Annotated in this window: 84 protein-coding genes and 1 pseudogene (1 of these 85 running past the window's edge); 57 read left to right on the top strand and 28 right to left on the bottom strand. The window is 43.3% G+C overall.

Features of this window, described 5'->3' with window-relative positions:
• On the top strand, positions 1 to 3,179 hold the 3' portion of the coding sequence (locus tag LZG71_RS13585; RefSeq protein WP_233821170.1) for a M1 family aminopeptidase. Its footprint begins 418 nt before the window's first position; only the last 3,179 of its 3,597 coding nucleotides appear in the window; its start codon lies off the left edge, out of view; it ends in the stop codon at positions 3,177 to 3,179.
• 113 nt (positions 3,180 to 3,292) lie between these two features.
• Positions 3,293 to 3,844: a CPBP family intramembrane glutamic endopeptidase gene (locus LZG71_RS13580; protein ID WP_233821169.1), complete on the top strand. Its 552-nt coding sequence runs from the start codon at positions 3,293 to 3,295 to the stop codon at positions 3,842 to 3,844.
• A gap of 29 nt (positions 3,845 to 3,873) precedes the next feature.
• On the opposite strand, the gene LZG71_RS13575 is transcribed toward LZG71_RS13580, so the two are convergent.
• The 3 genes from LZG71_RS13575 to LZG71_RS13565 form a co-directional block, all read right to left on the bottom strand.
• Positions 3,874 to 5,226 carry a HAMP domain-containing sensor histidine kinase gene (locus tag LZG71_RS13575; protein ID WP_233821168.1) on the bottom strand — a complete coding sequence of 451 codons (1,353 nt, stop codon included), beginning with the start codon at positions 5,224 to 5,226 and terminating at the stop codon, positions 3,874 to 3,876.
• On the bottom strand, positions 5,223 to 5,903 hold the full coding sequence (locus LZG71_RS13570) for a response regulator transcription factor (RefSeq protein ID WP_233821167.1): 681 nt from the start codon (positions 5,901 to 5,903) through the stop codon (positions 5,223 to 5,225). Before LZG71_RS13570 ends, LZG71_RS13575 begins: the two co-directional genes overlap by 4 nt.
• A gap of 78 nt (positions 5,904 to 5,981) precedes the next feature.
• Complete coding sequence (locus tag LZG71_RS13565) at positions 5,982 to 7,172, bottom strand: acetylxylan esterase (protein WP_233821166.1); 1,191 nt, start codon at positions 7,170 to 7,172, stop codon at positions 5,982 to 5,984.
• A 256-nt stretch (positions 7,173 to 7,428) separates the two neighbouring features.
• Here LZG71_RS13565 and LZG71_RS13560 point away from each other — a divergent pair, with 256 nt between their 5' ends.
• Complete coding sequence (locus LZG71_RS13560; protein WP_233821165.1) at positions 7,429 to 9,030, top strand: Na+/H+ antiporter; 1,602 nt, start codon at positions 7,429 to 7,431, stop codon at positions 9,028 to 9,030.
• Between the two features lie 39 nt (positions 9,031 to 9,069).
• Here LZG71_RS13560 and LZG71_RS13555 read toward each other — a convergent pair whose 3' ends face one another.
• On the bottom strand, positions 9,070 to 10,839 hold the full coding sequence (locus LZG71_RS13555; RefSeq protein ID WP_233821164.1) for an ABC transporter ATP-binding protein: 1,770 nt from the start codon (positions 10,837 to 10,839) through the stop codon (positions 9,070 to 9,072).
• A 179-nt stretch (positions 10,840 to 11,018) separates the two neighbouring features.
• Between LZG71_RS13555 and LZG71_RS13550 the strand changes: the two genes are divergently transcribed.
• Positions 11,019 to 11,660 carry a DUF1080 domain-containing protein gene (locus LZG71_RS13550; protein ID WP_233821163.1) on the top strand — a complete coding sequence of 214 codons (642 nt, stop codon included), beginning with the start codon at positions 11,019 to 11,021 and terminating at the stop codon, positions 11,658 to 11,660.
• Positions 11,661 to 11,783: 123 nt separating this feature from the next.
• Positions 11,784 to 12,257, top strand: a complete 474-nt coding sequence (locus tag LZG71_RS13545; RefSeq protein WP_233821162.1) for a YdeI/OmpD-associated family protein — start codon at positions 11,784 to 11,786, stop codon at positions 12,255 to 12,257.
• Here LZG71_RS13545 and LZG71_RS13540 read toward each other — a convergent pair.
• On the bottom strand, positions 12,254 to 13,183 hold the full coding sequence (locus LZG71_RS13540) for an AraC family transcriptional regulator (RefSeq protein WP_233821160.1): 930 nt from the start codon (positions 13,181 to 13,183) through the stop codon (positions 12,254 to 12,256). The two genes, LZG71_RS13545 and LZG71_RS13540, sit on opposite strands and share 4 nt — an antisense overlap.
• A 233-nt stretch (positions 13,184 to 13,416) precedes the next feature.
• Here LZG71_RS13540 and LZG71_RS13535 point away from each other — a divergent pair, with 233 nt between their 5' ends.
• The 6 genes from LZG71_RS13535 to LZG71_RS13510 all read left to right on the top strand — a co-directional run bounded on the left by LZG71_RS13535 (position 13,417) and on the right by LZG71_RS13510 (position 19,493).
• Positions 13,417 to 14,964, top strand: coding sequence for an aldehyde dehydrogenase family protein (locus tag LZG71_RS13535; protein ID WP_233821158.1), 1,548 nt, complete (start codon positions 13,417 to 13,419; stop codon positions 14,962 to 14,964).
• 183 nt (positions 14,965 to 15,147) lie between these two features.
• Positions 15,148 to 15,510 (top strand): DUF779 domain-containing protein, encoded by a 363-nt coding sequence (locus LZG71_RS13530; RefSeq protein ID WP_233821157.1) that lies wholly within the window; start codon positions 15,148 to 15,150, stop codon positions 15,508 to 15,510.
• A 233-nt stretch (positions 15,511 to 15,743) separates the two neighbouring features.
• A complete protein-coding gene (locus tag LZG71_RS13525; protein WP_233821156.1) occupies positions 15,744 to 17,030 on the top strand; it encodes a DEAD/DEAH box helicase in 1,287 nt (428 codons plus the stop codon).
• Positions 17,031 to 17,192: 162 nt separating this feature from the next.
• On the top strand, positions 17,193 to 17,918 hold the full coding sequence (locus tag LZG71_RS13520; protein ID WP_233821155.1) for a DUF1361 domain-containing protein: 726 nt from the start codon (positions 17,193 to 17,195) through the stop codon (positions 17,916 to 17,918).
• 61 nt (positions 17,919 to 17,979) lie between these two features.
• Positions 17,980 to 18,711: a class I SAM-dependent methyltransferase gene (locus LZG71_RS13515; RefSeq protein ID WP_233821154.1), complete on the top strand. Its 732-nt coding sequence runs from the start codon at positions 17,980 to 17,982 to the stop codon at positions 18,709 to 18,711.
• A gap of 29 nt (positions 18,712 to 18,740) precedes the next feature.
• The gene (locus LZG71_RS13510) at positions 18,741 to 19,493 is read left to right on the top strand and encodes a pseudouridine synthase (protein ID WP_233821153.1); all 753 of its coding nucleotides are present in this window, start codon (positions 18,741 to 18,743) and stop codon (positions 19,491 to 19,493) included.
• A gap of 2 nt (positions 19,494 to 19,495) precedes the next feature.
• Here LZG71_RS13510 and LZG71_RS13505 read toward each other — a convergent pair whose 3' ends face one another.
• From LZG71_RS13505 to LZG71_RS13475, 7 genes are all read right to left on the bottom strand, one after another.
• On the bottom strand, positions 19,496 to 20,473 hold the full coding sequence (locus tag LZG71_RS13505) for a c-type cytochrome (RefSeq protein ID WP_233821152.1): 978 nt from the start codon (positions 20,471 to 20,473) through the stop codon (positions 19,496 to 19,498).
• 242 nt (positions 20,474 to 20,715) lie between these two features.
• Positions 20,716 to 21,282 (bottom strand): peptide-methionine (R)-S-oxide reductase MsrB, encoded by a 567-nt coding sequence (gene msrB, locus LZG71_RS13500; protein WP_233821151.1) that lies wholly within the window; start codon positions 21,280 to 21,282, stop codon positions 20,716 to 20,718.
• Between the two features lie 95 nt (positions 21,283 to 21,377).
• Positions 21,378 to 22,109, bottom strand: coding sequence for a bacillithiol biosynthesis deacetylase BshB1 (gene bshB1, locus LZG71_RS13495; protein ID WP_233821150.1), 732 nt, complete (start codon positions 22,107 to 22,109; stop codon positions 21,378 to 21,380).
• 12 nt (positions 22,110 to 22,121) lie between these two features.
• Complete coding sequence (locus LZG71_RS13490; RefSeq protein WP_233821149.1) at positions 22,122 to 23,198, bottom strand: M23 family metallopeptidase; 1,077 nt, start codon at positions 23,196 to 23,198, stop codon at positions 22,122 to 22,124.
• A gap of 95 nt (positions 23,199 to 23,293) precedes the next feature.
• A complete protein-coding gene (gene trxB / locus LZG71_RS13485) occupies positions 23,294 to 24,256 on the bottom strand; it encodes a thioredoxin-disulfide reductase (protein WP_233821148.1) in 963 nt (320 codons plus the stop codon).
• A 183-nt stretch (positions 24,257 to 24,439) separates the two neighbouring features.
• A complete protein-coding gene (locus LZG71_RS13480; protein WP_233821147.1) occupies positions 24,440 to 26,386 on the bottom strand; it encodes an OmpA family protein in 1,947 nt (648 codons plus the stop codon).
• Positions 26,341 to 26,922: a 7-carboxy-7-deazaguanine synthase QueE gene (locus tag LZG71_RS13475; protein ID WP_233821146.1), complete on the bottom strand. Its 582-nt coding sequence runs from the start codon at positions 26,920 to 26,922 to the stop codon at positions 26,341 to 26,343. The genes LZG71_RS13480 and LZG71_RS13475 overlap by 46 nt, the downstream gene beginning before the upstream one ends.
• 159 nt (positions 26,923 to 27,081) lie before the next feature.
• On the opposite strand from LZG71_RS13475, the gene mnmE reads away from it, so the two are divergent.
• The 4 genes from mnmE to LZG71_RS13455 all read left to right on the top strand — a co-directional run bounded on the left by mnmE (position 27,082) and on the right by LZG71_RS13455 (position 32,463).
• Positions 27,082 to 28,449 (top strand): tRNA uridine-5-carboxymethylaminomethyl(34) synthesis GTPase MnmE, encoded by a 1,368-nt coding sequence (gene mnmE, locus LZG71_RS13470; protein WP_233821145.1) that lies wholly within the window; start codon positions 27,082 to 27,084, stop codon positions 28,447 to 28,449.
• Between the two features lie 227 nt (positions 28,450 to 28,676).
• Positions 28,677 to 29,285 carry a helix-turn-helix domain-containing protein gene (locus LZG71_RS13465; RefSeq protein ID WP_233821144.1) on the top strand — a complete coding sequence of 203 codons (609 nt, stop codon included), beginning with the start codon at positions 28,677 to 28,679 and terminating at the stop codon, positions 29,283 to 29,285.
• Positions 29,282 to 30,409: a site-specific integrase gene (locus tag LZG71_RS13460; protein WP_233821143.1), complete on the top strand. Its 1,128-nt coding sequence runs from the start codon at positions 29,282 to 29,284 to the stop codon at positions 30,407 to 30,409. The genes LZG71_RS13465 and LZG71_RS13460 overlap by 4 nt, the downstream gene beginning before the upstream one ends.
• A gap of 563 nt (positions 30,410 to 30,972) precedes the next feature.
• The gene (locus LZG71_RS13455) at positions 30,973 to 32,463 is read left to right on the top strand and encodes a Fic family protein (protein ID WP_233821142.1); all 1,491 of its coding nucleotides are present in this window, start codon (positions 30,973 to 30,975) and stop codon (positions 32,461 to 32,463) included.
• A 201-nt stretch (positions 32,464 to 32,664) separates the two neighbouring features.
• Here the strand turns inward: LZG71_RS13455 and LZG71_RS13450 are convergent, their stop codons facing one another.
• Positions 32,665 to 33,372 carry a hypothetical protein gene (locus LZG71_RS13450; protein WP_233821141.1) on the bottom strand — a complete coding sequence of 236 codons (708 nt, stop codon included), beginning with the start codon at positions 33,370 to 33,372 and terminating at the stop codon, positions 32,665 to 32,667.
• 251 nt (positions 33,373 to 33,623) lie between these two features.
• Here LZG71_RS13450 and LZG71_RS13445 point away from each other — a divergent pair, with 251 nt between their 5' ends.
• Positions 33,624 to 33,968 (top strand): helix-turn-helix domain-containing protein, encoded by a 345-nt coding sequence (locus LZG71_RS13445; protein ID WP_233821140.1) that lies wholly within the window; start codon positions 33,624 to 33,626, stop codon positions 33,966 to 33,968.
• Between the two features lie 243 nt (positions 33,969 to 34,211).
• Positions 34,212 to 34,904, top strand: coding sequence for a TlpA disulfide reductase family protein (locus LZG71_RS13440; protein WP_233821139.1), 693 nt, complete (start codon positions 34,212 to 34,214; stop codon positions 34,902 to 34,904).
• A 33-nt stretch (positions 34,905 to 34,937) separates the two neighbouring features.
• On the opposite strand, the gene LZG71_RS13435 is transcribed toward LZG71_RS13440, so the two are convergent.
• Positions 34,938 to 35,915, bottom strand: a complete 978-nt coding sequence (locus LZG71_RS13435; protein WP_233821138.1) for a hypothetical protein — start codon at positions 35,913 to 35,915, stop codon at positions 34,938 to 34,940.
• 493 nt (positions 35,916 to 36,408) lie between these two features.
• Here LZG71_RS13435 and LZG71_RS13430 point away from each other — a divergent pair, with 493 nt between their 5' ends.
• The 4 genes from LZG71_RS13430 (at position 36,409) to pafA (ending at position 42,903) form a co-directional block, all read left to right on the top strand.
• On the top strand, positions 36,409 to 36,993 hold the full coding sequence (locus tag LZG71_RS13430; RefSeq protein WP_233821137.1) for an RNA polymerase sigma factor: 585 nt from the start codon (positions 36,409 to 36,411) through the stop codon (positions 36,991 to 36,993).
• Positions 36,994 to 37,074: 81 nt separating this feature from the next.
• On the top strand, positions 37,075 to 38,151 hold the full coding sequence (locus tag LZG71_RS13425) for a FecR family protein (protein WP_233821136.1): 1,077 nt from the start codon (positions 37,075 to 37,077) through the stop codon (positions 38,149 to 38,151).
• Between the two features lie 179 nt (positions 38,152 to 38,330).
• The gene (locus tag LZG71_RS13420; RefSeq protein ID WP_233821135.1) at positions 38,331 to 41,177 is read left to right on the top strand and encodes a TonB-dependent receptor; all 2,847 of its coding nucleotides are present in this window, start codon (positions 38,331 to 38,333) and stop codon (positions 41,175 to 41,177) included.
• Positions 41,178 to 41,256: 79 nt separating this feature from the next.
• Complete coding sequence (gene pafA / locus LZG71_RS13415; RefSeq protein WP_233821134.1) at positions 41,257 to 42,903, top strand: alkaline phosphatase PafA; 1,647 nt, start codon at positions 41,257 to 41,259, stop codon at positions 42,901 to 42,903.
• Positions 42,904 to 43,321: 418 nt separating this feature from the next.
• Here pafA and LZG71_RS13410 read toward each other — a convergent pair whose 3' ends face one another.
• Positions 43,322 to 43,864: a cation transporting ATPase C-terminal domain-containing protein gene (locus tag LZG71_RS13410; RefSeq protein WP_233821593.1), complete on the bottom strand. Its 543-nt coding sequence runs from the start codon at positions 43,862 to 43,864 to the stop codon at positions 43,322 to 43,324.
• On the bottom strand, positions 43,815 to 44,813 hold the full coding sequence (locus LZG71_RS13405) for an HAD-IC family P-type ATPase (protein WP_233821133.1): 999 nt from the start codon (positions 44,811 to 44,813) through the stop codon (positions 43,815 to 43,817). Before LZG71_RS13405 ends, LZG71_RS13410 begins: the two co-directional genes overlap by 50 nt.
• 171 nt (positions 44,814 to 44,984) lie before the next feature.
• Between LZG71_RS13405 and LZG71_RS13400 the strand changes: the two are divergent.
• A pseudogene (locus LZG71_RS13400) lies at positions 44,985 to 45,798 on the top strand (IS982 family transposase).
• Positions 45,799 to 46,337: 539 nt separating this feature from the next.
• Here the strand turns inward: LZG71_RS13400 and LZG71_RS13395 are convergent.
• Positions 46,338 to 48,290, bottom strand: coding sequence for a pyrroloquinoline quinone-dependent dehydrogenase (locus LZG71_RS13395; RefSeq protein WP_233821132.1), 1,953 nt, complete (start codon positions 48,288 to 48,290; stop codon positions 46,338 to 46,340).
• 206 nt (positions 48,291 to 48,496) lie between these two features.
• Between LZG71_RS13395 and LZG71_RS13390 the strand changes: the two genes are divergently transcribed.
• Both LZG71_RS13390 and LZG71_RS13385 read left to right on the top strand, forming a co-directional pair.
• On the top strand, positions 48,497 to 49,393 hold the full coding sequence (locus tag LZG71_RS13390; RefSeq protein WP_233821131.1) for an AraC family transcriptional regulator: 897 nt from the start codon (positions 48,497 to 48,499) through the stop codon (positions 49,391 to 49,393).
• 326 nt (positions 49,394 to 49,719) lie between these two features.
• Positions 49,720 to 50,055 carry a GNAT family N-acetyltransferase gene (locus tag LZG71_RS13385; protein ID WP_233821130.1) on the top strand — a complete coding sequence of 112 codons (336 nt, stop codon included), beginning with the start codon at positions 49,720 to 49,722 and terminating at the stop codon, positions 50,053 to 50,055.
• A gap of 185 nt (positions 50,056 to 50,240) precedes the next feature.
• On the opposite strand, the gene LZG71_RS13380 is transcribed toward LZG71_RS13385, so the two are convergent.
• From LZG71_RS13380 to LZG71_RS13370, 3 genes are all read right to left on the bottom strand, one after another.
• Positions 50,241 to 50,879 (bottom strand): hypothetical protein, encoded by a 639-nt coding sequence (locus tag LZG71_RS13380; RefSeq protein WP_233821129.1) that lies wholly within the window; start codon positions 50,877 to 50,879, stop codon positions 50,241 to 50,243.
• Positions 50,880 to 50,960: 81 nt separating this feature from the next.
• Positions 50,961 to 51,626, bottom strand: coding sequence for a Crp/Fnr family transcriptional regulator (locus LZG71_RS13375; RefSeq protein ID WP_233821128.1), 666 nt, complete (start codon positions 51,624 to 51,626; stop codon positions 50,961 to 50,963).
• Positions 51,577 to 51,945 (bottom strand): glyoxalase, encoded by a 369-nt coding sequence (locus LZG71_RS13370; protein ID WP_233821127.1) that lies wholly within the window; start codon positions 51,943 to 51,945, stop codon positions 51,577 to 51,579. Before LZG71_RS13370 ends, LZG71_RS13375 begins: the two co-directional genes overlap by 50 nt.
• Positions 51,946 to 52,575: 630 nt before the next feature.
• On the opposite strand from LZG71_RS13370, the gene LZG71_RS30455 reads away from it, so the two are divergent.
• The gene (locus tag LZG71_RS30455) at positions 52,576 to 52,704 is read left to right on the top strand and encodes a hypothetical protein (protein WP_255713013.1); all 129 of its coding nucleotides are present in this window, start codon (positions 52,576 to 52,578) and stop codon (positions 52,702 to 52,704) included.
• Between the two features lie 52 nt (positions 52,705 to 52,756).
• On the opposite strand, the gene LZG71_RS13365 is transcribed toward LZG71_RS30455, so the two are convergent.
• Entirely contained in the window at positions 52,757 to 53,185 is a 429-nt protein-coding gene (locus LZG71_RS13365; protein ID WP_233821126.1) for a hypothetical protein, read from the bottom strand.
• Between the two features lie 524 nt (positions 53,186 to 53,709).
• Between LZG71_RS13365 and LZG71_RS13360 the strand changes: the two genes are divergently transcribed.
• The 12 genes from LZG71_RS13360 (at position 53,710) to LZG71_RS13305 (ending at position 75,960) form a co-directional block, all read left to right on the top strand.
• On the top strand, positions 53,710 to 56,838 hold the full coding sequence (locus tag LZG71_RS13360; protein WP_233821125.1) for a SusC/RagA family TonB-linked outer membrane protein: 3,129 nt from the start codon (positions 53,710 to 53,712) through the stop codon (positions 56,836 to 56,838).
• Positions 56,839 to 56,849: 11 nt separating this feature from the next.
• Positions 56,850 to 58,604, top strand: a complete 1,755-nt coding sequence (locus tag LZG71_RS13355; RefSeq protein ID WP_233821124.1) for a RagB/SusD family nutrient uptake outer membrane protein — start codon at positions 56,850 to 56,852, stop codon at positions 58,602 to 58,604.
• Positions 58,605 to 58,629: 25 nt separating this feature from the next.
• A complete protein-coding gene (locus LZG71_RS13350; protein WP_233821123.1) occupies positions 58,630 to 60,324 on the top strand; it encodes a polysaccharide lyase family 1 protein in 1,695 nt (564 codons plus the stop codon).
• A 143-nt stretch (positions 60,325 to 60,467) separates the two neighbouring features.
• Positions 60,468 to 63,560: a DUF6298 domain-containing protein gene (locus LZG71_RS13345; protein WP_233821122.1), complete on the top strand. Its 3,093-nt coding sequence runs from the start codon at positions 60,468 to 60,470 to the stop codon at positions 63,558 to 63,560.
• A complete protein-coding gene (locus LZG71_RS13340; RefSeq protein WP_233821121.1) occupies positions 63,557 to 65,119 on the top strand; it encodes an MGH1-like glycoside hydrolase domain-containing protein in 1,563 nt (520 codons plus the stop codon). Before LZG71_RS13345 ends, LZG71_RS13340 begins: the two co-directional genes overlap by 4 nt.
• Positions 65,120 to 65,162: 43 nt before the next feature.
• A complete protein-coding gene (locus tag LZG71_RS13335) occupies positions 65,163 to 66,248 on the top strand; it encodes an exo-alpha-sialidase (protein ID WP_233821120.1) in 1,086 nt (361 codons plus the stop codon).
• 261 nt (positions 66,249 to 66,509) lie between these two features.
• Positions 66,510 to 67,406 carry a sugar phosphate isomerase/epimerase gene (locus LZG71_RS13330; protein ID WP_233821119.1) on the top strand — a complete coding sequence of 299 codons (897 nt, stop codon included), beginning with the start codon at positions 66,510 to 66,512 and terminating at the stop codon, positions 67,404 to 67,406.
• A gap of 13 nt (positions 67,407 to 67,419) precedes the next feature.
• Positions 67,420 to 68,013 (top strand): DUF3826 domain-containing protein, encoded by a 594-nt coding sequence (locus tag LZG71_RS13325; protein ID WP_233821118.1) that lies wholly within the window; start codon positions 67,420 to 67,422, stop codon positions 68,011 to 68,013.
• 70 nt (positions 68,014 to 68,083) lie between these two features.
• Complete coding sequence (locus LZG71_RS13320) at positions 68,084 to 70,420, top strand: DUF5703 domain-containing protein (RefSeq protein ID WP_233821117.1); 2,337 nt, start codon at positions 68,084 to 68,086, stop codon at positions 70,418 to 70,420.
• 10 nt (positions 70,421 to 70,430) lie between these two features.
• Positions 70,431 to 72,746, top strand: coding sequence for a glycosyl hydrolase family 95 catalytic domain-containing protein (locus tag LZG71_RS13315; protein ID WP_233821116.1), 2,316 nt, complete (start codon positions 70,431 to 70,433; stop codon positions 72,744 to 72,746).
• Between the two features lie 126 nt (positions 72,747 to 72,872).
• Positions 72,873 to 74,369, top strand: a complete 1,497-nt coding sequence (locus LZG71_RS13310; RefSeq protein ID WP_310587757.1) for a glycerol kinase GlpK — start codon at positions 72,873 to 72,875, stop codon at positions 74,367 to 74,369.
• Positions 74,370 to 74,373: 4 nt separating this feature from the next.
• Complete coding sequence (locus LZG71_RS13305) at positions 74,374 to 75,960, top strand: DUF5060 domain-containing protein (RefSeq protein WP_233821115.1); 1,587 nt, start codon at positions 74,374 to 74,376, stop codon at positions 75,958 to 75,960.
• 242 nt (positions 75,961 to 76,202) lie between these two features.
• Here the strand turns inward: LZG71_RS13305 and LZG71_RS13300 are convergent, their stop codons facing one another.
• A complete protein-coding gene (locus tag LZG71_RS13300) occupies positions 76,203 to 76,397 on the bottom strand; it encodes a hypothetical protein (RefSeq protein WP_233821114.1) in 195 nt (64 codons plus the stop codon).
• Between the two features lie 296 nt (positions 76,398 to 76,693).
• Between LZG71_RS13300 and LZG71_RS13295 the strand changes: the two genes are divergently transcribed.
• The 10 genes from LZG71_RS13295 to LZG71_RS13250 all read left to right on the top strand — a co-directional run bounded on the left by LZG71_RS13295 (position 76,694) and on the right by LZG71_RS13250 (position 96,098).
• A complete protein-coding gene (locus LZG71_RS13295) occupies positions 76,694 to 79,849 on the top strand; it encodes a TonB-dependent receptor (RefSeq protein ID WP_233821113.1) in 3,156 nt (1,051 codons plus the stop codon).
• Between the two features lie 54 nt (positions 79,850 to 79,903).
• Positions 79,904 to 81,319 (top strand): RagB/SusD family nutrient uptake outer membrane protein, encoded by a 1,416-nt coding sequence (locus LZG71_RS13290; RefSeq protein WP_233821112.1) that lies wholly within the window; start codon positions 79,904 to 79,906, stop codon positions 81,317 to 81,319.
• Between the two features lie 94 nt (positions 81,320 to 81,413).
• Complete coding sequence (locus LZG71_RS13285; RefSeq protein WP_233821111.1) at positions 81,414 to 82,832, top strand: glycoside hydrolase family 140 protein; 1,419 nt, start codon at positions 81,414 to 81,416, stop codon at positions 82,830 to 82,832.
• Positions 82,833 to 82,892: 60 nt separating this feature from the next.
• A complete protein-coding gene (locus LZG71_RS13280) occupies positions 82,893 to 84,701 on the top strand; it encodes an exo-alpha-sialidase (RefSeq protein WP_233821110.1) in 1,809 nt (602 codons plus the stop codon).
• Between the two features lie 36 nt (positions 84,702 to 84,737).
• Complete coding sequence (locus tag LZG71_RS13275; RefSeq protein WP_233821109.1) at positions 84,738 to 86,915, top strand: alpha-rhamnosidase; 2,178 nt, start codon at positions 84,738 to 84,740, stop codon at positions 86,913 to 86,915.
• Between the two features lie 30 nt (positions 86,916 to 86,945).
• Positions 86,946 to 88,985 carry a glycoside hydrolase family 127 protein gene (locus LZG71_RS13270; protein ID WP_233821108.1) on the top strand — a complete coding sequence of 680 codons (2,040 nt, stop codon included), beginning with the start codon at positions 86,946 to 86,948 and terminating at the stop codon, positions 88,983 to 88,985.
• A gap of 57 nt (positions 88,986 to 89,042) precedes the next feature.
• Positions 89,043 to 90,473: an alpha-L-fucosidase gene (locus tag LZG71_RS13265; RefSeq protein ID WP_233821107.1), complete on the top strand. Its 1,431-nt coding sequence runs from the start codon at positions 89,043 to 89,045 to the stop codon at positions 90,471 to 90,473.
• Positions 90,460 to 92,097, top strand: a complete 1,638-nt coding sequence (locus tag LZG71_RS13260) for a hypothetical protein (protein WP_233821106.1) — start codon at positions 90,460 to 90,462, stop codon at positions 92,095 to 92,097. Before LZG71_RS13265 ends, LZG71_RS13260 begins: the two co-directional genes overlap by 14 nt.
• Positions 92,098 to 92,126: 29 nt before the next feature.
• The gene (locus tag LZG71_RS13255) at positions 92,127 to 94,862 is read left to right on the top strand and encodes an alpha-glucuronidase family glycosyl hydrolase (RefSeq protein ID WP_233821105.1); all 2,736 of its coding nucleotides are present in this window, start codon (positions 92,127 to 92,129) and stop codon (positions 94,860 to 94,862) included.
• Between the two features lie 138 nt (positions 94,863 to 95,000).
• Positions 95,001 to 96,098 (top strand): hypothetical protein, encoded by a 1,098-nt coding sequence (locus tag LZG71_RS13250; RefSeq protein WP_233821104.1) that lies wholly within the window; start codon positions 95,001 to 95,003, stop codon positions 96,096 to 96,098.
• A 7-nt stretch (positions 96,099 to 96,105) separates the two neighbouring features.
• Here the strand turns inward: LZG71_RS13250 and LZG71_RS13245 are convergent, their stop codons facing one another.
• From LZG71_RS13245 to LZG71_RS13235, 3 genes are all read right to left on the bottom strand, one after another.
• Complete coding sequence (locus tag LZG71_RS13245; protein ID WP_233821103.1) at positions 96,106 to 96,870, bottom strand: DUF1080 domain-containing protein; 765 nt, start codon at positions 96,868 to 96,870, stop codon at positions 96,106 to 96,108.
• Between the two features lie 64 nt (positions 96,871 to 96,934).
• Complete coding sequence (locus tag LZG71_RS13240; protein WP_233821102.1) at positions 96,935 to 98,920, bottom strand: plastocyanin/azurin family copper-binding protein; 1,986 nt, start codon at positions 98,918 to 98,920, stop codon at positions 96,935 to 96,937.
• A gap of 20 nt (positions 98,921 to 98,940) precedes the next feature.
• Positions 98,941 to 100,725, bottom strand: a complete 1,785-nt coding sequence (locus tag LZG71_RS13235; RefSeq protein ID WP_233821101.1) for a PA14 domain-containing protein — start codon at positions 100,723 to 100,725, stop codon at positions 98,941 to 98,943.
• A 216-nt stretch (positions 100,726 to 100,941) separates the two neighbouring features.
• Between LZG71_RS13235 and LZG71_RS13230 the strand changes: the two genes are divergently transcribed.
• The 10 genes from LZG71_RS13230 to rhuM all read left to right on the top strand — a co-directional run bounded on the left by LZG71_RS13230 (position 100,942) and on the right by rhuM (position 113,167).
• Positions 100,942 to 101,709, top strand: a complete 768-nt coding sequence (locus LZG71_RS13230) for a DeoR/GlpR family DNA-binding transcription regulator (RefSeq protein ID WP_233821100.1) — start codon at positions 100,942 to 100,944, stop codon at positions 101,707 to 101,709.
• A 47-nt stretch (positions 101,710 to 101,756) separates the two neighbouring features.
• Entirely contained in the window at positions 101,757 to 103,226 is a 1,470-nt protein-coding gene (locus LZG71_RS13225; RefSeq protein ID WP_233821099.1) for an L-fucose/L-arabinose isomerase family protein, read from the top strand.
• Positions 103,227 to 103,288: 62 nt separating this feature from the next.
• Positions 103,289 to 104,113 (top strand): transketolase, encoded by an 825-nt coding sequence (locus LZG71_RS13220; RefSeq protein ID WP_233821098.1) that lies wholly within the window; start codon positions 103,289 to 103,291, stop codon positions 104,111 to 104,113.
• 47 nt (positions 104,114 to 104,160) lie between these two features.
• The gene (locus LZG71_RS13215) at positions 104,161 to 105,126 is read left to right on the top strand and encodes a transketolase family protein (RefSeq protein WP_233821097.1); all 966 of its coding nucleotides are present in this window, start codon (positions 104,161 to 104,163) and stop codon (positions 105,124 to 105,126) included.
• Positions 105,127 to 105,179: 53 nt separating this feature from the next.
• Complete coding sequence (locus tag LZG71_RS13210; protein WP_233821096.1) at positions 105,180 to 106,589, top strand: DUF1593 domain-containing protein; 1,410 nt, start codon at positions 105,180 to 105,182, stop codon at positions 106,587 to 106,589.
• Positions 106,590 to 106,660: 71 nt separating this feature from the next.
• Positions 106,661 to 107,614 (top strand): D-ribose ABC transporter substrate-binding protein, encoded by a 954-nt coding sequence (locus LZG71_RS13205; protein ID WP_233821095.1) that lies wholly within the window; start codon positions 106,661 to 106,663, stop codon positions 107,612 to 107,614.
• An 11-nt stretch (positions 107,615 to 107,625) separates the two neighbouring features.
• The gene (locus LZG71_RS13200; RefSeq protein WP_233821094.1) at positions 107,626 to 108,243 is read left to right on the top strand and encodes a DUF2291 domain-containing protein; all 618 of its coding nucleotides are present in this window, start codon (positions 107,626 to 107,628) and stop codon (positions 108,241 to 108,243) included.
• Positions 108,244 to 108,285: 42 nt separating this feature from the next.
• Entirely contained in the window at positions 108,286 to 109,806 is a 1,521-nt protein-coding gene (locus LZG71_RS13195; protein WP_233821093.1) for a sugar ABC transporter ATP-binding protein, read from the top strand.
• Positions 109,803 to 110,777, top strand: a complete 975-nt coding sequence (locus tag LZG71_RS13190) for an ABC transporter permease (RefSeq protein ID WP_233821092.1) — start codon at positions 109,803 to 109,805, stop codon at positions 110,775 to 110,777. Before LZG71_RS13195 ends, LZG71_RS13190 begins: the two co-directional genes overlap by 4 nt.
• 1,436 nt (positions 110,778 to 112,213) lie before the next feature.
• The gene (rhuM, locus tag LZG71_RS13185; RefSeq protein ID WP_233821091.1) at positions 112,214 to 113,167 is read left to right on the top strand and encodes a virulence protein RhuM/Fic/DOC family protein; all 954 of its coding nucleotides are present in this window, start codon (positions 112,214 to 112,216) and stop codon (positions 113,165 to 113,167) included.
• An 800-nt stretch (positions 113,168 to 113,967) separates the two neighbouring features.
• Here rhuM and LZG71_RS13180 read toward each other — a convergent pair.
• The 3 genes from LZG71_RS13180 to LZG71_RS13170 form a co-directional block, all read right to left on the bottom strand.
• Entirely contained in the window at positions 113,968 to 114,618 is a 651-nt protein-coding gene (locus tag LZG71_RS13180) for a TonB-dependent receptor domain-containing protein (protein ID WP_233821090.1), read from the bottom strand.
• Positions 114,533 to 115,018 carry a TonB-dependent receptor domain-containing protein gene (locus tag LZG71_RS13175; RefSeq protein WP_409013629.1) on the bottom strand — a complete coding sequence of 162 codons (486 nt, stop codon included), beginning with the start codon at positions 115,016 to 115,018 and terminating at the stop codon, positions 114,533 to 114,535. The genes LZG71_RS13180 and LZG71_RS13175 overlap by 86 nt, the downstream gene beginning before the upstream one ends.
• Positions 114,999 to 115,343 (bottom strand): relaxase/mobilization nuclease domain-containing protein (locus tag LZG71_RS13170; protein ID WP_233821088.1); only part of this gene is annotated, 345 nt, incomplete at its 5' end. The genes LZG71_RS13170 and LZG71_RS13175, both read right to left, overlap by 20 nt.

Below are 115,343 nucleotides of genomic sequence, written 5' to 3'. Positions count from 1 at the left end.
TTCGGGCTATGTCCTACTGGAATCCTTTTGTTCTTATCGTGATATCCAATGCATTCATTATGGGAAGCATATTTTTCATGGTAGGGGCATTGAGCAGGAGAATGATTGTGGTGTTTACGCAAGGCATGATGGTATTGCTGCTTTATCTTCTTTCCATGAGTTTGGTTGGAAAGCTGGATAACAAAGAGTTTGCAGCTATTTTGGATCCAATGGGAATGGCGGCCAGAAGTTACACAACCCAATACTGGTCTATTGCAGAGAAAAACGCATCTCTGATTCCATTCAGCGGAATTTTTCTGCAAAACCGGTTGGTATGGTTAGGCTTGGGTTTGCTCGCTCTGGTTGCAACCCATTTGTTTTTCACTTTTGATCAGGTTAAAGATGGTTTTATTAAAAAGAAAGCAGCTCTGGATAGGGAAGAAAAACCCTTTAAGTCATCTTTACTGAAACCAAACCTTGTTTTTGGAGGTATGCAGGAAGTTAGAAATGTGTTTTCGATGGCCATTTTCTACTTTCGTAACACAGTTCTGGATATTCCCTTTATCTCTTTGGTATTATGTGGTTTAGCTTTTTCAGTGTTTTCTGTATTTCAATCCGGAGATTTTTATGGAGCCAAGTCATTACCTACCACATATTTCATGCTGGATAAGCTTGGCATGTTGACAGGCGTATTCGGGTTCATTATCATGGTACTCTATGTTGGCAATCTTGTTTGGATGGAGCGGGACAAAAATTTTGATCTCATACATGACGCGATTCCGAGAAGCCAGGGAAGTGTGTTGTTAGGAAAATATTTTGGCCTTGCGTTGACATTCATTCTCATGTTCGCGGGTGCTATTCTTATAATGGTGGCATTACAGGTAATACTTGGGGGAGCAGATCTGGTACGATGGGATGTGTATATTAAAACACTATATGGAGAGAGTCTGATAAGCATGCTGATATGGATGATGCTAGGTTTTTTTATTCAAGTGATTGTCAACAATAAGTTTGCCGGTTATGCCCTACTAATCATTGTGTTTATGTCCAACGATATGCTTTCGTATCTGGATGTGGAGCATATCATGGTGAGATTTGACTCCGGAAGCCTGGCTACGATTTCTGACATGAACGGTTTCGGAGATTCTGCGGTAAAATATGGTTGGTTAAAAAGTTATTGGGGCGCATTGTCCATTATACTCTTTGTTGCTGCCATAGTATTGTCTGTGAGGGGTTCGGAGGAAAAACTCACGCTGCGCTGGAAAACCGGAAAATACAGGATAACCAGATCCCTGACTTTGTTGGGCATCACAATGTTGGCAATTTTTGCGAGTACAGGTGCATATGTTTATTATAATACAAATGTTCTGAATAAATTCTCCATTTCGAAAGAGGAAGAGAAAGATCACGCGAATCATGAAATTGCCTTAAAGAAATATGAAAATATGGCGCAGCCTAAAATTACAGAAATTAGTCTGGCTGTGGATCTTCGGCCAGAAACCAGAGATTTCTCTGCAAAAGGTTACTATATCCTTAAAAATAAAACTTCTGAAAGTATTAAGGATATTCACATTCACATTTATCCCGATGAGGATGTTGAGTTGAAAGGATTGAGTTTTAGTGTAGTTGCAAAGGAGGACAAGCAGTATGCCGACAAATTTAATTATCATATTTATCGCCTGGACAAGCCAATGCAGCCGGGAGATAGTTTGAGAATGGATTTTGATCTGGATTATGAGACCACAGGTTTTAAAAATGGCGCATCGAATCCTTCGGTGGTTTTTAACGGTACATTTATAGATAATAATTTCTTCCCTCACATTGGCTATTCAAGTAGTATGGAGCTTTCGGAAGATGATAAACGCAAGGAACAAGGATTAAAACCAAAAGAAAGGTTACGCCCTCAGACGGATCCAATTGCGGTAAAGCAGAGCGTCATTTCCGGGGATGCGGATGAAATTAAATTCGAAATTACAGTCAGTACTGTTCCTGATCAGATTGCTCTTGCTCCTGGATATCTGACCAAAAGCTGGAAACAAAAGGATTCAAACGGTAGTGAACGGCAATATTTTAAGTACCAAATGGATGCGCCAATGGCTAACTTCTATACAATAGTATCAGCAAGATATTTGGTGAAAAAAGAAGTTTATAAGGGTATCAATCTTGAAATCTATTATCATCCGGGGCACGAGTACAATTTAAACAGAATGATGCAGGGGATGAAGGCAAGCCTGGATTATTATCAGGATAACTACGGCCCTTATCAGTCCAAACAGATGCGGATTATGGAATATCCCCGTTATAGGGACTATGCGCAGTCATTTGCAAATACCGTACCTTTTTCTGAAAGTATGGGTTTCATGCTGGATATTAATGACAAGAACGATATCGATGTGCCATTTTATGTTACTGCTCACGAAATGGCTCACCAGTGGTGGGCACATCAGGTTACCGAAGCGTCAGTGCAGGGAGGAGCTATGTTATCAGAATCCCTGGCAGAATATAGTGCTTTAATGGTTATGGGAAAGGTTTATTCTAAGGAAAAGATGCAAAAATTCCTTGAACATGAATTAAATAGCTATTTGAGAGGTCGTTCCGGGGAGCGGAAAAAGGAGCAGCCATTAAACAAAGTTGAAGGACAGGCCTATATTCATTACTACAAAGGAGCGCATGTGCTGTATGCCTTACAAGATCAGATTGGAGAATCAACTTTGAACAGTGCATTTAAATCCTACCTCCAAAAATGGAACGTTGGTAATCTGGAAAAAAACGGTCGTTATCCTGTAACCTCAGATCTAATCACAGAAATCCGAAAAGTAACTCCTGATTCGTTGCAATACCTGGTGACAGATCTTCTTGAAACCATTACGCTTTTTGATAACAAGGCTGATAAGGTTACGGTAAAACAGCAGGGCAAACAATATGCAGTTACTCTGGATTATTCGGCGCAGAAACTACGGGCGGATAGCCTTGGTAATGAGACTCCGGTGAAACTGAATGACTGGGTTTGGATTGGGGTGTTTGGTAAAGATGGAGAGAAGAAAGACGACAAGCTTCTGTATTATCAGCGGTACAAAATCAACAAGGAAAAGGGTAGTGTAACGGTGATGGTGAAAGAAAAACCAACCAAAGCAGGCATTGATCCCCTGAATTTATTGATCGACAGACACGTGAAGGATAATGTAAAAGTGGTTGAGTAAAAAAAAGATTTGCCACGGAAAGCGATTTTCGTGGCAAATCGTTACCCAAAAATTGATGTTTGTCGCGATTTGCTACCAAACTATTTATCACAAACAATTTATACACTGAAGTAATGTTTGTTCATTTCAAACAACTATCTATCAGCTTCCTACGATTTATTCTAGATCCCCAAAGCCCTGAGTACCCTCAAATTTCCAGAAAACAAAAGCTTGTTGATGTCGGGTTTTACTACGGGATTTTAGCTGTATTAGGTGGTAATATTTTATGGCAAGTAGTTGAAATCTTAAAGGAGCAAAACCTATTTAATTCTCTGGTTGAAATTGACTTGGGTGATAAAGTTTGGTTTCATGTCCTTTCTGCGATCATTGCCGCACCAATCTTTGAAGAAGCAATTTCTCGTTTATTTTTAGGTTATGTAAGGTACAAGCCCTATTTCAGGTGGATGTATTATTTATCAAGCTTGCTTTTCGGTTGGGTTCATATGTTCAATTATGATTACGATCAGAGTCATTATCTGTATATACCAGTCATCACTGCCGTTCAGACTTTTATAGGTTTTTTGTTGGGTTATGTGCGAATAATTTATGGATTTTGGTACGGAGTAATACTTCATGCGATATACAATTCGGTCATGATCCTTCAATTATACTGGCTCGGTTTCTGACAGTAACTGAACATCGAAAAGTCATCTGTTTAGAATACCAACAAAATCTCTGTCCCTTCTCCTTTTTTTGAATTAATTAAAACAGAAATCCCGTGATTGCTCAAAATTTTGTGCCCAATGGCCATTCCTAGTCCGTTGCCTTTGATTCCGGCTACGTTGTTGCCTCTGTAAAATGGTTCGAAAATATGGTTGAGATCGCTGTCCGAAATACCTATTCCCTGGTCGCGGATGGTGAGTGAAAGTCTGTTGTCATCGCTTCTCAGGATCAGATCCACAGGTTTTGAATCAGAGAATTTCGCAGCGTTTTCGGTCAGATTGTACAGTGCCATATATATCTGCGTTTTTACACAATTGAATTCCAGTAACTGCGAGTCTTCCTCTTTCAACTGCCAATTGAGGTTAATCCTTGTCGAGGAATAATCCGAAGCCAGCTGATCAAGCACTTCCCACAGTATCTCATCGATACGTTCCGGCTGCATTGGTTCTTTTTTATCCTGTTCCAGTCCGGAAAGCACCAGCAGATTTTGCAGGATATTTTCCAGTCGTCCGGCATCATTCAAAACACTGGCACTTACATTTTTGTATTCGAGAATTTGTCTGTCTTTCTGTAACAAAACTTCCAGATTCCCTACAATAGAAGCCAGCGGGCTTTTCAATTCATGGGAAGCGTGGCTGATAAAATTCTTCTGTATTTGAATGTTCTGGTAAACTTTTTCCAGAATAGTGTTGAACTCCTTAAACAGGTCTTCCAGTTCGTCGTGTGTTTCAGGGTAGGAGAGCTTATGTTTTTGACCAGTCATATCAATCGTTTTCACCTGATCTATAATATTCCGGATCGGTGAATAGGCTATTCTGGACAAGGTGTAACTTAGAGTGATGATCACAATCATGCCGAGCAGCAATGCGATGAGCAGGATTTTCACTAATTCTTTTTCCTGAATTTCCAGTGTAGGATTATTGGCTTTAATAATCACACTGAACGAGCCCTGATTATCCCTGTAATAGATCGCGTAGTAAAATGAGTTTCCTATTTTGAAACTATAATGGCTTTTTGCCCGAATGGTTTTCAGGATTTTAAGCGTAATGTTACTGTCGGGATCGGCTTCGCCGTAGTGGATTTTTCCTGTTTTATCATAAAGCCGTATCTCCTGATTAGCGGTTGCTGTGAGGAATTTCTTTTCGATACCACGGTATTCACTGGAACTCAGTTCATCTTCTTCCAGGTAGAACATTGCAGTTAGCGACGCCGTGCGGGCGAGTTCGTCAAAGAAAATACGCTCCGCTGATCCGATAAAGTTGAGGTAGATCAGGACAGAGGAAATAGTAAAAACCAGACCAAAAACCAGTGAGGAATTCAGTGTCAGTTTGTGCTGTATCTTCATTGGGTATCGGTAATCATATAACCGCGGCCTTTCACAGTTTTGATCAGTTTATCAGCAAAATCGCTGTCAATTTTCGTTCTCAGGTAGGAAATGTAAACGTCCACTACGTTGGTGTAAGTGTCAATATTTGTATTCCATACGTTGCTAAGGATTTGCGTCCGTGTCACAATTCTATTCTTATTTTCCAGCAGGTATATGAGCAGTTTGAATTCCTTGGCCGATAACTGAACGACCTTTCCTGCACGCTCAACCAGGTTTGATCCCATATTTACAATCAGATCCCCGCATTCAAGCAGCTGGTCTTTGGAGTAGTGAAGCTCGTATCTCCGGCGCAGCGCGTTTATTCTGGACAATAATTCGGAAAAATGGAAGGGCTTTACAAGGTAATCATCCGCGCCAAGATCCAGTGCCTTAATTTTGTCTTCTGCCTCTCCCAATGCACTCAGCATCAATACAGGTGTGGTAATTTTCTTATACCTGATAAGCTGTGCCAGTTGAAGGCCATCAATATCAGGTAACATTACATCCAGAATAAACAAATCCCAGGGTTCGGCCTGAATAAGATCCCGGGCCTGATAGCCATCGTTAGCCAGCTCCACCTGATAGCCTGCCTCGGTTAATCCTTTCAGCAAAAAGCTGCTGATACGTACGTCATCTTCAACAATAAGTATTTTCATAGTTTTTAAATCCGGCACAAGTTAGCAAAGGATGCCGGAAAATGTACCAAAATGGCATTGTGGAAGGAGACGGTGACGCTATTTTTTTGTCGGATTTTGATAATAGTAATTTGCAAACGAAACGAATTGTTTCCAGTCGTAGGGTGTGAGGTCGTGTTTGCCAGTACGGTTGTGATAGCCAAGCGGAGGTTTCAAAAACGGGGTGTCCAAGGGTGGCGGATTGTCGGGCAGGCGACTTTTTAATTGGTATAAAGCATAAACAGGTTCTGCTTCTTTCATTGCCAGAAAGGTACCAGTCGGGTCTGCCCAAAGGTCTTCGGAGGCGTTGGTGGCATACACGGGACGTGGCGCTATACTTGCAATAAGCATGTGTTGATCAACGGGGAGCTCCTTTTCATTGTCGTTGAATTTCTTATAATTGTTGTTAAACCAGTGCGGAAAGGATTTGTTAATGATAGCAACAGTTTCGCCAAACCACCGCTTTGAGAGCGCCGCCCCGGTGCTGCCCGAATTATTGGTAAAACACATAGCAAAACGTTGATCCTGAGCCGCGGCCCACAATGAAGCCTTACCACCTCTGGAATGTCCCACAATGCCAACTTTCTTTGCATCAATGTCCTTATCTGTTTCAAAATAATCCATCACCCGACTTGCTGCCCACGCCCATGCTCCAATAGCTTTCATGCCGTTATCTGCCTTTAATTGCTCAGGATACAGCCGTAGTACGCCGTTTTGATACGTATTTTTATCATCTGGCGCAGCGTCACTCACATGAAACGCCGCAATGGCGTAACCCGCTGCAATCACATCTTCGGCAGGCCAGAATCCGCTGACAGTTTCTCTTGTCGGCGAAGTGTTGCTATGAGGCCGGTTGTTGATGAGCACAAATGCAGGAGCTGGCTTTTTCAGGTTCAGGGGTATAAACAGAAGCAGATTGATCAATACTGATTCACCGTTGTTTGTCACCTTTATTTCTATTTCCTTCAAATGTGCTTTGCCGCCCATAGCACGTTTGTTTTCGTTTTTGAGCTTAAAATCTATCTGTTCAAATTTCTTTGGCATTTGTCCATACACGTGCTCTTCAAATAAAGAAATGATCTCGCCTCTGCGCTCACTTTCCCAATCTTTTACAGTGTTAATCTTTGATCCGTTGTTAGATTCAAGGATTTTAGGAAGTGTGTAAGAACCCACTTTGCTCTCATCGTAATTCTGAGCGCTTGCCAGACATGAGAAAAGCATAACACCTATAAAAAGACTTAATTGTTTCATATGATGGTGTGTTGACTGGTAAAATATGAAATGATGGATAACCTGAAACTGGATATTAATCGGGTGGTAACCAACAAGCACTAACGCAAACATTGAGCTGATAACCAATGGCTAATTACTTTTAGCTATGTTAAGAAAAAACGGTTGCCTGAAATTTTACTTATCTGAAAGCCAAATCTGTGCATATTTCTGCCAAAATCCGATCACATCGAAACAGGATAATTTGCTATTTTTATAGCTTGCTACAATTTTATATATGATTCATCAAAATTTACTATTAATTCTTGCGCTGTTCTTTGCCATGGCGCTTTTGTATTTGTTAAGTCAGAGGCTTAAAATTTCCTATCCGATTCTATTGGTTATAGGCGGGTTGATCATTTCGCTTTTTCCGGCAGTTCCCAACATCAGCATTGATCCCGATATTGTATTTCTGATTTTCCTTCCGCCACTTTTGTTTGAGGCAGCATGGTACACTTCCTGGAATAGTTTCTGGAAATGGAAACGGTCTATTTTGTCCTTAGGTTTTGGGCTGACTTTTGTGACTTCACTCGCGATTGCCTACTTCTCAGTCAGTATCATACCAGGTTTTACATTGGCTTTGGGATTTCTGCTGGGTGGTATTATTTCCCCACCCGATGCCGTTGCTGCGGCTTCCGTTTTAAAGGGTATGAAAATGCCAAAACGTGGTTTAACTATTTTGGAAGGTGAAAGTCTGGTGAATGATGCGGCTTCTCTTACTGTATTCCGATTTGCACTGGCTGCGATTCTGACTGGACAGTTTGTGTTTCAAAAAGCAGCTTCCGACTTTGTTGTGTTGTCTCTGATGGGCGTTGTAGTCGGAATCGCCATTGGTCATGTCCTCTATTTTGTACTACGCTATCTCGCCAAATCATCGAGCATTACCACGCCCATTACCCTCATCGCTCCATATTTGATGTATCTCGTAGCGGAAGAATTTCACTGGTCGGGTGTATTGGCTGTGGTGAGCGGCGGGCTGTTTCTTTCATTCCGTTCCGCCGACTACCTCAATTACCATACCCGGATTCAGACCAAAGAAGTATGGGAAACGGTTGGGTTTTTGCTGAATGGTTTTGTTTTTATTCTCATCGGTTTGGAGCTGCCTGTCATTGTTGAAAGTCTTGGTGGGTATTCCAAATGGGAGGCCATAGAATACGCTCTAATCATTTGTGTGATCGTTATTGTGCTTCGCGTGGTGATGGTGTATTTATCAACTTTTGTTCCGCGCTTGTTTTCGCCGGGTATTCGTGCAAGAGAGAAAAATCCGGGTTGGAAATTGCCGTTCATTGTTGGTTGGGCCGGAATGAGGGGCGTCGTGTCGCTGGCTTCTGCGCTGGCCATTCCGCTCACTCTCGAAAACGGGCAGGAATTCCCGCACAGGAACCTCATTTTATTCATAACGTTTGTTGTCATTCTGGTGACGCTGGTGTTTCAGGGACTTACTTTACCTATATTTCTCCGAATACTCAAAGTAGAAGAAGTTGATGATTTTCAGCCGGTTGAGGAGCAGGTGGAAGCAATCAGGTTGCAGCTTGCGAAGGAGTCTGTGAGGTACATGGACAAACATTATGCAAAAGAAATGGCCGAATACGAAACCATCGCCAGGGTAAAAGAGCAGTTGCTCAGGAGTATAAAAGCTACTGAAAAGGCTGCTGCCGAAGACAGTAAACTTGCATTAGGTTCTGTTCGGCAGTTGTATCGCGATATCATGCTTGAACTGGTGGAACAACGGCGGAATGGTCTTGCTAAAATTGTACTGGAAAAGAAGTACGACGATGGCATCATCCGAGATATGGAACACAACCTGGATCTTGAAGAAGCGAGGTTGAGAAAGCAGTAAAACGGATTATTTTCTGTAACTGAACAGTGTGTTGGAAATTCAACTTTTTAGATTCTCCTGATGTTTCCATAATTCCTGGAAGACATCACTATTTTGTTTCAGCGATATAAATGTTCCTTCGTCCATCACATGGCCGTTTTGCAAAACGTAGACGTAATCGAATTTGGACAAAAGATGTAGTCGGTGTAATGTGGAGACTACCGCTTTACCCTGAAACTGGGCGAACATTTTATCGTAAATCAGTGATTCTGTTTTGGGGTCAACACTGCTGGTGGGTTCATCAAGCAGAACAATGTCGCTCGACCTTGCCGCCAGTACACCTCTGGCGAGTGCCAGTCTCTGTTTTTGTCCGCCCGATAAATTCACTCCCTTTTCCTGAATATTGGATTCCAGGTGGTTTGGCAGTTTGGTAAGCACATCAGAAAAATGAGCGGTTTCACAGACGTCCATAATTTCTTCCTGGCTGAAAGGAAGACCAAGTGTAATGTTATACAAAATGGTATTTTCAAAAATCTCCGGATCCTGAGGGAATAGGGTAACGGTGTCTGCCAGCATTCCCATGTGCGCTTCTGTGCTACCGTCCACCGTCACTTTAACCTCTTTTTCAGGCTGATACAAACCCCGGATAATGGCCAAAAGTGTACTTTTCCCGCTACCACTTTCTCCGATCAGTGCGATGCGCTCTCCCCGTTTAATCCTGATATGCAGTCCGTGCAGACTATGCGAGGCCGATTGTTTGCTATAAGTTTGCCCGTGAGAGAAGTTAAGATTCGAAATCTGTATTTCTTTCCAGTTTTCAGGAAGGGGCACTGTGGCCTCGGGAATGTGCTGATGATGATAAGCTTCACTTATACTTCTTGCAGTTTGCACTTCGGTATTGTATCGGATGATTTCCGTGTACTGCCATGCAACATCCTGAAAAACGCTGGTGAACTGATTGACGTAACCAAGCAGGGTAACCAATCCGCCGACGAGAAAAACCTCACCCGGAATTCGGTTTTGATAGATATAACCTACCGTGACCACTACATAAATGATGGATATGCAGATGCTGGCAACAAACCATTTCCATTCATTGATGATCACTGTTTTGCGAAATGGCGGGAAGACTTCCGCGATCTTTTGCATGAGACCAGCTTTCATGCGTTTTTCCAGTCGAAGCGTAATCACAGTGATGATGTTAGACAGACTGTCAAACAAGGTCGATGAGACAACATGTTCCCTTTCATTGGTTTCGTCCAGGGCTTTGATGAAAGGTTTGTCGAACAGAAATATAATTCTCATCGTAATGATGCCTATCACAATACCAATACTTCCGTAAACTGGGGAAAACCAGACAATAGCCAGGAAAGAAAAAACGAATTTGGCAAAAGCATGAAGGAACATAAAACCATTCTGGAAGAAGTCACGCAGTGCTTCGTAGGCTTTCCTGATGCGGTTGATCGTCGAACCGCTGTGGTGATCCTGATGCCATTTGGTCGGCAAATGTAAAGCCTGATGATACATTTCATCCAGGAAATTCCTGCTTAGATCAAAAGCCAGCTTACGTTCCATTACCCTCGCCGGGCCATGAAATGCCCATTCTCCCAAAGTCAGGGAGAAATATCCTGCTGCATAAAGCCAAACGTTATCAAGGATAGCCTCTGGATCACTCTGAATCGATTGAATGAGCCAGCCGAGTAGGAGTGGATGTAAAGCAAGAACAATATTGGCAAAAATAAACAGACCGTAAACGAGGAGATACTGCTTGCGCTGGCTTCTGGCGTAACGCCAGGCGGTTGACAATAAAGAGATATATGGATTACGCATGAAATCGGTTTCAGGCTGCAAAGATAAATAAACGGTGAATGGATTGATGTTGGTAGTCGGGTCTTAATGATTTGATATTAAAATATTCAACAGTAGTTTTTTGGGTAAAGCTTTCTTTAATTGTGCAGACAATAGGACGCTTATCAGGATTTAACCAAAATATTAATCTGAGATTTTTTATGAAACAAATAATGCGTTTTTCCGGAGTTTTGAGTTTAGTGTTGCTCGGTATTTTGAGTAAATCATTCGCACAGGACGGTTGGGTTTCGATCTTTAACGGGGAGAATCTGGATGGCTGGAAGGTGGGCAACAATGCAAGTTCGTTTTCGATAGTTGACGGAGCCATTCAGGTTGCCGGACCAAGAGCGCATTTGTTTTATGATGGTCCTGTAAAGAATCATATGTTCAAAAATTTTGAGTTCAAAGCACAGGTGATGACCAAACCTGGCGCAAATTCCGGAATATATATTCATACAATATATCAGGAGGATGGCTGGCCTTCACAAGGTTATGAAGTGCAGGTTAACAACTCTCATACAGACTGGAAACGTACAGGAAGTCTTTATGACATTGTTGATGTGAAAGAGACCTACGCAAAAGACAACGAATGGTATACCGAATACATCAAGGTTGAAGGAAAACACATCACCATCATGATTAATAACAAAGTTGTTGTGGATTATGAGGAGTCTGACGCAGACAAACGGTCGGTTGATGGAAAAGGAAGAATATTGAAAAGTGGTACTTTTGCTTTGCAGGCGCACGACCCGAAGAGTGTGGTTTTATACAAAGACATTAAAGTGCGTCCGTTGACGGAGTAAAAAATATTAAAGGGTTTTAGATATGTCCTCAGAAGAAATAGAAACCAGATTCAAGGAATTGCAGAGAGGTCACAACTGATCAGAGAGGAAGCGGCTGACCATTTCCGCAATAATGAAACGACTTTGGAACAAATCATTCATTTCGAATCACGTATAGAGCGCTTTGACCGGAAGGGCGGAGAATATTTTATGGTCGTCCCCGATGAGTTGGCGGCCATTTTTGTTACCGGACGAAAACCAGAGAGGATTCGTTGCAGGATCAACGACCAGGTTGATTTTCAGTGCGCAATCCGTCCCAGGGCAGGAGCGGGTTTTTACATCAATGTCGCAACCGCCATCAGGCAGGCAGGTCGGCTGGTTTTGGGGCAGACCGTAAAAGTCGCTGTTCAAAAAGACGACAGTGTTTATGGAAGAGATATGCCGGAGGAACTTACGGAACTATTAAGTCAGGACGATGAGGGAAACCGACTTTTCCATGAAATTTTACCAAGCAAACAGCGCGGGATTATTCATTATATCGCTTCGGCAAAGTCGGTACAGGTTCGGGTAGACAGAGCGGTGATGATGGTAAACCGGTTAAAAAACGGTCAGATCTAATGCGCATCGTTTGATCCCGAAACCAATCGGTACTGGGTGGGAGAGATACCTTCCGCTTTTTTAAACTGCCGGCCGAAGTAATTGAGATCAGAAAAACCAAGCTGGTAACAAACTTCTGATATACTTGCCTTTGATTCGGAAAGCAGGTGTTTTGCTTTTTTAATTTTTTCCTTCAAAATAAAATCCAGCGGGCTCAGGTTAAATTCTCTTTTGAATGCCCTGTAAAATGACGTCCGGCTCATACACGCCTTCTCACTTAGCTCTTCCACCTGAATTTTCTCACTAATGTTTGCGCGTATGTAGCTGATAACGTATGCTAACGGGTTATTCGGGTCGATCTGCTCATCGGAAACTGCGTGCAAATTTTGTGTCTGAATAATGTGAACGATCAATTCCTGCAAGGTAAGATCAGCCAGAATATCTTTGCCAATGGCGCTTCCCGAACAAATTCTGATGAGTTTGTTCATGCTTTGAGCTAAATCCAGATTATTCATAAAGTGATACTGATTCCTGCTCAGCGACCAGTATTGATCCTGGCCTTCCCTTGGATATTGCTCATTGAGCCGGTCCACGATCTGCTGGATTTTGGTTTGATCCAAAGCAAGCGCAATACACTGAGTCGGATTGTTTTCAGATGCTTCCGGAAAATCAATCTTCATGGTAACATTTGCAGGAACCAGCACCGTTTCACCAGGGACATAGTCAAAGCCAGGTTTGTCGAAAAGGTGCATCACCTTTTTTCCTCTTAGCATACTCGTCACCACAAAATCGGAAAAGGTGAGTGGTACAAGAGCGGAAACCTGCAATGTTTCGAAAACGTTAAGCTCACAATTCTCAAGTGTGAAGGCACGACGGTTTTCGACAAGTGTTTTCATTGATCTTTCTTCCGAAACAGCGATCTGACTTAGCTTGTATCCTGAGTTCATTGTGAGTTTTTAAAACTTTATAAAGCATGAATCACACTTGACAGTGAGGTAATTGAAAAGATCAATATGGCGTATGGGCATTCAAAGATGTTAATTTATATATATTTTGAAATATAAATATATTTTTAATTAATGAGATAATTATGCTACAATATGGAACGATCGTACCAATGTTTAACGCCGCTTACTGGTAGGTTTGTATCAGTAATTCATTAAAAAATCTTTTTTAAATTATGGATACGATCACCGGAAACCCAAAAACAGAATCGCACGTAAATGAAAATCTGGCAAGAAGGCCTGAGTTTAAAGAGCGTTATGGAAATTTCATAGGAGGGAAGTTTGTAGAACCTGTGAAGGGTGAATATTTTGACAACATATCACCGATAGATGGCCAGGTGTTCACCAAAGCCGCAAGATCTACAAAAGAAGATATAGAAAAAGCACTGGACGCAGCTCATGAGGCTTTCCCAACCTGGAGTAAAACTTCTGCCGCTTCCCGCAGTAATTTGTTGTTGAAGATTGCGCAGGTTATCGAAGACAATCTGGATTATCTGGCGATTGTTGAAACGATTGATAATGGTAAAGCAATCAGAGAAACCCGCGCTGCTGATCTTCCACTTTGTGTGGATCATTTCCGATATTTTGCTGGTGTGATCAGGGCTGAGGAAGGTAGTGTGTCCGAACATGATGAAAATACCGTTTGTATCAATATTCATGAACCACTCGGCGTAGTGGGGCAGATAATCCCTTGGAATTTCCCGTTGCTAATGGCTACGTGGAAAATAGCGCCAGCGTTGGCCGCCGGTTGCTGCGTGGTGGTCAAGCCCGCAGAGCAAACGCCGACTTCCATTATGGTGCTTATGGAATTGATCGGACATATATTGCCTGCCGGAGTATTGAACATTGTGAGCGGTTTTGGGGTAGAAGCTGGAAAACCACTTGCTTCATCGCCAAGAGTTGCGAAGGTTGCATTCACCGGCGAAACCACAACCGGTCGGCTCATTATGCAGTATGCTTCCGACAACCTAATTCCGGTTACGATGGAGTTGGGTGGTAAATCCCCCAATATTTTCTTCCCATCCGTTGCTGACGAAGATGACGCTTATTTTGATAAGGCGATTGAAGGTGCAGTGTTGTTTGCTTTGAACCAGGGAGAGGTTTGTACCTGTCCGTCACGGATTCTCGTGCACGAAAGTATTTATGACAAATTCATGAGTCGTGTAATTGAGCGCACCAAAGCGATTAAGATGGGGCATCCGCTGGACAGCACAACAATGATGGGCGCTCAGGCTTCCAATGACCAATACGAAAAAATTCTTTCTTACCTGAAAATTGGAAAGGAAGAAGGGGCAGAGGTGCTTGCTGGTGGTGATGCGCAGAAATTTGAAAATGGGATATCAGGAGGTTACTACATACAACCGACCATATTTAAAGGACACAATAAGATGCGGATTTTCCAGGAAGAGATATTTGGTCCGGTTGTATGTGTCACTACTTTCAAAACAACAGAGGAAGCAATCAGTATTGCCAATGACACACTTTATGGCCTGGGAGCCGGTGTGTGGACACGTGACGCGCATGAGATTTATCAGGTGCCGCGGGCGATTCAGGCGGGTAGGGTTTGGGTCAACAATTACCATGCATATCCTGCTCACGCGCCCTTCGGCGGCTACAAAAAATCGGGCTTTGGCAGAGAAAATCACAAGATGATGCTCGGCTATTACCGCCAGACTAAAAACATGTTAATTTCATACGACAAGAATAAACTCGGATTCTTTTAATAACTTAGCTGAACGATTTGCGGCCAATTGCTAATCCCTTACCTCTGAATAAAGGCACACGCTCCAAGCGGCAGTCCTGACGCAGACATTCAAATATCTGCATGAGAGGTAAGGGTATTGGCCGCTCCCAAATCCTCTGCGCTACTCTTCTAAGTGCTGTATTGCTACTAAACATTTCTGATCATGACACCAAGAGTAATCATCACCTCTGAGGCGGAAGCTGTTGTAAATCAGCTCAGAGAGAAGTTTGGAGAACTGATGTTTCACCAAAGTGGCGGCTGCTGCGATGGCTCTCAACCCATGTGTTTTGAGAAAGGTGAGTTCCGGACGGGCGGTAGCGACGTGCTGCTTGGAGAAATTGCAGGTTGTGAATTTTTTATGAGCCGTGATCAGTTTGAATATTGGAAACATACACAGCTAACCATAGATGTAACCACGGGACGTGGTTCAAGTTTCTCACTGGAAATTCCCCTTGGAATTCGTTTCATGACAAAATCCAGACTTTATACACCCAAGGAGGCAGCTGAACTCGAACCGGTGGATTGATAAATGACTTGGTCAGGATATAACATGTGGTTTGATCGCTCTTCTATGCCTGCATACTCACCTCTGAGGGAGGAGAAGTTTGAATGGCGGCTGTTCCCGTTTTAAAGAAAAATGATTACATTTGATGAGAATCAAGCGGTTTGCTGACTGGGAAATTTGAAAGTCAGCTCTTTTTTTATTATCAACTACCTAAGGCGGAACGGTTTCTGCTACGGGTTTTAAAAAGCTGAATTTTGAATTTTAACGATTTTGATCTCCACGAAGACGTTCTCAACGCCGTGGATTCTATGAATTACCAGGCAGCCACACCCATTCAGGAGCAGGCAATTCCCCATATTCTTCGTGGCAGCGATCTTCTGGCCTGTGCACAAACAGGTACCGGAAAAACGGCTGCCTATCTGATTCCGATTCTGGATAAAGTTGCGCATGAAGATAATAAGAATACCGCAGCCCTGATATTGGTACCCACCCGCGAACTCGCCGTTCAGATTGATCAGCAGATACAGGGGCTCGGGTACTTTGTAGGTGCTACAAGCATCGCGGTTTATGGCGGCAACAAAGGTCCGGAATGGGACCAGCAGAAAAAAGCACTTACGCAGGGTGCCGATATTATTATCGCAACTCCAGGCAGGCTTATTGCACATTTACAGCTCGGTTACGTGAATTTCACCGGCATCAAACATCTGGTTCTGGATGAAGCGGATCGTATGCTCGACATGGGTTTTCTGAGTGACATTCTCAAGATCATGAGTTTCCTTCCTGCAAAGAGACAGACGCTGATGTTTTCTGCAACCATGCCAGCCAAAATCGGTGAGCTGGCAAAGCGTATTCTTCACAATCCCGAAGAAGTGCGTCTGGCCGTTTCCCGCCCTGCTGAACGTATTGATCAGCAGTTTTACCTCGCAAAAGATGAACAAAAGCTGCCGTTGCTGACCAATCTTCTGAAAGATGTACAAAATATTAGCATGGTTCTCTTTACGTCCCGCAAATCTACCGTGGAGCCGATTGTTCGTGCACTGAGAAAACTCGGGCTGGGAGCGAATGGAATCTCCTCAGATTCGGAACAGGCAGAGCGTGAGATTGTCCTCAGGGATTTTAAGAACCGTAAATTTCCTATTCTGGTCGCAACAGACGTATTGTCCAGAGGAATTGATATTGACAACCTCAGTCATGTGGTTAACTACGACGTACCGCGTGACCCGGAAGATTATGTGCATAGAATCGGACGTACAGCCCGCGCCGAATCCAAAGGTATAGCCATCACGTTCATCAATGAGCAGGATCAGAAATACGTTTTGAAAATTGAGAAGTTGTTCGAGAAAGAACTGGAAAAGCGTTCGGTAACCGCAGAGCTTGGACTTGGCGATGCGCCGTTGTTCGAACCGCGGAAATTCAGGCCTTCCAATGGACCAAGACGTAATGGCGGATCCAAACCTGATTCCAAGCCGGGTGAACCTTCATCTGCAAACAAACGACGCAAACCTAAAAATAAAGGTCCTAAGAAGCCAATTCAGGCATAAAAATTGCATAGAACGTTTATTGGTTATCATCAACACGGAAAAGCGGATAAAGTATAACGATTATCATGTTTATTGGCATGATAAGCAGGTTTTGCGTGTTATATGGCCTTTTTGCTTTTCATTTGTTGGAAGAGTCGTATTATGTGATGAAATTTTAACTGAATGGCAATAGATCGTCTCATTGAATGGATTAAAAATTACAGATTTACCGTTTCAAACCCGCCCATCGTATCGTTGGAGGGATTGTTTTCGCTTCTACTACTTGTTCTACTTAGCCTTGTAGCAGTATTTTTTCATCTAGTTCGTATTTATTTCGACGCTCCGGTCGATTTTTCGATGGACTGGAACTTGTTCCTGAGCTGGATTCCCCTAATTGCGGCATTTGTCGCCAATAATCTTACCAAAAGGCTTGGTCACATTCCAATCCTCTTAATTCTGATAAGTTTATTTTGGCTGGCATTTTTTCCAAATGCGCCTTACATGGTCACCGATCTGGCTCACCTGACGGTGGACTACCAGCGCGATCTTACCTGGCATGATACCATCATGCTTTTCTTTTATGCCGAGGTTAGCCTGTTTAATGGTCTGGTTTCACTCTACTGGATTCACCATGCCTGGCGTCAGGTATTTTCCAGAAAAACGAGCACGATAATGTTTTTTTCCTGCTTGCCGCTGGCTGGCTTTGGCGTTTATCTTGGAAGAGTAAGACGGATGAATAGTTGGGATATTATTCATGAACCCAAGCTCATTTTAAACCATGTATTAGAAAGCCTTACTGATCGCACTGCATGGGTTTTTGCTTTGGAAATAGGGCTTTTACTGGGTATTCTTTATCTTGTTCTGTGGGTCATTATCCGTTTCAGGATTCGTTATACCAAAAGAATATAGGCGAAGATTTAGGAATTATATTTTATTTTGCGCTATGCATCACTATTTCGGGTGAATACCTATGCAACTGTCAGAGAATATCAAGGAAACTTATTCGTCTCAATACGACACCGAGTCGGTGGAATGGCGTAATATCGGTGCCAAGCACAAGGCAGAGAACATTGTTTCGCTGGCCAAACATATTGATTTTAAAAATGTGCTTGAAGTAGGTGCAGGTGAGGGGAGTATTCTTAACTGGTTGTCTAAGTGGAATTTTTGTTCCAATCTTAATTGCGTAGAAATTTCGGAGAGTGGTATTGAAATGATTAAGTCTAAGAATATCGCTAATCTGAAAGACATAATTCTCTTCGACGGCTACAAAATTCCCTATCCCGATAATCATTTTGACCTGGTGATTTGTTCTCATGTGATGGAACACGTAGAGCATGAGCGCATACTGTTGCGGGAAATTAAACGTGTGTCGAAGTACCAGATTTTTGAGGTGCCCATTGATTTTTCGTTTTACGTTGATAAAAAACTGAAACACTTTCTGGCTTACGGTCACATCAACATCTATACACCAGCGCTTTTTCGGTTTTTATTAAAGTCGGAGAATTTTAAAGTTTTGAATGATATCTGTTACCTATACCCTGATGATGTAGTAAGGGCAACATATAAGAATAACAAAAAGGTGTACTATCTCACCAAAATAAAACATTCAGTATTACGCCTGTTTCCATATTTGTTGGGAATCAAACCCAGTTCCTACGCTGTTCTGACATCGAAAGAGGACAAGAGTCTTTCGATATTTTAATAAACGGGAAAAGAGAATCATTTACGAATATGGTTAATGGCTTTCAGCTAACTGCCAACAGCAACCTTAATAAATTGCCAGATAACGCTCCACTCGATGTCGTTTTCCAGGACGAATTTCTGATCGCCATTAATAAACCCCATGGCTTGCTGGTCCATAAAAGTAGTATTGCCAACGATACCGATCAGTTTGCCGTACAAATTTTGCGCGACCAGATCGGACAGCGGGTTTATCCCTTGCACCGGCTCGACAGGAAGACAGGCGGTATTCTTCTATTTGCATTACTTGAAGAATTAAACGGAATAATGCAAAAACAATTTTCTGAAAATCGTATCAAGAAACAGTATCAGGCTATTGTGCGGGGTTACACGCCAGATGAAATGGAAATTGATTATCCTTTAAAGCGAGACGATGGAGTTGTACAAGAAGCCTTTACTAGATTTAGTACTTTGGATAGGGTTGAGACTTCGTTTTCTGTTGGTAAACATCCGACTTCCAGATATTCACATATCTTGCTGCAACCAGAAACCGGAAGAATGCACCAGCTCCGAAAACACATGGCGCATGTATTTCATCCCATTATAGGAGACCGGCCACATGGATGTAACAAGCAGAATAAGTTTTTTCTGGATCATTTTCAAATGAATACCATGCTCTTGCATGCTTCCAGGCTGGATTTTGTTCATCCCGTTACCCAAACTCCGGTTACCATTGAGGCGGAGTTTCAGCCGGAATTCAGAAGGATGTATCAAACACTTGGTTTTTCTGAATCCCGGCCTTAAAGTTATTGGGTAACAGTGAATTTCTCTACCTGGTGTTCGATTGGACTCAGGCTCTGGAGGTATGCAAATATCGCTTTCAAATCATCTTCCTTCATTCCTGCATACATCATCCAGGGCATTGGTGTGTTCATATCCTTTGGGCCAACACGGTGCGGAATATATCCTGAATCTGCATAAGCTTTGAATCGCCTCACAAAAGTCTCTTCTGTCCATTGTCCAATTCCGGTTTTTTTGTCGGAAGTAATGTTTGGTGACCGTACTATTCCCGCAGGGGAACCAAATTCCATCCCGCCTCCATATTCACTGCCGGGAACCTTCGCGCCTTTGTCCATTTTGCTGTGGCATTCTACACAGACTGCGGCGGTTGCCAGGTATTTTCCTTTCGCAACAAGGTCTGAATCAGCTGGTCTTTTGCCCGGTGAAGCAGCAGAAGGCATCGTATTGATAATAAAACTTACAGGAAAATCGGCCTCTGATGCAGGCGGGTCATTCTTTACAGGTTCAAGCGTACGCAGATAGGCGATGATGCTGTATACATCTTCGGTGTCGATCTGCCCATAAGCGTGGTATGGCATCACGGGGAAAAGTGCTTTTCCCTCTTTGTTCACACCCGTGGTAACAGCCCGGAATATCTCACCGTCAGTCCAGCTGCCAAGACCATAAGGCGTAATGTTTCTCGAATAGAAGTTGCCCGGAAAACCCATGCTTTTGTCGAATTTCTCTCCGCCTCCTCCAAAGTTACCTGGTAAAAGTGGGCCGGAAAAAAGATCTGTGGCCCGGGTACTGTGACAATCCATACAAACTGTCACATGGTTGGCCAGGTACTTGCCCCTTTCAATTCGCTCGGGAGTTCGATCAATGGTGAGTTGGGGTGCGGGACCTGTATCGGGTAATACTGTTTTAACATAAATGCCGGAAGCGGCAACAACAACGAGTAGAATCAGGAATATAATTCCTGAAATTTTAAGGATCTTTTTCATAAGTGGTTGAGGTTGTTTACGTAACAGTTGTAAATATAGCAATTGCAACACGTAGTTGTAAAACACTTATGCAAATTAGAATTGATATAAATTACACTGCTTCGAATGCACATGTCACCGATGTGTCAAAGATTCCCTTCAATATGATGGTATGTTAGGAGTATCATTTTAGTGCAAGAATGGAGTATAGCAGATGCCTGGTCCACAAAAAAATCCCGAAGCGTTTACCCCGGGATTAACTATCAGCCTTCTGTGTTTGCCTTTTTCCTGGTATTGAATTTCTTCTCGGCAGTCTTGGCTTTTTCAAAATCGAGTACCACTCCGTTTATACAATACCGTAGTCCTGTTGGAGGTGGTCCATCGTCGAACACATGACCTAAATGCGACTTGCACCGTCCACACATCACTTCAATTCTCCGCATTCCCAAAGTATTGTCCTGTGCTTCCACAATGGATTTTTTACTAATCGGCTCGAAGAAACTGGGCCAGCCACAACCACTCTCGTATTTGGCATTGCTGCGAAAAAGCGGATTACCACAAACTGCACAATAGAATGTGCCAATTTCTTTTGAGTGCTCGTATTCGCTGGTAAAAGGTCTCTCTGTACCTTTCAGCCTCGCTACGTCGTAAACTTCGGGAGAAAGCAGCTTTTTCCAGTCTTTGTCAGAAACATTGACCTTGGAAGTGTCTGTCCGGGAGTAAACCTCACTTTTCTGAACAGGTTCTTTTTTTGATGATGATTGCCCGTAACAATTCATCAGCATAAAGGCCGACAAACTGCACAACAAAAGCGTTATTTTCTGTTTCATATTGTTATTCGTTTTAATCTGCTTTATATACGATAAGACAGGCCTGAAAGTTGAATCACCCAACTTTTTCTTTAACAATAGGAATGAGAAAATGATTAAGAGAACACAGAAAGATCTTTTACCCCTAGCTTTTTGTATGAAGTAAACCCTTCTCCAAACTGAGCTCCAATGGCATGGCCCATTTCCTGAGCACGTGCAATAATGAAGTTTAAAAACTCAGGAGAAGATATGTAGCTCTGAGGTTCGCCGCTTTTTTCGTCATATTCCGGATTGAAGAACTGGCTCTTAAATGCCCTGATCGCCTGAATTTTCTGATCATGGTGTGCCGAAATATCAACAATGAAATCAGGGTTAACATAGCGATCCTGAATTGCATGGAATACATTCTTTGGGCGCCAGGCCTGCTGCGGATTTCCTTCTGAATCAAAGGTTTCAATCATTCGCAAACCTGAATAGAAACAGCTGTCTGCTACTAGTTGGGCTCCGCGTCCATGGTCAGGATGGCGGTCGGTGATGGCATTGGTTATAACGATATCAGGCTGATATTTACGGATGTAAGGAATGATCAGTTTCTGATGATGTTCGTCATTTCTAAAAAACGCATCGGCAATGCCGACATTCTCTCTTACATCAATATTGAGAATTTTGGCAGAATCCAGCCCCTCCTGAATGCGGCCTTCGGGTGTTCCCCTGGTTCCAAGTTCGCCTCTTGAAAGGTCAACAATTCCTACTTTTTTACCCAATGCCATTTGAGCAAGCAAAGTGCCTGCGCAACACAGTTCAACATCATCGGGATGCGCTGTAATGGCGAGTATATCTAATTTCATGTTTGTTTCTGATTATTTAATTCTAAGCTTCTGACCCAGACGAAGTGTAGACCGGGTAGAAATCCTGTTTTTCTTGGCTATCGAGCTGATCGATACGCCGTATTTTCCTGCAATGGAGGACAATGTGTCGCCCGAGCGTACTTTGTGAAGGATTGAACGGGACTGTGCAACTGGCACGGCATCGCCCGATTCAAACTCACTTTTGGTAGATTTTCCGCGAAGGTGATTCCATACCGAACTGGTGAGCATAAAACGGTCGGAACGAATTTGTTTCGAATCCCAATCGAAAATATTACGCGGATCAAAAGGATTTCCTTCATAGCGGTTTTCAAAGTGAAGATGAGAGCCGGTACTTCTTCCGGTATTTCCACCCAGACCCAGTACTTCGCCTGCTCTTACCAACTGTCCGGATTCAACCAGCTGCTTGGACATGTGTCCGTAAAGCGTCTCAAGACCGTTATAATGCCTTACCAAAACAAACTTTCCATATCCGCTGCCGTCGTATGCAACAATACGCACCATCCCATCAAATGTAGTGCGAACACTATCTCCGGTATCCAGATCCAGGTCAGTACCGTTGTGCCAGCGTCCCCAGCGGTAAGAAAAGTTGGAAGTAGTTTTGATCACATCCAGCGGGTTGCTCCACTTGCGGTTTGCTGCTTCGTCATATAATTTAAGCTCGACCGGTTCATCGAATTCCAAAGGGCTCAAACCGTACGGATTGATACTTCTTGAATCCCAGATCACATAATACTCAGCTGCTTTAACCCAGTCGTCGGCCACCTGTAATGAATCTACAACCTCTACAACGTCAATTTCACCTTCGTCCACTGTGCTGGTATCTTCGCTTACAACCGGATTAAGAGGTTTTACAGGTTCAAACTGGTTTTGGAATTTAAGGCCTGAAGTCTCAACCTGATATTCGTCTTCAACGTGCGGAGTTCCTGCTTTTGTTGGTCCTTCGTTGCTGTTGTTTCCGGACTGATTGATTTTTGGGTTCTTCTTGAATTTTCCTCGCTCTTGTGCTTGCGTGTTCCAGGAGATCAAACACACCATCATTAGCAAACTTACAATAAGCTTTCCTTTCATAGATATAAATACTAGTCAGGCTACATCGTCGTAATCAGATGTAGCCCGATCATAAATTTTAAAATTTACCAGGTTATTTTTTCAGCACTGCCGTGTTATGAAGCGCTTTCTTCCATTATTACCTCTACCTCGTGTTCCATCAGGAAACGTTCCGCATCCAAAGCTGCCATACAACCCGTTCCGGCAGCAGTCACAGCCTGGCGGTAGACGTTGTCCTGTGCGTCACCACAGGCAAATACACCTTTAATGTTGGTGCAGGAACTACCTTTTATGGTCTGTATGTAGCCGGTTTCATCCATGTGTAGATATCCTTTGAAAATATCCGTGTTTGGTTTATGACCAATTGCCACGAAGAATCCGGTAACATCTAATACAGTCTGTTCTCCGGTTTTGTTGTTTTTTACCTCAACGCTTTCAAGTCCATGCTCACCGTTTAATTTAACGGTCTCTGTATTCCAAAGAATTTCAATATTTGGCAACGTTTCAAGGCGTTTCTGCATGATTTTGGAAGCGCGCATTTCATCACGACGAACCAGCAGATACACTTTACGGCAAAGCTTGGCAAGATAACTGGCCTCCTCAGCAGCAGTATCACCAGCGCCTACAACTACAACATCCTGTCCACGGAAAAAGAATCCGTCACAAACTGCGCAGGCAGAAACACCGTGGCCATTGAGTCTTTCTTCTCCCTCAATTCCAAGCCATTTTGCCGAAGCTCCCGTTGATACAATTACAGAATCAGCGATAATTTCCTTTTTACCGTCAATGATCACTTTGTGAGGGTAGCTGGTAAAATCCACCTCTGTTGCCATTCCGTAACGGATATCTGTCCCGAAACGACGAGCCTGGCTTTCAAACTGCATCATCATCTCAGGGCCAGTAACGCCGTCGGGATAACCCGGGAAGTTGTCAACTTCTGTAGTGATGGTCAATTGTCCTCCGGGCTGTGCGCCTTGGTAAAGAACAGGGTTTAATCCAGCTCTTGAAGCATATATTGCGGCTGTATAACCGGCAGGGCCGGAACCTATAATAAGGCAGTTAACTTTTTCAGATGTCATTTTAATGCGAACTAAATGTTATTCACTTATGTAGTAATCAGTTTTTTTTTATATGTCTGATAAACGTAAACAATGCTTGTCAGAATAGTGTGCTTGGTGAGTTGGCCTTTGGCAGATACTCGTAAAATACAACACAGGCCGGAGAACAAAAGTGCGAAAAATCACCGCGGAATGCAAATTTCGTCATTGGATCCTCCATTCTATACGTCTGTTTTTCTGCCGGCCAGATTCCGACTCATTGGGTGCAACCGGTTTGCTTTCACCAAAACCTTTGGATGAAAGCCGCGCTGGCGGAACGCCTGTTTTTTGAAGATATTCCTGCACGGACAGCGCCCTTTTTCTGGACAGTTCCAGGTTTTCCTTATCAGAGCCGACATCGTCGGTATGACCTGAAATTTCAATTTTTATAGATGGATTTTTTGCTAAAAAATCAACAAGTTTATCCAGCTCCACTTTCGACTTTTCGTCCAAATCAAAAGAACCTGTTTGAAAAAAGATATTATTCAAAATTTCGGTTTTATCTTTTTCGATTGCTTCCAGGGGAATATCAAGGTTCACCCATGAAGCGGAGTCGCTTACTGTAAAGGACAAACTTTTAAACAGATAGTTGCTTTTGGAAACATAAAACGCGTATTCGCTTCCGTTGTTGAGCACTGCCAGAAAGCTTCCGGTTTTAGAGTCAGAAGTAAATGAGGCTACTTTTTCCTGCGTTTTCAGATCATACAGGTCAATATCAGATGAAAGCGCCGCTCCGGTTTTTTTATCAAAAACTTTCCCCTTGGCGTATCTTGTGGGCAAGATGGATTTTTTCAGACTCTCCGGTAATTCGAACTGGTACAACAGCGAGCGGCTCTTACCGTTTTCTGCATAGTCGTCCGAATAATAAGCCATTTTACCGTCTGAGGCAATAAAAAGACCAACCTGCTCAGAGACCGTGTTAATGGGAAAACCCAGGTTTTTGGGTTCGGCCCATACTGTATCCATTTTTTGAGTTATGAAGATATCCATTCCGCCCATGCCTGCAAGTCCGTTGGAGGCATAAAAAAGTGTCCGCCCGTTGGCATGGATAAAAGGTGCATTCTCATCATCGGGCGTATTGATAGTAGGTCCCAGGCTTTTTGGTTCGCTCCATTTGCCTTTCTGATCCAAAACAGATACCCATATATCTTTTTTGCCCTGCCCGCCTCTGCGGTCGGAGGCAAAGTATAACGTGTGACCGTCGGCGGAAAGCGATGGCTGCGAATCCCAGTCGCGACTGTTGACAGGTTCTCCCATGTTCATAGGCGTACTCCAGTCGCTGCCTTGTTTTTGGGTAATATAGAGATCGCAGCTCCCGTAACCGTCCTGGCGGTTACATGCAGTAAATACCAGCGTGCGACCATCGGCAGATACACTGCAGGTCCCTTCATTATTAACCGTGTTGATTGACTTTGAAATTTCTTCTGGCACATCCCAACCTTTTTTCTGACGCTGTGTGATGTAGATATTTTCGTCTCTGCTATCTGTCAGACCCGAAAAAATAAGCGTTTCGCCATCGGCAGTCAGTACAGGGAAGTATTGGGAATTGAGAGAATTCACGGTGTCACCCAAAGACTGCTTTTTTATTGGAAGCGGACTTTTAATTGCCTGCTGAGCAAACGCGGCAGAGGCAATTGATTTTTCTGTGAGCCTTGATAAGCTCGATTTTACAGGAAACAAGGGCAAAGCTTTCTGAAAGTAGACCTGAGCAGAATCGTATTGTTCCAACTGGAAAAAATGCTTACCCAGCCAATGGTAAGCGGTAGCCGATTGTGCAGCAGTGGGCTGTAAGGCTACCAGCCTGGCGTAATGTTGTTTGGTTAATGTCGGATTTCTCAACAGCTCGTATATCTGAGCAAGTCTGAGATGGCTTTCAGCGTGGCTTGGTTCAACTTCAAGAACCTTGTTATACAGGATCGCTGCTTCGCTGAGCTGACGTCCCTGCCAGGCCTTGGCGGCTTTTTCATAGAAATCGCGCGCGCGTTTGGAAGTCGGCGAACTCTGGCCATAAATCTTTGGCAAACTAATAAGGCTCCATATCAGGAAAGTCAGCAGAAAGCGGTGCATTATGGAATATTCATGTACTTGTGTGTCTGTAACGACATTTTCCATTTCGGATTGTCTTTGATATAATCAATTATCAAAGGAAGCATTTGCGGGTGTTTACTCCATTCGGGCTGCAACAGGAGCGTGCAATCCGGGTTAACCAGCGCCGCATGTTCTTCTGCAAATTCAAAATCACTCTTGTTATAAATGATCGCTTTCAGCTCGTTTGCATTCTTGTAGATATCAGGATGTGGTGTTTTAAATTTTTTTGGAGAAAAACACACCCAGTCCCAGTGACCTGTGAAGGGATATACACCCGAAGTCTCAATGTTGGTCTGAAAACCGGATTCTTGCAAAGCACTGGTAAGCGCATCCAGATTATACATCAGCGGTTCTCCTCCGGTGATAACTGCAAGGCGTCCCGGATATTCCAAGGCACCTTTTACAATAGTATCAATAGTAGTTTTAGGATGAATATCAGCGTCCCACGATTCCTTCACATCGCACCAGTGACAGCCAACCTCGCAGCCTCCAAGACGAATGAAATAAGCCGCTTTTCCACTGTGCTGGCCCTCGCCCTGCAAAGTGTAAAATGCTTCCATGAGAGGAAGTTGGCTGGTAATAATGGGTAATGTTTCGGAAAGCAGCATTGACAACAACAAAAAGTTCAAAAAGATGTAACAACCGATTGCTCGGAAAAATCCCCAAAGATACGAAAAGCGATCGATGAATTTCTGGTTATAGAATCGCATCTTTGCATTATGAATCTGACTCAAATACATCAGCAGGAAGTAATTTGTGCTTTGGCGACTCCGTCGGGGGTAGGGGCCATTGCCATCATCCGTGTTTCGGGACTTGGCTCAATAGCCATGGTAAACAGCATATTTAAAGGTAAAAATCTTGAAAGGGCGGAGTCACATACCGTTCATTTCGGTACCATATATACAGGGGATCAGATTATTGATGAGGTGCTGGTAAGCATTTTCAAAGTGCCCCGATCATTTACCAAAGAAGATTCTGTCGAGATTTCCTGCCACGGGTCTGACTATATTATCAGACAGATCTTGAAACTGCTGGTTCAGAAAGGAGCACGTATTGCAAAGCCGGGAGAATTCACGCAACGGGCTTTTATGAATGGACAATTTGACCTTGTTCAGGCAGAGGCCGTTGCCGATTTGATTGCGGCAGATTCCGAGGCGAGTCATAAAACGGCATTGAACCAGCTTAGAGGCGGTTTTTCTAAAAAACTTTCGGGATTAAGAAGTGAACTCATCCATTTCGCTTCACTGATTGAGCTGGAACTGGATTTTGGCGAAGAGGATGTAGAATTTGCAGGCAGGGAAGATTTAAGAATACTGATAGAGTCATTGCAAGAAGCGATTGCTCCGCTGATTGATTCGTTTGATTACGGCAATGCATTGAAAGAAGGCGTTCCGGTGGCGATCATCGGATCGCCCAATGTTGGCAAATCGACACTTCTGAACGCTTTGCTTAACGAAGAAAAAGCAATTGTTACAAGCGTCGCCGGTACAACGCGCGATGTAATTGAAGACACGATTGTACTGGAAGGATTGAAATTCCGCTTTATCGACACAGCCGGAATCCGTGAAACGACGGATCTTGTTGAATCCATAGGAATCGAAAGGTCAAAGGCAGCCATGGAAAAAGCAGACATTGTGATTTTTCTTTTTGACAGTGAGGAGACGTTTCTTGAAAATAGACAACTCGTTTCCCTACTTTCTTCTGACAAAGAGATTTTATGGGTAATGAATAAAATAGACCTAAATGCTGAGGATGCTGAAAAATTAAAAGCAGACAATCCCGAAATCATTCTGATATCCGCTCAAAAACAACAAGGATTAACAACTCTGACTGCAACACTGGTAACGCAAGTCAACAAACAAGCCGCCAACGACACAGTAGTAACCAACCTGCGCCACTACGAACACCTGCTAAAAACCCAGGACGCATTAAGCGATGTTCTGAGCGGTCTGGCAACAGGAGTTACAGGAGATTTCCTGGCGCAGGATATCCGCTTGTCTTTGCATCATTTGGGAGAGATAACAGGGACGATTGTTACGGATGATTTGCTGGATAATATATTTTCGAAGTTTTGTATCGGGAAGTAGGCGCACAAAATAGCTGTAAGTAAATACATATAAACGGTTGTAAATTAGACTATTAGTCGAAATTTATAACCGTTTTCTTTTGGACTTTTTGTTAAGTTTAGTCTATTTTTGTCCCCTATTTGTCCCTCAAGATTGGTAAATTTTGAGGGACAAAAAATGGGAGAAATTACTTCCCTTATTTACCCTTAAATCATCTTATTTACCCTTATGTGATCTTATATCAGCTTATGAGCTCAAATATCAGTATTACACGGATCTGCGAACATTGCAGCAAAGAATTTACCGCCAAAACCACGGTTACAAGGTTCTGCGGTGATGAATGCGCCAAGCGTAACTATAAGCTGCGAAGGAAGAATGCGAAGCAACAAAAAATGCAAGGTAAGATCGATGAAAGCAACAAACAGACCCAGGCGGTCAGAGACATTCCTAAGAATCAGGTCTGGGACAAGGAGTTTCTCACCGTCAATGATGCTGCTCTTGTTTTAGGCTGCTCGAGCAAAGCTATTCATTTGATGATAGCTACGGGCAGGTTAAAGGCTATCAATTTGGGTGTCAGAAAAACAAGGGTTTTGCGATCAGAAATCCAGCGCCTGTTTGAGCTGCCAGCCCTTGCCATAAAACCGGTGCCGAAGATTACTTTGGAAGAAGAGCCTTTGACAAAAGAGAATTGCTACACCGTTGAGTATATTACTTCGTCCCTTGGCGTCACCAGAGACTCCGTATATAGCATGGTAAACAGGAAGAAAATTCCTAAATTTCAGGAAGGCAAGGAAATTTATATTTCCAAAAAGCATATAGATCGGGCATATCGTTTAATGAGAGGAGGTGAAAAGTGAGCAAGGTTACATTAAGACGAAAAAAAATCGGAAAGGGCAGGATTGCCCTTTACCTGGACATTTATCCGCCGGTTCAAAATCCGGATAGCGGATGTCTGATCAGAAAACATTACTTGAAGATCTATGTTTTCGACAGACCGAGAAATGATCTGGAAAAGCTTCACAATAAGGAAACCATAGAGCTTGCCGAGACGATCCGTTCCCGGCGGCAGTTAGAGGTTCAGAGTCAGAGATTTGGCTTTTTATCCAGCCGGATGATGAATGGCGATTTCGTGGAGTTTTTCCAGATGCAAAAAGAAAAGAGAAAAGGGATCAATTCCGAAAATTGGAGGATGTCTCTGGAATATTTTAAAAGTTTTGCAGGGGAGAAGCTCTTATTTCCACACCTGAATGAGACATTCAGTGAAGAATATGCTGATTACCTTCTGTCAGCACCGGGCATTGGCAGGTACGGCAGACCCATTTCGCGAAACACGGCAGTCAGCTATTTTGCCAAATACAAAGCAACTTTAAAGCAAGCATTCAAGAAAGGTTTTCTTACTGTCAACCTTGGTGAGATTATCGACAGCATATCTCCGAAAGACACCCATCGTGATTTTCTTTTTCAGGACGAGATACAGCTTTTGGTCAACACAAAGTGTAAATCTGATGTAGTCAAAAGGGCCGCTTTGTTCTCGATCCTGACAGGTCTGAGATTTTCTGATATCAACACACTTGACTGGTCGGAACTGAAGGGTTCAGGTGGTAATTACTTTATCCAGTTCAGAGTAGACAAAACTTCCAGCGCCGAGTTTTTACCCATATCGGATCAGGCGTATGATTTGCTGGGTGAGCCCTCTAAAGGAAAGGTTTTTGTAGGTCTCAAATACAGTCAGGTGGATTATATTTTACCTGGATGGATCAAAGATGCAGGGATTTTAAAGCATCTGACCTTTCATTGTTTCAGGCATACTTTTGCAACACTCCAGTTACTTCTGGGCACCGACATTGTAACTGTATCAAAATTGCTGGGACATAAAGACATCAAAACGACGATGATTTATGTGAAAATCGTAGACAAACTCAAACGCGATGCTTCACATAGAATTAAATTGCTTGGCCTTGGTGAGCTAATCCCGGGGTAGTATACGGTCATGTAATGGTTTTCTTGCTTGTTGGGTAGGTTTAGGAGTTTGTTGATGTCGTATGGGGATAACCTTGGCTTTACGTGGGGATTATTTTTTTAAGCTTCCATCAATCTTTCTTAATAGTGGTCTAGCTAATCATAACCATAGCCATTAGTGTTGGCTCACATAAAGGCCGTAAAATCATTTTTTGGAAATTCATAGATGCTCATGCGAGAACGAAAAGCAGCGGATTCGTTTGTTTTTGGCTCCAACCTCATTCATCAGTAGGGGTTATTGGCATCAGCAAATCATTAACGCTAATACTTAGCACGGGTCGTTTGAAAATGAACAAACATCATAGTTGATACAATGGTAATAGAAAAGGGTTTGGTGGTATTAGGTGATTATAGAATTATACGGTTGGTTATTTTACAGTGTATTTTTAACATTTTAGAGATTTTACTGCAACTATAATTATTTTACAGCACTATATAAAAATACCCGATTTGTAAGTTTTACAGCAGGTTATTTGAGATTTACTAAATTTACAGTATAGAATAACTATTTTACAGCAATAGCATATGGCAATCACACCGGCAGGAGCATTATGGCTTCAAAATTATTTTGATCTCAAGGACTATCAGTTAACCCATAAATCTTACATAGGAAGCAGAGAGCATCAGGAGCTGGCGGCAAATGGAGATGTAATTCAAGTCTTTGGGCCGAGGTATGCTCCCGAAACAGATTCGCCGGAGGCACATTTTGAATTTGCCCTTAAATATGATGATCTCAATCTGGATTTCTATCATGCTGTATTTGAAAAAATTGACTTTGAACATCTAAGTCAGTTTGTATGTTCGAGCTTGTCAGGAAAGTACAAGAGAAAAACTGGTTTTCTATACGAATGGCTTACCAAAAGAGAGATAAAATTGCCGGCAGCAGTTTCTGGAAATTATATTGATCTGTTGGATGATAAAAAATACGTAACCGGACATATTATTAAAAATGCCAAATGGCGTATCAATGATAATCTGCTTGGTAATCAAAACTTTTGCCCGATCGTTAGGAAAACCGCAGGATTACAGGAAGCACTACTGCTTGATCTGCCTGCCGAAATTGAGAAGCTTAAACGGGAACATTCACCACAAATTTTTAACCGTGCAATTCTGTATCTTTACAGAAAGGAAACAAAATCTTCTTATGAAATAGAGCGGGAAAATCCATCTGCCGACAGAATGGACCGGTTTATCTCTTTATTAAATAGGGCCGGCACACTTCCGGCTGATCAGGTTCTTTCCGAAGAGTACCTGACATTTTTACAAAATGCAATAGTTGATGAGCGCTTTTCGGTCAACAGGTTCAGGGATTTTCAGAATTATATCGGACAAGCAACATTGCAATATGGTGAGATATACCATTATATCTGTCCACCACCCAGTGCGGTTGAATTCTTGATGGCAGGTTTGAGAATAACAGAAAAAAAATCAGCTGGAAATAATGCTATCATCAGAGCAGCGATCGTGGCCTTTGGTTTTGTGTTTATTCATCCTTTTGAAGACGGTAATGGAAGACTTCACCGGTTTCTGATCCACGACATACTAGCCCGGGATGGTGTGGTAGAGAAAGGTCTGATTATACCGGTATCGGCCCGAATGATGCATCAGATACAACAGTATGATTCCGCGCTTGAAATGTATTCAAAGCCTTTGATGAGGCGTATACGTTATCAAACCTTGGAGAAGGGAGAAATAAAAATAACCAATCAGGCGGATGTTGAAAGTTATTTTCGTTATCCCGACCTGACCTATCAATGTATTTATTTGTCGAAAATAATCAGTGAAGCCGTCTCGCTGGACATGTCAGATGAATTACTGTTTCTTGAGAGATATGATGAGCTAAAAAAAACAATTCAGAACCGAATAGACATGCCAGATAAAGATTTGAATCAACTCATCATGTTCTTACATCAAAATAAAGGAGTCTTTCCTAACAGGAGAAAGAGTGATTTTCCCAAGCTTTATGAAGAAGAGTTTTCCGCGATTCAGCAGATTTATCAGCAGATTTTTGTCTAGAAATTATCTGTTAACTTGCCCAAACATTATCGCTAAGGGAGATAAGTGTTTGGGTTATCAGCGGACACTATTTGTGGTGCATCAGCTAATTCCAGCGAAAAATATGCGTGCGCAAACATTCCAATATTCAAGAACATACATGAAATTTGGAGTTTGCCGATAAGTTAGGAAAATCAATGCAAGCCTCACTGCCAGAGGTCGTTATTTCTGATAAGCCTGCATCAATTTTATTGTATACTGCTCTATCTGATCAAAATCATAGCCGGGATAGTTGGCATGTAGAAATGCTTTAAAATCACTTTTGAAATTTACGGATGTCCATTCCTGAACGGATAAGATCGGAACAATCTGCCTTTTACTGGATCTTAAAAATGCGCATAAAGGAATGTAAGGCGGCGCGTAGTGAACTGCACCTTCCGTTAATTTCCGAAAAAGTTGCTTGTCGAGAGAAATTTTCAAGTCATTGAGAATGTGCTCGGACGTACTCCGTGTCCCACCAGCTGCAACAAGAAATGACAGGACAGGCAGGCCCTGATCCTGGAAAAATGTGGTTAGGTATCGCTGGAAACCCTCTTCCAGCGTAAAGAGCAAGTCGTAGCTTAGAAGATAATATTCACGCTTAAACGTATCTAGCTGAAAGTCGTCACTGTATTTATTGGTGAGATGCCCCAAAAGTCGTTCTTCCAAAGCGACAATCTGGTCACTGACGGGAGGCTGGTGTCCAAGAATGCTTTGAATTGCATACTTTGGGTGGCTAAGCTGATCGAAGTAAGAACTCTTGAAGTATATGGGCTTTTTATTGTAGATCACCTGAATATAAAGCGGGGATGTAGGTTGTCCATGAAAAGACACGGGTTGCAACCGGTTATTGGAATACACCTTGAAACTTAACTTAGGCTGCTTTTTCATTTTGCGGAGTCTTTGTGTTGTAAAGGTAAGAATTTGATTAAAATATAATTATGTTAAAATATTTTATTTGTCATAATTATATTTATCTTTAAAGTACGGTCTCTTAACTTGACGTATTGGCTGTTCAGTATCAAAATTGCATGTCTGAGCAAAATACAGTGTTGACCGGAAATAGTTGCTGGTGCAGAGTGTAAAAATCCAGTGAGGTTGGTTGTGATTTGGGGGTTATATAAACTTAAAACTTTGTGACTATGGATCAGATTACTTTTGAGCATTTACCGACAGTAGTAGGTGAAATAAGAGAAAGGCTGCTGCGAATTGAAGAACACCTGGAGAATCTGAGAAATTCTGATCCTTCCAGTAAGCATCTGATGACCATATCGGAGGCTGCCCTGTTTTTAAGTCTGTCAACGTCTACCATTTACAGTAAGGTTTGCAAAATGGAAATACCTGTACACAAGCAGGGCAAACGGCTGTACTTTGAGAGGAGCGAACTTTACGAGTGGATCAAAAATGGCAGAAGAAAAACGGCAGAGGAACTACACCAGGAGGCTGAAAGGTACCTCAAATCTGCAAAAATGCGCCGCCGAAGGTAGTTTGTGAAAGAGGGAAATGTTGCCGTCTTTAATATTTTAGACAAGGTATCTCATTTTTTAGCAGGCAAGTTTTGATCTGTGGTCGTATCTGTGTTCCTGAGTGAGCGGTTTGGATTCATGTGATTAGAGACAAGATATGCGCCTCTATTGTAGCATGTATATTAAAATCTGCCACTTATTGTAAATATACCTCTATTGGATTGTACATTTATGGTGTTCTAAGTAATCTTGATCTGAATCACCATGCACCTTGACGTTTTGATATCTGTATTGCTAGTGGTTATTATAAATGTAAGCGTTTCGGCCCAGCCGGAAAAGCCAAAAGTATACATAGATCCTGGCGGTCACAGGTACACCAAATCACAGTTTGATAGCATCAGTGTTGCCAACCGTGGTAAACCGATTGCAATTATCGATAAGATGGAAAAAGATTCGGAAGTACAATTTACTTTTGAAGTTTTAACTATCGATCCATTTGAAGAATTTGCGTCAAAATGGATTGGCAAATCGTTTCCTGCTTTTAATTTGAAAGATCTAAGTGGTAAGCTGCATGATAATTCTTCATTTTCGGGAAAACTGGTGGTGATAAATCTTTGGTCTACCACATGTGCCCCATGCATTGAGGAGATGCCAAGACTGAATGAACTGGTGGGGCGATACTACGGGAAACCGGTAGTATTCATTGCCCCTGCACCCGAGCAGAGCGAAAAAATAAAAATCAGGTTGGCAAAACATCCTTTTAATTACCTGATTCTACCTGGCGCAAGCCAGATATTTGCAGCACTGGAGGTAGATAGTTATCCCTACCACATCATCGTTGATCAATCAGGAATTATTAAGGCGATTTACCATGGATCACGAACCGATTTGAGGACCAACTCCCCGATACTCAATGAAAAGATAGTTAGCTCGATAGAAGAAAACATCATCAGGTAGTCGGGAGCATCCATGCCGGTATATCTGCGCCGCTCATTTTACAGCAATAGAACCGGCATAGGCGTCACGTGTCCCATCTGTAAGATTGACTGCAGTGCTGTTTTTCCAGTACTTGGCTACGTACTTGCCATTTGGTGCAGCTTCCGTGCCAGATACAAATACGTCACCACCATACACAGCGATATCGGAAGTGTATGCACGTGTATCCCCACTTGTTAGACTTACGGAAACGCCATTTTTCCAGTACTGCGCCATGCTGGTATTCGATAAAGTCGCCCGATCACCGCTAACATAAATGTCGTTTCCAATTGCGGTAATTGCCGTTGCTTTTTCGTGGGTATTACCTGCTGACAGATTTACAGGAATACCATTTTTCCAGTATTTTGCAATAGAATGATTATCGGGGGTTAATTCCCATCCGGCGATGTATACATCATTTCCTGTGACCGTAATATCGTTTGCGTAGGAGTTATTTGTATTGGCCGCAAGGCTGACGGCCTTTCCATTTTTCCAATACTTGGCGTTAACTGTTGAATTGCCAGGGCTATGTTCAGATCCCACAACATAAACGTCATTGCCTGATACAGCGATTCCTGAAATGGTGACCTTCGAAGTTCCGTCAGTCAGGCGCACAGGCACATCATTTTTCCAGTACATGGCCGATTCAAGAACCCCATCAAAATTTTTCAAACCGGCCACGTAGACGTCATTACCCGATATGCAGATTGCCGCAGCATACGCTGGTTGCTCGTCTTTGGTGAGATGAACAACTTTATCATCCCTCCAATACTGTGCATTGCCTTCCGCCTGGTGTCCCGAAATATATACGCTGTTACCAGATATGAATATGCCCGTGGTCTGTGAGTATTTGCTGCTCAGTACCATGAGCACACCATCTTTCCAGTACGCTGCAACCGGGTTCCCATACTGATCACTGTCGTTTCCTGCAACAAAGACCCCGGAAATCTGAGGAACAATTTCCGGTGACTTCTTCTTTCTACAGGAAAGCAAACACAATATTGTGATTAAAACCAACCCTGGGAGATGCCTTCTGCTCATTTGGTAAGGGAGATTACATTTTAGTGGCAAACATACAAAAACTGCACGGCTTAACAGATAATTTGAGTTGCCTTTGGGTTTTAACACTACAATACTACAAGTGTACTTCACTGAAACTGTCAAACTTTCATTTTCTCAGGCGGTGCTCTATCGTGTCTTGCTGGCCAAAGGTGGCTGAAAAGCCACAGAGACTAAGAAATATATTAAATAATCAGTTCAGAGCGGACTTTGAGGGGTAGGACCAAATTAGGAGTTTGGTATTTCAAAAGTAACGCGCGATCGGTCTGGTTATAAAATGCAAACAGGAAATAGGCACAAATCTTCAATTAAGCGCCTCTGTGTGATCTGACGATCCAGGATGATTTGTGTAAATATTAAATTTAATCTTGAAATAGTGAATAAGTGTTACCGGATCTGTCTGAAATGAATTACTTTGCATCAGTATATGAAACCATCGCAGCAGTACAAGGAAACAGACGAAACTTTGATTTGGAAAGCGTTCAAGTCAGGAGATGAATCTGCGTTTGGCCAGATATATCAAAAACACATACAGGATTTGCTCAATTATGGTAACAAGATCAATCCTGACCGTCAGCAGGTTCAGGATTCTGTTCAGGACCTTTTCATTGAGCTTTGGCATAGCCGGCAGCGGCTAAGCGATACGGATTCTATCAAGTTCTATCTTTTCCGTTCACTTCGAAATAAGCTTATCAAATTCTTCAAAGGGGGCACGCTGGTTTCGCTCGACAGTGGCTTCGATACTTTGCCCGATACGTCGGTTGTCTTTTCCGTTTTCGATGACGAAATTGAATCCGAGCGCATTGACAGATTAAAAAAAGCTGTATTGAAATTGTCACCCCGTCAGCAGGAGGCTATAAACCTGAGGTACTTTCATGACTTCAACAACGAGCAGGTTGCCGAAATGATGGGTGTGAACTATCAGTCGGCTTGTAAACTCATTTACGGAGGCCTTAAATTTTTGAAAGAAAACGTAAAATTTTTCATATCTATTCTGCTTATAGTCAGTTGATTGTAAATATTTATGATTTTTTATTAAAAAAAATGGATTAAAAAAGGCTGTTTTCTGCATTGGGTGTTAAACATCTGACAAATGAAACAAGACCGCTCCACATATCAACTCGATGATTTTTTAGCAGATGATTCTTTTAAGGACTGGGTTCTGGGGGCAGGGGATCCTGCTTTTTGGCAGGATTATCTCTTGCAGAATCCGCACCAAAAAGATTTGGCCTCCGATGCGGGCAAGCTCATTTTGTCCTTGAAGGCCACCCAGCAAAGCGATCAGGACCAGCATACAGCTGAGCATATCTGGGAAAACATCAAAGATGGGACTGTCAGGAAAAAGAGAATCATAATTTTCAGACCTGTCTATTTGAGAGTGGCAGCAGCCCTGTTGGTGGTCTGTTTAATCGGATACCGCTTCACCCAAAAGCAGCGAAATCTGGCTCAGTGGGCAGGCCAAATCACTGGTATCTCCACGAGCACCCTGCACACAAATACATCCGGGCAACCAGAAAGAATACGGCTATCAGACGGTAGTGTTGTGATTCTGCAAGACAGCAGCAGCCTTGAATACGATAAGGATTTTGATGTGAAGACAAGGACTGTTTATCTTGAAGGAAAAGCTTTTTTTGACGTTGCCAAAAATGCCGAAAAACCCTTTATCATCTACTCAAACGAGCTGGTCACCAAGGTTCTTGGGACAAGTTTTGCCATCACTGCAAACAAGAAGGACAAGGATGTAACTGTATCCGTGGTAACAGGGAAGGTGGCAGTGGTCAGTCAGGATCAATTTGAAGCATCGGCTGAAAAACAAAGCCCGATTCTTTCAGGCCTTTTGCTTACGCCTAATCAGAAGGCTGTTTACTCGCGCAGTGATGCGCGGTTGGCAAAAACGCTGGTCGATCGTCCTGTTGTGGTAGACAAAGGTTTTAAAGCCAGTGATTTTTCTTTCGAAAATACGCCTGTTGGTGAGGTGTTCGATTTGTTGTCAAAAGCTTACGGAATCAATATAGTTTATGACAAATCAGGTTTTGAAAACTGCTCTTTGATCGTTAGTCTTGAAAATGAAGGCCTCTACGATAAATTAAGCGTGATATGTAAAACGCTTGGTACTGCCTACAAGGTGGTAGGAAGTGAAATTCACATCGAAGGTAAAGTATGTAAGTAAGAGAAGTCAAAATAAAAAAGTCGGAAATGCTCGCGACATTTCCGACCAGTAAGGCCCTTTTCGTCTCCCTCGCAAGGATTGAAAAGGTGTAGTTCGTCAATCCTTTCTTAATTAATTAACAAAACCATTTCAAAACTATGGAAAAATATCGACAATTTTTCTCTTCCCTAATCTCAGTTATGAAAATCACGGTTCCACCGTTGTTTATGATCTTGCTTACCTTCAGCATGAGTATGGCAAAAGAAGGTTACGGTCAGGATTTACTCAAGAGGCGGCTGAGTATTGAGGCCAACAACCAGGAGTTCAGGGATGTGCTCTCCAGGATTGAAAAGAGAGTGGATGTTAAATTCAGTTTTGTACCACAGCTGATTTCGGTAAGTGAAAAAGTATCCGTTTCAGCAGATAGTGAAACGCTGGGCAGTGTACTCGACGAAGTATTATCTCCATTAAGAATAAGTTATGAGGTATCTGGCAAATACATCGTTCTCAAAAAGAATACCTTAAACATTCTCACACCACTGGCGATTGTTCAGCCAAGAATAGAAGGCAGCACGATCCGCGGTAAGGTGACGGACGTGAAAGGAGATTTACTGATTGGTACTACCGTATTTCTCAACCAGACCAGAAATCAGATTGTAGATCAGGATGGTATGTTCACCTTCAATAACATTGTCGATGGAAAATACACCATTCAGTTCACCAGTGTCGGATTCAAAAGTCTCAAAAAAGAAATAGAAGTTACCGGTGATGATCTCAAGGTGGACGTTGTGCTGCTGGAAGATAATTTGCAACTCGATCAGGTAGTAGTAACATCGGGAGGTTCACCCAGGAAAAAAATAGAGTCAAGTGTTGCCATCACAACCATAAGCGCCAAACAACTCACCCAACGCCCTCCGTTAAATAGTACTGATATGCTCAAGGCAATTCCGGGCCTGTCCGTAGAAAGCAGTGGGGGAGATGGGCCAGGCAGCGTCAGGGTACGGGGTTTACCCGGGGGTGGTTATGTTTTTATGGGCGTGATGGAGGATGGCTTACCTGTTTTGCCGACAGGGTTCAGTACCAGTCCGTCTGCGGATCAATACTACAAGGTGGATCTGACAGTGAAAAATGTCGAAGCAGTACGTGGTGGAAATGCGGCCATCATTCTGGCCAATACACCTGGTGCATTAATAAATGTTTTGTCAAATACAGGGGGTGAGAAATTCGGGGGCAAGGTCAAGTATACACGGGGTTTATCTCAAAATGCCAACCGGGTTGATCTTAACGTGGGCGGTCCGCTTGCTTCCAAAATCAGGTTTAATGTCGGAGGATTTTACCGTGCAGATAATGGCATCCGCCCGCCATCCTACCGTGCCAATGAAGGCGGTCAGCTCAAAATGAATCTTACCTATCAGTTCAGGCCCAACAGTTATATCCGGTTTTACGGTAAATACCTCAATGACAGAACCACCTGGCTGGTGCCATCCTATTACAGTTATGACGGCTCCGGACAAGGCAAAGCGCTGCCAGGATTTGATCCGCTGACACAGATTCTGGCTACAAGAGATACAAAAGTGGAGCTGACAAGTCCGGACGGCCAAAAACGGGGTTATGATTTTGCAGACGGAGTACATCTGAAATCAGTTTCAGCCGGAGCCGAATTTAAACACACCACAAAAAACGAGTGGAGCATTAAAAACAACCTCAGATACCAGAGTACCAATGGAGGTTTTGTAGGTTCGACAGTGACGGCTGCAACCGCTTACAGAAGCTCTGTGAAATATTATTACCCGGGTGGCCAGGAGCTTGTCAGTCCTAGTGGTTTTTACACGGGCCAGAATTTTGCAGGCACCACGACCAGCGACAATCAGTTTGTTGACATTCTGGATGTAAGCAAGCAAATCGGGCGGCATTCGATTTCTTTCGGCGGGGCCTTTCATTCTTACGACGTAAACACATATTCGCTTGGAGCTACCTTTTACACCGAAATCAAGGATAAACCCCGCACGCTGCTGATTGGCTCGGATTCCGGAAATGGTTACAGTGGTGTCAATATCGCCACCTTTCGCGACGGTTTGACAACCATATCATCTGTGAGCGCAGCTGATGAGATCAATTTTGGCAAACTTACTGCCGATGTTGGCCTACGTGTCGACAGGTTCCATGTCAAAGGAAAAAGACTTGTGAATGTGGCGCCCTTTTCCAACTACACCCATTTTGATGAAACCAATTCATATCTTACCGGCTCATTGGGGCTTAATTACAAGGTCAGTGACGGCCATGCACTTTTCGCAAGGGCTACCCGCACTTACAGCGCGCTGAACATCGGGGACTACTCCAATTTCAATTTCAATGCAGCAAACGTTAAAGACAGAGGCGTATTGATGGCAGAAGGCGGCTATAAGGTAAATACTACCAGGTTCTCACTATTCAGCTCACTTATTTACGCAAGACTGACCAACATTGCTTCAACGATGGCCATACCAAACACGACCGCCGGTTTTATCAATATTGCCACGTTTGCATCCAGCCGCAATATAAGCGCGGAAATAGAAGCGAATTATACGCCTTCAAAAGAACTGAATTTCAGACTCACCACAACATTTCAAAACAGCAAGTATACCAAATACGAAGTCACTGCCCCGGATAACGCACGTGAGGATCTTGCCGGAAAACCTTACATCTGGTCGGGCAATTATGCCGAACGGGTCCCCAACTACATCATGGAGCTCTCAGCGAGCTATACTTACAAGATCGTTGATGCGTTTTTCAGTTTCCGGCAGATTGGTAAACGATACACCTCACCGAGCAATGTGTATCGTCTGGGCGGGTACAACGAAATCTCTGCCGGACTTGATTTCCGGGTTACCAAGGCGATCGGTTTGAGAGTATGGGCAGATAACCTGGCCAACAGCAGAGGTCTTACCGAAGGAAACATTCGCGGCGATCAGTTTCTGGCAAACGGAGCTTTCGAACAAGGATCGCTGCAGATCGGACGCGTTATTTTGCCAAGGAGCTTGTGGACAGCCCTGACTGTTTCCTTCTGATTTTATTTTTTAATCATACTACAACCAGACAGTATCAATTGTCTGGTTGTAGTTGTCATCAGTTACTTTTCTCTCTATAATGAAATACATCAGATTCGCCTTGACGATTGCTGCACTACTGTGCAATGTTTTAAGCGATGCCAAAAATATAGAGCACACCGGAGCTGTCAAGCGTCCAAAACTGGTTGTTGGTGTGGTGGTTGATCAAATGCGCTATGATTATCTTTACAGGTTTTACGATAAGTACTCGCAGGGAGGCTTTAAGAGGATTCTTGGTGAGGGTTTTAACTGCCGTAATCACCACTACCACTATGCGCTTACTGTTACAGCCGCCGGCCACGCCTCCGTATACACAGGATCGGCACCCTCCGTTCACGGGATAGTTGGCAACGACTGGTTTGACAGCCATTTGAATAAAAGAATATATTGTGTTGGTGATAGCAGTGCTGCGACTGTGGGAAGCTCAAACGCTGCTGCGGGCAGGATGTCACCTAAAAATATGCTTGTCAGTACCATTACAGATCAGTTGCGGCTGGCAAGCAATTTCCAATCGAAAGTGATCGGAATTGCCCTTAAGGACCGTGGAGCCATACTGCCAGCCGGTCACACGGCCAATGCTGCTTACTGGTTTGACAGCAAAACGGGAAACTGGATCACCAGTAGCTTTTACGCCAGGCAACTGCCGGAATGGCTGGTGAATTATAACGCCAGAAAACGTCCTGCGGCGCTCATTTCACAAGGGTGGAAAACACTGCTTCCTTTGGAGCATTACACTGAAAGCACTTCTGACAATCAAGCTTATGAAGCAAAATTCCTTCCCGCTAAAAAATCCGTTTTCCCCTATGAGCTGGCCGGGACAGCCGGGGACGCTTATGGAATTCTCTCTTCAACACCCCATGGCAATACGCTTACAAAGGAAATGGCCCTGCAGGCATTGGAGCATGAAAGTCTGGGTATGGGAGCTGCCACCGACTTTTTAGCGGTGAGTTTTTCGTCACCGGACTATGTTGGTCACGGCTTCGGGCCAAATTCGGTGGAAGCAGAAGACATTTATCTCAGACTTGACAAGGACATAGCAGAAATACTTGCCAGACTTGATAGAAAACTTGGAAAGGATAACTATCTGTTTTTTCTTACAGCGGATCATGGCGTTATGGACGTAGCTGATTTTTGGAAGGAGCACAAGCTGCCTGCCGGAAGGATCGACTACACCCGGATGAATAGCGATGTGAGAAATGCTTTAAAGAGCAAATTCGGGGAAGGAGAGCTGATTGCGGCAAGTGAGAATTTTCAGTACTACCTCAATGAGCCGTTGCTTGAGCAGAAGGGTATCACCACCGAAGCTGTATTTAAGGTCATCCGTAAAACGCTGATGCATTTTGATGGTGTTGCAAACGTTTTGAATCTTAATGAGCTTTACAAGTCAGATCTCAATGAATACCAGAGCACCTTATACAGAAATAACTTTCACTTGAAAAGAAGCGGTCAGATTCAGATTGTCGTTGAGCCGGGCTGGATGGCCGGGCCGATCGCTGCCAACCACGGATCGCCCTACAACAATGATACGCACATACCGCTGCTGTTTTATGGATGGGGTGTAAAGCGGGGTGAGACCTTCCGCAGAACGGCCGTCTGGGATACAGCACCCACACTGGCAGCCCTGCTTAGTATTCTGGAGCCCAATGGGAATATGGGAGAGGTTGTCGTTGAGCTAATTGACAGATAATATCATCGGGGCAAATTTTGGTTTGCCCCATTTTAAATTATATAATGTTCTTCCCCTTTTAAGGCGTTTGCCATTGATCAGGCCGATACCAATAATTATAAATGAGGTGTTTCTTGCTACTTTCCGGTCCAGGGTTTGGTGATACCTTAAACCCCATAGGTAAACATTAACTGCTTTGGGCAATAAATCTTTCACTGCTGCGAAAGATTTAATTACTTTTCTGGCATGCCCTGTGCTGGCCGCTGTCTTGTCGGGAATTTTTGCAACTACGCCTGCCCAGGTTATACAAATTCAATTTTGGTAGTTGTGCTGAATCTGCAAAAGTGAAAATCCTATCCTGGAACGGGCTTTGTCTGTCTTAATTCACGAAAAGATAGCCGAAAAACCTTCTGGTTTTGTCTCAGTCCTGGCAGTTGTGTTATGGCCGTGTTTGCCGGGCTGTTGGGGATAGTTCTTGTTTTCCAGGTCCCCATTTACTGTTTACAAACATCTTGGATAATTCTATTGCTACCACACAAATCAAAGAGACAGCTACGGTCAGCAGCAATGATTGTGAGGACAGTTTCTCTATTTTGAAGATACTTCTCAGTAATGGTACATACAATAAAAGCGCCTGTAGTGCAATGGTCAGTGTAATGGTAAGCAGTAGGGTAGGACTACGCAAAGGACTGGATTTAAACATCGGTTTTACTGTACGGACACTCAGTGCGTTGCCCAGCTGTACGATGCATAACATAGTGAAAATCATAGTCTGTTGTGTACTTACGCTGAAATTTTTGCTTATTGCTATAAGCTTTAATACAAAGGCCGCTGATGCCATCAGTATCCCGGGAATAACAATTTGCTGGATTAATCCGCCAGCAAACAAGCTCTGATCAGGGGGCCTGGGCGCTTGTTCCATAATGTTTTTTTCAGCAGGTTCGGCCGCAAGGGCAACACCGGGAAGTCCATCTGTAACCAGATTGATCCAAAGAATATGGATCGGCAGTAGCGGTATAGGTAAACCAAAAACAAGTGCAAAGAATAACGAGTATCTCTCCGAGATTACAGGATAGTACATAAAGGATAAACTTGCGGATGTTATCGTATATGCGCCGTCCTTCCTTGACGGCTTTGATGATCGTTGCAAAATAATCGTCAAGCAGGATCATGTCCGCTGACTCTTTGGCTACGTCAGATCCGGTAATGCCCATGGCTATGCTAATATTGACCTGTTTAAGAGAGGGAGCATCGTTGACGCCATCGCCGGTCATGACCACAAACTGCCCACGCTGCTGCAGTGCGCTGACAATTCTAAGTTTCTGTTCGGCAGTTACTCTTGCGTAGACGGATATGTCTTTGACCTGAGCGGAAAGTTCGCGATCGCTTAATGCGGACAAATCGGACCCTGTTATTGGTTTGCCTTCTCCTGGTTCTACGATGTGTAGCCGCTCAGCAATGGCTGTAAGCAGCTGAAGCTGATCTCCGGTGATCATTACCGGTCTTATTCCCGCTGTTTTACATTCTGCGATGGCCTGTATGACTTCTTCCCTTGGAGGATCGATCATAGCGGCCATAGCCAGAAAATCAAGATCTTGCTCAATCTCAGAGGTAAGCGTTTCCGGTTTTTGCTGCAATATTTTGAAAGCAAAGAAGAGTATGCGGAGACCTTCACCCGCCCACAGCCTGTTTTGAGCCAGCCAGCCTTCTTTCTGATCTTCGTATTTCTCTGAAAGTACCTCTGTGATCCTGGCCGGCGCACCTTTTACCAACAGCAGGTATTGGTCTCCGTATTGATGAAGCGTAGCCATACGCATACGGTCGGAGTCGAAAGGTATTTTTTGGAGTAAAGGATATTTCCCCTCAGCACCTTGCCGGTTGATTGACTGGCCGGCAGCGTATTCTACCAGCGCTGTTTCGGTAATTAGCAAAAATAGAATATTGCATATTGGGTTAATGTGCTGAATTTAAGTATATTAAAGTCGTCAAACCAATCCCAATATGCATGTCAAAAATAGTGAAAAAATTATACAAAAATTCTTAAAACTATTGAGTCACTAAACATCTCAATAGATATTAAAAAGGCAGGAAGAAAGCCTAAGATGACTGATTTCCAAGTTATTGCTTTAAGCTTAACAGCGGGGTATATGCGGACGCCGCGCGGTCTTTGGATAGTGAAAACCTGTTGTTTCAGATGATTCCGAAAGATTCGATTTCCAATCTTCTCGAAAGAAGTCAATTTAACAAACGCAGACGAAAATTATTTCCTTTGACCGAGCTTATCAGAACTACCTTAAGTCGTAGCTTTCTGGAATTTGAGGACTATTTTGTCGTGGATTCGATGCCACTTGAAATATGTAAAATGGCGAGATATAAAAGAGCTAAAATATGTAAAGAGACTTTTGAAACAGCACCGGAGAAAGGTTACTGTGCGTCCCAAAATACCTGGTTCTATGGATATAAATTACACGGTATATGTTCAATGACTGGTGTTTTTGGTCCTGTTGAGATTACCAAAGCAAATGTTCTTGATATCGCGTATTTAAAGGAAGTAAGATCTCAACTATCTGATATTGTTTTACTTGGAGATCGTGGATACATATCAAATCAACAACAGCTGGACCTTTTTGAATCGGTAAATATTAAATTGGGAACTCCAATGAGATCCAATCGCGCGGCGACCGTCAGAAAAACTACAAAAAGCAAGCTTTTGTTTTTAGAAAAACCAGAAAACGAATAGAGGCACTTTTCTCACAACTTTGCGACCAATTTATGATTAGATGAAATTACGCTAAAAGCTTTGACGGTTTTAAAACGAGAATTCTAGCCAAAATAACAGCGCTGACCTCGATTCAGTACATCAACAAGTTCTTGTATCAAAGGAATATCAACAACATTAAAATTCAGATTACATAATTTCACCCAACGAGTTAGGGATAATATATTTCTACAATTCTTGGATCCTGATCGCTATCAGCTTAATCAACCACATTGAATTTCACCTCATAGCGCCGTTCTGTAAATTTGTTTTAAGCTCTTCAAAAAAATGCCGGTTGTGTATTGTCCTGCTTCTTTTCTCAGCGCTGACTTCTACTTTTTTGTTAATTCTCCGTTATAACCAAAGAAGCCCCGGTCAATCGAAAAATCGATGCTTCTGAAAAACGATCAACGAGCTTCCAGGCCTTGTTTGGAGATGCACCGCCTTTAAAGACAAGATGCTCTCTGACTGGAGAATTCGAAAAGCTTGGCTACCCGCTTCCGTCGCAGATTAACCATTAACCGAGTTTCGATTTTCTTAGGTTATCTTATTATCAATCAATCCATTAATCTGGTGACTTAGGAGCGAAATGATATGAAACTAATTGCCGAATTATGGTGGTCAACGGCTACGAATTCTCCAATCATCTTGAGCAGACTTCTAGTTTCAGCAAGCCAATCATTCTATCCACAATACATCAAGGCAATGCAAATGCCATCAAATATCCAGACGGATTTTCAGTAGTGCCTCCAACGGAAAGTGCTACAAACTGTTTTCCATTAACCTCATAAGTGCAAGCAGTAGCATTGGCCAGGGCAGGCAGTGTCGCCTGCCAGAGAAGTTTACCGGTTGATTTGTCAAAGGCGCGCAGCTTTTTATCGTCCGTCCCACTGATGAATATCAAACCACCAGCTGTTACAATGGGTCCGGCTTTGCCTTCCTGACCGGTTTCAGGTGCACCTTTTGCCTGGAGTGCTTCATCATTTCCCAACGGGATCTGCCACTCATATTCACCTGTGGAAAGGTTCAAAGCGTGCAGTGTTCCCCACGGCGGGGTAATGGCCGGATTACCGCTTGGATCTTTCCAGGTTTTATAACCCGTTGAATTCAGATACTGATCGGCATGTGCGTTGCGATCCGTTGTTCCCAGCTGGCTTGAAACACTCGATTTCACTGCCGACTCGCTGCTTGCTTTCGTTTGATCTCCCTTGATGATGGTTATGATATCGGGAGCATCATTAGATTTGATGTATAAAAAATTCGTTGCCGGATCAAACGCAGCACCGCCCCATTCACCACCACCACGTGTGCCGGGCAGTTGCAGCGTGCCTTTCAGGTCAGGCGGCGTATAAAGCCCTTCGTAGCGCATAGACCTGAATTTGGCTACGAGCGAATCATGATCGGCAGGTGAATAACTGGTAAGGTCTGCTTCGGTGATCCACTGGCGTGCAAAAGGTTTTGGCTTGACCGGGAAGGGCTGTGTGGGCGATGCACTTTCCCCGGGAAGATTGGATGCAGGCACTTTTCTTTCTTCAATATCATACAAAGGTTTTCCCGTTTCCCTGTCAAATACGAAAACAAATCCTTGTTTGGTAATCTGTGCGACTGCGTCGATGTTTCGGGGCCGACCATCGGGACCGTCCCGCTTGATGGTAACAAGGTTTGGTGGTGCAGGCAGATCGTAGTCCCACAGGTCATGGTGTACGGTTTGAAAATGCCATACATGTTTTCCACTGGCTGCATCAAGTGCCAATACACAATTGCCATACAGGTTTTCCCCTTTCCGGTCGGTTCCGTAAAAATCATAGGAAGGCGAACCCAGCGCAAGAAATACCATCCCTCTTTTCTGATCCAGGCTCATGCCTGCCCAGTTATTGACACCACCTACTACTTTATACGCGTCCTTCGACCAGGTTTCATAACCAGGTTCTCCCGGAAGTGGGACGGTATGAAACGTCCACACAAGCTTTCCTGTCAAGCAGTTGTATGCCCTGATATAACCGGGCTGCGCACCATAGACATCCGGCACGCGGCAGCCCATGATGATCAGATCCTTGTAAATAATCCCAGGAGAAGTAGACGAAACGTAAATGTTTTTGTTGTTATCTCTGAGTCCTATCTTCATATCCACTTTTCCTGCTTTGCCAAAGGAAGTGACCGGCTTCCCGGTAGCAGCATTCAATGCAAAAAGCTGGTTGTTGGCTGTAAACAGGATACGTTTATCCAGTCCTTTTTCCCAGTAAGTGAGCCCGCGGTTTACTTCACCGCCACTCTCTTTGCCGTCGAAAGGATCAAATGACCACAATTTTTTTCCCGTTGCAGCATCAACGGCGTAAGCGTGCTGACTGGCAGAAGTAGCATACATGATACCATCAACAATAATGGGGTTACACTGACTCGGCCTGGTTCCCGCTGCATTGTCTTTAATAGCCAACGTCCAGGCAGGTTTTAACTGGCCCACATTCGAAACATTAATCTGATCCAAAGGGAAGTAATTAGAGCTGGCCGCATCTGCCTTATAAACCGACCAGCTTCTGTCTTTCTGCTGCTGTCCTAAGACTGTTTCTGCTAAAAAAACGGAAGTTATTAGCAACAGGACCTGAAAAGTCCGTTGGCCTAATCCTAGTCTATTAATTTTTTTAAAATTCATTGTTATAAGGTTTAATATGTGCGCAGTTCTACTTTCTTTCCATGTTCTCTGGCTAAATTTCCCTGACACAAAGGTCAACGTATGAAAAAAGATAACAGTAACACAAAATACAGGTTCTCCTACCATTTTAACAGGTTGTGCATATAAGAAACATGCACGGTAAACATTAACTGCTAAATTTGAAGAACACTCAAAGCCAAAACGGGATGGATAAGATATTAAGAATAGATACGGTAAGTCAGCATGATAAATTTTATCATCGGCAAAACCTGCACCCTCTGGTTAGCATTCTTGATTTTTCGGGTACTACCCCCGAAGTTTATGCTTCCAGGATGAACTTTGGGTTTTACGCTGTTTACCTGAAAGATGTTCAGTGCGGCAATATGAAATACGGCCGGCATACGTATGACTATCAGGACAGGACGTTGGTGTTTGTAGCGCCCGGCCAGATCATCAACGTAGATATTAACCAGGATTACAAGCCTGCTGGCTATGCACTCCTGTTCCATCCAGACCTGATCCATGGCACCACGCTTGGCCGATACATTGATGATTATACCTTTTTCTCTTATGATTCCAGAGAAGCGCTTCATTTATCAGAAAAGGAAAGGAAGATCGTGCTGGATTGTTTCGAGAAAATCAAGTATGAACTCGAACAAGGAACTGATAAACACAGCAAAATTCTAATTACCGCAAACATTGAGTTATTTCTTAATTATTGTGTGCGCTTTTATGACAGGCAATTCATCACCCGGAATGACGACAACCGAAGCAACATCGAAAAATTCGAGAAGTTGCTGAGTGAATATTTCCATTCAGACAAACCACAAACGATCGGCTTGCCCGCAGTCACTTATTGCGCCAGGCAGTTAAACCTGTCACCGAATTACTTTGGTGATATGATCAAGAAGCAAACCGGTAAAACTGCAATGGAATATATCCAATTGAAGATTATCGACATGGCCAAAAAGCGGCTTTTGGATACCAGCAGGTCAATCAGTGAAATCGCTTACGAGCTTGGGTTTAAGTACCCTCACCATTACACCCGGGTCTTTAAAAAAAGTACCGGCATGACGCCGAATCATTACAGATCATTGAATTAATCAGTGTGAGCCAACCGTCTTTTGGCTGATCTATAACAGTTTAATGTCACCGACGAATTTATAACCCAATTACACAGGGAGCACTTTTGTCTGTCTGTACGGTTCAACGTACCTAACACAAATCGTAACAATGAATATTAATATTCGAGAAGAAAGACCGGATGATTTCGGCTTCGTTTTTGAAGTGATAGAAATGGCTTTTAGAAATGAGAAATTCAGTGACCATCAGGAACATCATCTGGTAGAACGACTAAGACAGTCACAAGCTTTCATACCCGGGTTATCCTTTGGTATGCGAAATAGAAAATATTATAGTTGGTTATATTTTGCTTACAAAAATCCATATCACAAGTGCTAAGCAGGATTTCAGTTCTTTGGCATTGGCACCTGTTGCAGTTTTACCTGAATTTCAGGGGAAAGGAATAGGAGGTATGCTCATCCAGGCTGCGCATAAAAGGGCAAAAGATTTGGGCTATCAATCTATAATATTGCTGGGGCATGAAGAATACTATCCGAGATTCGGTTATCGTGTTGCGGATGAATTCGGTATATCCCTGCCCTTTGATGTTCCCAGAGAAAACTGTATGGCAATCGAACTCCAGCCCAATGCCTTGAAGGGTGTTCACGGCCAGGTTGTCTATGCTAAGGAGTTCTTTGACTAACCACCAACCAGTAAATCTGTCTACAATTCATTTGGATCGTAACAAACTTTCACTAAGAGTGAATAATTGAATTCTCGCTACTTTTTGAGGCGTGCTATTGAATTTTTATTTATGCGCCCTCTTTTTAGCTGCGAAAATTCAATGCATTATATTGTAGATGCTTAGCTGTCGATCTGGCTATTGTTTCACTTACTTTTTCCTTTCATGATCATCTGGATACCGGTTGTTGTTAGCCAGGTAGCCAGGCCGGCTACAAAAATTCTAAAACCATACAGATCGGTAAAGTTTGCCTTTGTCAGAAGACAAATTAGTCCAAAACCCAAAAGTGATAAACCGAGATATCCCGACGCTTTGGGAAGCTTCTGTGTTTGGATGACCAGCAGACACCAGATTAATATGGAGATGCAGGTGGCAAAAATGAAAATGTTCGCCATGGAAACATTGATGTGATGACCATAACTGACAATGGCATTGACTATTGACTTTTCCACGGGCCTGGCTGTCAGATCTGACAGGAATTGTGGCAGTACCAGCCCATTGACGGCAGCTGCTATCATGGCTGCAACCAATCCGAGACAAAATACAAAGAAAGAAAGCAGTGAAGTTTTGCTGTTTGTTTGCAGAAGGCAAGACAGGCCCAAGGCGCCAAATCCCATAAAAGGAAGGCATGCAATGCCTAGTGAGTGGGAGAAAACAAGAACATTTTGAATTCTGATGATATGCTCAACACCGCCACCAGCAGGATGAAGCGTCATGGTAATGACCGATATAAGCGATCCAAAACAAAGACTGACCCCGGAAACTTTTGTAAATGTCTTATGCATTTTGATACCAGTTAATTTGAAAACAAATATGGCTGGTCTGTGGCGCGATGCCGCTTGATGCAGATCAAGAAATTCCGGTTATTAAAAACAGCTTCTGACCCTGCTGAGTGTTTCCGGGGTCATATTCAGATACGACGCAATGATTTTTAAGGGGAACATCTGCAGAATCAACGGCCGGTTTTTAATCAGATCATTATATCTTTCTGAGGGCGACATGGAATTGTCCAGATACTGTGTTCTGGTTGTTGCTCCTTGCAGAATTTTTCCCAGCTGGAGAAATACTGGTGATTGAGCGATCAGTTCATGCAAAGCCGTCACACTGAGCTCGAGCGCAGTTGTTTCTGAGTTCGCTTTAATAATATTTTGAGAAGCTGCCTGGGAAATAAAACTTGAATAATTCAAACACCACTCTTTCGGAAGGTGAAGATCCGTTATTTTTTCTTCGATGTCTTCATAGCGGAACTGGTACGCAGATCCCGATGAAATAAAATAAACAGCCCGGCAGATCTGACCCTGGTCAAGCAGTATTTCATTTTTTTTCAATTGTCTTGGTACTAGATATTTCGTTAGTCTGTCGAAATCAGACTGGGAAAATCTACCGGTTTTATCAAGGTCAGTTTTTAACATTGGCTCGCATGGGCTTACTAAATCTTTGTAAGTATATGCGATTTGTCTGAAACCTGAATGATGTTTCAACTCACTTTGTGTGAAATTCACCAATGTGCCAAAGGATTCCGGACGGATCATGTAAAAAACACTCTTTTCCCCAATCTTCAATTCGGATCCCAGATAATTTTACTCCGTCATATTTCCTGCTCAGTTGCATTGCTGATAATTCCTGGTGGTAACGCTCCACATTTTCTACTTCTAAAAAAATCATCGTATTGTCAATCCACTCTTTTACGTAAGCACGCTGGAGATAAAATGCCAACTGGCCAAACTTAAATACAGTAAGATCTTCAGAGAGCACATTTTCCTGAAATCCCAAATCCTGATAAAAGCTTCTGGACAGTTCAAAGTTCCTGGCTCCCAGGAAAGACCGGATCGATTTGGCTGTATGTTTCATAATTGTAATTTTGGTTAAATTAATTTGGTGGCAAAATTAGAAGGTGGTACTCGTTTGTTAACTTGATTGAGATCAAGAACAACTGATGTTATAATCAGTAGGGTATTCTTTTTCATAAATTTTTGCTTGGTTAATGAGATAACATAGGCTTTTCCAGCTAGCAAATACATTGGTATTGGAAAATTCGGTGCAAGTAACCCCTCCTGAAAAGGTTTAGGCTGAAAAACTTTTCAGCTTCCCGGATTCATACATGGGCCAATAACTCAATTTGTGAAGATCACAGAACGTAACATTACCTTATTGAAGAGAGACCTTTCCAAAGTCTTTAATACCATAGTCCGAAAACTGGATTCAAAGCTGCAGACTGGGAATGGCATTTTTTTCTTATTTCTCAAAAAAGCAAACGCCCTTCGGAAGTGTATTCAGAGGGCGTTTTTGGAAATCTATTTCATTTTTCAACCGCTTTCAAAAAGAAGTTTGGTGTGAATGCTTCCGGTGTGTAGTTTAAAGTAGAAAAAAGTCCATAAAATTTTGTCTTGAAAAGGCATACCAAGACCCAACGGTTCCTTTTTGAAAGATAGCTTTTTGATAAATAACTTCATTCTACAACATGTTAGATGCTGAATTAACGTGGAACGTTTTTTTTTGTTAATGCTGACTGGAGAATACGGAGCCGTTGACAACCTTAAATCGGGAATTAAGATCATGTCGTTTCGGATTGAATTGACCGGTATAAATGACTGGCTGGTAGTTGTGTAACTCATGAAATAGAAGAATGGGTTGGTGGTCAATCTGCCACGGAATCTAGTGGTCAAGTCATTCGAATTCTCCACTCATCATGAAGGAAAGTAGTCATAAACCGCTGAAAGCCCTCTTCCAAGTAAAATAGAAGATCTCGGCTTAGTAGATAGTAATCTGCCTTCAATGCGTCAATGTCGACGATACCGGTTTGGTTTTTGCTTAGATATTCTAAAAGTTCTTCTTCCAAACCGATCACCTGACTGATAACGGGAGGATGCTGACCAAGAATGCTTTGAATTGCATATTTTGGATTGCCTAGCTGATCGAAGTATGAGCTTTTAAAATAAACAGGCTTGTGATTGTAGATCAGTTGGATATACAGCGGTGCGGTCGCTTGCCTGCAGATGTATTCTACTTTTGGCGAACATGAAAAAGGCCCCGGCGGATTAATTCTGAATGAAGCCATGTCGCCATGGCCGAGAAGGGAATTGTCACGCATGAGATATAAACTTTCGTATCAGCCCAGAAAAAGTGACCCGATTAATGCCATATATTTTGACTGGATTTTTGGGTCCATGTGGGAGGTTCCAGCAATCATGGAGAAGATGATTGGATGGTAATCGAACATGCAAAAACCCAAAATCAGCCTGTATCATTTTCTATTGTGTGATCTGGGATTAATATGTAATGTTTTCGAAAATTTATTATTATCAATAGAAATATGAATAAATCCGAAACAAATCGATGTTTAAATATTTTAATAGTGCAATTTTTCTTTCTTTTAATTCTGCCTGGATATACTTTTTACTTACGGATTATTGTGTCTTTTATACACTTTCTTGCTAAAGGAAAATTTTCGAAAGTATTATGCAAACGTTCCCGGCAACGTGTGCGTAAAAAAAATCAAATAAATATTTGTTTAGTACCATGAGGCTAAATAGACTTGACCAAGGGTTTTAACCCTGTTTACTAATGAAAATCGCAGTAAATATTGGTTTCGTTATATTTTAATCGACTAATCAGATGATGAAAAATGGTTTACTTATTTTTTTCTTTCTTAGCTTATCGCTGAGTGGGATTGCACAAACCCGTCAACTGAAGGGTGAAGTAAGAGATGGTGTTACAAAAGATAAACTGCCGGGCGTATCTATTCTTGTAAAAGGCGCACGCACGGGTACCGTTAGTGATGCAGAAGGAAAGTTTTCGATTGATATACCCACAGACGGAGGCTCGCTTGTGGTTAGTTATGTCGGATTCATAAACCAAACCATCGAACCTGGCAACCGCACATTTCTGGAAATCAATATGCTGCCTGATGTCAAGGCATTGGATGATGTGGTTGTAATCGGTTATGGAGAACAAAAAAGATCCCATTTGACGGGCGCTGTTGCAACGGTCAAAATGAATCAGATCGATGAACTGCCGGTTGGTGATATTTCATCAGCGCTTGTGGGTAAGTTACCAGGAGTATCGGTTAGTGGGGGAACAGCCCGGCCGGGTACTGCCGCGTCTATCGTGATACGTAATCCTACAAAAGCTTCAAAGGACGGCGGAAGCAATTCACCACTGTTTATCATCGACGACGTAATTAGGTCGGAAGCAGACTTTCAAATGCTGGATGCTTCGGAAATAGAAAATCTTTCCATACTTAAAGACGGAGCCGCAGCTGTTTACGGTGCCCGGGCGGCTCTCGGTGTTGTCGTAGTACGTACAAAGCGGGGAAAGTCGGGAAAACCTCAGGTTAATTACACCACCACGTTCGGTGTATCGGATGCATCCTATAAGCCGAAGGTGATGAATGGCGTTCAGCTCGCTACTTACCTCAATGATTATAATAAAACAAAGGGCCTGGCGCAGGCAGATCCGGAATATTACTCACCGGATGAACTGGAGCATTTTAAAAACAACAATTACAACTGGTTTGACATGGCCTGGAAACCTTCGTTGAATACACGCCATGCTTTGAATATCAGTGGAGGGACGGAAAGAGCAACATTTTTCGCCGGTGCAACTTATTTTTATCAGAACGGGAATGTTGATAACATCAACTATAAAAAGTGGAATTTCAGGGCAAGTGCAGATGTGAAAGTGACCAACAGTATCAAAATCGGGTTGGGTGTAAGCGGTAATCTGTCCGACAATAAGCTTTTTTATCTGAAACAGGGAGGCGAAAATGTTGAAAAAGATGTAACCAACCTGCTAAACACTCCGCAGTTTATCCCGCCTTATGTGAACGAATTGCCTGTTTTGCTCCCTGGGGGTACGGGATCGACGGGTTTTCACTTCTTTGAAGCACAGAAGCTTGATAATTATACAAGAGCGCGAAATACGGTGCTCAATATCAATGCTTATCTGGAATATAACGTTCCTTTTATTCCCGGCTTTAAAATCAGGACGGTTTACAATAAAAACCTTGGTAATGACTGGGGTAAACAGTTTGGTACTTATTATAAGACCTACGGATTTTCGATGCTCGGGGATAACAAGCATATTTACGGCGGGACACCCAACCCGGCAACGCGACTAAACAACGGCGACCGCTTGAGGTTCAACCCGGGGTATACAGACGGTTATCAGGTGAATGTTAACCTGAGTTATGCCAGGGACTTTGGCCGTCATTCTGTCAGCGCGTTAGCTTTGGTGGAGCAGTCGGAAATTTATACTGAAAGTATTGCTACGATGAAAGAAGGTATTTTCGAAGGCGGAAATGACTATCTGATGTCCGCGTTGGGTGCTAAAGATATTGGGCCAAACCTTGCTAACGAAAGTGGTGTTTTGTCTTACGTCGGAAGATTGAATTACAGTTACGCAGATAAATATTTGCTTGAAGTTTCCTTTCGCCGGGATGCATCTACAAAGTTTGCGCCGGATTACCGCTGGGGTACTTTCCCACAGCTTTCGGCAGGCTGGGTCCTTTCAGAAGAAAAGTTGTTTAAAGAAAAAGTTGCCTTCGTTAACTTCATGAAACTACGGGCTTCCATAGGATTTCTGGGAGGTGACAGAACGGCAAGCTGGCAATGGATGCAGCGATATACGCCACAAGCTTCAAATGGTGCCGTTTTTGGAGGAAACAGCGACCGGACCGTTGGAATTAAACTAGAAAAATTGCCTAACTACTTTGGCCGCTGGGATGATGTTACCAAGAAGAACATAGGTCTGGACGCTTCATTTCTGAATAATAGACTGTCTACAACCATTGATGCTTATCATGATCATGGTTATAACCTGCTGACAACACTTTCTTCATCTGTGCCCCTAACGATCGGTTCGGTAATGCCCTCTGAAAACTACGAGACAGTGAACTCTTTCGGCCTGGAATTTTCAACCGGTTGGAATGACAAAATCGGCAAGGACATCAACTATAACGTGAATGCATTCCTGGCCTGGAATGACAACAAAAATGTTTTAGTCGATGTAGCATCAACCAATGCAGGCACCTGGCTGGATCCCACCGGAAAGTCAGGTGACCGGGGTGTACAGGGATATCATTATCTTGGTATGTTCAGGTCCGAGCAGGAGGTCGAACAGTTTTTAGAAAAAAATACAGGTTATACAATTTTCGGGCAGGCTCCGAAACCCGGAATGCTTTACTATAAAGATATTCGCGGACCAAGACAAACCGATGGAACTTACGCAGCGCCGGATGGGAAAATTACCGAAGACGATTTGGACTGGTTAACCAATAAGGAAAACAATCATTACACTTTCGGTCTGTCTTTCGGGATCGGATATAAAGGCTTTAAGCTTGATATGGTTACTGCCGGTTCCTTTGGCGGGCAGGCAGTCATAGAATCGGATGCGAGAAAAAGAGCGGCCAAGGATATATCGCGCCCTATTTTTTGGACTGATCATTACACACCTGAAAATACTTCGGCTGCTTATCCTGATCCTTATTATGAAGATACTTATTCAGTAACATCTTCTTTCTGGTTCAGAAACTCTTTTTCGTTCCGGATGCGCAGCCTGAACCTTTCCTACACATTAGGTCAGAATGTAACCAAACGTTTAGGGGTTACTTCTCTTAAAATTATCGGAGTAGCCATGAACCCTGTTAATTTCTATAATCCTTATGATTATAAAGATGCCGCCGGTTCCTACAATGTATATCCGGTGATGAGAACCTGGTCACTTGGACTAAACCTAACACTTTAAATTCGACCATCATGAGAACAAAATATATCATTACCATACTCAGTGCTTTTGTCCTTTGCGGATGCGAGAAAGTACTTGACAAAACAGACCTTTCGGCTTTTAACGAAGAGCAGGTTTTTAATGATTCGCTGCTGGCAAGAGGTTATGTGGACTATGTTTATGATCAGAACCTTCCTGTGTGGCCAACCGGCGATTTTCTGAAATGTACGGATGAGATTTCCGGTGAGACGAAATTTTTTGAGGGGACTGTGCAGGTTAATACGGTTACGGACTTCGGTACCACTGTAAATGCAACCAACAACTACGGAAAGATTCGCTCCATCAATCAGTTTTTAGCAAAAATGCCGCAAAGCATTTTAAGCGAAGGATATAAAAAGGAGCTGCAGGCTCAGGTGACTTTTTTCAGAGCCTATCGTTATTTTGATCTTGTACAACTTTACGGAGGTGTTCCGCTTGTGTTGGAGCCGCTAGCGGGAGTGGGGGAGCAAGCAAAGGAAGAAGCAGCAATCCCACGCAGCAGTACCTCTGAGAGTATTGGCCAAATTGTAAAAGATCTGGATTACAGTATTGCAAACCTGCCTGGAAAATGGTCGAACAGTAATGACTGGGGAAGGATAACAAGCGGAGCGGCAGCAGGCTTTAAAGGTAGAGTTTTGCTGCACTGGGCCAGTCCGCAGTTTAATCCCAGCGACTTACCCGAGCGATGGAAACTGGCTTATGAAGCAAATAAAAAAGCAATCGAACTGCTTTCAGCAAACGGATTTAAACTACATCAGAGTTTTAGAGATTTATGGTTTACCGAGGCCAATAATTCTGAAGCAGTTTGGGTGACTTGCTATAACAACAAAGTTGGAGACCAGATCAATAAAAATCAAGGTTGGGATAATAACACCCGCCCGTCTTATCTGGGAACTGGAAGTGGTTCAAACCAGCCAACTTGGGAAATAGCGCAAGCCTTTCCTATGAAAAGCGGAAAGAATATTACAGAGAAAAGTTCCGGTTACGATTCCCAGTTGTTTTACAAAAACCGGGATCCGAGATTTAATAATACCATTGCTTATAACGGTGCCACCTGGCATATCAATGGAAATACCAATTACCGTTTATGGACTTACATGGTCGACAATAAAACGGTTGAACAGAAAGCCACGACAACCGGCTTTTATGTCCGTAAAGCCATTGATCCGAATCTGGCAAGCGGTGCCGTAGCCAACAGCGGAACCGACTGGATTGAAATGCGTTATGCCGAGGTAATGCTCAATTTTGCTGAAGCAGCCTGCGGAATTAATAAGCTGGATGAGGCATATAATCAGCTTTCTGAGATTCGCCAACGTGCCGGGATCGAAGCGGGTGCTGATGGACTTTACGGCTTAAAAGCGAATATGACCAGAGCAGAAATGTTTGAAGCGATCCTTCATGAAAGACAAATTGAGCTCGCATTTGAAGGTAAACGTTTCTGGGATCTGCGACGCTGGAAATTGTTTGAATCTGTTTTAAATGATAAAAGAAGAACGGGGGTTACGATCAACCTGAAAACCTCCGCTATCTCTGCCGCTGATTTTGCATCGAAGCGTGATGGCATGAGCCTGGATTCAGCTTACAGAAACTATTTTGAAATTGTACCAAAATCACTGGACACCAAATATGCGATTAAGTGGCTGCCGGAGTATTATTTCTTTGCAATTCCTTCCACAGCATTAGCCAATAATCCCAGGCTGGAACAAAACCTGGGTTGGCCTTCCGGTACTTTTGACCCATTAAAATAAAGTAAATACCAATCAAAATTTCACTATGAGCACTAAACGTTATTCTTTGTTTTCGTTATTTATTCTGGTTTTAATAGGGGAGAAAGTCGTAGCGCAATATCCCAAGATACCCGCTGCTGCACAGAAAACGAGTGATTCACTGCTGGCAGAGGCAAACAAAAGATCGGATATAGCCTGGCAAAAAGCGTGGCCTGTTATTCAACAGGAAGCAAAAAATGGCAAGCCGTACATTCCATGGGCAGCGCGCCCGGTTGATCTTCCGCAATCTGAAATTCCTGCTTTTCCAGGTGCGCAGGGCGGTGGCGCTTTCAGTTTTGGTGGTCGGGGTGGAAAGGTTTATGTGGTAACAAGTCTGGCCGACAGCGGCCCGGGAACCCTACGTGATGCTTGTGAAAAAGGTGGTGCACGGATTGTCGTTTTTAACGTTGCAGGCATTATCAGAATCAAAACGCCATTAATTATCCGTGCGCCTTACATTACTATCGCCGGACAGACCGCTCCGGGAGATGGAGTTTGCGTGGCCGGAGAAACAGTCTGGATTAATACACATGACGTAGTGATCAGGCATATGCGTTTCCGTAGAGGTGAAACATTTGTGGGCCGTCGTGATGATTCTATTGGTGGAAACCCGATCGGGAATATCATGATCGATCACGTTTCTGCGAGTTGGGGATTGGATGAAAATATGTCCATGTATCGTCACATGTATAACGATAGTACCGGTATTGCCGAACAGAAGCTGCCAACCGTGAACATTACCATCCAAAACTCAATTTTTTCTGAAACACTCGATACCTGGAACCACTCTTTTGGAAGTACGCTGGGCGGAGAGAACTGTACATTTATGCGTAATCTATGGGCAAATAATGCTGGTAGAAATCCTTCCATTGGTTGGTTTGGCGTTTTTAACTTCGCCAATAACGTCGTATTCAACTGGGTTCACCGCTCAATAGACGGCGGTGATTACCGCGCGATGTACAACATTATCAACAATTATTTCAAACCAGGACCACAAACTCCAAAGGATGCTCCTATTGGTCATCGTATCCTGAAACCGGAATCTGGCAGAAGCAAACTGGATCATCATGTTTACGGTCGTGCGTATGTAAATGGAAATATCATGGAAGGTTATCAGAGTGTGACCAAAAATAACTGGGATGGGGGTGTTCAGGTTGAAGAGCTGTCAAACACTGGTGAATATACCGAGCACATGAAATGGAATAAGCCGCTACCTATGCCAGAATTTCCGATTATGACTGCAAAAGAATCGTTTAGTTATGTACTGGATAACGCCGGGGCAACGCTTCCAAAACGCGACGCAGTGGACGCACGGGTAACCACACAGGTGCGTACAGGAAAGATCAATCCGATTGAAAATGTAAAATTACCAACTACTCAGTTTGAGCATCGTCGCTTACCTATTGATTCATACAAAAATGGAATCATCACGGATGTTTCGCAGGTAGGAGGGTATCCGGAATACAAAGGAACACCTTATAAGGACTCCGACAATGACGGCATGCCGGATGATTGGGAGATTAAATATGCTTTAAATCCGAAAGATCCGGCTGATGCGCAGAAGGATATGAATGGTGATGGCTATTCAAACATCGAAAAGTTCATCAATGGTATCGATCCTAAAAAGAAAACGGACTGGACAAATCCAAAAAATAACTTTGATACGCTGGCATCGTCCAAGGGAGAATCCGTAAGGAAGTAGTTTTTGTTATCCATCCGACGGTGGGAAAACAATCCGATGGGTATAAAAATGATCGATTATTAAAGTCACAGTTAATACCGTTGAGAAAAATAAATTACATTTCACCAGCTAACATTTTAAACGCAACCTTACTTATTTGCGGGTTGTGTTTACTTGTTACGGTTCCGGTTATCGCGCAAAAAAAGGTGAGGCCACTCTCACCGGTTTCCCCGGAAAAAGGGGGGGGGCTGGTTTACGTTCCTGATTCTCTGGGAAACAGAATCGTCGATTTTTCCCATAGCGGATATATGGGAGGCAATGTGGCACTTCCTGATGTTCCGGTTAAAGTGGTGGTTCCGTTAAAATCCGGTGACGCTACTTTACGGATACAGTCTGCGCTGGATTATGTGGCAGGCCTGCCACTGGGTCCTGATAATTTTCGTGGTGCAGTGCTTTTGGAAAAAGGGATACATACCATTCAGGGAAGTTTGTTAATCAAAAATTCGGGTGTAATACTAAGAGGAAGCGGCCAGGGAAAAGATGGAACTATCTTGCGGGCAGCTGGAAAAACCAGGGAGACGGTTGTCAGGTTTTTTGGCAAAAATGACGCTAAAACCGAAAAGGAAATCAAAATTACAGATCCGTATGTTCCAGTGAATGCAACGGCTCTGCAACTGGAAAGTACGGCATCCTTAAAAAAGGGAGATAAAATCCGCATCACCCGACCTTCCACAAAAGAATGGATCCAGGTTTTAAAGATGGAAGAATTTGGGGGGGAGACTGGCTGGTTAGGTTGGAAACCGAGGCAGCGTGATATTGTTTGGGACAGAATCATTACATCAGTCTCAGGAACTCAAATTACTATAGATGCGCCGGTAACCACTGCAATCGACCAGCAATATGGAGGAGGTACTGTTTCTGTCTATCAATGGCCGGGCCGGATAGGTCAGGCTGGCATTGAGAATCTGACGATCGCATCGGACTACGATCAATCGAACCCAAAAGATGAGGATCACCGTTGGATGGGCATCACCTTCGAGCATGTTGAGAATGCGTGGGTTCGTCAGGTGAATTTTCAGAATCTGGCTGGTTCAGCTGTTGCGGTTTATGAATCGGCGTCAAAAATTACTGTTGAGGATTGTAAATCGTTGAACCCGGTGTCAGAAATAGCAGGGCAGCGACGATATACTTTTTTTACGCAGGGGCAGCAAACACTTTTCCAAAGATGTTATGCCGAGAACGGTTACCATGATTTTTCCGTGGGCTATTGTGCCGCTGGTCCCAACGCTTTCGTGCAATGTGAGTCGCATCTGCCGTTTAGTTTCAGTGGTGCAATTGACAGCTGGGCATCCGGCGTGCTGTTTGATGTCGTTAATATTGACGGCAATGCTTTAAGCCTCAAAAACCGCGGGCAGGATGGGCAGGGTGCTGGCTGGACAGCCGCCAACAGTGTACTCTGGCAATGTTCGGCTTCAAGAGTCGACAATTACAGTCCGCCAACGGCCACCAATTATGCATTTGGCATCTGGTCGCAATTTGCAGGTGACGGATATTGGGAAAACGTAAATGAACATATTCAGCCCCGAAGCCTCTATTACGCGCAGCTTTCGGAAAGGCTAGGGAAAGAAGTTTTAGACCGCGCATTTCTTTTACCAAATGGTACAGAAGCATCCAGCAGTCCGACAATGGAACAAGCCGCGAAATTGTCGGCCGGATCGTTAGAGCCTGCGCTTCAGTTAACAGACTGGATTGATGAGGTTATTAAAAGAAAACCTATTCCTATAAATAATTCCGGTATTAAAACCATCGATGACATTGGGGTTAAGCAACCGGTTTCGGCAAAGGAAGCGGTACCGCTGAAAATAAAAAATGGCCGGCTTGTAAGCGGAGATAAGGTTCTGACCGGTAATCGTCAGGAAGTGTCCTGGTGGAGGGGGAGTATCAGGCCACATGATGTAAATGTTTCTAAGCCGCACATTACCCGTTTTGTTCCGGGACGGTACGGAAGCGGTTTAACTGACAGCCCCGATGAAATGACCGATTCTCTTTTAGCAAAAAACATAACTGTGCTTGATCATAACTACGGCCTTTGGTATGACAGAAGAAGAGATGATCATGAGCGGATAAGAAGAATAGATGGGGAGGTATGGCCTCCTTTTTACGAGCAGCCTTTTGCCAGAAGCGGACAGGGAAAGGCATGGGACGACCTAAGTAAATATGATCTGACCAAATACAACACCTGGTATTGGAACCGGCTGCATCAGTTTGCCGACCTGGCCGACCGGAAAGGATTGGTGCTTTATCATGAGAATTATTTTCAGCATAACATTCTGGAAGCTGGCGCACATTACGCAGATTTTCCATGGCGCCCGGCCAACAATATCAATGATACCGGTTTTCCGGAACCACCACCTTATGCAGGTGATAAACGCATTTTTATGGCTGACCAGTTTTACGACATCAGCCATCCGGTCCGCAGGGAACTTCATAAAGCCTATATCCGGAAGTGCCTGGACAACTTTACTGACAATAGCAGTGTGATTCAGTTTATCAGCGCAGAATACACCGGACCGCTCCATTTTGTCAAATTCTGGCTGGATGTTATTGCAGAGTGGGAAAAAGAGAAGAGAAGAAATGCACTGGTAGCACTAAGTACAACCAAAGATGTGCAGGACGCTGTTTTGTCGGATCCTGCCTATTCAAAAATAGTGGACATCATTGATATTCGTTATTGGAATAAAAAAGAAGATGGCATGTATTATGCTCCTGAAGGAGGAAAAAACCTTGCACCAAGACAACATGCAAGGATTCAAAAAACGGGTAAAATTTCCTTTGAAGCAATCTATCAGGCTGTTCTGGAATACCGCCGTAAATATCCTGATAAACCTGTTTTGTATTCCGCCAATGGCTCCGATAGCAATGCCTGGGCAGTTTTTATGGCTGGCGGATCAATCAGCGCCATCCCAAAAGTGGAGGATCCGGCATTCCTGATCAGTGCTTCGGCGATGAAACCTTTGGAAACAGGTGCAGGCAAATACGAACTGTCGGATCCCGGAAAAGGGACGATAGCCTATCTGCTGCCTGCTGAAACTTTTTTGCTGGACTTGTCAGGTTATACCGGAAGTTTTCAGCTCCGGAGAATTAGCAGTGTAACCGGAAAATTCATTGGCAAGGCAGAAAACGTCAAAGGCGGAAAGGTGCTGCAAATTAAATCGACAAACGGGTTTCCCATCCTCTTATGGGTATCAAAGCGATGATTCAGAAAAAGAAAATACGGTTTTACCTGCTGGGACTTTTGGTAATTTTCCTGGGCGCCTGCAGCAGGCATCATACGAGCCCTGCTGTTTTGAAAGCTGAAAATTACCGTCACCATGTAGAGCATTTTAACCGCATGGAAGACGAAAACAAGGTTAGTACGATCTCAAATGCGCAATCGTGGGATTGGATGAAAGCAAATATTCCTCTTTTTGATTGCCCGCAGGATAACTTTCAGGAAATATATTATTACCGCTGGTGGACATTCAGAAAACATATTCACCAGACACCGCAAGGGTTCATCTTCACTGAGTTTTTGGTGGACCGTAATTATGCCGACAAATACAACATGATAAGCTGTGCGCTGGGTCACCATATTTATGAAGGGCGCTGGCTGCACAACCAGCGTTATCTGAATGACTATGTACATACATGGTACCGTGGTAATGAAGGCGGAAGAATGAAAAAAATGCTGACATTCAGCAGCTGGACGGCCGACGCGCTCCTGAACCGTTATAAGGTAAATTCTGACAAAGCATTCTTAGTCGATATGCTGCCGGATCTTGAATCTGAATACAAGGCATGGGAAAAGGATCGCCGGACAGAAAGCGGATTGTTCTGGCAGAGTGATGTGAAAGATGGCATGGAGGAATCGCTCAGTGGCGGACGTAGAGAGCAAAATGCCAGGCCGACCATCAACAGTTATATGTTTGGGAACGCCAGCGCCATCTCCTCCATTGCTTCATTAAAAGGTGATACAAATCTTTCTTCTCTTTATCATTCCAAAGCAGACACATTGCGCAATCTGATAGAAAACAAACTCTGGAATAAGGAAAGCCAGTTTTTTGAGACGGTGAAGAAAAGAGGAACCGGGCCGTTTGCCGGTGTTCGGGAGGCTATCGGATTCATTCCATGGTATTTTAATTTGCCGGATGAGCAGTACGATGCAGCCTGGAAACAAGTCTCGGATCCCCAGGGTTTTCTTGCTCCTTTCGGGCTTACTACTGCTGAGCGACGGCACCCTGAGTTCCGCACACATGGCTGCTGCAAATGCGAGTGGGACGGCGCTGTATGGCCTTTTGCAACTTCGCAGACGTTAACCGGAATGGCAAACCGAATGAACAGAGATAAGCAAAAAGCGCTGGCAGATACTACTTATTTCAGGCTCATGGAATTGTATGTAGAGTCGCAATATTACCGGGGCAGACCTTACATTGGCGAATACCTGGACGAAACAACGGGATACTGGCTTAAAGGAGATCAGGAAAGAAGCCGGTATTACAATCATTCGACTTTCAATGATCTGATCATTTCCGGTTTGGTTGGCTTACGTCCCAGAGCTGACGATGTTATTGAAATTAATCCGCTTATCCCGCAAGAGAAATGGGACTGGTTTTGCCTGGATAACATTTTGTACCACGGCAAAATCCTGACGATCATCTGGGATAAAAATGGAGAGCATTATAAAAAGGGGAAAGGATTACAGGTTTTAATTAATGGTAAAAAAGCGGGGGAGTCAGGGAAGATTGAACGTATTTTGGTTGAGAACTTAAGGCAGTAATACTGATATTTCATCAGCAACTGATATTTATACTTTTTGAAAAATGAAAAAACGAAACCTGTTATTTTTTGCCGGCGGATTACTCTTGATTACCACGTTGTCTGTTAACGGACAAAACTGGAAGGATGGAATAATCAAAGATGAGTTTATTTTTGAAAAAACATCATTTCCCGAAAGTCACGCGGCTACAATCGCTGAAACACCCGATGGGCTCATCTCTGCGTGGTTCGGCGGCACAAAGGAACGCAATCCTGACGTTGGCATCTGGACCAGCCGTTTAGTCAACGGTCATTGGACGCCTCCTGTTGAAGTGGCCAATGGAATTGTAAATGATACCCTTCGATATGCCTGCTGGAACCCGGTGTTATATCAGGTTCCAAAGGGAGATTTATTGCTTTTCTATAAAGTCGGGCCAAATGTGGCAGGGTGGAAAGGGTATCTCATAAGTTCTAAGGATCACGGTAAAACCTGGTCCAAACCCACTGCTTTGCCAGAAGGTTTTCTGGGGCCCGTGAAGAATAAACCGCTTCTGCTTGCAAATGGAGAACTTTGGTGTCCTTCAAGTACAGAAGGGGATGGCTGGAAAGTACATTTTGAGGTAACAAGTGATTTTGGAAAAACCTGGCGAAAAGTAGGGCCGATCAACGATGGAAAAACAATCAACGCCATTCAGCCAAGCATCCTGATTTACCCGAATGGCGATTTACAGATCTTATGCCGCAGCCGCAACAGGTCCGTTGCTGAGTCCTGGTCCGGCGATCAGGGAAAGACCTGGTCAGCCATGGTGCTTACGAATATGCCTAATAATAACTCCGGAACGGATGCTGTGACCTTAAAAGACGGCCGGCAGCTGCTTGCTTATAATCATGTTAAAACGCCGGAAAAAGAAAAGAAGGGTGCGAGAACCCCTTTGAATATAGCCATTTCTAAGGATGGTAAAAATTGGGATGCAGCATTGGTTCTGGAGGATTCTCCGGTAAGTCAATATTCCTATCCGTCCGTTATTCAATCTGCTGACGGGATGGTCCATGTGGTTTATACCTGGCGGAGACAAAGGATCAAATACGTTAAAATCGATCCGGCCAAATTGAAGTCAAAGCCCATAACAAATGAGTTGTGGCCGAAATGAAGGTAGAAATTGCCGGGTATCAGTAGCGGGAACAATTGAATTTTCGTGTTTGAAATAGATATCAATTGTTAGTAATGCTGCAATCCGCCTCGGAGAGGCGTCCTGTTTCTAACAAATATAGGTTCACGGGTATTTTTTAGACTCCTTAGGAGTCGCCTGTGACTGTCGTGAAAGTTATTCCGGTCATCAACACCGCACGCCTTACGGAGACATCGGCTTGAAATTTTTTATAATCAATGATAAAACTAAACCTATAAACCATTGAACAAGCGGCAAACATTGATCCGAATAATCGTCCTGGTTTGTTTACTGGTTTCTTTTAATCCGGGTTATGGACGGAATAAAAAGAAGCTGAAAGAACAGCGTTATAAAATTGCTGTCATTGACCTGATGATTCTGAAACGTCAGAAAATAAGCGCCCTGCCGCTGGCCAAAGAAATTGGTGCGGATGGTTTGGAAGTAGATATGGGAGGGCTTGGAAACCGTGAAACTTTCGACAATAAACTCGCCGATCCGGCGGTAAGAAAGCAGTATCTTGATAAGGGGAAGGAGCTCAACCTGGAATTCTGTTCACTGGCTATGACCGGCTTTTATGCGCAATCTTTTGCTAAACGGGATAGTATTGAAAAAACGGTGGGAGACTGTATTGAGACGATGAAGCAAATGAACATCAAAGTGGCTTTTCTGCCCTTGGGTGTCCAGGGTGATCTGGTTAAAAATCCCGAATTACGACCATTGATTGTTCAGCGTTTAAAGCTGATAGCGCCTATGGCCGAAAAAGCGGGCATTGTCATCGGCATTGAAACGGCCCTGAGCGCAACCGAAGAGGTGAAATTGCTGAAAGAGATCGGTTCAAAATCAATACAGATCTATTTTAACTTTTCAAACCCTTTGGAAGCGGGCAGAAATTTATACAAGGAGATGAAGATCCTGGGTAAGAACCGTATCTGTCAGATTCATTGCACCGATAAGGATGGTGTGTGGCTGGAAAAAAACACAAGACTCGACATGAAAAAAGTGAAAGCCACATTGGACAAAATGGGCTGGAAAGGCTGGCTTGTCATAGAACGCTCCCGGGATGCATCCAAACCACAGGATGTTAGGGGGAACTTCGGTGCCAACACAGCATTTATGAAATCGATTTTTCAAACAACATAATCTAAAAAGAAATATGAAAGTAATTCACATCCTGCTATGTATGCTTATTTCGGCCCCGATCCTGAAAGCACAGGATAAGACAGCCGGCGAAGCGGCTTACATTAAAACGGTTACGCAAAGATCCGATAAAATATTAGCAGCGTTGCAGCTGCCGGATTCTGCCAAATACAAAAGAGTAAGAGCCAGCATGGTCAATCAGTACGTAGCTTTGAATGATTATCATGAACAGAAAAAAAAGCAGTCTGCCGACGAGAGCCGTCTTTCTGCCTTGCATACCCGGTATATTTCTGAACTTTCCAGCGAACTTAACAAGAAGGAAGTTGATCAGATTAAAGACGGCATGACCTATGGTGTCCTGCCTGTTACCAACAAGGCTTATCAGGATATGATCCCATCACTCAAAGAAGAAGAAAAGGCCCAGATAATGACATGGTTAACCGAGGCCAGAGAGCTGGCTATGGATGCTGGTTCTTCCGAGGAGAAACACCAGGTTTTTGGCAAATACAAGGGCAGGATCAATAATTACCTTTCGGCACATGGCTATGACCTTCAGAAGGAGCGAAAGGAATGGGAAGAACGCATCAAAGCTGAAAAGTCAAAAAAATAAAAAGGCTTCCCGGGTATGTTGTGTCTTACCATGAGTTTTAGCTATTTACCCCTTTACGCACCGATTATCAATGACAGTACATTTCCGGATATCAGCTTTATTAATTTTTATTTCCCTATTGGGTGGTAATGTATTCGCACAGCAGTATTCGCCGGAAATTTATAATTTAAAATGGACCAGCCAGGGTAAGAATTCGGGCGAATCGATGCCATGTGGAGGCGGTGATATCGGTTTAAACGTCTGGGTTGAAGACGGGGATATTCTTTTTTATATGGCCAGAAGTGGCACCTTTGATGAAAACAATATTTTCCCCAAACTTGGAAGAGTGCGTATCCGGCTTTCACCTAATCCGTTTCAAAACGGAACAAGCTTTTTGCAGGAGCTGAAACTGGAACAGGGTTATGTTGAGATAACAGGTGAAAAAGATAAGCAGAAGGCGATTGTAAAGATCTGGGTTGATGTTTTCAGCCCCGTGATTCAGGTGGATATTTCCGGCAATAAACCGGTCCGGGTCAGCGCCTGGTATGAGAGCTGGCGTACAGAGGACCGGGAATTACGTGGTTTGGAAAAAAATGCCAGCTCATTTAAATGGTTAAAAGAAAAGGTGGTTGCTTACAAAGACAGCATAAGCAGTCATGAAAACGGAATACTTTTTTATCACCAGAATCGTGACACAACGCTTTTTGATCTGGTGGTAAAACAGCAGAAGCTGGAACCGGTTAAATCGACCTTGTGGAATCCAATGAAAAGAACGATCTATGGCGGATTCATGCAGGGGGAAAACATGATTCCTGAAACTGCCGGAGAAAAGCCATCTTCTTATGTCAACACACCTTTTAAGGCGTTTCAGTTGAAAAGCAAGTCTGCATCACGCACGCATCGTATCAAAATCTTTCTTCATACCGACGAGAATAGCAATCCGGAAAAATGGAAAAGCCAGCTTTCCCAAACCGTTAAAGAGTCTTTAAAGGAAGAGAAAACGTCCAGACAGAAAACGCTGGACTGGTGGAAATCATACTGGCAGCGGAGTTACATCGCGATCAATCTTTCCAAACCCGACAGTGTTTCGGAAGTATGGCAGACGGGTCGTAATTACCAGCTTTTCCGGTATATGCTGGGTTGTAATGCCTACGGAACTTATCCGACCAAGTTCAACGGAGGGTTATTTACATACGATCCTGTTTTCGTAGATTCGGCCTATAAGTTCACCCCGGATCACCGCAATTGGGGAGGTGGTATTTTTACGGCCCAAAACCAGCGGCTGGTTTACTGGCCCATGCTCAAAAATGGGGACTTTGATATGATGGCTTCACAATTTGAATTTTATAAAAGAGCATTACTGAATGCCGAAATTCGTACTTCACATTACTGGGGGCACAAAGGCGCTTCCTTTACAGAGCAGATGGAAACCTTTGGACTGCCCAATTATGCGGAATACGGACAAAAACGCCCACAGGACTTTGACCCTGGCCTGGAATACAATGCCTGGCTTGAATATCTGTGGGATACCTCGCTGGAATTTTGCCTGATGATACTTGATAAAGAGCGTTTTGCCGGGGATGATATCAACACATACCTGCCATTGATTGAGAGTTGCACCCTGTTTTTTGATGCGCATTATCAATACCTGGCACAGAGGCGGAGCGCCAAAAAATTGGATCAGAACGGTCATCTTGTGCTCTTTCCGGGATCTGCGGCAGAAACTTATAAAATGGCCTATAATTCAACCACTACCATTGCCGGACTTAGAACGGTTTTGAGCCGGTTAATCGAACTTCCTCCGAAATACGGAACACAGGCAGAGCGAAAAAGCTGGGCAGAAAGGTTGAGCCGCATACCGCCTCTGCCGTTCCGTCAGATGCAGGGGCACACAGTGATTGCACCTGCCAAAACCTGGGAACGCATACAGAACACTGAAATTCCACAGTTATACCCTGTTTTCCCATTTGGTATGTATGGCATAGGTTTGCCGGATCTGGAAGTGGCAGTAAATACCTGGAAATACGATACTGAGGCGATTAAAAACAGGAACCACATCAGTTGGCATCAGGACAACATTTTTTGCGCCAGACTTGGCTTAACCGATGAGGCAGCGGCACTGACGGTCAAAAAACTTAAAAATTCAGGAAGAAGATTTCCGGCATTCTGGGGACCGGGACATGACTGGGTTCCCGATCACAACTGGGGTGGCTCCGGCATGATCGGCCTGCAGGAAATGCTGATGCAGACTGTTGGCGATTCTATCTATCTTTTGCCAGCCTGGCCTGCAGAGTGGGATGTACAGTTTAAGCTTCATGCACCTTATCAAACCACGGTTGAAGGGGAATTAAAGGACGGGAAGCTGGTCAAATTAAGAGTGACGCCCGAGGCCAGGACAAAAGACCTGGTTATTCAAATAGAACATTAATTTTAATATAATGAACATTAAAAATTTAATTGACTTTAAGAGAGTATCTTACCTCTGGGTTGGCTTGCTTCTGCTCCCTGTACTGAGTTCGGGCCAACTGCTCAAATTGTGGTATAAACAGCCGTCACGGCAGTGGGAAGATGCCCTGCCCGTGGGTAATGGAAAGCTGGCAGCCATGGTATTTGGAGGCGTTTCCACGGAGCATATCCAGTTCAATGAGGAGACACTTTGGACAGGACAGCCCAGAAGTTATGCCCATAAAGGTGCCTCTCAATATCTGGAGCAGATTCGGACATTGCTAAACGAGGGTAAACAAAAGGAGGCTGAGGACTTGGCCACCAGGGAGTTTATGGGAGATCCCGTGCGGCAAATGGCCTACCAGGCTTTCGGAGATCTGTACATTGATTTTCCGGGAGAGGAAAATTTTGCAGATTATACACGGGAGCTTGACCTGAAAGAGGGAATCAGTAAGGTCAGTTATACAAGTAATGGTACTGCGTATTCGAGAGAGGTATTTGCAAGTTTTCCTGCCAATGCCATTTTTGTAAGACTGATAAGTGATAAAAAGGGTAAGCTTAATTTTTCGCTTCGGATGGATGCCCTGCACACCAATAAGAACGTGCGTGTCGACGGCAATGAAATAACCCTGAATGTAAAAGTAGATAAGGGTGTTTTGGAAGGTGTTGCGAAAGTTAAAGTGATTACAGACGGAAAAGTTGATCTGAAAGACGGAAAACTATCTGTTGAAAATGCGACGGCGGCAACGCTGGTACTTGCCGCTGCGACCAATTATATCGACTATAAAACCGTCACCGGAAAACCTGAGGAAAAAACAGCTGCAATATTAAGGAATGTCCGCCCTTACGATCAAGCCAGAAAGGAACATGTAGCTGATTATCAAAAATTGTTTTCAAGGTTTAGCCTTGACCTGCCAGCAAAGATTAACTCAGGCCTGCCGACAGACGAAAGACTATTGAAGTTTAAAGATTCACCGGACGATCCTGATTTTCTTGCTCTTTACGTTCAGTATGCCCGTTATTTGCTGATCACCAGTAGCAGGCCGGGAGCTCATCCTGCGAACCTTCAGGGCAAATGGAACCACAAGCTTAATCCTTCATGGGACAGCAAATACACGGTGAATATTAATACAGAAATGAATTACTGGCCCGTAGAAATGACCAACCTGAGCGAACTTCATGAGCCACTTTTTGCTATGATCAAAGATTTATCGCAGACGGGAGCGGAAGTTGCCAAAGAGCATTACAATGCTGACGGCTGGCTTGTGCACCATAATACAGATATCTGGCGTGGAGCTGCTCCGATCAACGCCTCCGATCATGGAATTTGGGTGACAGGCGGTGCCTGGCTAAGCCTGCATTTATGGGAACATTATCGCTTTACGCAGGATAAAAGTTTCCTTCAAAAAACGGCTTATCCGTTAATGAAAGGTGCTGCCGAGTTTTTCGTAAATTTTTTGTCAAAAGATCCTGAAACTGGTTTTTTGATCAGTTCTCCTTCCAATTCTCCCGAAAATGGAGGTTTGGTAGAAGGGCCAACCATGGATCATCAGATCATTCGCGGTTTATTCCGTGCTTGTATTGCGACTTCGGAAATTTTGAAAACAGATGAACAGTTCGCAGCAAAATTAAAAGCACTAATCCCTCAGATTGCGCCGAATAAGATCGGAAAAGCTGGACAGTTACAGGAGTGGATGACGGATATGGACGACACGACCAGTCACCACCGCCATGTTTCTCATCTTTGGGGCGTGTACCCGGGAGAAGAAATTAGCCCGGTAGCTACGCCCGATTTGTTGGAAGCGGCAAAAAAATCATTAGCGTTTCGCGGAGATGATGGAACTGGATGGAGTCTGGCCTGGAAAATAAATTACTGGGCGCGTTTCCTGGATGGTGACCATGCCTACACCATGATTCGGAAACTGTTTAACCCGATCATGGATGCTTCGGTGAAAAAAGGTGGCGGCGGATCTTATCCCAATCTTTTTGATGCCCATCCGCCGTTTCAGATTGACGGTAACTTCGGAGGTGCTGCCGGTATTCTGGAGTGTCTGGTGCAAAGTCATGCAGGCGAAATTAATTTATTGCCCGCACTTCCCTCCGCACTGCCGGATGGAAAAATTTCTGGTCTGATAACCAGAGGTGCGCTTGAAGTGAGCATGGCATGGAAAGATGGTCAGTTGAAATCAATCACGGTTCTATCAAAAGCAGGAAAACAATGCGCCTTGCGCTATAAAAACAAAACCTATTCCTTTGATACGGTGAAAGGGAAAGTCTATCATCTGAATGCTGACCTGAAAATAATATGAAGTTATCGGTTCAATAAAACAAAAGATCCAAAAATTAATATTTAAGTAGGATTTTTATCTTTTCTTTCGATTGCTTTTCTTTTCTTTGTTTTAAATAAAAAACAATCATTTCCGGTAGTTTTAATTATGATGAAAGGATCTTTTGTTCTGGCTATTGATCAGGGTACGAGTAGTACCAAAACGCTTGTGTTTGATGAAAATGGTGTGGCTGTGGCGCGTGGCAGTGAGCCGCTTAAAACCCGTTATCTGGATGGCGGGTATGTCGAACAGGATCCGGGTGAAATTTATGAAAATGTACTTATCTCTGTTGGTAAATGTCTGGATGATTTCCGCAGTGAAGGCGGGCAGGTCAATACAATAAAAACTTGCGGGATAACCAACCAGCGGGAAACTTTTGTGCTTTGGGACGAAAACGGGAATCCACTTCACGACGCTATTGTCTGGCAATGCAAACGCTCGACCGGTATTTGCGACAGACTGAAATTATATGGCCTGGAAAGTCTGGTTAAAGAGAAAACCGGTCTGTTGGTAGATCCTTATTTCTCCGGCACAAAAGTGATCTGGCTGAATGAAAACAAGCAGGAGATCAGAACAAAAATCGCTGACGGAAAAGCCTATTTTGGTACGGTTGATACCTGGTTGCTGTATAAATTAACAAACGGGAAATCTTACCTGACAGATCATACGAATGCTTCAAGGACTTTGTTTTTTAATCTGGAAACACTTTCCTGGGATGCTGAGTTGCTTGAAAAATTAGGATTATCGAAATTGAATCTTCCAGATATTCAGCCATCTTCCAGTTATTTTGGAGCCACTGATTTTGATGGGTTGCTGGAAGATGCATTAGGAATAACGGCTATGGTCGGTGATTCGCACGCAGCCGCTTTTGGCGAAGGGTGCTTTTCGATCGGTATTGCAAAAGCCACGATGGGTACAGGTTCGTCCATTCTTATGAACATTGGAAACGAGCCGCAACTGTCGGATCAGGGAATGGTGACGACGATTGGATGGAGTACGGAAACCCATGTGGAATATGCACTGGAAGGTGTTATTGTGACCTGCGGAGCGACAATCGAATGGATGAAAAACAAGCTCAATCTTTTCGAAAACAGCACTGAAACAGAGGAAATGGCCAACGCTGTTGCGGATAGCAATGGTGTGTATGTTGTTCCGGCTTTTAGTGGGCTGGGGGCGCCACACTGGGATATGAACCGCAAAGCATCCATTACAGGCCTGACTTTTGATTGTAATAAAAATCATATCGTACGCGCCGCTCTGGAATCCATTCCTTATCAGATCAAGGATGTGATAACGGCTATGGAATCCGACACGGGAATTTTGCTGGAAAAGCTGATGATTGATGGCGGACTTACCTCAAACCAGTTTGTTGTTCATTTTTTATCTGATTTACTTGATAAAGACGTTGTAAATCTGGGCTTTCCGGAAGTTTCAGCACTTGGCGCAGCGTATTTGGCGGGCTTGAAAACAGGGACTTACAGCAGTATTGATTACTTGGAAACATTAAATAAGAGAAAGGTTATTACGGTTAAGCCCAACGCAGATAATAAAAAAGTAAAAGCAGGATATTCAGGATGGCAGCTTGCCATTGATACTAATCTTTGATTTCATGAAAGTATTTACTTTGGTTATGCTGCTGTGGGCGGCGGTTTTGTTTCCTTCATTTTCTTCTGAGTTGCCCAAAGTGGAAACCTGGGACCGCTTTGAAGTTTCACTCGCGGGCCCGAAAACGGAAAATGCTTTTGATCATATATTGTCGGCGGAGTTTTACAACGACAATGAAAGGATAAAAGTGGATGGGTTTTATGATGGAAACGGTGTTTATAAAATTCGTTTCATGCCGCAGAAAGTCGGGAGCTGGAAATACCGGACTAGTAGCAAGGTGAAAAGCCTGAATGGAAAAACAGGAGAATTTTTATGTGTTGTAGCAACCGGGGAAAATCATGGTCCTGTACAAGTTGCTGATACCTATCACTTTAAATATGCGGACGGGGAGCGATATTATCCTTTCGGGACTACCTTATATGCCTGGACGCATCAGCCGGCTGCGTTGGAAGATATCACTTTGAAGACCTTGGAAAAGGCACCTTTCAATAAAGTGCGGATGTGTGTTTTTCCTAAATATTATTCGAATGTCGAAAACGAGCCGGAGTTTTATCCTTATGTAAAGAAGGGAGAAGAAAAGGGAAAGACGGGAAAAACCAGATTTGTCTGGGATTTCAGTCAGTTTGATCCGGCCTTTTTTCAGCATCTGGAAAAAAGAATTGATGACCTGAAAGACCTTGGTATTGAGGCTGATATTATTATTTTTCATCCCTATGACAAAGGTCACTGGGGATTTGACAGCCTGGGCAAAGAAAATGATCTTCGTTACATCAAATACCTGACAGCCCGGTTGTCGTCTTTCAGGAATGTGTGGTGGTCTATGGCCAATGAGTTTGATTATATCAAAACCAAGCCGCGAGACGTGTGGGACATTTATACCAAAACCGTTGTGAATTCGGACCCCTACAAGCATTTATGTTCCATCCACAATGGCAGTGTTTATTATGACAACTGGAAACCGGAATTTACGCACGTCAGTATCCAAAATGGCTCGACTGTAGAAGATTTTGGTCGTGCCACTTTGCTGCGGGATGTCTTTTTTCGTCCAATGATCTATGATGAAGTTTGTTATGAAGGGGATCTGCCGCAGCGTTGGGGACATTTGAGTGGAGAAGAAATGACGGAAGCTTTCTGGCAGGGCGTTATCGCCGGTACCTATGTGACGCATGGTGAAACGTATAAGAATGATGGTGATACTATTTTCTGGGCGAAGGGCGGAAGATTAATCGGTAGTAGTCCGCAACGCATAGGATTTTTAAGAAAAGTGCTGGAAGAGGCGCCAGGACCATTAGAACTTGCTGATCCCTGGAAAGACCATAAAACGGCAACGGCCGGAAAAGGTTATTATCTGGTTTACTTTGGCAAAGAAATGCAGTCGGAGTGGGAATTTAATTTGCCAAAAAAAGGTGGCCCGGCTGCAAATAAAAAGTTCAGGGTTGAAATAATTGATACTTGGGATATGACGGTCAAAAGATTACCGGATATCTTCGAAATCGCTGAACCTGTGGAATATAGGATTTTTGATAAAAACAGAAAGAAGATAAAATTACCTGTGAAACCATATCTGGCTTTAAGGATTATTGAAGAATAGGTAATCATTAAAAGCAGCTTAAAGTAAAATGTGGGTATGGCCGGTTGTCTGGTGCGCCTGTAAGTTTACGGCATCCGTCAATTCCGAAGCTGGTACCTTTAAAATGTTGGACATAGGATTGCGGAATGGTAATGTCCATGAGTTTCAATCCGGTGAACCGGGTGATCTTCTACAGGTTTCCCTAAAGCGTGGATACCAGCGTCGGCAGGTTATAGCCAAAATTCTCAACAGACCAGGAAACTTCAATATTTGCCCCGGTGGTATTTACTGCTGCTTGAAAATGCGCCGGGAATGGCCGGTTCTGAAACTGTCCCCAGATATTCAGCGGATTCTACACGTGCTGCAAATCTTTGCTTTAATGCTTCGGTTTCTGCCGGTACTTCAACAAATGTTCCTGAGGATTGCTCTCCTGCCAGCACTGCAGCGCCAACTTCCATAGCATAAGGCGTTTCGATATAATATTTTGCACTTATTCTTTCTATTTTTATTTTCTATCAATTTTATACTTATGAATGTACTATGTTTTAATATGTTAATATATGCTGTAAATGCTAATATTCTTGGATTTTTCTTTCCAAAAAAATCCTTTTCAACAATTTTTTATCAAAATAAGTCATAAATATTACGAAAATATTTGTTCTATGTAAAAATATTCCTAATTTTCGTAAAAAATAGAATAAAAAAGAAAGTAAAAGAAAATAACTCTGATCATTTCTAGCCCGGATTACTGCTTATGAAACAATTTCTCTGTATCTTCTTTGCATCGTTGCTGCTTATTGCGGCAGTTCATGCACAAACCGCAACCATAAAAGGCAAGGTGACCGGCACTAACGACAACGAGGCGCTTCCGGGTGTGAGTGTGGTGATAAAAGGCACACAACGTGGTACCACAACGAATGTTGATGGTGCTTTTCAGCTGGAAGTTCAGGATGCTTCAACGGTTCTGGTTTTTAGCTTTGTAGGGTATAAGTCGCTGGAAGAAAAAGTAGGAAATCGTGCAGAAATCGCTGTAAAACTGACGCCTGAGAATAAATCTCTGGAAGAGGTTGTGGTGGTAGGTTACGGTACGCAAAGCAAAAGAGCAGTGACCGGTTCTGTTATTTCTGTTAACTATGACAAATTTAAAGACCGCTCCTTTAGTAATGTTACACAATCACTGGCAGGAAGTTTGCCGGGTGTTAATATTTCACAGTCGCAGGGAGCTCCGGGTTCTTCTCCGGTTATAAAAATAAGAGGGGTAAGTTCAATCACGGCAGGTACCAATCCATTAATAGTGGTTGACGGTGTGCCTTTGGAAAACTTTAACCTGAACCTGATCAATCCGCAGGATATCGAGTCTGTGGAAGTTTTGAAGGATGCATCTTCTGCCGCTATCTACGGTTCGCGTGGATCCAGCGGGGTTATCCTGGTGACAACGAAAATGGGGAAACCGGGAAAAACGAACATCAGTGCAAACGTAGAGTATGGAACCCAGAAAGTGATTCGCCGGGTGAAAATGATGGATGCCCAGCAATACATCTCGACCTATATTGATGCCAAAAACAATGCATGGCTTGCACAGGGAGGCAATGCAAGTGACCCGAACAGCGTGCGCCCGACGACATTGAAAATACCGGAGGATTTTACAAATAACCCACAGCAATTTGGCAAAGGCACTGACTGGCAGGATGTAATGTTCCGCACAGCTCCTTCTGTGAATGCGCAGCTGACGGTTTCCGGTGGTACGGAAAAAACACAGTATATGTTCTCGGGAGCTTATCTGGATCAGACGGCTGTTCTGGACCGAAATTATTACAAACGTTTGTCGATCCGCTCCAATGTAAGAACGCAGGTAAGTAAAAAACTGGCCATTGGCCTGAATTTAGGTGTGACAGCTATTTTTGACAGAACGGAAGGCACGAAAGGGAAAAGTGACGTGATCAGTCTGGGACTTCAGAGTGATCCTATTTTTCCGGTCTACAATGAAAACGGAAATTATGGATTCAGAGACCCCAATTCGACCTGGTTCCGATTTACTTCCTATGCCGATATGAACTTGTGGCATCCTTATTCGCTAACACGCGAGGTAGATAAAGGAAATAAGTCGTTCAATACACTGGGAACCGCTTTTCTTGAATACAATATTCTGGACGATCTGAAATTCCGTACCAGTATCAGCGGTAACCTTTTCAATAACCGTAATAACTTTTACTGGAACGACAAACAAAAATATGGCTACTCGGCTGTGCTTGCGGCACAGGGAAATGCCGGCGATGCGTACATGCTTAACTGGCTGAGCGAGAATACACTGAACTACGACAAAAAGATCGGAGATCATTCATTCACAGGTCTTTTAGGTTATACTATTCAGAAACAGCGTGACGAAACGATGTATGTGGCCGCCAATAATTTCCCAAATGATCTGGTGCATACGCTCAACGCAGGAACGGTTACGGCGGGTAATACCACAGCGAGCGAATGGTCACTTTTGTCGTATCTGGGTCGTGTGCAGTATAATTTTCAAAATAAATATTTTGTTACAGGTGCTATCCGCAGAGACGGGATGTCACGTTTCGGTGAAGATAATAAATGGGGTTATTTCCCTTCTGTTTCAGCTGGCTGGCTGATTTCCGACGAAGGATTCATGGCAGACGCCAAGGCGATCAACAATCTGAAACTACGTGTAAGTTATGGTGTGACAGGAAATAACCAGATCCCTAACTATGGCGCGATCAGTCTTTTAGGCGCTGGTAATTACGTGACCGGAACAAATTTGTCAAACGGATTAAAAGTAAGCGGGCTTGCAAACTCGGGTTTGAAATGGGAAAAAACAAATCAGTTTAACGTAGGTGTCGACCTGGGACTTTATAACAACCGGGTCAATGTTTCGGCTGAATTCTATAATTCCATCACACGTGATATGTTGCTTTATGTTCCGGTTCCGGATATCACAGGATTTTCTTCGCAGCTTTCCAATATTGGTAAAATGCGCAACAGAGGCGTTGAACTAAATATATCCAGCAAAAACATCGTTGGGGAAGCAGGTGGTTTTCAGTGGAACACAGACTTCAATATTTCCAGAAACAAAAACAAGGTTTTGCAGCTCGGGCCAGGAAATGCGCCGATTCAGTATGTTGATAACGTCGTGACTGTGAGAACAGAAGTAGGTCAGCCGGTATCGAATTTCTACGGGTATATTTTTGACGGCGTGTTTAAAAATCAGGGTGAGATCGATGGTTATGCCCATCACGCCAGCACAACGCCCGGTGATCCGAAAGTTAGAGACGTGAACGGCGATGGAAAAATTACCGACGCTGACAGAACGATTATCGGAAATAACCAGCCTGACTTTATCGCCGGGATAACAAACACGGTTTCCTACAAAGGCTTCGAGTTTTCTTTTATGTTCCAGGGATCTTTTGGAGGCGAAATTGCCAACAACAACGTGCGCTATCTGGGAACGTGGGATAATGGCCGGAATTTCTACGCGAACACCATTGATTACTGGCGCTCGGAAAGCAATCCGGGAGATGGAAAACATTTCAAGCCCAATGTCAACTATTTAGGTCTTCAAAAACAATTTTCTTCGTACTGGGTTGAGGATGCATCTTTTGTAAGACTAAGAAATATCCGGATCTCCTACGCGGTACCGTCCAAATGGATCAGCAAACTTTCCATGTCCAGCGCAAGGGTTTATGTAAACGCGGAAAATGTGCATTTGTTCAGCAAATACACAGGCTATGATCCTGAAAACACAACTTACGGAACTACCTCATACAGTAGCAGCACGGAAACTTCTGGTGCTTACAGCAGTGGCAATGCGCCGGTTCCGGGTGCTTTCCAGGGGGTTGACTACGGTTCGTATCCTTTGCCAAGGGTAATCACAGTAGGTATAAAGGCAGATTTTTGATTTGAAAATCCAATTGAAATAGTCAGAGACGAAAGTCTTTTAATCGATAAAACTATGAAAAAAATATCAGGATATCTGGCCGTATTTTGTCTGATGATGACAGGCTGGGGGTGCTCAGACTCGTTTCTCGAACTTGCGCCGGTCTCCAATCCGAACGCAGAAAATTTTTACAAAACCATTGCTGACTTTGACCTTGCTGCCAATGCGGCCTATAATACCCTGTATACGGTTTACAATCCGGAAGGAGCTGTTTCGTATGCAGGAGAGCTGATGGGAGATAATGTCACCATCTACAATATTTCTGGTAATCAGGCAGATAAGTGGCAGTTCAGGGATTATTCCCTGGCCCCAGCCAATACGATGGTGTATCAGTTCTGGCAGGATTTTTATAAATCGCTCTACAACGTTAACATCGTTCTTTCCAAACTCCAAACCGCTGATCTGAATGCTGATTACAAAGCAAAATTACAGGGCGAAATGCTGTTTTTGCGGTCGTTGTATTACTATCAGATGGTACAGATCTGGGGTGATTTGCCAATCGTTACAGCTCCGGTTTCTGCTGCTGAAAGTTATGGTATTCTTCGCTCACCAGCATCAGAGGTTTATGCGCAGATCGTGAAAGATTTGCAGGAAGCAAAAAGCAAATTGCCGCTTGCTGCGGCAGTGGTGACGGGACGTGCATCCAAAGGCGCCGCGCAGACATTACTTGGTAAAGTGTATTTGTCTATGGGCGATAAAACCAACGCGGCCAAGGAGCTGAAAGAAGTGTATGACAGTAATCAATATCAATTGCTGCCATCGTATGCTTCTTTGTGGGACGTAAAAAACAAAAATACAAAAGAATCTCTTTTTGAAGTCCAGTATCTTGGAGGTTCCGCTATCAATCCTTACAGTAATTATTATCTGGTTTTCTTCCCTAATTCCAATGCGCTTGGCTTTTACGGAGCAGGTATGAATCAGGTTGTGAATGATGTTTGGGATGAATATGAAAAAGGTGATTCAAGAAGAGTTGCCTCGATTGATACCGGATTTACAGATGCCAAAGGCAATTTTACCGCAGCCAAATTTCCTAAGAAATGGACTGACAAAACGGCGCCGCTGATCAACCAGTCTATCGCTGCCAATAACAACTTTATCGTTTTGCGTTACGCGGATGTTTTGCTGCTGCTTACAGAAGTGACCGGCGATGTGTCTTACATGAATCAGGTTAGAAAAAGAGTAGGTCTGCCCTTGTACGGTGAAAGCGGCTATCCTGCAAAATATTCCACAGTTGAACTGGCATTGGAGCACGAAAGACGCGTGGAACTCGCTTTTGAATTTCACAGGTGGTTTGATTTAAAACGTACCAATCGCGCTTTGTCGGTTTTAACCGCAAAAGGAAAAAAAGTAAGTCAGGAAAAACTGCTTTTACCCATTCCTAATATCGTTCGCGATCAAAACAACAAGATCACTCAGAATACCGGGTATTGAGCCACTTGGTTACCAGGGAGTTAAAGGGTTGATCGACTCTTTAACTCACTGGCTTTTCATTTAAATCATTATTGCTATTACAATGATCAGCGTTATGTCTGTGAGAATTTTTTCGTTTCCATGCGTATTTGTTTTTCTTCTTTTTCTTTCGGCGTTAACAGGATGTCAAAATAAAAAAACAGAAGAAACAGGTTTGGAACAAAAGCTTCGTATTTCAGAGAACAAAAGGTTCTTTATGGACGAAAATGGAAAACCGTTTTTCTGGCTTGGTGATACGGGCTGGCTGTTATTCAGCAAACTGGATCGGGAAGAGGCGGTTAAATATCTGGACGACAGACAGAAAAAAGGTTTCAATGTGGTGCAGGTGATGTTGCTCCATTCTCTTTCACTGGTGGATGCCTATGGAGATTCGGCGTTGGTCAACAAAAATGTTGCGACTCCTTATATTAAAGAGGGTAATTCACTGACTGATCCGACACAGTATGATTATTGGGATCATGTTGATTTTGTGATCGATGAGGCAGCTAAAAGAGGAATTTATATGGCTATGGTTCCTGTTTGGGGAGCAAATGTAAAATCGGGTCGCGTAAAAAGAGCGGATGCAAGCACCTACGCGACATGGATTGCCAGGCGATATAAGGACAAACCAAATATCATCTGGCTCAACGGAGGAGATGTTATGGGAACGGATTCAACGGAAACATGGAAGGGGATCGGTAAAGCTTTGAAGGCAAATGACCCTAACCATCTGGTTACTTTTCACCCTTTTGGCCGCAGACAATCTTCTACCTGGTTTCATAGCGAGCCTTGGATGGATTTCAATATGTTTCAGTCGGGGCACCGCGATTATGCGCAGGATATCGATTCCAGCAGCTTGAAGTATGGTGAGGACAACTGGCGGTACTTACAGGATGATTATGCAAGAACGCCCACAAAACCAACTCTGGACGGAGAGCCTTCCTACGAAGGAATTCCGCATGGCCTTCATGATCCCAAACAGCCTTTGTGGACAGCAGATGATCTGCGTCGTTATGGATACTGGTCTGTTTTTGCCGGCGGAAGTGGTTTTACCTATGGAAACAGCGGGGTAATGCAAATGCTGAAACCGAAGGATTCGGCAGAGGCCGTTTCATACGGAACAAAGGCTTACTGGTATGACGCCATCCATGCGCCGGGAGCATCACAGATGATTTTCCTGAAAGATCTTATGCTCTCAAAGCCTTATTTTGAAAGAGTTCCGGACCAGTCGCTGGTTGCTGAAAACGGAGAGAAATATGACCGGGTGATAGCGACACGAGGTGAAAACTATGCCTTTCTGTATACCTACACCGGAAAGAATTTTAAAGTGAATATGGGTAAAATTAAAGGAGATAAAGTGCAGGCATCCTGGTATAATCCCCGTGACGGAAAAAGTACTGTTATCGGAGAACTTGAAAATAATGGTGTGAAAGAATTTGACTCGCCGGGGGAAGTGAGAAACGGAAATGACTGGGTTCTGGTGCTGGGAAAATAAAAATAATTCGTTGATGATAACTATCGAAGTATGATGCATTTCAGGTTTTATAAGGTTTTAATGTGCGTTCAGTTATTGGGCTTTGGCATCGTTCAGGCGCAGGATACGATCCGGTATGCCGCAAGCACGCTTGTCAATGTCGATTATCACCACGGCCAGTTAAGTCCTGCGATCGGCGTACATTCTATTCAGACACTTCGTGTGAACCGTGATAATAAAGAAACCGGTTTCGGGTGGACGTACAACCACGCGCCGATGCTGGCCTATTGGAATAATACTTTTTACCTGAACTACCTGAGCAACCCGGTAGGGGAGCATGTGCCGCCCGGACAAACGTTGCTTCAAACGTCATCGGATGGTAATACATGGTCGAAGCCGCAGATTATTTTCCCGCCGTATAAAATTCCGGATGGTACTACCAAAAAGGATTATCCGGGTGTAGCCAAAAATCTCTATGCCGTTATGCATCAGCGGATGGGATTTTTTGTTTCAAAAAGCAACAGACTTTTAACGCTGGGATTTTACGGAATTGCCCTGGATGCAAAGGATGATCCGAACGACGGAAATGGTATCGGGCGGGTGGTCAGGGAGATTTTTAAAGATGGGAAACTGGGTCCGATTTATTTTATCCGTCACAATGAATCCTGGAAACAGAAATCGGAATATCCATTATACACGACAAGTAAAGACAAAGATTTTATAGCCGCCTGCGATGAATTGCTGGCGAATAAGCTGATGACGCAGCAATGGGTTGAAGAGGCGGACAGGATCGATCCAATAATCTCATTAAAAGGAGAATACAAAGCATTTAGTTATTATCATTTACCGGACGGAAGGGTTGTCGGGCTTTGGAAAAATGCGTTGACCAGCATAAGTAAAGATGATGGTGCATCCTGGCTTTATCGCCCGAAAAGAGCGCCGGGGTTTGTAAACAGTAATGCCAAGATCTGGGGACAGAAAACATCGGACGGAAAATATGTGACGGTTTATAATCCCTCAGAATTCCGGTGGCCGCTGGCATTATCGGTTAGCGATGATGGGCTTACCTATAAGAATCTGTTACTGGTAAACGGTGAAATTACATCCATGCGCTATGGTGGCAATTACAAATCTTACGGTCCGCAATATGTTCGGGGAATTGAAGAAGGAAACGGAATCCCCCCGGATAAAAAACTTTGGGTAACATACAGCATGAACAAGGAAGATATCTGGGTGTCTTCCATCCCGGTGCCGGTCAAAGAAAAAGCGGATGGTCAGGCAGACGACGATTTTGAAAAATTACCGGCTGGGAGAGAACTGGATTCATGGAATATTTATAGTCCGGCATGGGCACCGGTGAAAGTTGAAAAAGCAACCGGCGGTACAAAAGTGTTAACGCTGAAAGATTTTGATCCCTTCGATTATGCCAAAGCCGAACGGGTTATTCCTGCAACCAAAAAACTGAACGTTGTTTTTTCTGTAATTCCGCAGCAAAACAAACACGGCCTGCTTGATATCGAATTTCAGGATACAAAGGGAACGCCGGGCATACGTTTGTCCTTCGATTCAACCGGTGTTTTCAGGACCAAAGCCGGGTATAGAAATAAAACATTGATGAAGTATGCAGCGGGTGAAGAGTATAAAATCAGTGTCAGTCTGAATACCGAAACCCGGCTTTATTCCGTGACGGTTAACGGAAAAGATACCGGCAACAATATTCTTTTTGCGCCTTTGGAAAGTGTGGAACGTATCGTTTTCAGAACAGGGGAAGTTCGCCGTTTCCCGAATGCCGATACGCCGACGGATCAAATGTATGATTTGAAAAATACCGAAAAAAAAGCAGAAAAAGCTGAATATTACATTAAGTCGCTGAAAACGAAGAGTTATTGATTTAAGATATATAGCAAACTACTGATGGTATTGAAAATGCAACGCAATAAATTCATTTTTTCGCTCATACTGCTGACTGGATTATTGGCGAGTGACATGCTTTTCGCACAAGGGAAAGCGACATGGATCTGGTATCCGGGTGATTATGAAATATGGCTGGGAAATAATATGCAAAACCGGCGCACGGAGCGTGGTTCATTTCTTCCGCCATTCTGGAAATATGACAGTCATTTTATCATGGTAGACTATTCCAAAGAGTTTGATCTGAAAGAGCCGGAAGAAATCGAAATTTATACAGAGGGAGATTATAATGTAAAAATCAATAGCAATCTGATTCATGGAACCCCTAAAAAACTATTGATTCCTGCTGGAAAGCAAAAGCTTAATTTCAAGGTTTATGCGCAGGACAGGGTTCCGGCCCTGTTTGTAAAAGGAAAAACGATCGTATCCGATGCGAGCTGGAAAGTAACGAACGAAGATAAAGAGTGGATCGATGAATCCGGGAAAGTATCGGATGTTTCAGGTACCAAGTATTTATTGGCCGGCAGCTGGAATTTTGAAAACCCGCTGTCTCCGCCGTCGAAATTCAAATTGCCGACGGAGCCTCAGGCAGCTGTTTCGGTTATCAAAACTGAGAATTCGTGGCTGGTGGATTTCGGTAAAGAAACTTTCGGATTTGTAAAACTGCATGGACTGAAAGGAAAGGGAAAAGCGACACTTTATTACGGGGAATCCAAAGAGGAAGCGCTGGGAATTAAAACCTGCGAGACGCTCGATGATCTCGAAATAAATAATGCAACGGCCAAAGATACAACCCTTACTGGTTCGCGTGCTTTCCGGTTTGTGAATATTCATTTTGATGCCGGAATCAATTTCGAGTCGGTTTCCATGTTGTATGAATTTTTGCCTGTCGCAGACCGTGGCGCTTTTAAAAGTTCTGATGAGCAGTTAAACAAGATTTGGGAAGTATCAAAATATACACTTCATCTTAACACGCGTGAGTTTTTTATTGACGGAATCAAGCGTGACCGCTGGATCTGGTCTGGCGATGCCTATCAGAGTTATCTGATGAATTATTACCTGCTCTTTGATTCTCCATCCGTGACCCGTACGCTGCTCGCAAACCGCGGGAAGGATCCTGTGACCAGTCATGTCAATACCATCATGGATTACACTTTTTACTGGTTCATGGGGATTTATGATTACTATTTGTATTCGGGAGATAAACTTTTTATCCAGCAATTTTACCCTCGTATGCAAAGTCTGATGGATTTTTGCCTGTCGCGGAGAAATAAGGATGGCTTGCTTGAAGGACAAACCGGCGACTGGGTTTTTATTGACTGGGCCGATGGGTTGAGCAAAAAGGGAGAGGTGAGTTTTGAGCAGCTTTTGTTTTGCCGAAGTCTTGAAGCGATGGCGCTTTGTGCCAATATAGCCGGAGATAAAGAATCTGCTGTTAAATACACCGACCTGGCGAAGGATCTTAAAGCCAAACTTTTTTCAATTTACTGGAATGAAGACAAAAGCGCTCTCGTGCATAGCCGGGTGGATGGTGTGCAAACCGAAAATGTAACACGTTACGCCAATATGTTCGGTATTTTCTTCGATTATTTCAACGAAGCCCAAAAACAGGCTGTCAAAAAGAATGTGCTTTTGAACGATAAAGTACAGAAAATAACTACGCCTTATATGCGGTTTTACGAGCTGGAAGCGCTTTGTGCGATGGGAGAGCAGGCGTTGGTTTTAAAAGAAATGAAGGAATATTGGGGTGGAATGCTCAATCTGGGTGCCACATCATTTTGGGAAAAATACGATCCAAATGAAAGTGGTGCACAGCATTATGCCATGTACGGCCGGGAGTTTGGCAAAAGCCTATGCCACGCCTGGGGTGCAAGCCCCATCTATCTTTTGGGAAAATATTATCTGGGTGTAAAACCGACTTCGGCCGCTTATGCTGCGTATTCCATTGAGCCGGTTCTAGGCGGTTTGCAATGGATGGAGGGTAAAGTGCCCACGGGCGACGGAGATATTTCTGTGTATTGCAGTACCAAAGAAATCAGAGTAAAAGGAGATACCGGAACCGGAACGCTGCGGTTTAAAAGTAAAACAAAACCGGTAAGCAAAGGAAATATGGTGCGTGATTTGGGAAATGATATGTTCGAAATGACGGTGGAAAAGGGAAAAGAATATGTGGTGAAGTATAGTGCCAAATAATTTCAAATACAGTTTCAGCTGAAAGCGATTATGAATTATAATAGATCAAAAATTATCCTGGTTGCTTTTGTTTGCACATTTCTGGCTACTCAGGAAAGTATCGGACAAGGGAAAGGCCTTCTGAATACATCAAAAAGTTCTTTTGCGAAATTGCAGAGTACGGATCTGGATGCCGTGCAATGGACGCAAGGTTTTTGGGCTGACCGCTTCAAGGTTTGTAAAGAAACGATGGTGCCGGATTTATGGAAAACGTACACAGATCCGGAGCTGAGTCATTCGTTCAGGAACTTTGAAATTGCGGCTGGTCTGAAAGAAGGAAAGTTTAAGGGACCGTCTTTTCACGACGGTGACTTTTACAAAACCTTCGAAGCTGTTGCCAGTATGTATGCGGTTACAAAGGATAAGAAACTGGATGAAATTATGGATCATGCCATCTCGGTGATTTCCAAAGCACAGCGCGAGGATGGTTATATCTACACCAAAGCGATTATCGAGCAAAAGCAAAAAGGTGATGCCAAAATGTTTGAAGACCGCCTGAGTTTTGAGGCTTATAACTTCGGACACCTGATGACCGCCGCCTGTGTGCATTACCGCGCCACAGGAAAAACGACATTGCTGAACATTGCCACGAAAGCGGCCGATTTTCTGATCGGTTTTTATAACAATGCCTCGGATGAGCAAGCGCGCAACGCGATTTGTCCGGCGCATTACATGGGGCTTTCTGAGTTATACCGCACTACGAACGACCAGAAATACCTTACGCTGGTAAGACATTTGATCGCCATCAAAGGAGCAACGGAAGGCACGGATGATAATCAGGACAGAATTCCGTTTTTGAAGCAGACCAAAGTAATGGGACACGCTGTGCGGGCAAATTATCTTTTTGCCGGCGTTGCCGATGTGTACGCCGAAACGGGAGATCCGGCCTTATTGTCGCAGCTGGACGTGATGTGGGACGATGTGACGCAGCATAAAATGTATGTTACCGGTGGCTGCGGATCGCTTTACGACGGAGTGTCACCGGATGGTACTTCTTATAAAACGAACGACGTCCAGAAAATACACCAGGCTTATGGACGCGACTTTCAACTTCCCAATTTCACTGCGCATAATGAAACGTGTGCCAACATCGGCAATGTGCTCTGGAACTGGCGCATGCTGCAAATTACCGGCGAGGCCAAATACGCGGATATCGTGGAACTGGCTTTGTACAACAGCGTTTTGTCAGGAATCAGCCTGAGCGGAGATAAGTTTTTATACACCAATCCTCTGAGTTATTCGGATGCTCTGCCTTTCGCACAGCGCTGGTCGAAAGATCGTCAGCATTACATTGGTTTGTCAAATTGCTGTCCGCCGAATACCGTGCGCACCATTGCCGAGGTGAGTCAGTATGCGTATAGTATTTCGGATAAAGGTTTGTATTTCAATTTGTACGGTGGAAATAATCTGCACACAGTACTCAAAAACGGAGCCGCCGTAAAACTTTCGCAAACCACAGAATATCCCTGGGATGGAAAAGTTAGCATCAAATTTGAAGAATCCCCGAAAGAAGCATTTTCTGTATTTCTACGGATTCCGGGATGGTGCAGTGATGCAAAAGTATTGGTAAATGGAAAAAGCGAGTCGTTGAAACTGGTTGCCGGGGAATATGCAGAGATTAAGAAAACCTGGAAAGCAGGAGACAAAATTGAACTGATAATGCCCATGCCGGTACGGTTAATTGAGTCCAATCCGCTGGTGGAAGAAACCCGGAATCAGGTAGCGGTTAAACGCGGCCCCGTGGTTTACTGTCTTGAATCAACAGATCTTCCCAAAGGAAAAACAATTTTCGATGTGGCGATTCCGGCTAAAAATAACCTGAAACCATTTTCTCTGACCATTGAAAACAGTCCGATTACAGGATTGGAAGGCCAGGCTGTATTGGTCGATAACTCAAATTGGAGCAAGAAGTTATACCGCGAAGTTTCCTCCGAAACTCCAAAAACAATTCCGGTTCGTCTGGTTCCTTATTACGCCTGGGGTAACCGCGGGCACAACGATATGTCTGTCTGGCTGCCTCTTGCAAGATAAATGTCAGACGTTGTTCAATAATAGAAACGGATCAATATCCAGAATCGAAATCTCAACATGTTTTCAAAAACTAAAATATTACTGCCTCTTTTAATTGGTATTTTTCTTGTTCAGGATCGGTTGTTTGCCCAGCAGGTTTACGAACCCAACTGGCCTTCACTTGAAAAGCATAAGGAAGTACCGGACTGGATAAGGGACGCGAAATTTGGCATTTATTGTCATTGGGGGGTGTATGCCGTTCCTGCTTACAATAATGAGCACTACATCCAGCACATGCATAACGACAGCCCGGATTATTCAAAACTGGGAACTTACAAGCGGCATCTGGCCATGTATGGCCCGTTGGAAAAATTCGACTACCATGATTTTATACCGATGTTCAAAGGCGAGAAGTTCAACGCAGACGAATGGGCGGATTTGTTTGTCAAAGGTGGTGCACGGTTTGCCGGTCCGGTTGCCGAACATCATGATGGTTTTGCGATGTGGGATAGTGAGTTGACTCCTTTCAATGCAAAGGATATGGGTCCCAAACGGGATGTGGTAGGAGAGCTGGAAAAGTCGATACGCAGGCGGGGGATGAAATTTTTCACCTCACTTCATCATGAATTGAACTATACCAATGTGAAGATGAAGCCGGGCTGGGCAGGAAGTGACCCGAAATATGCCAAACTCTATGGCTCTACCATGAAAAAAGAGGAGTGGGAGAAAATGTGGATGGATAAATGTAACGAGCTGATCGACAAGTATCATCCGGATATTATCTACCATGATGCCTGGCTTGAACAGGTTCCGGTTAAAAATATTCAGACTTATCTGGCGCATTATTTCAACGAAGCGGAAAAAAGAAAACAGGACGTTATCGTCACATACAAGGGAGAGGATATTCCTGCGGGTGTGGGAATGGAAGATCATGAAAATTCAAATCCCGGGAAAATCATTGCAAAGCCCTGGTTATGTGATTATTCCATCGGAACGGGTTTGTCTTATTCATGGGGATATACCGAAGGCATGGAGATCCGCCCGGCAAAAGAAATCATTCATACGCTTATTGAGGTCGTGAGTAAAAACGGTCAGATGCTCCTGAATCTTTCTCCAAAAGCAGATGGAACATTTCCGGACGATCAGAAAGAAGTAGTATACAAGGTTGGCCGCTGGATGTGGTCATTCGGTGAAGCACTTTACGAAACGCGTCCTTTTTCCGTTTTTGGCGAAACTACCGATACAAAACAGAAAGTTTATTTCACCCAAAAAGGAAAGACAGTGTATGCGACTTTCCTGGAATGGCCCGGAGATAATGCCGCTGTGACTTTAAAACAGGTGACTAAAAAATCATTGGATGGAAATGTGAAATCCGTCAACCTGCTCGGCTTGAAAAATCTCGTAAAATGTGAAAACCAATTGACTGCCAACGGATTGAAATTTACAATTCCAGCTAAAACCAGAGTACCATCCGATATCGCTTATGTCTTCAAAATTGAAACGGAATAAAAACCTGTTCTTTCTTTTCTTGTGCCTTTGCCACCTGGCTTTGGCACAGCCTCAAACAAAAATACCGGTATGGAAAGAAGCCGCATTTGAAATGGTCGGTCAGCAGTATGGCACCTACAAAACGGCTGATCTGGGCCATGTTTTTTTAGGAAAGAAAAACTGTATTGTTCGTGTAGCGCCTGAGCTTGACGGCATCACAGGTATCAAACTTCCATTGGAGAATCAGGATGGACAGATTATACTGAAATTAAAGGAGCCGGCAAAAATTCTGGTTGGATTTTTTCACGAAACACCTTCTCAAAAAATTCCTGCAAATGCGGAGAAAATTCTTGCGAAAGGAGTTACGATTACCGGAATGCCACCGGTGGATGTATATGCTATTCCTTATAAAAAGGGAGTGCAAACGATAAAATTAAATATCGGTCAGCCTTATGTTTTACTGGGTGTAGTTCAAAACAAACAGATTCTATCACCCCGAAATGTCGATTTTCCTGACGGGCGGGAATGGGAACCTTATGTAGTGGAAGGATTTTCTGAGAAAAAAGCTTTGTTCGAAATTCTCGGTGGACAAAATGATCCGGTGGTGGATCAGAAAAGTCCGGGTGCGGAAGCAATACAAGGTGGCTTTGAAGGAGGTGCTATGGTAAAGGTCGGAGCTGTTTATCACATGTTTCCAACCGAAAGAGCTGGCGAAATCGGGCAGCCTTCAAAATATGACAGAATCAAAACCAGAATCGGACACTGGACCAGCGGGGATGCGATTCACTGGAAAAGGCAATCGACCGTTTACCAGGCCAGCGGTACGTATGCTATTACCCGTGATGACAATCCGCTGAATGACAGGCGCGCCGCTCTATGGTCGTTTATGCCGGTTTTTAATAAAGAAACGAACCGATGGAATGGTTTCTATCTTGCCTATGTCTGCGACGAAGAAACGAGTCCCAATCATTCTTTTGGCAGAATATGGAGAAGTGAATCCGAAAAGGAAGGCATGGAAGGTGTGGGTGGACCTTATCGTGATTTGGGAATCGTGATGGAGCCGGGCTGGGATTCGCAGCTTTGGGAGGGGCGGCAAGGTGTTGATTCATTTTTTCCTTTTAAAGTGGGAAATCAGTGGCTGAGCTTTTATGGCGGCGCCTATCCGTATGAAAAAAGAGATGATTATCCGACAAAAATGGGAAAGGGCTGGTTTGTAGGATTGGCTAAATCGGATAAGCTGGAAGGACCCTGGACACGGATGGACACCACTATAAATCCTATCCGTTCCATGCATCCGTGGTTTATCGAAAACCCGATCGTAAGTCAGTTGCCGGACAGTACCTACATAGCCATGTTTGACGGAGGGCCGGATGATTGGGGACATCATTTGCCCAATATGTTTGGTTATTCTTTGTCAAAAGATGGGATCACTTGGACCGAAGCACATTATTTTCCGATTCATACAAAAGTGAAAAAGTGGTGGGATATTATGCGTACACCTCTGGGAATCATTCCGGAAGGGAATAATGAATACACCATTGTATACGCAGCCATTGATAAATCGAAACGGTTCCATCCGATGGGTATGGTAAAAGTAAAATTAAATACGGAAGTGCTGTCTGAGAGGAGAAAAGAATTGAAGTGAAAATTGATGTCAAGAATTAAAAATATACCATGAAAAGATTTTTGTTAAATACGCTTTTAATCCTGGCAGCAACCTTTACGATCCGGACTTATGCAGCAACGCCGGTCTCGATTTATACAGCGAAGAATGCAAATAACCGGGTGATTTTCGGGGCGGAAAATTTAAAGAAATCGCTGGACTTATCCGGCTATCAGGCAACGATTCTGCATTTACCAGCAAAATCGTCGAAAGGCATTACAATTACGATCGGTCTGTACGGTGATGCTGAAATACTGAATAAAGCCAAAAGTCTTAAAATCGATCTGGGTAAAATTCCGGGAAAAGAAGGATTTGAAATGCACTCTTCCGGGCAGGATATTCTCATTGCCGGCGCCGATCATTCGGGCGTGCTTTACGGTTGTTTTGAATTATCAGAACAAATTAAAAAGGAAGGTAAAATCCCTGAAACTATTTCGATTACAGACCAGCCGGAAATGGTTTTGCGGGGTGCCTGCATCGGTGTCCAGAAACCTTATTATCTGCCGGGAAGAACCGTGTATGAATATCCCTACACGCCCGAAAACTTTCCCTGGTTTTATGATAAAGCACTGTGGATAAAGTATCTGGATATGATGGCCGAAAACCGGATGAATTCACTGTATTTGTGGAATGGTCATCCGTTTGCTTCTTTGGTGAAACTGAAAGACTATCCCTATGCACTGGAAGTGGATGAGCAGACTTTCGCAAAAAATAAAGAAATGTTCAGTTTCCTGACGAAAGAAGCGGATAAACGGGGAATCTGGGTGATCCAGATGTTTTATAATATCATCGTTTCAAAACCTTTTGCTGAAAAACATAACATCAAAACCCAGGATCGGAAACGTCCCATTACACCCTTAATCGCTGATTATACCAGAAAATCCATCGCTGCATTTGTTGAAAAATATCCGAATGTGGGTTTGCTGATAACATTGGGTGAGGCAATGGAAGGTGATGATACGGATGTGGAATGGTTTACAAAAACGATTTTACCGGGTGTAAAAGATGGCTTGACTGCATTGGGCACGACCGTTCAGCCGCCGGTCGTTTTGAGGGGGCATGATACCAACCCGCAGCTGGTCATGAAAGCGTCACTGCCGCTGTACAAGAATTTGTATACGATGAACAAGTATAATGGCGAAGCCCTGACTACTTATCAGCCGCGTGGGCCGTGGGCGCAAATGCACCGGGAAATGAGCGAACTTGGATCTACACATATTGATAATGTTCATATTCTGGCAAATCTGGAACCTTTCAGATACGGTTCTGCCGACTTTATTCAGAAAAGTGTGCAGGCAATGCATGATGTGCACGGAGCTAACGGACTACACTTATATCCCGAAGCATCGTACTGGGACTGGCCGTACACCGCAGATAACGTGACGCCGCGGCAGCTGCAAATCGATCGGGACTGGGTTTGGTACAAAGCCTGGGCAAGATATGCCTGGAATTGCAGACGTGAGAGAACCGAAGAAGTTTCTTATTGGTCTAAACAATTAAATGATGATTTTGGCTGTGATAATTGTGGGGAAAATGTTTTGGAAGCCTATGAGCAGGCAGGTGAAATAGCGCCAAAACTTTTGCGGCGGTTTGGAATAACCAATGGAAACCGCCAAACGATGACACTGGGTATGACCATGAGCCAGCTTGTGAATCCTTATAAGTACCGTGTCTGGCCGGAGCTTTATAATTCGGATGGACCTGATGGTGAAAAGCTGGTGGACTACGTTGAAAAAGAATGGAAGAAAGAAAAACATTCGGGTGAAACACCTGTGCAGATTATTGACGAGGTTGTCAGCCATGGCAAATTATCTACGGAGGCTATTGCCAAGGCGACACCGTTGGTGACAAAAAATAAAGAAGAATTTAACCGCGTCAGCAATGATATGTATTGCAACCAGGCACTGGCCGATTTTTTCTATGAGAAAGTAAAAGCGGCCGAACTGGTTTTGAGGTATAAATACTCCAATGATATTAAAGATTTGGAAAAGGCACTTCCGCATCTTGAAAGAAGTGTAAAACACTACCAGAAGCTCGCCGAACTTACAAAAGATACTTATTTGTATGCCAACAGTATGCAAACTGCACAAAGGCGGGTGCCGGTAGGAGGTGACGATGGGAAAAATAAGACCTGGGTTGAGCTGCTACCGTTTTATCAGAAAGAACTGGATCTTTTCAGAGCCAATATCGCTTCGTTGAAAAGTGGTAAGAGTCTTAAGCTCACGGATCATCAATCAGTTAAGCAAGCAGAGGTAACTTTTGCTGATAAGGGTACAAGATTCTATTCTTTGGAAAAAGGCCAAAAAGTGTTTCAGGACAAAGCATCGGAGTTGACCGAAGTATCCGATGTTTTGCAACCATTAAAAGGAATACAACTTGGCGCAGAGGATCAGAAGAAAAAGCAGACCATCATCCGTTTTCATAATGAAAAACCTGTAAAAGTGCTGGTCGGTTATTTTCAGAGTAAAGAAAAAACGTTTCTTGCTCCTCCGAATCTGGAAACGGATGCCAGTGCCAACGATTATGGACAAGCGGAAGTAAGAATTACGGGCGCGGTAAAATTATCAGATCTGCCAGAAGTTAATGTTCATACCTATACTTTCAAACCGGGAGACAATACGCTGGTTTTGGGTAAAGGCCAAGTGCTGGTACTTGGTTTTGTTAATGCGGATCAGGAAATTAAAGCTGCCGTAAAGGATAACGGACAAGGAAAAGGCGGCAAAGAGCTCGATGGGTTATTTGAATAATTCGTATCGGTAACATTGTGACAGATAATTAAAGTAACTGCGGGTTTCCATGTTTTGGGAAAACGTAGTTACTTTTATGTTTAACAATATTTCCCCCACTATCCGTTGTTGCGTCGCATTATGTTTAAAAAATTTACCTTGTCATTTCTTGTTTTATGTTTTTTTATAACTCATAATCAGACTTATGCGCAGTCGGATACCATTCGATGGAGCTTGGGTAAACATCTGAAATTAGGCGATTTTTCGGTTGAGCAAGGCATAAAGTCCGGCTATGTAGATGTAATGCTGCATTATTCCTATGCATTTCAACAGATATCCTTTGTCCGATATGTGCCGATAGTAGAGGCAGAGGCGGTTTTTAGTAAGAAAAGATCTCGTCTTCCGGACACATTGGTAACATCTTTGCGATACGCACAGTTACTATTTGACCTTAGTGGCTATGAAAGCAGGTTAATCAAAGTACGCGCATTCAAATTAGGCGAGCTTAGTGGAAATGTGAATGCCGCAAAAACTCAGATGGATAAGATTTTCTTTGAGTCAAGTCAGGAAGTTTCTGAATTAAGAAAAAAGCTCGAACGTGATATGCTTGCAGAGAATAGAAATCAGATGTTAAAAGTTTGGGAAAATAAAGTAGCTGAACTTTTAATTAGTACTCCTGAGGTGGGAATAGAAGATCGGGTGGGCAAATGGCAGATCGGGATATATGCCGGAATCGGGACGAGTTTTTTTAATGGTGATACAAAAAAGTTTTTTAAAAATGCCACCGGTCTGAATTTTGGAATGGAAGCTGATGTGAAAAGATCAAGATTTGCGCTGGATTTATTATTGGGTTTTAACAAAACGAAAATTGGTCTGGAAAAAGACGGTGAATGGCCATCGGGAATGAAAACAACTTTTGCCGGGATTGAATTGTCTTATGGGTATAAATTTCAAAAAAATAAGTGGTTGCTTGTACCCTATGCCGGCCTGGGACTTAATGAATTTGCCCCAAGAAAGACTCAGGAAGGGGATAAGCGCGATATTGTTGGTTACAGTCCGATGATAGGGATTGAGGTCAACCGTGATTTCAAAAACCTGAACGATCCGGATGAGAAAGTCCGTTTCTTTTACAAATGCAAACTTTCGCTAAACCCTTCCAATTTGATAAGGGATTATGGCGGCACCCAGGTTAATTTAAAATTTGCGGTGGGTTTCGATGTTTCCCGCGTGCGAAAAATGCTGGTTTACAAAAACTGATTTAATGCTATAATTCCCTGATCCAGATATTACGAAAACGAACACGGCTGCTGTGTTCCTGCAAACGCAGCGGGAGCTTGTTTTCGTGGTACGAATAGCTCGGATAACCCAGGTAAACCATCGGGCCTTTTATTTCTGCATGATTCAGGATCAGAACATGATTGTGAAAAACGGTCAGGTAGCCCGGCGTTTTCAATATTTTATCTTCATTAAAAACCGGAGCATTAAAAACGATATCAAAACTTTGCCAGGTCTGGGGTTGTGATGATGCGTTTACGAGTGGAATCTGCTGTTTGTAAATGCTTCCCGCTTGTCCGTTATAATAAATTCTTGTATCGTAATTATATGACTCATAGATCTGTAACTCATATAAGCCCATTAAAAAGACACCGCTGTTACCCCGGTTGTTGCTTTTGTCTTCTTTTGGATCAGGCGTTTTCCATTCGATGTGAAGCTGTACACTTCCGTATTTTTGCTTTGTCTCAATATCCGTAGTTTTCGGTACTATCGTAAGTTCATGATTCGTTGTGCTCCATTTCACGGGATCGCCATTCAGGTGTTGCCACTTGTCCAGATCTTTTTCATCTCTATACAAAACAATAGCATCCGACGGCGGTACCCCATAGACTGCCGGCGTGACGAGCGGAGGCTTCACCGACCAGTCCTCTGTCGCCGACGCGGGTGGCAGCGCCTGCTCCTTTGCATTCTGAGCAAAAGCCAGGGGAGAAAGGATAAAAAATAGCACTGTTTGCAGCAATGTAAAGACTTTCATAGTAGTTTGGAATTTGTGATTTAGCATATCTTTCTGGTAAAGAAATTTGATCTGAAATCTACCATTATCTGATTTTCATTATTCCTTTCATCACAAAAGAGTGACCCGGGAAACTGCATATAAACGGATAATCACCCGGTGTGGGAGCAGTAAAATAAATGGTCTGTGATGTTTCCGGCTGGATCAGACAAGTATGAAAAAGTACCTCTTTGGTCAATGGAATATAACCCGCATTGGTACCATTCAAGCCCATGTCCATCGCGAGCTGACCTACAGAATCACCTTTCCCGGGTGTAGTTATCACCAGGTTATGAAGCATGTCATCGTTGTTATTGAAGACAAGTTTTACTTTGGCACCAGCCTTTACTTCCAGCACTTCCTTGTCAAATTTAAGTCCCGGTTTTGTTGCCATGATAATGGTTATATCCGGGTTGCTCCAATCTGCCGGCTGCTCATGTACGGACTTGGCGGGGTTATCTGCGCACCCGGATGTTTGCGCTGCTGTATGGTCATGAGCCATTTCGTGATGCGCGTGATTACTTCCTTCCGGAAAGCTGTTGATGGTGTAATAAGCCTGCGGATGTAAAATCACTTCCCCGTCTGTCGCAGTCAGATTTTCTACTTTCAGTTCATGAATATAACCTGCTCTTAATCCGCTGACATCCAGTTTTACCTTGAAACCATCATTGGAAACTTCCGCCTTGCGTACACTGCAATTTCCTGAATTAATAACCGGGCTGCCGTATTTTTTGTGATAGCTGTAAGTGAAACCCGTCATTTTATAATTCGCAATGTCGCTGGCAAGTTTCTTGTCGACCGGTTTGGTAAATTCAAGTTCAAAACCTTCCGTGGTGATACGCATGGCTTTTATTTCCATCGGCGTTTTTCCATCCCATTGCAGCCGTTGCAGTCCGAATAAATCTTTTCCTGTTGATGCCCAGCCACGGCTTGTCATGCCCACAAATAGGGAGTTGTCGCTGCCCCAGGCCATGCGCAGAATACCGGAAGAAAAGCCTTCCCGGAAAGGAAAACAAGCTCCCTGATACTGCCCGTTCACCTGTTCGAGAAACGCCCTCATGATCTTGCTATGCCCCTGATCGCCTACCAGCAGCTGACCTTCAAAAGGACCGAACTGATCTGTATTGATGGATAAAATGGCTGAGGTGGAAATGCCCATAACCGTATGCGGAAACCAGATGGAAGGAACTTTGAAATGTGGCTTTCCCTTGGCGTAATCGTACAGAATTCCGGCGGAATCCGGGAAAGAAGATCGTTTCAGATCAAGCGGAGAATTCGGCTCGCCAGACCAGCGGAGCCCTGCCGGATGGCCTGCGAAATCTCCTGATGTTAAATGCGTGATACGGCCTGATCCTATCCAGTCGCCCTGATTTTCAGCGAGAAAAATATCTCCTTTGTTATTCAATCCAAAAGCGGCAGGTGAGCGCATACCAGTTGCAAACGGCGTCATTTTGCCATCATCTGTGATTTTTAACATCCAGCCACGCCACTTGGTCAGGCTTTCACCGCGACCAACCCAGGAAAGGTTAAGCGTAACCAGCATATCCCCGTTTGGCAAAATAAGCGGACCGTAAGAGTATTCATGGTAGTTTCCCGAAATTGGCCAGGAATATACCGTATGAAAAGAGTCCGCAACACCATCATGATCGGTGTCTGTTATTCTGGTTAATTCAGATCGTTGAGTCGTGTAAAAAGCGCCTTTTTTATAGGCCAGCCACAAAGGTTCGTGCAAACCGGTGGCGAAAAGCGAATATTTCGGAAGCTTGTTTTTCTTTTGATAAGGATCGTCAATCAGCCATATTTCTCCTCGCCGGGTGGCTACGCCAAGTTTGTCATCCGCGGTAAAAGCGAGTCCGCCAACTTCCAGCATTACGGAATCAGGGATCGGTACATTGGTTCGTTTATAAAATCGATTTTCGTTGGTTGAAATATTATTTTGCGCCACTGACTTGCCTGAAAGGAAAATAAACAGAGTCAAAAGAAGAATAACATAGCAGGAGTCCGTTTTTGAATGCTTAAATCCGATGCGCATTGTACTGATTTTTAAAATAGTTACCATATCATGTCATACTTAATCGTTACCGGTTCTTTTTGCGGAGCCAGTGTAATATATAATTTGTCACCCTGTAATCCGTGTGCAACAGAAACCTTTAATCCCCTCGCTTCCAGATTACTTATGTAGTAATTTTTATCGTCAATCGTAAAGCTTCCGTCGTCAAGTTTTTCAAGAGTTTTGCCTTCGCCGAGCAGACAATAATATTGCTCCGAAGGATTGGTGATTTTTAACACGCGTGTCAATCCGCTTTTTTCATTGTTCGGATAAATCAGATCTTCTACGGAAGTGGCACCGAGTGCATAGTAAAACTGTGGGAAACCTTCGCTGTTTAACCGGTAGCCCCGATTTTGATATACGCCTTCGGGAAGTAGGACAGAGTCAGGCCAGGACTGGTTTTCATATAAATGTTTTGAAAGCAAAGGTTTTTGCGAGAGATTCAGTTTGGCTCCCAACGGTATTTCCAGCTGCTTTTCCCCACGTTCCGTCCACATATTGGATACGTCGATATATTTCCCATGCCAAACAGCACTCAGCGCATAGTTTTTCATATCATAAGCGTAGTTCAAACCGTCAGAACCGGTATTGCCTGGTATTCCCACGGCGGCAATATAAGGATTGACCATGCCGTTTAGCAGCATAAATCCACGTTGTAAAACAGGTTTATTATTTACCTTATTTTCCAAAGGATCAAACTTTTCACTCAGCCTCACGGAAGCCATAGTAGTTAAAGAACGCCATGGAATTTTTGGTCCTTCGTAGTGTATGACAAGGCATTCATCGGAATTGGAATACACCACCTTGAAGGGATATTTTCCTTTCTTTAAGGTTTTCTCTGCATAAAAAGGTTTTTCAAAATCGCGTGAGCCACGGTTTTCCACCATTAATTTCCCATCGATAAAAAGCCATGCACCACCGCCAGCAGTAAGCCTGAATAAATAATTCCCGTCTGCCGGAATGTCGGCTATTCCTTCAAAAACCAACTGTGATTTACGATCTCCAACCCGGTGAGAAAGTGTATCGGTATGTCCTGTTCGTTTCGGTTTTAAAGTTTTGAGCGTGTCCACTGTTTTGTGAAGACCGTTATAAACTGCAAAACGAATATCAGACAGCCGGATCTCTTCTTTTTTATACACCTTGTATCGGATATTTCTGATGGCGAATGATGTGTTTTTTCCTTTTAGGGCTGTGCCTGCATTTCCTTTTTCGTCTTTTAAAGTACGTTCCCGATCCGGGTATAAATTTGGAAGTGTCCGGATCGGCTGGTTGTTTATAAGGATTTCCTCAAACCTTGCATCCTGGATTTTTCTGCCATTTGCATCAAAAACCGGCGCTTTGAATTGAATACTCAGATGTTGCCAAAGTCCGGGTGCTTTAATCGCGCTGCTGTTTTTTTTAAGCCACGAGTCTGTTATTTCAACTTTGTATTTCCCATGTAACAGCACTTCAAAGGAGGCTGATTTAGATAAAAGGAAATCCATATCCAAATCGATATCACCATGAACCAGCTTGGTTTGTATGGTTTTGCTTCCTTTTTGTTTTGGTAAATAAACCAGAATTCCTTTTCCTTTTTTTACTAACAGGTCTTGCGGTTTATTTCGGTTTGCGGAAATATTAGCTGCCAATACCCAGTTTCCGCCTTTTATGTGCTCAAACTGACTTAAATCCTGAAAAATAAGTGTGTCGGGTTTAAGCGAGGGAATTGATTGACTCTTAACTTTTTCAGTAAATAAGAGTATGAAAGGGATAAGCCAGCAGGCAAATGAAGATTTTAAGCGTACCATAAGAAAATAAACAGACTATGGGTAGATAGCAATAACAGCACAATGATATCATTTAATTTTTAATTATTTTCTTTTACTTTCTAAAATTTGCTTTTGTTAATTAAAATTAATCTATTTGTATCGTTGATATGTATATTTTTGACGTTATGTACTTAGTTAATTGTTTTCCCTTTATTTTTAGGTAAAAAACAAAAGGAACTACAAACAATATAAAAGATGCTCGCAAATCAACGAAGAGATAAAATACTCGAATTATTAAAGGAAGACGGATCGGCAAAAGTGATTGATCTGGCCAAATTGTTTAAAGTGACAGAGGTAACCATCCGTCAGGATCTGGATAAGCTGGAAAAAGACGGATTGGTAATTAAGGAACATGGTGGCGCATTTTTAAAGAATGTAGAAGATCAGGTCCGTAATTTTTCTCTGGCAAATCAGGAACATCTCGATAAGAAGGAACTGATCGCTATCAAGAGCCTGGAATTCATAGAAAACGGTGATACGATTATCCTGGATTCAGGTTCTACAACCACGGAAATTGCGAAAAAACTACGTGGAAGTAACCGGCATTTAACCGTGATAACCAATGCATTGAATATTGCATTATTACTGGGGGCAGAAACAGGAATTGAAGTGATCATGACGGGAGGCGAGTTTAAGCCGCCAACATTATCACTAACAGGACAAAAGGCCGCCGATTTTTTCAAAGGTCTGAATGTGCAAAAGCTTTTTCTGGCAACAGCCGGATTGTCGTTGAAGTCGGGTTTGACTTATCCGAGTATCAGCGATCTGGTAGTGAAAAAGGCCATGATCGATGCGGCTGATACGACGTATCTGGTGGCTGATTCCACAAAAGTTGGGAAAAGTGCTTTTGCAAGTTTGGGAGCATTGTCGCTGATCGATTACATCATTACCGATGCGGGTGTGGAAGAAAAACATAAACAGCTTTTCAGTGGTAATGATATTGAATTGATCATTGCAGGATAGCGCAACAGGAAATAGAAAAATATTGCGAATTACAGCAACTAATAACCATGGGCGAAATAGGAAGTTTAGGCGTGATTATCGGAAACAGGGACTTTTTTCCTGACAGATTGGTGGCGGAAGCGAGAGTGGAAATCATTGAATTGTTTAAAAAACTGAATATCAAACCGATATTACTGGATACAAACGATACAAAACTCGGTGGTGTTGAGTCATTTCAGGATGCGCAAAAATGCGCCGCCTTGTTCAGACAGCATCGTGATGAAATAATAGGTGTGCTTGTTGTGCTGCCCAATTTTGGAGACGAACGCGGCATTGCTGAAACGCTTAAACTGGCGGAACTGAATGTGCCTGTGCTGGTGCAGGGTTATCCGGATGATCTGGACAAACTCGATGTTGCAAGAAGAAGGGATTCCTGGTGCGGGAAGATTTCTGCCTGCAATAATCTTTACCAGTTTGGGATCAAATATACACTTACTACCAAACATGTAGTGCATCCGACAGATTCTGTTTTTATAAAAGATCTGGTGGATTTCCTGGGGGTTTGCCGGGTAACAAGAGGGCTGCGCAAAGTTCGGATCGGTGCCATCGGAGCGCGACCGGGAGGTTTTAATACCGTCCGTTACAGTGAGAAAATCTTGCAGCGAAATGGCATCTCTGTCGTGACCGTTGACCTTTCCGAGATATTAGGCAATGCAAATAAACTGACCAAACACGATACCAGCGTACAGGAAAGGATTCAGAAAATCAGGGATTATGCGCCGATTGGACGTACGCCGGATGAATCTTTGATACAAATGGCGAAACTGGATGTAGCACTGACAGATTTTGTACAATTGCACGCCCTGGATGCTACGGCCATTCAATGCTGGACGTCGATTCAGCAAAATTATGGCTGTAATGTTTGTACCAGCATGAGTATCATGAGCGAAAACATGCTGCCAAGCGGATGTGAAGTGGATGTCACGGGTACATTGAGTATGTATGCGTTGCAGCTTGCATCGGGCTCTCCAAGCGCGCTGGTCGACTGGAACAACAATTATGCTAATGACGACAACAAATGCGTGCTTTTCCATTGCGGAAACTGGGCAAAATCATTTTTGCCGGATATTGAAATAAGTACAGCACCCATTTTGGGAACTTCCGTAGGAGAAGAAAATACTTATGGCGCGTTATCGGGCAGGACACCGGCATCTCCGTTAACTTTTGGCAGGATCAGTACCGACGATCCGAAAGGAATTATGAAAGCCTATATCGGTGAAGGTAGATTGACAGATGACACGCTGAAAACGTTTGGAAACCGTGCCGTTGCGCAGATTCCGAATCTTCAGGGACTGATGCAATACATTTGTCGCAATGGTTTTGAGCATCATGTGGTTATGAACGCTTCAAAAACGGCTGGCATTTTGAAAGAGGCATTTGAAAATTATATGGGCTGGGAAGTTCAGAGTTTTACCGAGCCGATAGAAAAGAACAGCGATAACGCTTGCGCCAATCAGGAACTGGCAGGGCAATACTAATACAGTCCAAACGACTTACTACCTAAACCGCGGGCTCGTCCCGCGTGATAATTCAAGAAGCAATGTCAGAACAGGAATTGGCACACAAGTCGGTCGAATACCGCAGAAAAATACTCAAATACATCGTCAAGGCAAACGCGGGGCATACCGGCGGAAGTTTATCCTGTATTGATATTTTAAACGTTCTTTACAACCATACGCTGAATGTTGATGCAGACGATTTCGGTTCGCCGGATCGCGACCGCTACATTCAAAGCAAAGGCCATACCGTAGAGGCGTTGTATGTGGTGCTTGCTTCCCGTGGCTTCTTTCCTGAGTCGGATCTTGAAACATTATGTAAATATAGATCCCATTACATCGGCCATCCGACACGTAAAGTGCACGGCGTGGAGCAGAACACCGGTGCTTTGGGTCACGGTTTGTCGTTAAGTGTTGGTACCGCGATCGCCGGGAAACTGGATAAAAAAAATTACCGGGTTTTCACCTTGCTTGGTGACGGGGAATTACCGGAAGGTTCCAACTGGGAAGCTGCGCTGTCAGCCGCTCATTATAAACTGGATAACCTCTGTGCCATTCTCGATAAAAACAATTTACAAATTACAGGTCCTACGGCAGATGTTTGTAATACAGATCCGGTTGACAAGAAATTTGAAGCTTTTGGCTGGGAGGTGCGCCACGTGGACGGACATGATCTGAAACAACTGAAAGAAACTTTTGACACGCTCCCTTTTGCCGAAGGAAAACCAAGTATGATTATCGCGCATACGGTGAAGGGAAAAGGAGTGAGTTATATGGAAAATCAGCTCAAATGGCATCATGGCGTTCCAAATCAGAAGCAATACGCGGAAGCGTTGGAGGAGTTGGATTTGCAGGATGAAAATATTTAAATACCTGCTGCCGAAGGTATAGTGTTAATTAATAAACCGTATTCAACGTGGACGCAACCATTGAGAACATAGCTGTGACTAATAAAGCCAATCTGGAAGTTTTTTCGGCCACACTTCAAAAATTAGCCCGTCATGACCGGGATATCATTGTAGTGACGAGCGACTCGCGCGGATCCGGAAAACTGGTGCCTTTCGGACAATCGTTTCCGGATCAGATCGTGGAAGTTGGTATTGCGGAGCAGAATCTTGTGGGTGTTGCAGCCGGACTGGCATCTGCCGGGAAAAAAGCATTTGCTGTATCGCCTGCCTGTTTTCTTACTGCAAGGGCGCTGGAACAAATCAAAAATGATGTCGCTTATTCTAATAACAGCGTGAAACTGATCGGAATAAGTGCAGGTGTAAGTTATGGTGCATTAGGGTCCACACACCACAGTCTTCATGACTTTGCAGTGCTTCGAACGATCAATAATCTGATAATCGTTGCACCGGCTGACAATTTTGAGACAGAGCAGGCTATCCGGCTCGCCGCAGAAACCAATTTGCCGGTTTATATAAGATTTGGAAAAAAAACGATGCCACTGCTTTCAATGGAGGAAACCACGTTTGAATTCGGTAAAGGGCGCATAGTCAGGGATGGAAATGACTTGGTTATTATTGCAACAGGTGAGACGGTCGCACCAGCTTTGCAGGCAGCCGAAAAGTTGCAAAAGGAATCAGGTATCGGATCCACAGTGGTAAGTATGCACACGATTAAACCACTGGATTATAATTTAATAGCGAAAGTGGCAGCAGATGGAAAGCCCATCTTAACCATTGAAGAACATAGTGTATATGGAGGCCTGGGTGAAGCCTGTGCATCGTTTTTAATGGAAAATAATTACCACAATAAGTTTAAAATAATGGGTTTACCTGATGAATATACCGTGACAGGTTCGCAGCAAGAAATCCTGGGCCATTATGGCATTTCAGAGGACGGAATCGCCCTGGCAGCACTCAAATTATGTAAGGGTTAATTAAGAAACTTTCAGTCACATCATCAGTAAGAGTCTATTATAAACCAGATTCCATGCGGTTAACTACGATTTTTCTTGTGCTTTTAGCAAACCTGGCCTGTGTGTTTTGTCATGCGCAGGAAATCGCTGCTAAGAAAAGGGTTCTGGTGCTTACCGACATTGAAAATGAACCGGATGATACACAATCACTGATCCGTTTTTTAACCTATTCCAATCAGTGGGATGTTGAGGGCTTGGTGGCTACTACTTCGGTTCATCAAAAAAATAAAATTGCCGTCAGCAAAATAAAAGAGATTGTCGGTGCTTATGGAAAAGTTCGTCAAAATCTTTTGCTTCATGAAAAAGGATATCCAGAAACAGCCTATTTACTTGGCATAACCAAGGCTGGTTATCCGGAGTTTGGAATGAATGCGCTTGGAAAAGGGAAAGATTCGGAAGGATCTGACTGGATTATTTCAGTGGTTGATAAAAAAGATGACAGGCCGGTTTGGATTCCGGTTTGGGGTGGAGCGAATTGTCTTGCCCAGGCTTTATGGAAGGTGAGCACGACGCGCTCGCCGGAAGATCTTAAAAAATTCATTGCGAAAATAAGAGTGTATTCCATTTCAGATCAGGATGATACAGGTCCTTGGCTTCGTAAAACTTTTCCTGATTTATTTTTTGTTGCCAGTCCGGGTTATCACGCAGCCGGAGCGTATCACTATGCCACCTGGTCGGGAATTAGCGGAGATAAATTTCACGGCAGGTTTTCAGGTGCTGATTTTGAGATCGTAGACAATCCCTGGCTGGATGAAAATGTACGTAATCACGGACCGTTGGGTGCCGAATATCCATTCACGAAATTTTTGATGGAAGGCGATACACCTTCATTTTTAGGTCTGATCGATAACGGACTGAATGATGCTGAAAAGCCAAATTTCGGAGGGTGGGGAGGAAGGTACGAGTTTTACACGCCCCGGACTCAAAAGTGGTTTTACGAACCGGAAACGCGTCCTCTGTGGACAGATGCAGTAGATGAAGTAGCCGGAAAAGACGGCAGTTTTCAAACGAGCAATAAGGCAACGATCTGGCGATGGAGATCTGCTTTTCAGAATGATTTTGCCGCGCGTATGGATTGGACGATCAAATCGTATAAGGAGGCGAATCATCCGCCAGTGGCTGTTTTGAAACATACGAATTTACTAACTGCAAAAAGCGGCGAAACAGTTAAGCTAAGTGCGGAAGGTTCGAATGATCCCGATGGAAATACACTTTCTTATCAATGGATTTATTATGCCGAACCCGGAAGTTATCCCGGAAAAGAGCCTCTGGTTTTTAATACGAATACAGCGATCATTGCAGTTTTTACAGCGCCAAAGGTCAGCAAGCCTGAAACAGTCCATATTGTACTCGCCGTCACCGACAATGGAAAACCTGCCCTGACCCGGTATCAGCGGGTCATCGTTACGGTATATCCTGATTAGTCATTTTCCGGTTATCAGATGTTTAAACACAGATAGCCAATTATATTAAATCAATCCTCAAATTTTCCGGAATGAGATTTAAATACCCATATAGCATAGCGTTAATCCTTGTCTTTTTTGGGGTTGCATTAATCCGTTGTAAAACAAGACAAAGCGCAGATGAGCCAAAAAAAATAGCCATTGTTGTGTCAACGCTGAACAATCCCTGGTTCGTTTTTTTGGCTGAAAGAGCCGCTGCCAAAGCAAAAGAATTGGGTTATGAATCCAAGGTATTTGATTCTCAGAACAACACCTCTCTGGAAACCGATCATTTTGAAAATGCTATTTCTTCGGGCTACGACGCCGTTTTATTTAATCCTACAGATGCCGACGGTTCCGTTGTAAATGTAAAGAATGCAACTGCAGCGGGAGTTCCTGTATTTTGTATGGACAGGGAGATCAATTCAAATGAAGCAGCTACTTCCCAGATACTCTCCGACAGTTACTCGGGCTGTGTCACCATTGCAAAGTATTTTGCGGAAACGCTGAATAAGAAGGGGAAATATGTCGAATTGTTGGGTTTAGTCGGTGATAACAATACCTGGAACCGTTCAAAGGGGTTTCACAGTGTAGTGGATCAGTATCCCGGGTTAAAAATGGTGGCGCAGCAGAGCGCTGATTTTGAGAGAAATAAAGCGATGGAAGTGCTTGAATCCATATTGCAGGCCAACCCTGATATCGATGCTGTTTTCTGCGGAAACGATGCCATGGCAATGGGTGCATATCAGGCATTGGTGGCTTCGGGTAAAGCGGAAAAGGTTAAAGTTTTTGGTTTTGATGGTGCCGAAGATGTGGTGAAATCTATTCAGGAAGGAAAAATAATGGCCACAGGAATGCAGTTTCCCGAAATTATGGCGCAAACTGCGGCGACCATGGCTGACGAATATTTCAGGGGTGAGCGTGATTTTCCAAAAAAAATGCCGGTGGCTGTGGAGATAGTCAAAAAAGATAATGTTGAAAACTACGCAGCTTACGGTAAGAAGTGATGAAAAGAACCATGAAATATATCGCCTCACTTTTATTGGTTGCAGTTGTAGTTTATAACTCAGTGTACTTCAAAAAGCTGAATGAGGTGAAAGCCGAAGCTGCCGGTTTTAACGCAGCGAATTACGCCAGGGAATTCTGGAACAAAAAGTTACCGGAACATACCGGCAAAGCCATAGAAATCGGGCAGCTTTTGGCTTTATTTCAAACAGATAAAGAAAAGGCATTTGCCGACTATTCCCATGCTCTGGGAATAGGAAACGTAAAGTATTTTCTGGTGAAAGGCAGTGGCATTGTTCAGTCCGTGGATGAAAATCAGGTGTCAGTCAGGATTGAATCTGAGAAGGAAAAACCGGAAGTTTTTATAGCAACAGAATATGTTTTTGGAAATGCGGTCCGTGATGCTTCAGGAGAAATTGACATTAATGAATTTACCAATTCCATGGATTTTAACAACGTGTCAGCCGAAATTAATAAAATAATCCGGCAGAAAGTGATACCGCCCTTTCGGGCACAGGTTAAAAAAGGAGACCGGATATCATTTTCCGGTGCAATAGAATTGAATAAGGAACATTTGAGCACCAGGTCTATTGAAGTCATCCCGATTGATCTGAGGATCATAAAAGAATAACTGTCAACCGGAATACCGGATCATGTCAATGATGTATCAGCCATGTTAGTAGTAGAGAAAATTACCAAACGATTTCCGGGTGTACTTGCATTGGAAAATGTAAGTATGACACTACAGGCTGGGAAAGTTACTGCTTTGATCGGTGAAAACGGAGCTGGAAAGTCTACAGTGATGAAAGTGCTTTCAGGCATTTATCAGGATTACGAAGGGAGAATTATATTTAAGGATCAGATTGTAAGGTTTTCAAGTCCTAAGGACGCACAGGAGCAAGGAATTGCGATTATACATCAGGAACTTAACCTGATACCTTATTTAAGTATTACTGAAAATATTTTTCTTGGCCGGGAGCTGATCACGCAATACGGTACACTCGATAAGAAAAAGATGAAAGCGCGTACGCAGGAATTGCTGGATAAATTAAAATTATCAGTAAAGCCTGATGATCTGGTGGCAAAGCTGAAAGTGGGACAGCAGCAGGTTGTGGAAATCGCCAAGTCACTGCTTACTGATTCGGAAGTTATCATCATGGACGAGCCGACTTCTGCCATTACCGAAACTGAGGTGGAAGTACTTTTCGGGATCATTGATGACCTCAGGAAACAGAACAAAGCAATCGTTTATGTTTCTCATAAACTGGATGAGTTGTTTCGGATTGCCGACAATTATGTTGTACTGCGTGACGGAAAATCCATTGAATCAGGTGAGATGAAAGGTATAACACAGGATATGTTGATCCAGAAAATGGTGGGACGAAGTATTCAGGTACAGCGTAAACCGGAATCTGTTTCTCAGCAGGAGAACCTGATCACCGTAAAACGCCTTTTCTTAAAACATCCCGTCCGGATAAAGGAAGACCTGTTGAAAAATATTTCATTCTCGGTTCAAAAAGGAGAGATAGTAGGGATTTTTGGACTGATGGGGGCGGGCAGGACCGAGCTTCTGGAAACCATTTTTGGTCTTCATCCTTTCGCTTCAAAAAGTGAAATACATATAGAAAATAGCAGAATAATCATTAATTCACCGTCCGATGCTATCAAGGCCGGCCTGGCCCTTGTGCCTGAAGACCGTAAAAAGGACGGTTTGGTTTTGGGTATGGATGTGAAAACCAATATCTGCCTTACAACACTGGCGGATCTTGAAAAAGGCGGATTTTTGAGTAATCTGAAAGAAAGCCTGCTGTCAAAAAAATATATTGAAGAACTGAAAATCAAAACTTCATCATCCGATCAAAAGGCCAAAAATTTAAGTGGCGGAAATCAACAGAAAATCGTTCTTGCAAAATGGCTTGCCACAAAACCTAAATTGCTTTTATTGGATGAGCCGACACGGGGCATTGATATCCATGCTAAAAGTGAAATTTATAAACTGATCCTGAACCTTGCCGATACGGGTTTAGGAATCGTTTTTGTTTCATCTGAGCTGCCAGAAATCCTTGCCGTTTCGGATAGGATCCTGGTTATGGCGGAAGGTGCAATCACTGCCGAATTTTCTTCAAAAGAAGCCACCGAAGATGCTATCCTGAAAGCTGCAATTCCTAAATCTGTTTACGAAAACCAACTATGAATTTACAAACTTACCGGGCAAATCTAATTCGTTTCCAGTCACTCATTGCTTTATTTATTCTGTGTCTGGCGCTTAGTATTTTGTCCGATAAATTCCTGACTGTTTCAAATGCCTGGAATGTGATGAGGCAAATTTCTGTCAATATTTGCATATCCACCGGGATGACACTCATCGTTCTTACAGCTGGCATTGACCTTTCAGTTGGCTCGGTTCTGGCGCTTTGCGGAGCTATAACAGCGGGATTGCTAAAAAACGGCATTGAGATTCCCTCCGGTAATTTATACATCGGTTTTACGCTTTTAGGATCTGTACTTGCGGGAATTTTAACCGGTTCATTTCTTGGTGCATTTAACGGCTGGACAATTACGAAATTCAAAGTACCACCTTTTGTTGCCACATTGGCCATGCTGACGATCGCCCGCGGACTTACCATGTTATGGACGCAGGGTTTTCCGATTAGCGGACTAGGAGACACGTTTTTATACTTCGGTACTGGTTGGTTATTAGGTATTCCGGTACCCGTCTGGATATCAGGAATCATTGTTTTGATAGCCGTGCTCATCACGAACAAAACAAGACTTGGAAGATATATTTATGCAATAGGAGGCAATGAAAGTGCCTCAAAATTATCAGGAATTGACGTCAACCGGGTTAAGATTATCGTGTACACCATTGCCGGAGCGCTGGCTGCGGTAGGTGGCCTGCTGGTCACGTCCCGTCTGGATTCTGCACAACCGAATGCGGGAATGAGCTATGAGCTGGATTCCATTGCAGCCGTTGTGATTGGAGGAACTTCGTTGTCCGGTGGACGTGGAAGCATCCTGGGAACGGTGCAGGGCGCTATCATTATTGGTGTTTTAAATAACGGACTAATATTGCTCAATGTTTCTCCGTTCTGGCAACAGGTGGTAAAAGGCTTGGTTATTTTACTGGCTGTTATTATTGATAAGGCAAATTCAAAAAACGATTGATAATTTTCTGACCGCCTTCTGTTACTGAAACAGTGACCGTCATTCAACATACCCTGGGGTGGAAACCAGTAACGGGCGCATGCATCTTTCGCTGGTAGACTCCCCAACTTTTGACTTTAAGTACCCCTTTTCTTCAAGTCTTTTTAAAGATAATTGCAGGGGGGCAACACTACTGTCCGCTCAAGCCTAATTAATCTCAAAGTCTTTTTTAATAGATACACCATAAGCATCACCATGCAGTACCGCCACTGCATGGGTAACCATTAAAATATTGCAAACTCAATAAAACTTTTACATTTATTAGTCTCAGAGATTGGGGAATACGGAGCCGTTGACCATCTTAATTCGGGAATTAAGATCATGTCATTTCGGATTGAATTGACGAGTATAAATGATTGACTGGTAGTTGTGTAACTTATGAAATAAAAGAATAGGTTGGTAGTCAATCTGCCACGGAATCTAGTGGTCAAGTCATCCGAATTCTCCATTCTGACGACCAAATGTTTGATGAAAATTTAGCTGCACATGTTAAAGCCTTGTTCTACTTTGAGAATTCAGGGTGCGACGTTTCTCAGGCCAGGCTATCGTTTAAAGAGAATTTGTCATCAAAAACACTGGGTCCAGTCATTGGTTCAGATGGTCGAAAATTTACAGTTATGTGCAGAAGTGCCAGATCAGGCCTTCTATTTTTGGGAGCATATGCATGGTTACATCTTCGAAAAAGTGAAATTAAACTATATATTTTAACTGGTTCTATTTTCACTGACTGTAAGATTTGTGAGAGCACAGAGGATCTTGACGGTGCGAATTCCATATTTTGGGTAATTAGGAGAGAGGCTGATCTAAATTATCCAAATTTGGAGAGTTACTTAAATCGGACAATGACGTTAAAAAAATGCAGTTAATTTACAGAATGGATGCAGGTCAATATAAGTCCATTTTTGAAACATTTGGATCAGATTCATTAGCTGTCCGAACTGGCGGCGTAATTGACGACGAAATATGAGTGGTATTTCAATAAGTCAACATACCAAGTTCTTTGATTGGCAAATCGAAAAGATAGAAAAAGACCGACTAAGATATTTGAAATCGATGGTTTTGGATTTAAGAAAGAACGATCGACTGTATATCGGCAAGATATGGGGTTACGATACTTCCAGAGGATCTTTAATCATAAGGTTTCGCAAGGGAGATTTACCTCGCTTAAAAAGTCCTTTTTCGATGTGTTACGTCAAAAGTTCTGCTGGTACTACGAGTTATATACTAAAATTTACTTAAGTGAGGTGATTGTCGTGGATGCATACAGTGTAAAAATGAATTTTACGTTTGTACGGGATGATAATTGGATCTAGCAGGTGAACCTTGCGTGGATTTATGCCAATAGGATAGTCTTTACAGAAAATGGTTAATCCGAGATATGTATATTTATGATTATTATGGAGAATCAAATCGAAATATACCAAAGTGCCGACGGACGTACTCTGATCGAAGTGAAGTTTGAGGAGGAAACGGTTTGGCTTTCGCAAGAGCAAATTGGTAAGCTGTTTTCACGTGACCGTAGCGTTATAACCAAGCACTTAGGCAATGTCTTCAAGGAAAATGAATTGGACGAAAAAAGCAATGTGCAAATTTTGCACATTGCTAATTCAGACAGACCGGTCAAATACTATAATCTGGATGTAATAATTTCAGTGGGGTACCGGGTAAAGTCCACACAGGGGGCAAAGTTTCGTCAATGGGCAACACAGCGCTTGAAGGATTATTTAATCCAAGGGTATGCGATCAATGAACAACGTCTCGCTCAGAAACAGCAACAGGTGCAAACATTGAAAGACGGTATTCGGATTTTAGGCAGGGCGATAGAAAGTAAAATCATTGATACTGATTTTGCATGGCTGAGCCAGTTTGCAAAGGGATTGGAATTATTGGACGATTACGATCATGAAGAGCTAGACCGTAAAGGAATTAGCACCAGACAGGCAATTTATCCGGAGCTATCCGATTACCAGCAAATCGTTGAAATCATGAAAGCCGATTTTGACTCTGATGTATTTGGCAAGGAAAAGGACGGGAGCTTTCAAAGTGCAGTAATACAAATCGGCAAGGGCTTTGGTGACATAGATTTCTACCCTTCAATAGAAGAGAAAGCAGCTACATTACTGTATCTCATTATAAAAAATCATGGTTTTGTAGACGGTAATAAGCGGATTGCCGCTGCATGTTTTTTGTTGTTTTTAGAAAGAAATTCCCTTTTACAGTCTGGGTCTGGAGAGCCAATAATTAGTAACGAAGCACTTGCCAGCCTCACCTTATTTGCCGCCGCCAGCAAACCGGAGGAGATGGAAACGGTGAAAAAATTGGTTGTCAGTGTACTGAATAGAAATCAGTAGTTACATTTTGTCCAGCAGATCGCTGTGAGTTTTTGGGAGAAATAACCAGGGAAATTATGGGAGAAATTAATAAAATTTGAAATTTTGTTACCCATTTGTAACCTGAGTCAAATTTATGACATGTAAAATATTGATAAATAGCTCGTTGGGTGATTTGGCTACTTTCTTTAGCGGGAAGTAGATATTAGTAATTCGTCCGATTCGTGCCCAGAAATGTAAGGACTTTTCGCCGAAATCAATATGCCCGTACTTTCACAGGAATATCTAGTTGCAAAATTGAAAGAGCAAACATATGATAGAAAAACTTTGGGAATAGCAAGTCTGATAATGCGGCCTTCTTCCATACAAAGCAAAAACAGCTTATCTTAACGAGTCGGCTGGTTTCATGTCTATCCTCCTTACCATTCTGTTAGAACAAGTACTGCACGACAGCATCATCCTAGTTGCTTTGATTATGCTGGTTCAAAAAGCCATATCTTTCCGGACCACCTCAAAATTGATTAATGTTGTACTAATCTCTAAAATTATGGCTCAGGTAGTAGGTTCAGATAATGTTTTTTCCAAACATTTTTGAAACTAACGAATGAGAATTTGATGCTTAAGTCTAATTTCGATTTAAAGGCATTGTGTGATAGACTGCAGGCGTCAATGATAGAGGTTTTTCTTACAAATTGGCAAAAAGCCTAAAAACCTATGGTGCTTTTCGCACTTTCTTTTAATTTGACCCTACATTCCATGCATTTATCCCACAATAAGGTCTTCCAAATTGGAAGTTGCCGCAGTTATCCATTTCAAAAAAGTTAAAACCTTGAAACAAGCTTGACTACGAAATTTCTCCCGGGGTTGTGAATACCGGATGCAAAAACACGGTAATTGCGATCCAGAATATTTTCAACGGCCACATGCAGATTCAAATTCCGGTGAACGGCCCATCTTGCGCTGGCATTAAGGGTCATACTTGCTGCGAGGGAGTTTTTTACCTGATAGGTAAGACTTCCCTCAAAACCATAAATATACGCTTCCGCCTTATTCTGACTGGCTACGACCGGAGTCAGTTTTCCTGCATATACAACTTCCTTATGACTGTTGAGCTCAAATTTGTTCATCACAATGGCATTACGAAAAAAGGTATAATAAGCATTCAATGCAAAACCCAGTCCCAGGTCGGGTCTGTGGCTGAGTCCCAAATCGATATCCAGCGTTTGTTCGGGTTTCAGGTCGGGATTTGGTACCACCAGCTGAGTTCCGTCGGCCGATTCAAAAACTTTGGCAAGATCATCGATATTGGGCGCCCGAAAACCGGTAGAAAGGGTAAGTGATATTTTACTAAATGTGCCGGGCAGATAAACAAGTCCCAGATTCCCGCTATATACGAGGTTTTTTTTGAACAGCTTTCGTATGAGGCAAATGCAGAAGCGAGGTGTCCTTAAAAACACTATTGAGCGATACATGGCTTAGCCTCAACCCACTGTTAAGAATTAATTTATCCACTACAATTTTATATTGATGCTGCGCATAAATACCGGCGTAATTCATTTTGTTACTGCCATCAGGATATCTCGAATCCAGTCCGCGCGTAACAACATTGGTTACTATATCACTTCTGAATGCCCCGGATTTTAAGTAATTAAACTGAGCATCAATTCCCACATTAAGCTCATGGCGGAGCTGGCTTCTTCGCAAATCAGCATTTATGCCAATGACGTCTAGTTTTTCTATGCGGTGTTCCAGACTATTGTTCCTGTAAGGTCGCTGCCTCCGGCTTTCTTCAATTTTTTGATAGTTTATACTAGGCCATGGCTGCATTGAAAAACCGTTCAATTCGATTGTTTTAAAATCGTAAGAAGCCATAAGCCTGTCCTGAGGACCGTAATACCATTCGGCCCATCTCAGTATGCTGGTATACCAGAAAGGGTTGCGCTCCAAATCCGATCTGCTTCATGTATTGCTGTGCTATCTGGTTGAGCCTGGTTTTTGAAAGCGCTTCGGAGGGATGAAAATTCAGTGAGATGTGAATACTGTTTCTTTTCACATTCTGGTTCATCGCACTGATTTTCAAAAGCATGTTCAATCTTTGTGTGGCGGTCAGATCATCTGCATCGGCAGGGTAGTTGTATGCCAGTATGCATGCTGCGGTACCCTGGGAGATTTTGTTTTCGTTGTAATATACAGCGGC

The sequence above is a fragment of the Dyadobacter sp. CY312 genome (genome assembly GCF_021390535.1).
Lineage (GTDB): Bacteria > Bacteroidota > Bacteroidia > Cytophagales > Spirosomataceae > Dyadobacter.
The sequence above is the reverse complement of the archived record's forward strand: the minus strand, read 5'-3'. Positions and strand labels throughout refer to the sequence as shown.

Coding starts and splice junctions, on each gene's coding strand:
- LZG71_RS13580 (WP_233821169.1), top strand. CDS start 3,293: ATGTTTGTTCATTTCAAACAACTATCTATCAGCTTCCTACGATTTATT.
- LZG71_RS13575 (WP_233821168.1), bottom strand. CDS start 5,226: ATGAAGATACAGCACAAACTGACACTGAATTCCTCACTGGTTTTTGGT.
- LZG71_RS13570 (WP_233821167.1), bottom strand. CDS start 5,903: ATGAAAATACTTATTGTTGAAGATGACGTACGTATCAGCAGCTTTTTG.
- LZG71_RS13565 (WP_233821166.1), bottom strand. CDS start 7,172: ATGAAACAATTAAGTCTTTTTATAGGTGTTATGCTTTTCTCATGTCTG.
- LZG71_RS13560 (WP_233821165.1), top strand. CDS start 7,429: ATGATTCATCAAAATTTACTATTAATTCTTGCGCTGTTCTTTGCCATG.
- LZG71_RS13555 (WP_233821164.1), bottom strand. CDS start 10,839: ATGCGTAATCCATATATCTCTTTATTGTCAACCGCCTGGCGTTACGCC.
- LZG71_RS13550 (WP_233821163.1), top strand. CDS start 11,019: ATGAAACAAATAATGCGTTTTTCCGGAGTTTTGAGTTTAGTGTTGCTC.
- LZG71_RS13540 (WP_233821160.1), bottom strand. CDS start 13,183: ATGAACTCAGGATACAAGCTAAGTCAGATCGCTGTTTCGGAAGAAAGA.
- LZG71_RS13535 (WP_233821158.1), top strand. CDS start 13,417: ATGGATACGATCACCGGAAACCCAAAAACAGAATCGCACGTAAATGAA.
- LZG71_RS13530 (WP_233821157.1), top strand. CDS start 15,148: ATGACACCAAGAGTAATCATCACCTCTGAGGCGGAAGCTGTTGTAAAT.
- LZG71_RS13520 (WP_233821155.1), top strand. CDS start 17,193: ATGGCAATAGATCGTCTCATTGAATGGATTAAAAATTACAGATTTACC.
- LZG71_RS13515 (WP_233821154.1), top strand. CDS start 17,980: ATGCAACTGTCAGAGAATATCAAGGAAACTTATTCGTCTCAATACGAC.
- LZG71_RS13510 (WP_233821153.1), top strand. CDS start 18,741: ATGGTTAATGGCTTTCAGCTAACTGCCAACAGCAACCTTAATAAATTG.
- LZG71_RS13505 (WP_233821152.1), bottom strand. CDS start 20,473: ATGAAAAAGATCCTTAAAATTTCAGGAATTATATTCCTGATTCTACTC.
- msrB (WP_233821151.1), bottom strand. CDS start 21,282: ATGAAACAGAAAATAACGCTTTTGTTGTGCAGTTTGTCGGCCTTTATG.
- bshB1 (WP_233821150.1), bottom strand. CDS start 22,109: ATGAAATTAGATATACTCGCCATTACAGCGCATCCCGATGATGTTGAA.
- LZG71_RS13490 (WP_233821149.1), bottom strand. CDS start 23,198: ATGAAAGGAAAGCTTATTGTAAGTTTGCTAATGATGGTGTGTTTGATC.
- trxB (WP_233821148.1), bottom strand. CDS start 24,256: ATGACATCTGAAAAAGTTAACTGCCTTATTATAGGTTCCGGCCCTGCC.
- LZG71_RS13480 (WP_233821147.1), bottom strand. CDS start 26,386: ATGGAAAATGTCGTTACAGACACACAAGTACATGAATATTCCATAATG.
- LZG71_RS13475 (WP_233821146.1), bottom strand. CDS start 26,922: ATGGAAGCATTTTACACTTTGCAGGGCGAGGGCCAGCACAGTGGAAAA.
- mnmE (WP_233821145.1), top strand. CDS start 27,082: ATGAATCTGACTCAAATACATCAGCAGGAAGTAATTTGTGCTTTGGCG.
- LZG71_RS13465 (WP_233821144.1), top strand. CDS start 28,677: ATGAGCTCAAATATCAGTATTACACGGATCTGCGAACATTGCAGCAAA.
- LZG71_RS13455 (WP_233821142.1), top strand. CDS start 30,973: ATGGCAATCACACCGGCAGGAGCATTATGGCTTCAAAATTATTTTGAT.
- LZG71_RS13450 (WP_233821141.1), bottom strand. CDS start 33,372: ATGAAAAAGCAGCCTAAGTTAAGTTTCAAGGTGTATTCCAATAACCGG.
- LZG71_RS13445 (WP_233821140.1), top strand. CDS start 33,624: ATGGATCAGATTACTTTTGAGCATTTACCGACAGTAGTAGGTGAAATA.
- LZG71_RS13440 (WP_233821139.1), top strand. CDS start 34,212: ATGCACCTTGACGTTTTGATATCTGTATTGCTAGTGGTTATTATAAAT.
- LZG71_RS13430 (WP_233821137.1), top strand. CDS start 36,409: ATGAAACCATCGCAGCAGTACAAGGAAACAGACGAAACTTTGATTTGG.
- LZG71_RS13425 (WP_233821136.1), top strand. CDS start 37,075: ATGAAACAAGACCGCTCCACATATCAACTCGATGATTTTTTAGCAGAT.
- LZG71_RS13420 (WP_233821135.1), top strand. CDS start 38,331: ATGAAAATCACGGTTCCACCGTTGTTTATGATCTTGCTTACCTTCAGC.
- pafA (WP_233821134.1), top strand. CDS start 41,257: ATGAAATACATCAGATTCGCCTTGACGATTGCTGCACTACTGTGCAAT.
- LZG71_RS13395 (WP_233821132.1), bottom strand. CDS start 48,290: ATGAATTTTAAAAAAATTAATAGACTAGGATTAGGCCAACGGACTTTT.
- LZG71_RS13390 (WP_233821131.1), top strand. CDS start 48,497: ATGGATAAGATATTAAGAATAGATACGGTAAGTCAGCATGATAAATTT.
- LZG71_RS13380 (WP_233821129.1), bottom strand. CDS start 50,879: ATGCATAAGACATTTACAAAAGTTTCCGGGGTCAGTCTTTGTTTTGGA.
- LZG71_RS13375 (WP_233821128.1), bottom strand. CDS start 51,626: ATGATCCGTCCGGAATCCTTTGGCACATTGGTGAATTTCACACAAAGT.
- LZG71_RS13370 (WP_233821127.1), bottom strand. CDS start 51,945: ATGAAACATACAGCCAAATCGATCCGGTCTTTCCTGGGAGCCAGGAAC.
- LZG71_RS13365 (WP_233821126.1), bottom strand. CDS start 53,185: ATGCGTGACAATTCCCTTCTCGGCCATGGCGACATGGCTTCATTCAGA.
- LZG71_RS13360 (WP_233821125.1), top strand. CDS start 53,710: ATGATGAAAAATGGTTTACTTATTTTTTTCTTTCTTAGCTTATCGCTG.
- LZG71_RS13355 (WP_233821124.1), top strand. CDS start 56,850: ATGAGAACAAAATATATCATTACCATACTCAGTGCTTTTGTCCTTTGC.
- LZG71_RS13350 (WP_233821123.1), top strand. CDS start 58,630: ATGAGCACTAAACGTTATTCTTTGTTTTCGTTATTTATTCTGGTTTTA.
- LZG71_RS13340 (WP_233821121.1), top strand. CDS start 63,557: ATGATTCAGAAAAAGAAAATACGGTTTTACCTGCTGGGACTTTTGGTA.
- LZG71_RS13335 (WP_233821120.1), top strand. CDS start 65,163: ATGAAAAAACGAAACCTGTTATTTTTTGCCGGCGGATTACTCTTGATT.
- LZG71_RS13325 (WP_233821118.1), top strand. CDS start 67,420: ATGAAAGTAATTCACATCCTGCTATGTATGCTTATTTCGGCCCCGATC.
- LZG71_RS13320 (WP_233821117.1), top strand. CDS start 68,084: ATGACAGTACATTTCCGGATATCAGCTTTATTAATTTTTATTTCCCTA.
- LZG71_RS13315 (WP_233821116.1), top strand. CDS start 70,431: ATGAACATTAAAAATTTAATTGACTTTAAGAGAGTATCTTACCTCTGG.
- LZG71_RS13310 (WP_310587757.1), top strand. CDS start 72,873: ATGATGAAAGGATCTTTTGTTCTGGCTATTGATCAGGGTACGAGTAGT.
- LZG71_RS13305 (WP_233821115.1), top strand. CDS start 74,374: ATGAAAGTATTTACTTTGGTTATGCTGCTGTGGGCGGCGGTTTTGTTT.
- LZG71_RS13300 (WP_233821114.1), bottom strand. CDS start 76,397: ATGGAAGTTGGCGCTGCAGTGCTGGCAGGAGAGCAATCCTCAGGAACA.
- LZG71_RS13295 (WP_233821113.1), top strand. CDS start 76,694: ATGAAACAATTTCTCTGTATCTTCTTTGCATCGTTGCTGCTTATTGCG.
- LZG71_RS13290 (WP_233821112.1), top strand. CDS start 79,904: ATGAAAAAAATATCAGGATATCTGGCCGTATTTTGTCTGATGATGACA.
- LZG71_RS13285 (WP_233821111.1), top strand. CDS start 81,414: ATGTCTGTGAGAATTTTTTCGTTTCCATGCGTATTTGTTTTTCTTCTT.
- LZG71_RS13280 (WP_233821110.1), top strand. CDS start 82,893: ATGTGCGTTCAGTTATTGGGCTTTGGCATCGTTCAGGCGCAGGATACG.
- LZG71_RS13275 (WP_233821109.1), top strand. CDS start 84,738: ATGCAACGCAATAAATTCATTTTTTCGCTCATACTGCTGACTGGATTA.
- LZG71_RS13270 (WP_233821108.1), top strand. CDS start 86,946: ATGAATTATAATAGATCAAAAATTATCCTGGTTGCTTTTGTTTGCACA.
- LZG71_RS13265 (WP_233821107.1), top strand. CDS start 89,043: ATGTTTTCAAAAACTAAAATATTACTGCCTCTTTTAATTGGTATTTTT.
- LZG71_RS13255 (WP_233821105.1), top strand. CDS start 92,127: ATGAAAAGATTTTTGTTAAATACGCTTTTAATCCTGGCAGCAACCTTT.
- LZG71_RS13245 (WP_233821103.1), bottom strand. CDS start 96,870: ATGAAAGTCTTTACATTGCTGCAAACAGTGCTATTTTTTATCCTTTCT.
- LZG71_RS13240 (WP_233821102.1), bottom strand. CDS start 98,920: ATGCGCATCGGATTTAAGCATTCAAAAACGGACTCCTGCTATGTTATT.
- LZG71_RS13235 (WP_233821101.1), bottom strand. CDS start 100,725: ATGGTACGCTTAAAATCTTCATTTGCCTGCTGGCTTATCCCTTTCATA.
- LZG71_RS13230 (WP_233821100.1), top strand. CDS start 100,942: ATGCTCGCAAATCAACGAAGAGATAAAATACTCGAATTATTAAAGGAA.
- LZG71_RS13225 (WP_233821099.1), top strand. CDS start 101,757: ATGGGCGAAATAGGAAGTTTAGGCGTGATTATCGGAAACAGGGACTTT.
- LZG71_RS13220 (WP_233821098.1), top strand. CDS start 103,289: ATGTCAGAACAGGAATTGGCACACAAGTCGGTCGAATACCGCAGAAAA.
- LZG71_RS13210 (WP_233821096.1), top strand. CDS start 105,180: ATGCGGTTAACTACGATTTTTCTTGTGCTTTTAGCAAACCTGGCCTGT.
- LZG71_RS13205 (WP_233821095.1), top strand. CDS start 106,661: ATGAGATTTAAATACCCATATAGCATAGCGTTAATCCTTGTCTTTTTT.
- LZG71_RS13200 (WP_233821094.1), top strand. CDS start 107,626: ATGAAATATATCGCCTCACTTTTATTGGTTGCAGTTGTAGTTTATAAC.
- LZG71_RS13195 (WP_233821093.1), top strand. CDS start 108,286: ATGTTAGTAGTAGAGAAAATTACCAAACGATTTCCGGGTGTACTTGCA.
- LZG71_RS13190 (WP_233821092.1), top strand. CDS start 109,803: ATGAATTTACAAACTTACCGGGCAAATCTAATTCGTTTCCAGTCACTC.
- rhuM (WP_233821091.1), top strand. CDS start 112,214: ATGGAGAATCAAATCGAAATATACCAAAGTGCCGACGGACGTACTCTG.
- LZG71_RS13180 (WP_233821090.1), bottom strand. CDS start 114,618: ATGTATCGCTCAATAGTGTTTTTAAGGACACCTCGCTTCTGCATTTGC.
- LZG71_RS13175 (WP_409013629.1), bottom strand. CDS start 115,018: ATGGCTTCTTACGATTTTAAAACAATCGAATTGAACGGTTTTTCAATG.